At 70.3% G+C, this 115,343-nt stretch carries 95 protein-coding genes and 9 pseudogenes (2 of these 104 running past the window's edge); 73 read left to right on the top strand and 31 right to left on the bottom strand.

Annotation, left to right across the window (positions count from 1 at the left end; genetic code table 11):
- The 4 genes from metH to H1D24_RS11580 form a co-directional block, all read left to right on the top strand.
- Window positions 1-699: the final stretch of a methionine synthase gene (gene metH, locus H1D24_RS11595; RefSeq protein WP_181657347.1), read on the top strand. It extends 2,820 nt beyond the left edge of the window; the window shows 699 of its 3,519 coding nt (coding positions 2,821-3,519); its start codon lies beyond the left edge, outside the window; its stop codon occupies window positions 697-699.
- Between the two features lie 240 nt (window positions 700-939).
- Window positions 940-1,647 carry an HAD family hydrolase gene (locus H1D24_RS11590; protein ID WP_181657346.1) on the top strand — a complete coding sequence of 236 codons (708 nt, stop codon included), beginning with the start codon at window positions 940-942 and terminating at the stop codon, window positions 1,645-1,647.
- 354 nt (window positions 1,648-2,001) lie between these two features.
- A complete protein-coding gene (locus tag H1D24_RS11585) occupies window positions 2,002-3,609 on the top strand; it encodes an ABC transporter substrate-binding protein (RefSeq protein WP_181657345.1) in 1,608 nt (535 codons plus the stop codon).
- A 58-nt stretch (window positions 3,610-3,667) separates the two neighbouring features.
- Window positions 3,668-5,257, top strand: a complete 1,590-nt coding sequence (locus tag H1D24_RS11580; RefSeq protein WP_181657344.1) for an ABC transporter substrate-binding protein — start codon at window positions 3,668-3,670, stop codon at window positions 5,255-5,257.
- A gap of 136 nt (window positions 5,258-5,393) precedes the next feature.
- On the opposite strand, the gene H1D24_RS11575 is transcribed toward H1D24_RS11580, so the two are convergent.
- Together H1D24_RS11575 and H1D24_RS11570 are read right to left on the bottom strand one after the other, a co-directional pair.
- On the bottom strand, window positions 5,394-6,065 hold the full coding sequence (locus H1D24_RS11575; RefSeq protein ID WP_181657343.1) for a response regulator: 672 nt from the start codon (window positions 6,063-6,065) through the stop codon (window positions 5,394-5,396).
- Window positions 6,066-6,595: 530 nt separating this feature from the next.
- Window positions 6,596-7,486, bottom strand: a pseudogene (locus H1D24_RS11570) (RecB family exonuclease); the annotation flags it as partial.
- 1,124 nt (window positions 7,487-8,610) lie between these two features.
- Between H1D24_RS11570 and H1D24_RS44375 the strand changes: the two are divergent.
- The 3 genes and pseudogenes from H1D24_RS44375 to H1D24_RS11555 all read left to right on the top strand — a co-directional run.
- A pseudogene (locus H1D24_RS44375) lies at window positions 8,611-9,771 on the top strand (site-2 protease family protein); the annotation flags it as partial.
- Between the two features lie 116 nt (window positions 9,772-9,887).
- Window positions 9,888-10,790 (top strand): tRNA (adenine-N1)-methyltransferase, encoded by a 903-nt coding sequence (locus tag H1D24_RS11560; protein ID WP_181657342.1) that lies wholly within the window; start codon window positions 9,888-9,890, stop codon window positions 10,788-10,790.
- Between the two features lie 435 nt (window positions 10,791-11,225).
- Window positions 11,226-11,795, top strand: a complete 570-nt coding sequence (locus H1D24_RS11555; RefSeq protein ID WP_181657341.1) for a hypothetical protein — start codon at window positions 11,226-11,228, stop codon at window positions 11,793-11,795.
- Between the two features lie 178 nt (window positions 11,796-11,973).
- On the opposite strand, the gene H1D24_RS11550 is transcribed toward H1D24_RS11555, so the two are convergent.
- Window positions 11,974-12,279: a ferredoxin gene (locus H1D24_RS11550; protein WP_181657340.1), complete on the bottom strand. Its 306-nt coding sequence runs from the start codon at window positions 12,277-12,279 to the stop codon at window positions 11,974-11,976.
- A gap of 256 nt (window positions 12,280-12,535) precedes the next feature.
- Here H1D24_RS11550 and arc point away from each other — a divergent pair, with 256 nt between their 5' ends.
- From arc to prcA, 6 genes and pseudogenes are all read left to right on the top strand, one after another.
- Window positions 12,536-14,302 carry a proteasome ATPase gene (gene arc, locus H1D24_RS11545; protein WP_181657339.1) on the top strand — a complete coding sequence of 589 codons (1,767 nt, stop codon included), beginning with the start codon at window positions 12,536-12,538 and terminating at the stop codon, window positions 14,300-14,302.
- 267 nt (window positions 14,303-14,569) lie between these two features.
- Window positions 14,570-16,081 carry a depupylase/deamidase Dop gene (dop, locus tag H1D24_RS11540; protein ID WP_374064211.1) on the top strand — a complete coding sequence of 504 codons (1,512 nt, stop codon included), beginning with the start codon at window positions 14,570-14,572 and terminating at the stop codon, window positions 16,079-16,081.
- Window positions 16,082-16,260: 179 nt separating this feature from the next.
- Window positions 16,261-16,479 (top strand): ubiquitin-like protein Pup, encoded by a 219-nt coding sequence (locus tag H1D24_RS11535; RefSeq protein ID WP_011027899.1) that lies wholly within the window; start codon window positions 16,261-16,263, stop codon window positions 16,477-16,479.
- A gap of 176 nt (window positions 16,480-16,655) precedes the next feature.
- Window positions 16,656-16,850, top strand: a pseudogene (locus tag H1D24_RS44010) (endonuclease domain-containing protein); the annotation flags it as partial.
- On the top strand, window positions 16,802-17,647 hold the full coding sequence (gene prcB, locus H1D24_RS11525) for a proteasome subunit beta (protein WP_181657338.1): 846 nt from the start codon (window positions 16,802-16,804) through the stop codon (window positions 17,645-17,647). The pseudogene H1D24_RS44010 and the gene prcB, both read left to right, overlap by 49 nt.
- A gap of 77 nt (window positions 17,648-17,724) precedes the next feature.
- Entirely contained in the window at window positions 17,725-18,480 is a 756-nt protein-coding gene (prcA, locus tag H1D24_RS11520; protein ID WP_181657337.1) for a proteasome subunit alpha, read from the top strand.
- 65 nt (window positions 18,481-18,545) lie between these two features.
- Here prcA and H1D24_RS11515 read toward each other — a convergent pair whose 3' ends face one another.
- Entirely contained in the window at window positions 18,546-19,553 is a 1,008-nt protein-coding gene (locus H1D24_RS11515; protein WP_181657336.1) for a LacI family DNA-binding transcriptional regulator, read from the bottom strand.
- Window positions 19,554-19,760: 207 nt separating this feature from the next.
- On the opposite strand from H1D24_RS11515, the gene H1D24_RS11510 reads away from it, so the two are divergent.
- The 10 genes from H1D24_RS11510 (at window position 19,761) to tatC (ending at window position 28,169) form a co-directional block, all read left to right on the top strand.
- A complete protein-coding gene (locus H1D24_RS11510) occupies window positions 19,761-21,020 on the top strand; it encodes an MFS transporter (RefSeq protein ID WP_181657335.1) in 1,260 nt (419 codons plus the stop codon).
- 9 nt (window positions 21,021-21,029) lie between these two features.
- Window positions 21,030-22,391 (top strand): Pup--protein ligase, encoded by a 1,362-nt coding sequence (gene pafA, locus H1D24_RS11505; protein WP_181657334.1) that lies wholly within the window; start codon window positions 21,030-21,032, stop codon window positions 22,389-22,391.
- Between the two features lie 115 nt (window positions 22,392-22,506).
- The gene (locus tag H1D24_RS11500) at window positions 22,507-23,493 is read left to right on the top strand and encodes an FKBP-type peptidyl-prolyl cis-trans isomerase (RefSeq protein ID WP_181657333.1); all 987 of its coding nucleotides are present in this window, start codon (window positions 22,507-22,509) and stop codon (window positions 23,491-23,493) included.
- A 42-nt stretch (window positions 23,494-23,535) separates the two neighbouring features.
- The gene (locus H1D24_RS11495) at window positions 23,536-23,910 is read left to right on the top strand and encodes an FKBP-type peptidyl-prolyl cis-trans isomerase (RefSeq protein WP_067283196.1); all 375 of its coding nucleotides are present in this window, start codon (window positions 23,536-23,538) and stop codon (window positions 23,908-23,910) included.
- 185 nt (window positions 23,911-24,095) lie between these two features.
- Entirely contained in the window at window positions 24,096-25,049 is a 954-nt protein-coding gene (locus H1D24_RS11490) for a helix-turn-helix transcriptional regulator (RefSeq protein ID WP_181657332.1), read from the top strand.
- A 17-nt stretch (window positions 25,050-25,066) separates the two neighbouring features.
- Window positions 25,067-26,155, top strand: a complete 1,089-nt coding sequence (locus tag H1D24_RS11485) for a helix-turn-helix transcriptional regulator (RefSeq protein ID WP_258563993.1) — start codon at window positions 25,067-25,069, stop codon at window positions 26,153-26,155.
- A gap of 8 nt (window positions 26,156-26,163) precedes the next feature.
- Window positions 26,164-26,436 (top strand): hypothetical protein, encoded by a 273-nt coding sequence (locus H1D24_RS11480; protein WP_309484281.1) that lies wholly within the window; start codon window positions 26,164-26,166, stop codon window positions 26,434-26,436.
- Window positions 26,437-26,446: 10 nt separating this feature from the next.
- Window positions 26,447-26,644, top strand: a complete 198-nt coding sequence (locus H1D24_RS11475) for a hypothetical protein (RefSeq protein WP_181657331.1) — start codon at window positions 26,447-26,449, stop codon at window positions 26,642-26,644.
- Between the two features lie 236 nt (window positions 26,645-26,880).
- Window positions 26,881-27,159, top strand: a complete 279-nt coding sequence (gene tatA, locus H1D24_RS11470; RefSeq protein WP_181657330.1) for a Sec-independent protein translocase subunit TatA — start codon at window positions 26,881-26,883, stop codon at window positions 27,157-27,159.
- 47 nt (window positions 27,160-27,206) lie between these two features.
- Window positions 27,207-28,169: a twin-arginine translocase subunit TatC gene (gene tatC, locus H1D24_RS11465; RefSeq protein ID WP_181657329.1), complete on the top strand. Its 963-nt coding sequence runs from the start codon at window positions 27,207-27,209 to the stop codon at window positions 28,167-28,169.
- A gap of 151 nt (window positions 28,170-28,320) precedes the next feature.
- Here the strand turns inward: tatC and H1D24_RS42285 are convergent, their stop codons facing one another.
- Together H1D24_RS42285 and H1D24_RS42280 are read right to left on the bottom strand one after the other, a co-directional pair.
- Window positions 28,321-28,935, bottom strand: coding sequence for a zinc ribbon domain-containing protein (locus tag H1D24_RS42285; protein WP_309484277.1), 615 nt, complete (start codon window positions 28,933-28,935; stop codon window positions 28,321-28,323).
- 133 nt (window positions 28,936-29,068) lie between these two features.
- Complete coding sequence (locus H1D24_RS42280) at window positions 29,069-30,187, bottom strand: hypothetical protein (RefSeq protein WP_258563991.1); 1,119 nt, start codon at window positions 30,185-30,187, stop codon at window positions 29,069-29,071.
- Window positions 30,188-30,319: 132 nt separating this feature from the next.
- On the opposite strand from H1D24_RS42280, the pseudogene H1D24_RS42275 reads away from it, so the two are divergent.
- The 10 genes and pseudogenes from H1D24_RS42275 to H1D24_RS11415 form a co-directional block, all read left to right on the top strand.
- A pseudogene (locus H1D24_RS42275) lies at window positions 30,320-30,461 on the top strand (sphingosine kinase); the annotation flags it as partial.
- Between the two features lie 317 nt (window positions 30,462-30,778).
- Window positions 30,779-30,975, top strand: a pseudogene (locus H1D24_RS42270) (IS3-like element ISRhosp5 family transposase); the annotation flags it as partial.
- Window positions 30,976-31,046: 71 nt separating this feature from the next.
- Window positions 31,047-31,937: a diacylglycerol kinase gene (locus H1D24_RS11450; protein ID WP_181657327.1), complete on the top strand. Its 891-nt coding sequence runs from the start codon at window positions 31,047-31,049 to the stop codon at window positions 31,935-31,937.
- 91 nt (window positions 31,938-32,028) lie between these two features.
- Window positions 32,029-32,486, top strand: a pseudogene (locus H1D24_RS11445) (DEAD/DEAH box helicase); the annotation flags it as partial.
- A gap of 295 nt (window positions 32,487-32,781) precedes the next feature.
- Entirely contained in the window at window positions 32,782-33,159 is a 378-nt protein-coding gene (locus H1D24_RS11440; RefSeq protein WP_258563990.1) for a hypothetical protein, read from the top strand.
- Window positions 33,160-33,220: 61 nt separating this feature from the next.
- Window positions 33,221-34,504, top strand: coding sequence for a DUF7224 domain-containing protein (locus tag H1D24_RS11435; protein ID WP_181657326.1), 1,284 nt, complete (start codon window positions 33,221-33,223; stop codon window positions 34,502-34,504).
- 2 nt (window positions 34,505-34,506) lie between these two features.
- A complete protein-coding gene (locus H1D24_RS11430) occupies window positions 34,507-35,094 on the top strand; it encodes a hypothetical protein (RefSeq protein WP_181657325.1) in 588 nt (195 codons plus the stop codon).
- Window positions 35,091-35,840: an ATP-binding cassette domain-containing protein gene (locus H1D24_RS11425; protein ID WP_181657324.1), complete on the top strand. Its 750-nt coding sequence runs from the start codon at window positions 35,091-35,093 to the stop codon at window positions 35,838-35,840. Before H1D24_RS11430 ends, H1D24_RS11425 begins: the two co-directional genes overlap by 4 nt.
- A 36-nt stretch (window positions 35,841-35,876) precedes the next feature.
- Window positions 35,877-36,112, top strand: a pseudogene (locus H1D24_RS11420) (sphingosine kinase); the annotation flags it as partial.
- Between the two features lie 131 nt (window positions 36,113-36,243).
- Window positions 36,244-39,057 carry a DEAD/DEAH box helicase gene (locus tag H1D24_RS11415; RefSeq protein ID WP_181657323.1) on the top strand — a complete coding sequence of 938 codons (2,814 nt, stop codon included), beginning with the start codon at window positions 36,244-36,246 and terminating at the stop codon, window positions 39,055-39,057.
- A 72-nt stretch (window positions 39,058-39,129) separates the two neighbouring features.
- Here the strand turns inward: H1D24_RS11415 and atzF are convergent, their stop codons facing one another.
- The 4 genes from atzF to H1D24_RS11395 all read right to left on the bottom strand — a co-directional run bounded on the left by atzF (window position 39,130) and on the right by H1D24_RS11395 (window position 45,994).
- The gene (atzF, locus tag H1D24_RS11410; RefSeq protein WP_181657322.1) at window positions 39,130-40,800 is read right to left on the bottom strand and encodes an allophanate hydrolase; all 1,671 of its coding nucleotides are present in this window, start codon (window positions 40,798-40,800) and stop codon (window positions 39,130-39,132) included.
- A 141-nt stretch (window positions 40,801-40,941) separates the two neighbouring features.
- Window positions 40,942-44,508, bottom strand: a complete 3,567-nt coding sequence (uca, locus tag H1D24_RS11405; protein WP_181657321.1) for an urea carboxylase — start codon at window positions 44,506-44,508, stop codon at window positions 40,942-40,944.
- The gene (locus tag H1D24_RS11400; RefSeq protein ID WP_258563988.1) at window positions 44,505-45,173 is read right to left on the bottom strand and encodes an urea amidolyase associated protein UAAP2; all 669 of its coding nucleotides are present in this window, start codon (window positions 45,171-45,173) and stop codon (window positions 44,505-44,507) included. Before H1D24_RS11400 ends, uca begins: the two co-directional genes overlap by 4 nt.
- A complete protein-coding gene (locus H1D24_RS11395) occupies window positions 45,170-45,994 on the bottom strand; it encodes an urea amidolyase associated protein UAAP1 (RefSeq protein WP_181657320.1) in 825 nt (274 codons plus the stop codon). The genes H1D24_RS11400 and H1D24_RS11395 overlap by 4 nt, the downstream gene beginning before the upstream one ends.
- A gap of 177 nt (window positions 45,995-46,171) precedes the next feature.
- Between H1D24_RS11395 and H1D24_RS11390 the strand changes: the two genes are divergently transcribed.
- The 6 genes from H1D24_RS11390 (at window position 46,172) to H1D24_RS11365 (ending at window position 51,719) form a co-directional block, all read left to right on the top strand.
- Window positions 46,172-46,804, top strand: coding sequence for a TetR/AcrR family transcriptional regulator (locus H1D24_RS11390; protein WP_181657319.1), 633 nt, complete (start codon window positions 46,172-46,174; stop codon window positions 46,802-46,804).
- 370 nt (window positions 46,805-47,174) lie between these two features.
- Window positions 47,175-48,800, top strand: a complete 1,626-nt coding sequence (locus H1D24_RS11385) for an ATP-binding protein (RefSeq protein WP_181657318.1) — start codon at window positions 47,175-47,177, stop codon at window positions 48,798-48,800.
- On the top strand, window positions 48,797-49,204 hold the full coding sequence (locus tag H1D24_RS11380) for a roadblock/LC7 domain-containing protein (RefSeq protein WP_181657317.1): 408 nt from the start codon (window positions 48,797-48,799) through the stop codon (window positions 49,202-49,204). The genes H1D24_RS11385 and H1D24_RS11380 overlap by 4 nt, the downstream gene beginning before the upstream one ends.
- Window positions 49,201-49,575, top strand: a complete 375-nt coding sequence (locus tag H1D24_RS11375; RefSeq protein ID WP_181657316.1) for a DUF742 domain-containing protein — start codon at window positions 49,201-49,203, stop codon at window positions 49,573-49,575. The genes H1D24_RS11380 and H1D24_RS11375 overlap by 4 nt, the downstream gene beginning before the upstream one ends.
- Window positions 49,556-50,170: a GTP-binding protein gene (locus H1D24_RS11370; RefSeq protein ID WP_181657315.1), complete on the top strand. Its 615-nt coding sequence runs from the start codon at window positions 49,556-49,558 to the stop codon at window positions 50,168-50,170. Before H1D24_RS11375 ends, H1D24_RS11370 begins: the two co-directional genes overlap by 20 nt.
- A 31-nt stretch (window positions 50,171-50,201) precedes the next feature.
- Window positions 50,202-51,719, top strand: a complete 1,518-nt coding sequence (locus tag H1D24_RS11365; protein ID WP_181657314.1) for a cytochrome P450 — start codon at window positions 50,202-50,204, stop codon at window positions 51,717-51,719.
- A 142-nt stretch (window positions 51,720-51,861) separates the two neighbouring features.
- On the opposite strand, the gene H1D24_RS11360 is transcribed toward H1D24_RS11365, so the two are convergent.
- Complete coding sequence (locus H1D24_RS11360; protein WP_181657313.1) at window positions 51,862-52,842, bottom strand: RluA family pseudouridine synthase; 981 nt, start codon at window positions 52,840-52,842, stop codon at window positions 51,862-51,864.
- A gap of 241 nt (window positions 52,843-53,083) precedes the next feature.
- On the opposite strand from H1D24_RS11360, the gene H1D24_RS11355 reads away from it, so the two are divergent.
- Together H1D24_RS11355 and H1D24_RS11350 are read left to right on the top strand one after the other, a co-directional pair.
- Window positions 53,084-53,308: a hypothetical protein gene (locus H1D24_RS11355; protein WP_181657312.1), complete on the top strand. Its 225-nt coding sequence runs from the start codon at window positions 53,084-53,086 to the stop codon at window positions 53,306-53,308.
- Between the two features lie 180 nt (window positions 53,309-53,488).
- Window positions 53,489-53,617, top strand: a pseudogene (locus tag H1D24_RS11350) (IS110 family transposase); the annotation flags it as partial.
- A gap of 168 nt (window positions 53,618-53,785) precedes the next feature.
- Here H1D24_RS11350 and H1D24_RS11345 read toward each other — a convergent pair.
- Window positions 53,786-55,714 (bottom strand): serine/threonine-protein kinase, encoded by a 1,929-nt coding sequence (locus H1D24_RS11345; protein WP_181657311.1) that lies wholly within the window; start codon window positions 55,712-55,714, stop codon window positions 53,786-53,788.
- 160 nt (window positions 55,715-55,874) lie between these two features.
- Entirely contained in the window at window positions 55,875-56,222 is a 348-nt protein-coding gene (locus H1D24_RS44005; protein ID WP_374064210.1) for a transposase, read from the bottom strand.
- 2 nt (window positions 56,223-56,224) lie between these two features.
- Between H1D24_RS44005 and H1D24_RS42265 the strand changes: the two are divergent.
- Window positions 56,225-56,305: pseudogene (locus tag H1D24_RS42265) on the top strand (GNAT family N-acetyltransferase); the annotation flags it as partial.
- A gap of 58 nt (window positions 56,306-56,363) precedes the next feature.
- Here the strand turns inward: H1D24_RS42265 and H1D24_RS11335 are convergent.
- The 3 genes from H1D24_RS11335 to H1D24_RS11325 all read right to left on the bottom strand — a co-directional run bounded on the left by H1D24_RS11335 (window position 56,364) and on the right by H1D24_RS11325 (window position 60,673).
- Window positions 56,364-57,947: an amino acid permease gene (locus tag H1D24_RS11335; RefSeq protein WP_181657310.1), complete on the bottom strand. Its 1,584-nt coding sequence runs from the start codon at window positions 57,945-57,947 to the stop codon at window positions 56,364-56,366.
- 858 nt (window positions 57,948-58,805) lie between these two features.
- On the bottom strand, window positions 58,806-59,651 hold the full coding sequence (locus H1D24_RS11330) for a siderophore-interacting protein (protein WP_181657309.1): 846 nt from the start codon (window positions 59,649-59,651) through the stop codon (window positions 58,806-58,808).
- Between the two features lie 104 nt (window positions 59,652-59,755).
- Window positions 59,756-60,673 (bottom strand): 5'-3' exonuclease, encoded by a 918-nt coding sequence (locus H1D24_RS11325; RefSeq protein ID WP_181657410.1) that lies wholly within the window; start codon window positions 60,671-60,673, stop codon window positions 59,756-59,758.
- Window positions 60,674-61,030: 357 nt separating this feature from the next.
- Here H1D24_RS11325 and H1D24_RS11320 point away from each other — a divergent pair, with 357 nt between their 5' ends.
- The 6 genes from H1D24_RS11320 (at window position 61,031) to H1D24_RS11295 (ending at window position 69,284) form a co-directional block, all read left to right on the top strand.
- On the top strand, window positions 61,031-62,224 hold the full coding sequence (locus H1D24_RS11320; protein ID WP_181657308.1) for a quaternary amine ABC transporter ATP-binding protein: 1,194 nt from the start codon (window positions 61,031-61,033) through the stop codon (window positions 62,222-62,224).
- A complete protein-coding gene (locus H1D24_RS11315) occupies window positions 62,217-64,841 on the top strand; it encodes an ABC transporter permease/substrate binding protein (protein WP_181657307.1) in 2,625 nt (874 codons plus the stop codon). The genes H1D24_RS11320 and H1D24_RS11315 overlap by 8 nt, the downstream gene beginning before the upstream one ends.
- Window positions 64,842-65,154: 313 nt before the next feature.
- Window positions 65,155-66,153 carry a hypothetical protein gene (locus H1D24_RS11310; RefSeq protein ID WP_309484275.1) on the top strand — a complete coding sequence of 333 codons (999 nt, stop codon included), beginning with the start codon at window positions 65,155-65,157 and terminating at the stop codon, window positions 66,151-66,153.
- 225 nt (window positions 66,154-66,378) lie between these two features.
- Window positions 66,379-66,945, top strand: coding sequence for a helix-turn-helix domain-containing protein (locus H1D24_RS11305; protein WP_181657306.1), 567 nt, complete (start codon window positions 66,379-66,381; stop codon window positions 66,943-66,945).
- 147 nt (window positions 66,946-67,092) lie between these two features.
- The gene (locus H1D24_RS11300) at window positions 67,093-67,842 is read left to right on the top strand and encodes a helical backbone metal receptor (protein WP_181657305.1); all 750 of its coding nucleotides are present in this window, start codon (window positions 67,093-67,095) and stop codon (window positions 67,840-67,842) included.
- Between the two features lie 473 nt (window positions 67,843-68,315).
- Entirely contained in the window at window positions 68,316-69,284 is a 969-nt protein-coding gene (locus H1D24_RS11295; RefSeq protein ID WP_181657304.1) for an aminoglycoside phosphotransferase family protein, read from the top strand.
- A 157-nt stretch (window positions 69,285-69,441) separates the two neighbouring features.
- Here H1D24_RS11295 and H1D24_RS11290 read toward each other — a convergent pair whose 3' ends face one another.
- Entirely contained in the window at window positions 69,442-70,137 is a 696-nt protein-coding gene (locus tag H1D24_RS11290; protein WP_181657303.1) for a gamma-glutamyl-gamma-aminobutyrate hydrolase family protein, read from the bottom strand.
- A gap of 125 nt (window positions 70,138-70,262) precedes the next feature.
- Entirely contained in the window at window positions 70,263-71,000 is a 738-nt protein-coding gene (locus tag H1D24_RS11285; protein ID WP_181657302.1) for a FadR/GntR family transcriptional regulator, read from the bottom strand.
- Between the two features lie 99 nt (window positions 71,001-71,099).
- On the opposite strand from H1D24_RS11285, the gene H1D24_RS11280 reads away from it, so the two are divergent.
- Genes H1D24_RS11280 through H1D24_RS11270 form a run of 3 tightly spaced genes read left to right on the top strand, consistent with a single transcriptional unit; the run spans window position 71,100 to window position 74,702 of the window.
- On the top strand, window positions 71,100-72,476 hold the full coding sequence (locus tag H1D24_RS11280; protein ID WP_181657301.1) for a glutamine synthetase family protein: 1,377 nt from the start codon (window positions 71,100-71,102) through the stop codon (window positions 72,474-72,476).
- An 8-nt stretch (window positions 72,477-72,484) separates the two neighbouring features.
- Complete coding sequence (locus H1D24_RS11275; protein WP_258563987.1) at window positions 72,485-73,858, top strand: aldehyde dehydrogenase family protein; 1,374 nt, start codon at window positions 72,485-72,487, stop codon at window positions 73,856-73,858.
- A 7-nt stretch (window positions 73,859-73,865) separates the two neighbouring features.
- Window positions 73,866-74,702 carry a 3-oxoacyl-ACP reductase gene (locus H1D24_RS11270; RefSeq protein WP_181657300.1) on the top strand — a complete coding sequence of 279 codons (837 nt, stop codon included), beginning with the start codon at window positions 73,866-73,868 and terminating at the stop codon, window positions 74,700-74,702.
- Between the two features lie 137 nt (window positions 74,703-74,839).
- Here the strand turns inward: H1D24_RS11270 and H1D24_RS11265 are convergent, their stop codons facing one another.
- Window positions 74,840-76,042 carry an amino acid deaminase/aldolase gene (locus H1D24_RS11265; protein WP_181657299.1) on the bottom strand — a complete coding sequence of 401 codons (1,203 nt, stop codon included), beginning with the start codon at window positions 76,040-76,042 and terminating at the stop codon, window positions 74,840-74,842.
- Between the two features lie 1,467 nt (window positions 76,043-77,509).
- Between H1D24_RS11265 and H1D24_RS11260 the strand changes: the two genes are divergently transcribed.
- From H1D24_RS11260 to H1D24_RS11250, 3 genes are all read left to right on the top strand, one after another.
- Complete coding sequence (locus H1D24_RS11260; RefSeq protein ID WP_309484274.1) at window positions 77,510-78,754, top strand: hypothetical protein; 1,245 nt, start codon at window positions 77,510-77,512, stop codon at window positions 78,752-78,754.
- A complete protein-coding gene (mycP, locus tag H1D24_RS11255) occupies window positions 78,751-79,947 on the top strand; it encodes a type VII secretion-associated serine protease mycosin (protein ID WP_181657298.1) in 1,197 nt (398 codons plus the stop codon). Before H1D24_RS11260 ends, mycP begins: the two co-directional genes overlap by 4 nt.
- A 322-nt stretch (window positions 79,948-80,269) precedes the next feature.
- Entirely contained in the window at window positions 80,270-81,001 is a 732-nt protein-coding gene (locus H1D24_RS11250; RefSeq protein WP_181657297.1) for an SseB family protein, read from the top strand.
- A gap of 168 nt (window positions 81,002-81,169) precedes the next feature.
- Here H1D24_RS11250 and H1D24_RS11245 read toward each other — a convergent pair whose 3' ends face one another.
- On the bottom strand, window positions 81,170-81,589 hold the full coding sequence (locus tag H1D24_RS11245; protein WP_374064209.1) for a DUF1844 domain-containing protein: 420 nt from the start codon (window positions 81,587-81,589) through the stop codon (window positions 81,170-81,172).
- A gap of 390 nt (window positions 81,590-81,979) precedes the next feature.
- On the opposite strand from H1D24_RS11245, the gene infC reads away from it, so the two are divergent.
- The 10 genes from infC to H1D24_RS11195 all read left to right on the top strand — a co-directional run bounded on the left by infC (window position 81,980) and on the right by H1D24_RS11195 (window position 93,732).
- The gene (gene infC / locus H1D24_RS11240; protein WP_078067422.1) at window positions 81,980-82,624 is read left to right on the top strand and encodes a translation initiation factor IF-3; all 645 of its coding nucleotides are present in this window, start codon (window positions 81,980-81,982) and stop codon (window positions 82,622-82,624) included.
- A gap of 137 nt (window positions 82,625-82,761) precedes the next feature.
- The gene (rpmI, locus tag H1D24_RS11235) at window positions 82,762-82,956 is read left to right on the top strand and encodes a 50S ribosomal protein L35 (protein WP_007829094.1); all 195 of its coding nucleotides are present in this window, start codon (window positions 82,762-82,764) and stop codon (window positions 82,954-82,956) included.
- Window positions 82,957-83,062: 106 nt separating this feature from the next.
- Window positions 83,063-83,449, top strand: coding sequence for a 50S ribosomal protein L20 (rplT, locus tag H1D24_RS11230; protein ID WP_067281263.1), 387 nt, complete (start codon window positions 83,063-83,065; stop codon window positions 83,447-83,449).
- 215 nt (window positions 83,450-83,664) lie between these two features.
- Window positions 83,665-84,528 carry a TrmH family RNA methyltransferase gene (locus tag H1D24_RS11225; protein WP_181657296.1) on the top strand — a complete coding sequence of 288 codons (864 nt, stop codon included), beginning with the start codon at window positions 83,665-83,667 and terminating at the stop codon, window positions 84,526-84,528.
- 130 nt (window positions 84,529-84,658) lie between these two features.
- Window positions 84,659-85,807, top strand: a complete 1,149-nt coding sequence (locus tag H1D24_RS11220; RefSeq protein WP_181657295.1) for a sensor histidine kinase — start codon at window positions 84,659-84,661, stop codon at window positions 85,805-85,807.
- A 147-nt stretch (window positions 85,808-85,954) separates the two neighbouring features.
- Window positions 85,955-87,085, top strand: coding sequence for a phenylalanine--tRNA ligase subunit alpha (gene pheS, locus H1D24_RS11215; protein WP_181657294.1), 1,131 nt, complete (start codon window positions 85,955-85,957; stop codon window positions 87,083-87,085).
- Window positions 87,085-89,613 carry a phenylalanine--tRNA ligase subunit beta gene (gene pheT / locus H1D24_RS11210; RefSeq protein ID WP_181657293.1) on the top strand — a complete coding sequence of 843 codons (2,529 nt, stop codon included), beginning with the start codon at window positions 87,085-87,087 and terminating at the stop codon, window positions 89,611-89,613. Before pheS ends, pheT begins: the two co-directional genes overlap by 1 nt.
- Before the next feature lie 280 nt (window positions 89,614-89,893).
- A complete protein-coding gene (locus tag H1D24_RS11205; RefSeq protein WP_181657292.1) occupies window positions 89,894-91,297 on the top strand; it encodes a PP2C family protein-serine/threonine phosphatase in 1,404 nt (467 codons plus the stop codon).
- A 433-nt stretch (window positions 91,298-91,730) separates the two neighbouring features.
- Entirely contained in the window at window positions 91,731-93,071 is a 1,341-nt protein-coding gene (locus tag H1D24_RS11200) for an NsdA family TPR-like regulatory protein (RefSeq protein WP_181657291.1), read from the top strand.
- A gap of 106 nt (window positions 93,072-93,177) precedes the next feature.
- Entirely contained in the window at window positions 93,178-93,732 is a 555-nt protein-coding gene (locus H1D24_RS11195) for an NUDIX hydrolase (RefSeq protein ID WP_181657290.1), read from the top strand.
- Window positions 93,733-93,737: 5 nt separating this feature from the next.
- Here H1D24_RS11195 and H1D24_RS11190 read toward each other — a convergent pair whose 3' ends face one another.
- Together H1D24_RS11190 and H1D24_RS11185 are read right to left on the bottom strand one after the other, a co-directional pair.
- A complete protein-coding gene (locus H1D24_RS11190; protein WP_181657289.1) occupies window positions 93,738-93,995 on the bottom strand; it encodes a hypothetical protein in 258 nt (85 codons plus the stop codon).
- Window positions 93,996-94,246: 251 nt separating this feature from the next.
- Window positions 94,247-95,107 (bottom strand): 3-hydroxybutyryl-CoA dehydrogenase, encoded by an 861-nt coding sequence (locus H1D24_RS11185; RefSeq protein ID WP_181657288.1) that lies wholly within the window; start codon window positions 95,105-95,107, stop codon window positions 94,247-94,249.
- Between the two features lie 176 nt (window positions 95,108-95,283).
- On the opposite strand from H1D24_RS11185, the gene H1D24_RS11180 reads away from it, so the two are divergent.
- Window positions 95,284-96,549, top strand: a complete 1,266-nt coding sequence (locus H1D24_RS11180; RefSeq protein WP_181657287.1) for a glycoside hydrolase family 10-like protein — start codon at window positions 95,284-95,286, stop codon at window positions 96,547-96,549.
- A gap of 40 nt (window positions 96,550-96,589) precedes the next feature.
- On the opposite strand, the gene H1D24_RS11175 is transcribed toward H1D24_RS11180, so the two are convergent.
- Both H1D24_RS11175 and H1D24_RS11170 read right to left on the bottom strand, forming a co-directional pair.
- Complete coding sequence (locus tag H1D24_RS11175) at window positions 96,590-96,787, bottom strand: DUF1918 domain-containing protein (RefSeq protein ID WP_181657286.1); 198 nt, start codon at window positions 96,785-96,787, stop codon at window positions 96,590-96,592.
- 117 nt (window positions 96,788-96,904) lie between these two features.
- Complete coding sequence (locus tag H1D24_RS11170) at window positions 96,905-97,921, bottom strand: DMT family transporter (RefSeq protein WP_181657285.1); 1,017 nt, start codon at window positions 97,919-97,921, stop codon at window positions 96,905-96,907.
- Between H1D24_RS11170 and H1D24_RS11165 the strand changes: the two genes are divergently transcribed.
- Window positions 97,920-99,353, top strand: a complete 1,434-nt coding sequence (locus H1D24_RS11165) for an aminotransferase-like domain-containing protein (protein WP_181657284.1) — start codon at window positions 97,920-97,922, stop codon at window positions 99,351-99,353. The two genes, H1D24_RS11170 and H1D24_RS11165, sit on opposite strands and share 2 nt — an antisense overlap.
- Before the next feature lie 80 nt (window positions 99,354-99,433).
- Here H1D24_RS11165 and H1D24_RS11160 read toward each other — a convergent pair whose 3' ends face one another.
- Together H1D24_RS11160 and H1D24_RS11155 are read right to left on the bottom strand one after the other, a co-directional pair.
- The gene (locus H1D24_RS11160; RefSeq protein WP_181657283.1) at window positions 99,434-100,840 is read right to left on the bottom strand and encodes an alpha/beta hydrolase family protein; all 1,407 of its coding nucleotides are present in this window, start codon (window positions 100,838-100,840) and stop codon (window positions 99,434-99,436) included.
- A 155-nt stretch (window positions 100,841-100,995) separates the two neighbouring features.
- On the bottom strand, window positions 100,996-101,655 hold the full coding sequence (locus H1D24_RS11155; protein ID WP_309484273.1) for a TMEM175 family protein: 660 nt from the start codon (window positions 101,653-101,655) through the stop codon (window positions 100,996-100,998).
- 167 nt (window positions 101,656-101,822) lie between these two features.
- Between H1D24_RS11155 and H1D24_RS11150 the strand changes: the two genes are divergently transcribed.
- Both H1D24_RS11150 and H1D24_RS11145 read left to right on the top strand, forming a co-directional pair.
- The gene (locus H1D24_RS11150; protein WP_181657281.1) at window positions 101,823-102,269 is read left to right on the top strand and encodes a GNAT family N-acetyltransferase; all 447 of its coding nucleotides are present in this window, start codon (window positions 101,823-101,825) and stop codon (window positions 102,267-102,269) included.
- Window positions 102,270-102,357: 88 nt separating this feature from the next.
- Entirely contained in the window at window positions 102,358-102,948 is a 591-nt protein-coding gene (locus H1D24_RS11145) for a histidine phosphatase family protein (RefSeq protein WP_181657280.1), read from the top strand.
- A gap of 109 nt (window positions 102,949-103,057) precedes the next feature.
- Here the strand turns inward: H1D24_RS11145 and dmpG are convergent, their stop codons facing one another.
- From dmpG to mhpD, 3 genes are read right to left on the bottom strand one after another with little or no spacing between them, the layout of a single operon-like run.
- The gene (dmpG, locus tag H1D24_RS11140; RefSeq protein ID WP_181657279.1) at window positions 103,058-104,098 is read right to left on the bottom strand and encodes a 4-hydroxy-2-oxovalerate aldolase; all 1,041 of its coding nucleotides are present in this window, start codon (window positions 104,096-104,098) and stop codon (window positions 103,058-103,060) included.
- Window positions 104,095-105,069, bottom strand: coding sequence for an acetaldehyde dehydrogenase (acetylating) (locus H1D24_RS11135; protein ID WP_181657278.1), 975 nt, complete (start codon window positions 105,067-105,069; stop codon window positions 104,095-104,097). The genes dmpG and H1D24_RS11135 overlap by 4 nt, the downstream gene beginning before the upstream one ends.
- Window positions 105,066-105,878 carry a 2-keto-4-pentenoate hydratase gene (gene mhpD, locus H1D24_RS11130; protein ID WP_181657405.1) on the bottom strand — a complete coding sequence of 271 codons (813 nt, stop codon included), beginning with the start codon at window positions 105,876-105,878 and terminating at the stop codon, window positions 105,066-105,068. The genes H1D24_RS11135 and mhpD overlap by 4 nt, the downstream gene beginning before the upstream one ends.
- 224 nt (window positions 105,879-106,102) lie before the next feature.
- Between mhpD and H1D24_RS11125 the strand changes: the two genes are divergently transcribed.
- Window positions 106,103-106,825, top strand: coding sequence for an IclR family transcriptional regulator (locus tag H1D24_RS11125; protein WP_181657404.1), 723 nt, complete (start codon window positions 106,103-106,105; stop codon window positions 106,823-106,825).
- A gap of 228 nt (window positions 106,826-107,053) precedes the next feature.
- Here H1D24_RS11125 and H1D24_RS11120 read toward each other — a convergent pair whose 3' ends face one another.
- Window positions 107,054-107,515, bottom strand: coding sequence for a DUF6314 family protein (locus tag H1D24_RS11120; protein ID WP_181657277.1), 462 nt, complete (start codon window positions 107,513-107,515; stop codon window positions 107,054-107,056).
- A 278-nt stretch (window positions 107,516-107,793) separates the two neighbouring features.
- On the opposite strand from H1D24_RS11120, the gene H1D24_RS11115 reads away from it, so the two are divergent.
- Together H1D24_RS11115 and H1D24_RS11110 are read left to right on the top strand one after the other, a co-directional pair.
- Entirely contained in the window at window positions 107,794-110,343 is a 2,550-nt protein-coding gene (locus H1D24_RS11115) for an alpha-L-arabinofuranosidase family protein (protein WP_181657276.1), read from the top strand.
- 173 nt (window positions 110,344-110,516) lie between these two features.
- Window positions 110,517-112,736 (top strand): NADP-dependent isocitrate dehydrogenase, encoded by a 2,220-nt coding sequence (locus H1D24_RS11110; RefSeq protein ID WP_181657275.1) that lies wholly within the window; start codon window positions 110,517-110,519, stop codon window positions 112,734-112,736.
- A gap of 208 nt (window positions 112,737-112,944) precedes the next feature.
- Here the strand turns inward: H1D24_RS11110 and H1D24_RS11105 are convergent, their stop codons facing one another.
- Window positions 112,945-113,463: a P-loop nucleotide/nucleoside kinase family protein gene (locus H1D24_RS11105; protein ID WP_181657274.1), complete on the bottom strand. Its 519-nt coding sequence runs from the start codon at window positions 113,461-113,463 to the stop codon at window positions 112,945-112,947.
- Window positions 113,464-113,673: 210 nt separating this feature from the next.
- Between H1D24_RS11105 and argC the strand changes: the two genes are divergently transcribed.
- Both argC and argJ read left to right on the top strand, forming a co-directional pair.
- Window positions 113,674-114,702, top strand: coding sequence for an N-acetyl-gamma-glutamyl-phosphate reductase (gene argC, locus H1D24_RS11100; RefSeq protein WP_181657273.1), 1,029 nt, complete (start codon window positions 113,674-113,676; stop codon window positions 114,700-114,702).
- On the top strand, window positions 114,699-115,343 hold the 5' portion of the coding sequence (gene argJ, locus H1D24_RS11095) for a bifunctional glutamate N-acetyltransferase/amino-acid acetyltransferase ArgJ (protein WP_181657272.1). 510 nt of this gene lie beyond the right edge of the window; the window shows 645 of its 1,155 coding nt (coding positions 1-645); its start codon is at window positions 114,699-114,701; its stop codon lies beyond the right edge, outside the window. The genes argC and argJ overlap by 4 nt, the downstream gene beginning before the upstream one ends.

Raw genomic sequence — 115,343 nt, 5'->3', positions numbered from 1 at the left:
CAGTGGGGCCTGAAGCAGGCCCGTACCGGCGACGGGCCCACGTACGACGAGCTTGTCGAGAGTGAGGGGCGGCCGCGGCTGCGGGGCTGGCTGGACGAGCTGCAGACCAAGAACCTGCTGGAAGCGGCCGTGGTCTACGGGTACTTCCCGTGCGTGTCCAAGGGCGAGGACCTGATCATCCTCGACGAGCAGGGCAACGAGCGCACCCGCTTCACCTTCCCGCGCCAGCGCCGCGGCCGGCGGCTGTGCCTGGCGGACTTCTTCCGTCCGGAGGAGTCAGGCGAGACCGACGTCGTCGGCCTGCAGGTCGTCACGGTCGGCTCGCGGATCGGGGAGGAAACGGCGAAGCTGTTCGCGTCCGACTCCTACCGCGACTACCTGGAACTGCACGGTCTGTCGGTGCAGTTGGCCGAGGCGCTCGCGGAGTACTGGCACGCGCGCGTGCGTTCCGAGTTGGGCTTCGCCGGTGAGGATCCGGCCGACATCGAAGAGATGTTCGCACTGAAGTACCGTGGCGCCCGCTTCTCGCTCGGCTACGGCGCCTGCCCCGACCTCGAGGACCGCGCCAAGATCGCCGAGCTCCTCGAGCCGGAACGCATCGGCGTCCAGCTGTCGGAGGAGTTCCAGCTCCACCCCGAGCAGTCCACCGACGCCATCGTCATCCACCATCCGGAGGCGAAGTACTTCAACGCGCGGTAGCGCAGGCACTCGCAGCGCCTGCGGGCACCGCACCGGTTGCGGGTCTTTGCCGCCGGGCGGGTGGTCGCGCCCGCCGGGCGGGTACTCGCGCCCTGAGCGGGTACCCGCAGAACACGCGGTGACACGCGCGAAAAAATGTCACAGAGCGCGCACCGCGGACGAGTCGTACACTGGTCGATCCAGTGCAGGCCGGTTCCCCCTGGGAACCGGCCTTCTCGTCCCTCACGGAGGTGTGCGCGGATGACGAGTACGGTCCCCGTTGTCGGTACCCGATCGGCCGATGGCTCCGCCCTGCAGGCCGTACTCCTGGACATGGACGGCACCCTGGTGGACACCGAGGGCTTCTGGTGGGACGCCGAGGTCGAGGTCTTCGCAGGACTCGGCCATCTGCTCGACGACTCATGGCGCCATGTGGTGGTCGGGGGTCCCATGACGCGCAGTGCCGGATTCCTCATCGAGGTCACCGGCGCCGACATCGGGCTCCCGGAGCTCACGGTGCTGATCAACGACGCGTTCGAGGAGCGCCTCAACGGAAATCTCCCGCTGATGCCGGGCGCCGCACGGCTGCTCGCCGAACTGGCCGCGCACGAGGTGCCGACAGCCCTGGTCTCCGCGTCCCACCGGCGCATCATCGACCGCATCCTGGACTCGCTCGGGCGGGAGAACTTCGCACTGACCATCGCGGGGGACGAGGTCGAGCGCACCAAGCCGCACCCGGACCCCTATCTGCTCGCCGCCGCCGGTCTCGGCGCGGACCCGGCCAGATGCGCCGTCGTCGAGGACACCGCGACCGGCGTCGCCGCCGCCGAGGCCGCGGGCTGCCGGGTGGTGGCCGTCCCCTCGGTCGCCCCGATCGCACCCGTCGCGGGACGCACCGTGGTCACCTCCCTCGAGGAGGTCGACCTGCCCTTTCTCCAGGGCCTGATGACGGATGAACTCAAACCGTGATGCGACTGGCCGAAATCCGATGGTCACCGCCACTCCTGAGGGTGTGACGTTTCCCACCCGACGCGGGGGTCGACAGGTCTTTTCCGTTGTGCCGAAGCCCTGATTCCGCTGGGGGCACGGAAAGCGTTGTGTCCTATTTGTTAAGCACCGGATGAAAGCTCCCACTGGCGGGTTTTCGGTGTGTCCACGCCCGGTGCCGCTGCGTGATGGACCCTCAACTCCAGCCCGGTCGGGACGCCCTGCGCCGCGCACTAATGTCGAGGCGAGAACATCGCCGTACTGGCTCGTGCCCCGTCAGCATCCACCCCCGTTGCCGGGCGGCACGGGTATTGAAAGCTCTGGAGAACTTCGAGCATGAACCGCAAGATCCTGGTTCTGGCGGCCGTCACCGGCCTGCTCGCCCCCGCCCTCGCCGCATGTGGCGGCTCCGACAGCGGAGGCGACGACGGTGGAGCGATCGTCGTCGGCACCACCGACCGGTTCAGCGCATCGGACGCGGTCCCCGCGCCCCTCGATCCGGCATACGCCTACGACGTCGCTTCCTGGAACATCCTGCGGCAGACGCTGCAGACCCTGATGGCCCTGCCGCGCGGCGACGGGGAGCCGGAGCCCGAGGCCGCGGAGCAGTGCGGATTCTCCGACAACGGCAACGAACGCTATGCCTGCACCCTGCGCGAGGGCCTGAAGTTCGCCGACGGCAGCCCCCTCACGGCCGCCGATGTGAAGTACTCCATCGACCGCGTGCGCGCCATCAAGAGCGACAGCGGAGTGGCCGGTCTGCTCTCCAGCATCGACACCATCGAGACCAGGGGTGACCGCGAGGTCATCTTCCACCTCAACACCGCGGACGCCACCTTCCCGTACAAACTGGCCACGCCGGCCGCGGGCATCGTCAACCCGAAGGACTACTCCAAGAGCAAGCTGCGCGACGGATTCCAGGTCGACGGCTCCGGTCCCTACACCGTCGAGATGGAGACCAGGAACAACGAGCTCGTCAAAGCGGTCTTCACCAAGAACCCCGAATACCAGGGCGAGTTGATGCCGCAGAACGAGACGGTCGAGGTGGAGTCGTTCGACAGCGCCGAGGCCATGGGCACGGCGCTCGACAAGGGCGACATCGACCTGATGACCCGCACCATGTCGCCCGAGCAGATCGAGAAGCTCTCCAACGCAGGACCGGACAGCAACATCAAGCTCGTCGAGATGCCGGGCCTGGAGATCCGCTACCTGGGCTTCAACACCAACGCCCCGCAGGTCAGGAGCAAGGCCGTCCGGCAGGCGATGGCACAGGTCATCGACCGTGGTCACATCGCGTCCGACGTCTACGGCACATCCGCCGAGCCGCTGTACTCGCTCGTACCGGCCACCATCACCGGCCACGCCAACTCGTTCTTCAACAAGTACGGCGACCCGAACACCCCCAAGGCCCGCTCCATTCTGGCCAAGGCGAACATCACCACGCCGGTGAAGCTGACCCTGAACTACACGACCGACCACTACGGTCCGGCCACCAAGAAGGAGTTCGAGCTGCTGCAGAAGCAGCTGAACGACAGCGAACTGTTCGACGTCAGCATCAAGGGCGAGAAGTGGGCGGCCTTCCGCCCGAACGAGGCCAAGGGCGAGTACGCGGTCTACGGCATGGGCTGGTTCCCGGACTTCCCCGACGCCGACAACTTCCTCGCGCCGTTCCTCGACAAGGACAACTTCCTCGGCTCGCCGTACGCCAACTCCAGGATCCGGAACAAGCTGATCCCGGACTCGCGCCGGGAGGCCGACCGCCTCACCGCGTCCGAGAGCATCGAGGAGATCCAGAACATCGTCGCCGACGACGTCCCGGTGCTGCCGCTGTGGCAGGGCAAGCAGTACATCGCGGCCCGCGACGACATCACGGGCACGGAGTGGGCCCTCAACTCCTCCTCGACCCTTCAGCTGTGGGAGCTCAGCCGCGGCATGAGCGACTGACCTGGCCCGTATCGAGAGCCAGAGCTTCCTTCGGAGAACGACGACAAGGCACACGTACGTGAAAATGCGCAACCAGTGGCTGCTCCCGCCCCTCAGCGCCGGCCTGGCCGCCGCCCTGCTGACCGGCTGCGGCAGCTCCCAGGACGACGCCTCGGCCGGCGAAGGCGAGGCCGTGGTGATGGGAATGTCGGACGACGTCCTCGCCACCGACCCGGCGTCCGGCTACGACCCCGGCTCATGGCTGCTGTTCAACAACGTCTTCCAGTCACTGCTGAGCTTCCCCAACGGCGCCACGGAGCCCGCTCCGGAGGCCGCCGAAGAGTGCGGATTCACCGACTCCAGTACCAAGGTCTACGAGTGCACCCTGCGCGACGGCCTGAAGTTCAGCAACGGCAACGCGCTCACCTCGGAGGACGTCAAGTACTCCTTCGACCGCATGATGAAGATCGACGACGACGCCGGTCCGGCGATCATGTTCCCCATGCTCGACGAGGTCGAGACACCGGACGCCAAGACCGTCGTCTTCAACCTCAAGTACGCCGACGCCACCTTCCCGAGCAAGATCGCCTCCGGCGCCGGCTCGATCGTGGACCACCGCGAGTACGAAAGGACCAGCCTGCGCACCGACGGCAAGGCGGTCGGCTCGGGCCCGTACAAGCTCGACTCCTTCAGCGACAAGGAGGCGGTGTTCTCCGTCAACCCGGAGTACAAGGGCACCGCCGAGGTCAAGAACTCCGGGATGACCCTCAAGTTCTTCCACGGCGACCAGACCGCCCTGAAGAACGCGCTGCTGAACAACAAGATCGACCTCGCCTACCGAGGCCTCGCCGCCCAGGACATCGCCGACATCCAGCAGAACACGTCCGGCAAGAGCGGGAACATCGAGGTCGTCGAGGGCTCCAGCGCCGAAGTGCAGCACCTGGTCTTCAACATGGACGACCCGGTCGTGGGCAAGCTCGGAGTGCGCAAGGCCATCGCGTACCTCCTCGACCGGGAGGCGCTCGTCAACGAGGTGTACGAGGACACCGCCGAGCCGCTCTACTCGATCATCCCGGCCGGCATCGGCGGCCACAACACCGCCTTCTTCGACACCTACGGCGCCCGGCCGGGGCCCGACAAGGCCGAGGCGGCGCTGCGCGCCGAGGGCATCACCGGCAAGGTGAAGCTGACGCTGTGGGCGACGCCCTCCCGCTACGGCCCTGCCACCGTGCAGGAGTTCAAGGCGATCGCCAAGCAGCTCAACGCCAGCGGTCTGTTCGACGCCGACGTCAAGTCGGTCGAGTTCGACGAGTACGAGAAGGACATCAAGGCCGGCAAGTACGGCGTCTATGTGAAGGGCTGGGTGCCGGACTACCCCGACCCCGACAACTTCACGCAGCCGTTCTTCGGCGACGGCAACGTCCTCGACAACCGCTACGAGAACAGCACGATCACCGGGAAGATCATTCCCCGCACGGCCGCCCAGAGCAACCGCACCGCGACCGACAGGCAGTACGCCCAGCTTCAGGAGATCGTGGCGAACCAGCTGCCGGTAATCCCCGTGTGGCAGGCCAAGCAGTACGCGGTCGTCCACGACCGTGTGTACGGCGTGGAGAACTGCCTCGACGCGTCGACGGTCTTCCGGTTCTGGGAGATCAGCAAGGGCTGAGCCGGGCCAGAACTGGGCCGGTCAAGAGCTGAGCCCGGCTGTGAACCGGAACTGAGTGGGTGCGGTGCACCGAGGGCCGCTCTGGAGAGGGCGGTCCTCGGTGTTTCCGTCGGCTGGGGTCCGTGTCCGGTCGGTCTTACTGGGCGCCCGGGCGGACCAGACCGCTCTCGTACGCGTACACCGCGGCCTGGACCCGGTCGCGCAGGCCCAGCTTGGTGAGCACATGGCCCACGTGCGTCTTGACGGTGGTCTCGCTCACGAACAGCTCCGCGGCGATCTCGGCGTTGGACAGGCCGCGGGCCACCAGCTTCAGCACCTCGACCTCGCGCTCGGTCAGCGTGTGCAGCGTGTCCGGCACCGGCTCGTCGCCGGACGGGAGATGCTCGGCGTACTTGTCGAGCAGCCGGCGCGTGATGCTCGGCGCGAGCATCGCCTCGCCCGCCGCGACCACCCGGATCGCCTGGACCAGCTCGTTCGCCGGGGCGTCCTTGAGCAGGAAGCCGCTGGCACCCGCCCGCAACGCCTCCACCACGTACTCGTCGAGGTCGAACGTGGTGAGCACGAGCACCTTCGCCGGTCCGTCCCGGCCGGGCCCGGTGATCTGCCGGGTCGCCTCGACCCCGTCCATACGCGGCATGCGGATGTCCATCAGGACGACATCGGGCTGGAGAGCACGGACCTGGTCGAGCGCCTGGAGGCCGTCCCCGGCCTCGCCGACCACTGCGATGTCCTGCTCGGCCTCCAGAATCATCCGGAACCCGGTGCGCAACAGCGGCTGGTCGTCGACCAGTAGGACGCGGATCGCCACGTAAGTCTCCTTCGCTAGTCCGGCCCCATTCTGCCCTGCGCGGCGCCGCCGGCCTCGGGCGCCCTGGAGGGGGGCTGATTGCTGTCGGCGCCCGGCGTCGAGGAGGGGGCGTGACGGCCGGCGGCCTGGGCCGTACCGGCGGGCAATGGGCGGATTCCAGCCTCGGACGCGCCGCCGGACGGGGCCGTGGTCACCGGGACCTCCTCGCGTACGGGTCCGTGGGAAGTGACCGGGACCCCATCGCCGACGGGTCCGCCCGAAATAACCGGGGTCTGCTCGAGGCCGGGCGGGGCCGTGCTGACTGGGGCCTTCCTGCGGACGGGTCCGCGGGGACTGACCGCGGTCTGCTCGCCGCCGGACGGGGCCGTGGTCACCGGGACCTGATCGCCTAGGGGTCCGCCCGACGCAACCGGGACCTCATCCCCGATGGGTCCGCCCGACGCAACCGGGACCTCATCCCCGACGGGTCCGCCCGACGCAACCGGGTCCTCATCCCCGACGGGCCCTGCCGGATCGACCGGGAGGCGATCACCGGCGGACCCGCGCGTTCTGATCGGCAGCGGATACGGCGGGGGAGTCCCGCCGAATTCCGGACAGTGCGCCTGGTGGTCGCACCAGCCGCACAGCTTCGTCGGCCGCGGGCGCCACTCACCCGTCTCCGTGGCCAGCCTGATGGCGTCCCACAGCGCCAGCAGCTTGCGCTCCACACGCTCCAGATCAGCCATGACCGGGTCGTACGTCAGCACGTCACCGCTGCCCAGATAGACCAGCTGCAGGCGGCGCGGCACGATGCCTTTGAGACGCCACACCACCAGGGCGTAGAACTTCATCTGGAACAGGGCGCCCTCGGCGTACTCGGGGCGCGGGGCCTTGCCCGTCTTGTAGTCGACGATCCGCACCTCGCCCGTGGGCGCCACGTCGACGCGGTCGATGATGCCGCGCAGCTTCAGCCCCGAGTCCAGGGAGGCCTCCACGAACAGTTCGCGTTCCGCCGGTTCCAGGCGGGTCGGGTCCTCCAGCGAGAACCATCGCTCCACGAGCGCCTCAGCCTCGGCCAGCCACCGGGTCAGCCGCTCGCCCGCCGCATCCTCGTCGGCGTCGTCGAAGAGCTCCGCCAGCTCCGGTCTCGCCTCGCGGAGCCGGTCCCACTGGCCGGGGACCAGCGACTTCGCGCGCGGCGCCGTACGCTCGGCTGCAGGGGCGTCGAACAACCTCTCCAGCACGGCGTGCACCAAGGTGCCGCGGGTGGCCGCCTCGCTCGGCTTCTCGGGCAGCCTGTCGATCACCCGGAACCTGTAGAGCAGCGGGCACTGCATGAAGTCGCCGGCACGCGAGGGCGACAGCGACGCCGGGGGCGCGGCAGCCACGGCAGAAGGCGCGGCCGCCGTCGTCGCCGCGGCACCGTCGGAGCTGGTTTCCATGACAACAGACCTTACGACCCACCACTGACAGTGCCGTTCGCGCACAGCTCGGTAGCCGCATCCGTAGGTGCGGGCAACCCGGCCGCAGAGAGGGGGAGTCGAGGCGGAACGCAAAGGAGCGGCCGCATACCATCGACGAGCAGACCCACTCGCCCTGTATGACCGTGACCGGCGACAGCAGGGGCGAGGGACGCTTCGAACGAGGGGACACCGTGGACGAGAGCGGCGGGCGCGGACAGCCGCGGTCGGGCAACAGCGGAGCGGACCAGCGCCGCATCGCACCGTCACGCCCGGACGGCGCCGACGCCCCGCCCGAACGGCCGGCATCGCCCGTCGGCACCGGGCAAGACGCCCAGCTCGCGGACGGGGACCACACTCCGCTCGCCCACCAGGAGCGCCCCGACACGAACGCCTCGAACACCGCCGAACCGGACGCCCACACCAAGCCGACCCAGCCATCCGGCCCCGGCGCGTCAGCGCCTCCGGGTCCGTCAGCCCCTTCGCGTCCGGCGGCGCCTACGGATCCGTCTGCCGCTTCCGGCCCCGAGCGGCCGGAAGGGCAGGCGGCGCGCGGGGACCTCGCGGAGCGGGCTGGGCAGGATGCCGCCCTGCAGAGGTCGAGCGGCGGCTCCCAGGACCGTCCAGCGGATGCTTCCGCGACGCAGCCGTGGGGTGCTGCCGAGCACGGTGGGACCACGGGACCTTCGGCCGATGGATCGGCAGGATCCTCGGACGGTGGGGTTGCGGGGTCTTCGGCCGGTGGGTCCACTGCAGGGCCTTGGGCCGGAAAGTCCTCGGGTGGCACGGCTGTGGAGCGTGAGGCCGGTGCCGGTGGGCCCGACGGCAGTCGGCCCGGCAGGGCCGCGGGGCCTTCGGCCGCTGGGGCTGCAGGGTCTTCGGCCGGCAGCTCCGCTGCAGGGCCTTGGGCCGGTGGGTCCGGAGGGCCCTCGCGTGGCACGCCTGTGGACCGTGACGCCGGTACCGGTGGGTCCGACGGCAGTCGGTCCGGCGCGTCTGCCGGGTCGCCGGACGGTGGGTCCGCCGGGTCGCCCGCCGGTGGGTCCGCGGGGCGGCCGGGCCAGGGGCCGCCGACGGGGCCCGGCCCGGGTGGACCGGGCAAGCCGCCGCGGGGGCCCGGTGGCGGGCTGCTCATGGGGCGGCCCTTCGGCGTGCCCGTCTACGTCGCGCCCAGCTGGTTCCTCGTCGCGGCGCTGATCACCTGGGTCTTCGGCGGACAGATCGACCGCGTCCTGCCGGAACTCGGCGCCGTCCGCTATCTCGTCTCGCTCTTCTTCGCGGTCGCCTTCTACGCGTCCGTACTCGTCCACGAGCTCGCCCACACAGTGGCGGCGCTCCGCTTCAAGCTGCCCGTACGCCGTATCCAGCTGCAGTTCTTCGGTGGCGTGTCCGAGATCGAGAAGGAGTCGGAGACGCCCGGGCGCGAGTTCGTCCTGGCCTTCGTCGGGCCGCTGCTCTCGCTCGTACTCGCCGGGGTGTTCTACGCCGGCTTGCAGGCCGTCGAGCCCGGCACCGTACCGGGAGTGCTCCTCGCGGGCCTGATGATCTCCAACCTGATCGTGGCCGCCTTCAACCTCCTCCCCGGACTGCCGCTGGACGGCGGCCGGATGCTGCGGGCCGTCGTCTGGAAGATCACCGGCAAACCCATGAGCGGTACGATCGCCGCGGCCTGGGTCGGCCGCGCCCTGGCGATCTCCGTACTCGTCGGGCTGCCGCTCCTCACCCAGTCCGGAGCCCTCGGCTCCGGCGCCGAGGAGATCAGCGGCATGGACACCGTCACGGACGCCCTGCTCGCCGCGATCCTCGCCGCGATCATCTGGACCGGCGCCGGCAACAGTCTCCGTATGGCCCGGCTCCGCGAACACCTGCCCGAGCTGCGCGCCCGCGCCCTGACCCGGCGGGCCGTCCCGGTCGCGAGCGACACCCCGCTCTCCGAGGCGCTGCGCCGCGCGAACGAGTCGGGGGCCCGCGCCCTGGTCGTCGTAGACGCGCACGGCGACCCCCTCTCGGTGGTGCGTGAGGCCGCCATCGTCGGCGTGCCCGAGCACCGCAGGCCCTGGGTCGCGGTGAGCAGCCTCGCCCAGGACCTGACCGACGGCATGCGAGTCTCCGCCGAGCTCGCAGGCGAGGAGCTCCTCGACGTACTGCGCGCGACGCCTGCCACCGAGTACCTGGTGGTCGAGGACACCGGCGAGATCTACGGAGTGCTGTCCGCGGCCGACGTCGAGCGCGCCTTCGTGAAGGCAATGGCCCGACCCGCTTCATAGGGCTCGGTTCGCCTCCGGTGCCGCCCACGCGGTCGGCGGCCCCGGCTCCACGTGGTCCTCACCGACCCCGGCTTCACGTGGTCAGCGCCCCCGGCCAGGACCGGTAGGCTGGTCACATGTCCGAACCGACCGGTGCCGCCCGCAGGCGCGGGCCCTTCAAGGTCGGGGACCAGGTACAGCTGACCGACCCCAAGGGCCGCCACTACACGTTCACGCTCGAGGCCGGGAAGAACTTCCACACTCACAAGGGTTCCTTCCCGCACGACGAGCTGATCGGCGCTCCCGAGGGCAGCGTTGTCCGCACCACGGGGAACGTCGCCTATCTCGCGCTGCGCCCCCTGCTCCCCGACTACGTCCTGTCCATGCCCCGCGGCGCCGCCGTGGTCTACCCCAAGGACGCGGGGCAGATCCTGGCATTCGCCGACATCTTCCCCGGCGCACGCGTCGTCGAGGCAGGCGTCGGCTCCGGCTCGCTCAGCAGCTTCCTGCTGCGCGCCATCGGCGACCACGGCATGCTGCACAGCTACGAGCGCCGCGAGGACTTCGCCGACATCGCCCGGCAGAACGTGGAGCGCTACTTCGGCGGCCCGCACCCCGCCTGGCAGCTCACCGTCGGCGACCTCCAGGACAACCTGTCGGACACCGACGTGGACCGCGTCATCCTGGACATGCTCGCCCCCTGGGAGTGCCTGGAGGCCGTCTCCAAGGCGCTCGTCCCGGGTGGCATCCTCTGCTGCTACGTGGCGACCACCACCCAGCTCGCCCGGACCGTCGAGTCCATCCGCGAGATCGGCTGCTTCAACGAGCCGACCTCCTGGGAGACGATGATCCGCAACTGGCACATCGAGGGCCTCGCCGTCCGCCCCGACCACCGGATGATCGGCCACACCGGCTTTCTGCTCACCGCCCGCCGCCTCGCCGACGGCGTCGAGCCGCCCACGCGCCGGCGCCGCCCCGCGAAGGGCGCCTACGGCGAGGACTACACCGGCCCGAACGCCGACGGAGGCCCGCCCCGCTGACCGGGGCCGTCGACCGCACGACTCAAGGGCCGCCGCGCTGACACAGCCGGCGGCCCTTCGTCTGCCCTCTCCTCGCCCGCCGGCCCCTCAACCGAGTGGCGCCGCCGCCCCCCACGCCGGGGCGCGAAGGGCTGATCCAGGGAGCTCCAGTCCCACGGAGATCGGCGATACGCCGATGGCACACTGCGGCCGACCAGGCCCAACAACGCGGCGCGCCAGGCTCGAAGAAGAGGCTTGCCACACCGGCCCGCCCAACGGCACTTGAACGGACAAATCCGCCTGCCCAGTTCCCCGAGAGGACCTGGGAACTCGTCTGCGGGGCCTTTTCCTTGACGTACCGGCAGTTCCACCGGACCCCGCCGTTCCGCCTCGGTGTGAGGTATGGCACCATGCTGGCCACCCCCACCGGCACAGCCCTCGCAGGAGACGCTCCTAGTGCAGCAATCCGCCGTCCCGGAACTGGCGCACAGCCAAACCCGCCCGATCCACTGGTTGGCCACCGCCACCGCCCTCGCCGCCGTGGTCGCGGGCTCCTCCTTCTTCCAGCCCGAAGCCGCCACCGCCGCCCAGCCGGGAAGCCACCAATCCACCCCGGTGGAGGCCCCGGACCCGGCCGCTGTCGACTTCGGCCTCAACTGCGGCGCGGCCAGGACCGTGGTGGAGAAGAAGGCGTCCGGGGACCTCGACGGCGACGGCAGACCCGAGACCGTCGCCGTGGTGCGCTGCGACGCGGGCTCGGGCACCCCGCCCAACGGCATCTACGTGATCACGCAGCCCACCGATGCGAACGCCCAGCCCCGCGTCGTGGCCACACTCGTCGACCCACAGGACCACCTCACCGTCTCCGACTTCGCTGTCGAGGACGGAGCCGTCACCGCCACCCTGCTCGGCTACTCGTCGCCCGACGTTCCCAGTTGCTGCCCGGACCAGCAGCAGAAGGCCAAGTGGCAGTGGAAGAACGGCACGTTCGTCCGCTCCACACCCGCCGGGGCCCTCGGCGTCTGACACCCAGCGGCACACGGGAGTGCCCATGGACGCCCAGCCGTCGATGCGGACAGCAGTCCAGCCGTCGACACCCACAGGCACCAGCAAGAAAATGTGACGCATCAGACACAGCGAAGGGCCCGGACGGCGACACCGCAGTCCGGGCTCATGGCTTTTGCAACGCTACGCAGTAACGAGGTCACTCAGCGTCGGGGCCGAATACCTCTACCTTGTCTGAAATGCGACGTACATGAATGCAGTCACCCGGACACTCCTTCGCGGAGTCGGTCACATCCCGCAGAAGCGGCAGTGGAACGGGCGTTGTGGCCCCCGGAGCCTGCAGAAGCTCGTCGGCAGGGCTCTTCACATAGGCCAGACCGTCGATGTCCAGCTCGAAGACCTCAGGCGCATACTGGGCGCAGATCCCGTCGCCAGTGCACAGGTCCTGGTCGATCCAGACCTCCAGAGCCTCGGTGCCGGCGCCGGCCTCGTTCTGCACGGTCATATCTCCTGCCATTTCCCTTCGTCGAGATCACCGGGCCCGCGAGCAAGTCGGCCCAGGTCTGACGGGTGTTGAACGCTTCGACGATACAACCGCCCGCTTTCCCATGTTTGTGGGTGGGTATCCCCCTGGCGTGAAGGGCAGCGCAAGGGTGAAGATCGGACACACCCCGACCGTCTTTGTGATCTAGGGGTTTCAATCGACACCCACCCAGGTAGGGTCTGGAAGCGTCCAGCTCCCTTTGGAGGAGGTGAGGACCGTGGCAGCCCACGACGACGACATCAACCGCGGCATCCGCCCGGGTCGAGGGTCCGACGACCCTGCCGGTCAGATTGCCTATCTCGAGCAGGAAATCGCCGTCCTGCGCCGCAAGCTCGCCGACTCTCCGCGCCATACGAGGATTCTCGAAGAGCGGATCGTCGAGCTGCAGACCAACCTGGCCGGCGTGTCCGCACAGAACGAGCGGCTCGCGAACACGCTCCGTGAGGCCCGAGACCAGATCGTGGCCCTCAAGGAGGAGGTCGACCGGCTCGCACAGCCGCCGGCCGGCTTCGGTGTCTTCCTCACGGCGAACGAGGACGGCACCGCTGACATCTTCACCGGGGGCCGCAAGCTCAGGGTGAACGTCAGCCCCAGCGTCGAGCTCGACGAGCTCAGGCGCGGCCAGGAAGTCATGCTCAACGAAGCGCTCAACGTGGTCGAGGCCATGGAGTTCGAGCGGGTCGGGGACATCGTCACCCTCAAGGAGATCCTCGAGGACGGCGAGCGCGCCCTCGTGCTCGGGCACACCGACGAGGAACGGGTGGTACGGCTCGCCGAGCCGCTGCTGGACGTCACCATCCGCCCCGGCGACGCCCTGCTGCTCGAACCCCGATCCGGCTACGTCTACGAGGTCGTGCCCAAGAGCGAGGTCGAAGAGCTCGTCCTCGAAGAGGTCCCGGACATCACCTACGAGAAGATCGGCGGCCTCGGCGGCCAGATCGAGCTGATCCGGGACGCGGTGGAGCTCCCCTACCTCTACCCCGACCTCTTCAAGGAGCACGAGCTGCGCCCGCCCAAGGGCGTCCTGCTCTACGGCCCCCCCGGCTGCGGCAAGACACTCATCGCCAAGGCCGTCGCCAACTCCCTTGCGAAGAAGGTCGCCGAGGTGACCGGCCAGCCCGCCGGGAAGTCGTACTTCCTGAACATCAAGGGCCCCGAGCTCCTCAACAAGTACGTCGGCGAGACCGAGCGCCACATCCGCCTGGTCTTCCAGCGGGCACGCGAGAAGGCCTCCGAGGGCACACCCGTCATCGTCTTCTTCGACGAGATGGAGTCGCTCTTCCGCACCCGTGGCTCCGGCGTCAGCTCGGACGTGGAGAACACCATCGTCCCCCAGCTGCTCGCCGAGATCGACGGCGTGGAAGGCCTCGAGAACGTCATCGTCATCGGCGCCTCCAACCGCGAGGACATGATCGACCCCGCGATCCTGCGCCCCGGGCGCCTGGACGTGAAGATCAAGATCGAGCGCCCGGACGCCGAGGCGGCGAAGGACATCTTCGCCAAGTACCTGACCGAACGGCTTCCGCTGCACGGCGATGACCTGGCCGAACACGGTCATGACAAGGCCGCCACCGTGCAGGGCATGATCCAGTCCGTCGTCGAGCAGATGTACGCCGAATCCGAGGAGAACCGCTTCCTCGAGGTCACGTACGCCAACGGCGACAAGGAAGTCCTCTACTTCAAGGACTTCAACTCCGGCGCCATGATCGAGAACATCGTCGGACGTGCCAAGAAGATGGCCATCAAGGCCTTCCTCGAGGCGAACCAGAAGGGCCTCCGCGTCTCCCACCTCCTCCAGGCCTGCGTGGACGAGTTCAAGGAGAACGAAGACCTGCCGAACACCACAAACCCGGACGACTGGGCACGCATCTCCGGAAAGAAGGGCGAACGGATCGTCTACATCCGGACCCTCGTCACCGGAAAGCAGGGCGCAGACACCGGGCGCTCCATCGACACGGTGGCAAACACCGGTCAGTACCTGTAAAAGACAGGACGGCTGCGGGTGTCCTCCACGGGTACCCGCAGCCGACTGCTTTCTTGATACTGACCGACCGCACACAGCTCCTCACCGTGGCGACACCCGAGCGAGAGCAAAGACGAGAATGATCTCCCCACCAGCGCAAAGGCGTTCTAGGCTCTTCGGTACCGCCGAGTCGCGCAGTGCGGGGACGGGCACCGCACACGCACCGGAGCAACAGCGGTACTTGAGCGCCGCCCCCGACCGAGGGCGCCGCCGGGCAAGGAGGGCCGCATGACCGTACGGCGAGTAATGGGCATCGAGACGGAGTACGGAATCTCCGTCCCCGGCCACCCCAACGCCAATGCCATGCTCACCTCGTCCCAGATCGTCAACGCATACGCGGCGGCGATGCACCGGGCGCGCCGCGCCCGATGGGACTTCGAAGAGGAGAACCCGCTGCGCGACGCGCGAGGATTCGACCTCGCCCGCGAGGCCGCCGACGCCAGCCAGCTCACCGACGAGGACATCGGCCTCGCCAACGTCATCCTCACCAACGGGGCACGCCTCTACGTCGACCACGCACACCCCGAATACAGCGCCCCCGAAGTCACGAACCCCCTGGACGCCGTCCTCTGGGACAAGGCCGGCGAACGCATCATGGCCGAGGCCGCCGAGCGCGCAGCACAGCTCCCCGGCGCCCAGCCCATCCACCTCTACAAGAACAACACCGACAACAAGGGCGCGTCCTACGGCACGCACGAGAACTACCTGATGAAGCGGGAAACCCCCTTCTCCGACATCGTGCGTCACCTCACCCCCTTCTTCGTCTCCCGCCAGGTCGTCACCGGCGCAGGCCGCGTCGGCATCGGCCAGGACGGCCACGAACACGGCTTCCAGCTCAGCCAGCGAGCCGACTACTTCGAAGTCGAAGTCGGCCTCGAGACCACCCTCAAACGCCCCATCATCAACACCCGCGACGAACCCCACGCCGACGCGGAGAAATACCGCAGGCTGCACGTCATCATCGGAGACGCCAACCTGTCGGAGATCTCCACCTACCTCAAGCTCGGCACCACCGCACTGGTCCTGTCGATGATCGAAGACGGCTTCATCGCCGTCGACCTCGCCGTCGACCAGCCGGTACGCACCCTGCACCAGGTGTCCCACGACCCCACACTGCAGCGGCTCGTCACCCTCCGCAGCGGCCGCACACTCACCGCGGTACAGCTCCAGATGGAGTACTACGAGCTCGCCCGCAAATACGTCGAGGAACGCTTCGGCGCCGATGCCGACGACCAGACCAAAGACGTCCTCACCCGCTGGGAAGACGTCCTGGGCCGCCTCGAACACGACCCCATGAGCCTCTCCGGCGAACTCGACTGGGTCGCCAAACGAGAACTCATGGAGGGCTACCGGCGCCGCGACAACCTCGACTGGGACGCGGCACGCCTGCAGCTCATCGACCTCCAGTACGCCGACGTACGCCCCGACAAGGGCCTCTACAACCGTCTCGTCGCCCGCGGCAAGATGAAGCGGCTCCTCGACGAGGAAGCAGTCGAGCGGGCCGAGGGGAAGCCACCGGAGGACACACGCGCTTACTTCCGCGGCCGCTGCCTCGAGCAGTACGCGGACGACGTCGCCGCCGCCTCCTGGGACTCCGTGATCTTCGACCTCCCCGGCCGGGACTCGCTCCAGCGGGTACCCACCCTGGAGCCGCTTCGCGGAACGCGTAATCACGTCAAGGAGCTGCTGGACCGGTGCCGTACGGCGGAAGATCTGGTCAGGGTCCTCTCCGGCGGCTGACCGGCTGACCGCGCCGGCAGCCCGGTCCGGGCTGCCGGGGCTGAAAAGGACTGCGTCCGGGAATCATCGAGGTGGTCCCCGGACGTTGTAACAACGGCGGGGCCGATGTCGGACCCTGCTTGTAGGGTCTGATCTTGACCGATCGAACCTAGTCGGGCGAATCGAGCGGGGTGAGGGATATGGCGACCAAGGACACCGGCGGCGGCCAGCAGAAGGCGACGCGCTCCACGGAGGAGGTCGAGGAGCAGGCGCAGGACGCGCAGGCTTCGGAGGACCTCAAGGAGCGGCAGGAGAAGCTCAGCGACGACGTGGACTCTGTTCTGGACGAGATCGACGATGTACTCGAGGAGAACGCCGAGGACTTCGTACGCTCGTTCGTTCAGAAGGGCGGGGAGTAAGCCGCTTCTGCCTTCGAATCGAAGGTAAGGGCGGGGGCCTCCAGCGCCTGAAGGGTGGGGCGCGAAGCGCTGTTCGCGGTGCCGGAAAGTGCAGGCCGCGGACAGCCTTCGCGCGCAACACGGCGTTCCCGAAGGGGTTGCAAAGCCTTCCGCCGTCTCTATGTGATCTGTCTCCAAAAGCCCTGGCTGTGCATGTGGATCACTGCCACAACACGGGTAGGGTCCGTGGCGTACTGTGCTTCAACTGCAATTCGGCCATCGGCAAGTTGGGAGACGATCCCGACACTGTTCGTCGGGCTGCCGCCTGATTGGAAGGAACCTCGTGGAAGCCAATACTCGTAGCACCGGGCGTCTACCAGCTGCCTTCCTGACGCCTGGGTCCTCGTCCTTCATGGACTTCCTGTCCGAGCACCAGCCGGAGCTGCTGCCGGGCAAGCGGTCGCTGCCGCCCGTGCAGGGTGTGATCGAGGCGCCGCACGGCACGACGATCGTTGCTGTGACCTTCCCCGGTGGTGTGGTGCTCGCCGGTGACCGGCGGGCGACGATGGGCAATGTCATCGCGCAGCGGGACATCGAGAAGGTGTTCCCGGCCGATGAGTATTCGGCGGTGGGTATCGCCGGTACGGCTGGTCTGGCTGTCGAGATGGTGAAGCTGTTCCAGCTGGAGCTGGAGCACTTCGAGAAGGTGGAGGGGACGCAGCTCTCGCTGGAGGGCAAGGCGAACCGGCTCTCCACCATGATCCGTTCCAACCTCGGTATGGCCATGCAGGGTCTGGCCGTGGTGCCGCTCTTCGCGGGTTATGACGTGGACCGTGAGAAGGGGCGGATCTTCTCGTACGACGTGACGGGTGGCCGTTCCGAGGAGCATGGCTTTGCGGCGACCGGTTCTGGCTCGCTCTTTGCGCGGGGGGCGATGAAGAAGCTGTACCGCGAGGATCTGACCGAGGAGCAGGCCACGACGCTCGTGGTGCAGGCTCTGTATGACGCGGCTGACGACGATTCCGCGACCGGTGGTCCGGACGTCGCTCGCCGGATTTATCCGATTGTCACTGTGATCACCGATGAGGGATTCCGGAAGGTGACCGACGACGAGTCCTCTCAGATCGCGCGGTCGATCCTGGAGCGGCGCCTGGAGCAGCCTGACGGTCCGCGGGCCGCTCTCCTTTGATCCGTACCTGTCGGATCCGTATTGCGGATCCTTTTGCGTGACTGACAGAACCACCGACAGAAAGGGACGGACAGCCGGTGTCGACGCCGTTCTATGTCTCACCCCAGCAGGCGATGGCCGACCGGGCCGAGTATGCCCGGAAGGGCATTGCCCGCGGTCGCAGCCTGGTCGTGCTGCAGTACGCCGACGGCATCGTGTTCGTCGGTGAGAATCCGTCCCGTGCGCTGCACAAGTTCAGCGAGATCTATGACCGGATCGGTTTTGCGGCCGCCGGCAAGTACAACGAATACGAGAATCTGCGGATCGGCGGTGTGCGCTATGCCGATCTGCGTGGTTACACCTATGACCGTGATGATGTGACGGCGCGTGGTCTGGCGAATGTCTATGCGCAGACGCTGGGCACGATCTTCTCGAGTGCGGCGGAGAAGCCGTACGAGGTGGAGCTGGTGGTCGCGGAGGTGGGGGAGACCCCCGAGGGCGATCAGATCTATCGCCTGCCGCATGACGGATCGATCGTGGACGAGCACGGTTCGGTCGCGGTCGGTGGCAATGCGGAGCAGATCAGCAGCTATCTGGATCAGCGTCACCGGGACGGTATGTCGCTTGCGGAGGCCTTGAAGCTGGCTGTGCAGGCGTTGTCGCGGGACACCAACGGCAGTGAGCGGGAGATCCCCGCGGAGCGGCTCGAGGTGGCGGTTCTGGACCGTACGCGTCCGCAGAAGCGGAAGTTCAAGCGGATCGTGGGGCGTCAGCTGTCGCGTCTTCTGGAGGCGGATGGCGGGGCGGCGCCCACGGATGCGCCTTCGGACACCGAGGAGGAGTCCGAGGAGTAGGAGCACGCGCTCGCTCCGCGCCCCCGGCCTTGGGTCGGGGGCGCGATCGTATGTGGGCGCTTGTGTCAGGACTGTGCGCGGGGCGGCGCTGTCGAGTCGCGTACGACCAGCTGGACCGGCAGGTCGTCGGCGCCTACGGGCCGCCCGTCGAGGATGGCGAGGAGTGCGGCCATGCCTCGCTCGCCCACGTGCTCTGCGGGGAGCCGCACGGTGGTGAGCTCGGGGTCGACGGCGGAGGCGAGGGTCAGGTCGTCGAATCCGGTGACCGAGATATCGTCCGGGACGCGTAGACCCAGTCGCCGTGCCGCTTTGCAGGCGCCGACGGCGAGGAAGTCGTCGTCGCAGACGAGGGCGGTGGGGCGGGGGCCTGGTGCGGTGAGTGCCGCTTCGGTGGCGTCCCGTGAGGCATCGATGCTCAGGGATGTGGTCACGGTGCGCAGCTCGGCGCCGGGGACGTCTCTGAGGGCGCCGTGGAGGGCTCTGGCGCGTACCTCGAAGGTCCAGGAGCTGATGGCTGAGGCGATGTGCAGGAAGCGCCGGTGGCCGAGGCCGAGGAGATGGTCGGTGATCTGGCGCATGCCGTCGGCGAGGTCGAGGTTGACGGTTGCGGCGCCGGGGCCCTCGTCGGGGTCGCTGTCGAGCATGACGAGGGGGAGTTCGTCGCCGCGGATCGCGGCGAGGGCGTCGGCGGCCATGGAGGAGGCGATGACGCCGTCGAGGGCGGCTGCCGCGGAGTCGAAGGGGTCGCGGGCGGGGCCGATGCCTTCCGGTGAAGGGTAGAGGACGACGCCGAAGCCGTGTTCGGCGGCGACGCGGGCGGCGCCGGTGTAGACGCGTGCGAAGAACTCGTTGGTGAGGGCCGGTACGACGAGGAGTGCGGTTCGGGTGCGGCCGAGGCGGAGGTTGCGGGCGGCGAGGTTGGGCCGGTAGCCGAGTTGCCGGGCGGCGTCGCGGACGCGTTCGGCGGTGGTTTCCGAGACCCGGCCGCGCCATTTGTCGCCGAGGACGAGGGAGACGGCGGCCTGGGAGACTCCGGCCGCCCGGGCCACGTCCTTGCTCGTGGTCCGCGCCACGGGGGCTCCTTCCGTGCTGTGCCGCGTCGGTCGGCACGCGTGTCGGGCCGCTGCCTCGCGTGCTCTCGGCTCGCTCGCTCCGGCGAAATCGAAGTGGACTGCGAACTGCGCACATGGTACGTATGACGGACGGCGTTATACGTAAAACTTCGATCACCTCGGGCAGGGCGGCGGGCGCCATGGTGCGGGGGAGAGGGCAGGGCTGGCATGGCCGCGGGATATGGGGAGATTCTCCGGACAAGACATGCGGCGAGGCTGCTCGTGGGCACCCTCGTGGGCCGCCTGCCGAATGCCACCGCGGCCATCGCGATCGTGCTGTTCGTGCGGGCGGAGGGCGGCTCGTACAGCCTCGCCGGGGCGCTCGCGGCGGTGTACGGGGTGGCGAACGCCGTGGGGCAGCCGCTGCTGGGCCGGCTCGTGGACCTGTATGGGCAGCCGCGCGTGCAGCTGCCCGCGGCTCTCGTGTCCGCCCTGGGCGCGGCGGTCTTCGCCTTGGCCGGCACCGACCCGCTCTGGCTCGCCCATGCGTCAGTGGTGGTCGCCGGCCTGTTCGCCCCGCCTCTGGAGGGCGGTCTGCGGGCCCTGTGGCCGAAGGTGCTGCCGCGCGAGGACCAGGTGCACACGGCGTACGCGATGGATGCCGTGGCGCAGGAGGTGATGTTCACGGTCGGCCCGTTGCTGGTCACGCTGTGCGTGTCGCTGTGGTCGGCGGAGGCGGCGCTGCTGGTCATCAATGCCGTCGGTGTCCTCGGTGCGCTGTCCGTGGTGGTGTCCGAGCCGTCGCGGACCTGGCGCTCGGCTCCCCGGGAGGCGCACTGGCTGGGGGCGCTGCGCTCGCCGGGCCTGCTGGCGCTGCTCGGCTCGTTCCTCTTCATCGGCATGGCGCTCGGCTCCATCACGGTGGCCGGGGTGTCGTACGCCGACGGGCACGGGGGCGACGCGGTGTACGGCTGGCTGATGGCGGCGCTGGGGCTGGGTGCCCTGGCAGGCGGTGCCGTGTACGGTGCGCGGCAGTGGAGTGGTGCGCCCGAGCGGCGACTGCGGGGCCTGGTGGCACTGCTCGCGCTCTGTTATCTGCCGCTGATGCTGATGCCCGGCCCTGTCGGGATGACGGCGCTGACTGCCCTTGCGGGGGTGTTCCTCGCGCCGTGCATCGCGTGTGCCTTCATCATCGTGGACCGTTATGCGCCGAGGGGCACGGTGACAGAGGCGTTCTCGTGGCTGGTGACCACGTTCACGGTCGGTGCGTCGGTGGGAACGGCCGCTACGGGGCCGGTCGTCGAGTGGGGCGGAGCCGCCTGGGGCTTCGCGGTTCCGGGGGGCGTGGCGGCCGTCGCGCTGCTGGTTCTGCTGGCCGCGGGGCGGGTCCTCGCAGCTCCCGGCGGCACCCGGAAGTTGGCGGGCGCTTCGGAAAATGATCGAAACGGTGCTGTCGAACCCGGTTTCACTGCTGGGCATCAGGCGTAATGTTCACTCATGGACCGCCGCATTTTCGGGCTGGAGAACGAGTACGGCGTCACGTGTACGTTCAGGGGACAGCGCCGCCTGTCTCCTGACGAGGTGGCGCGGTACCTCTTCCGCCGTGTCGTGTCATGGGGCCGTAGCAGCAATGTGTTTCTGCGCAACGGCGCCCGCCTCTATCTCGACGTCGGATCACATCCGGAATATGCAACTCCCGAATGTGACAATGTGACCGAACTCGTCACGCACGACAAGGCGGGCGAGCGCATTCTGGAAGGCCTGCTCGTGGACGCCGAACGCCGCCTGCACGAGGAGGGAATCGCGGGCGACGTCTACCTCTTCAAGAACAACACCGACTCGGCGGGCAACTCCTACGGCTGCCACGAGAACTATCTGGTGGCGCGGCACGGGGAGTTCTCGCGCCTCGCGGACATCCTCATTCCATTCCTCGTCACCAGGCAGCTGCTGTGCGGGGCGGGCAAGGTGCTGCAGACCCCGCGCGGCGCCGTGTACTGCGTCAGTCAGCGTGCCGAGCACATCTGGGAGGGCGTCAGCTCTGCGACGACCCGCTCCCGGCCCATCATCAACACCCGCGACGAGCCGCACGCGGACGCCGAGCGCTACCGCAGGCTGCACGTCATCGTCGGCGACTCGAACATGTCCGAGACGACGATGCTCCTCAAGGTCGGTGCCACCGACCTGGTGCTGCGCATGATCGAGGCGGGCACGGTCATGCGGGACCTCACGCTGGAGAACCCCATCCGGGCGATCCGCGAGGTCAGCCACGACATCACGGGCCGCCGCAAGGTGCGTCTTGCCAGCGGCCGGGAGGCCTCCGCGCTCGAGGTGCAGCGGGAGTACTACGAGAAGGCGCTGGACTTCTGCGAGCGCCGCGGTATCCGCACCGGCACGGTCGATCAGGTGCTGGAGCTGTGGGGCCGCACGCTCGACGCGATCGAGCAGGAGGACCTGGACCGGATCGGCACCGAGATCGACTGGGTGATGAAGTACAAGCTCATCGAGCGGTACCGGACCAAGCACAACATGACGATGTCGCATCCGCGGGTCGCGCAGATAGACCTCGCGTACCACGACATCCACCGCCGTCGCGGGTTGTACTACCTGCTCGAGAAGAAGGGACAAGCGGCCCGTATCTGCAACGACTTGAAGATCTTCGAGGGCAAGTCGGTGCCTCCGCAGACCACTCGGGCCAGGCTGCGCGGTGACTTCATCCGCCGCGCCCAGGAACAGCGCCGCGACTTCACGGTCGACTGGGTCCACCTCAAGCTCAACGACCAGGCGCAGCGCACCGTGCTGTGCAAGGACCCGTTCCGTTCGGTCGACGACAGGGTGGAGAAGCTGATCGCCGGAATGTGACCGGGAACAGCAGTACGCAACGCGGGGCGCCGTACGTTTCTCGTACGGCGCCCTCGTGTGCCCGTAGAGTTGCGCGCACGCCCACTACAAGATCGACCGATACGAGGCCCCCACCGTGCGCCGACGCTCCCTGCTCCTTGCCGTTCCGGCCGGCCTGCTCACGCTTGCCGGCTGTGGTGACGACAAGGCCGACAAGGCCGAGTCCAGCCCGTCCCCGACAGCCTCGGCGGAGGCCACCGCGAAGATCGTGTCCGGGCCGGTGCCCGAGGTCACGGCGGGTAAGGAGTTCGGCCAGAAGCCGACTGTCGCCAAGGGCTCCGGTGAGCCGTCGAAGGACCTAGCGGTGAACGTCCTGGTCGAGGGCAAGGGCGCGGAGGTCGCCAAGGGCGACTATCTGCAGGCCAACTACCTCGGCCAGATCTGGAGCACGGCCAAGGTCTTCGACAACTCCTACGACCGCGGTGTGCCCGCGATCTTCCCGATCGGGGTCGGCCAGGTCATCCCCGGATGGGACCAGGGACTGGTCGGCAAGAAGGTCGGAAGCCGCGTGGAGCTGGCCATTCCGCCGTCCCTGGGCTACGGCTCGGAGGGGAACGCGCAGGCCGGCATCAAGGGGACGGACACGCTCGTCTTCGTCGTGGACATCGTGAACTCCTTCGGCCCCAAGAGCTCCGCGAAGGGCGAGGTCGTCGCCCAGGACAACATCGACCTGCCCAAGGTCGGCACGAACACCGACGGCAAGGCCCCGTCCATCGACGTCCCCGAGAAGGACGCCCCGAAGGACCTCGTGGCCAACTACGTGATCGAGGGCGACGGCGAGGAGGTGAAGGCCACCGACAGCCTCCTCGTGCAGTACAAGGGCGTGCTGTGGGACGGTGGGAAGGAGTTCGACTCCACGTACTCGCGCGGCCAGCTCTCCTCGTTCTCGCTGCAGCAGGTCGTCAAGGGCTGGTCGCAGGGCCTGACCGGCAAGAAGGTCGGCAGCCGTGTCCTCGTAGTCGTCCCGCCGGCCCTCGGCTACGGCGACAACCCGCCGAGCGGCAGCGACATCAAGAAGGACTCCACGCTGGTCTTCTCCGTCGACATCCTGGCGAAGATGTAAGACTGTGCGCGTTGCCCATCCGTAACAAGCAGGAGCATTAACGTGAGCATCGAGAAGCCCGAGATCGACTTCCCGGGCGGCGAGCCGCCGGCGGACCTCGAGATCAAGGACATCTGGGAGGGCGACGGCCCGGAGGCGAAGGCGGGCGACACCGTCTCCGTCCACTACGTGGGCGTGGCCTTCTCCACCGGCGAGGAGTTCGACGCGTCATGGAACCGCGGCACGCCGCTGCAGTTCCAGCTCGGTGTCGGCCAGGTCATCGCAGGCTGGGACCGGGGCGTGCAGGGCATGAAGGTCGGCGGGCGCCGCCAGCTGACCATCCCGGCGCACCTCGCGTACGGCGACCGCGGCGCCGGCGGCGGCCGCATCAAGCCGGGCGAGACCCTGATCTTCGTCTGCGACCTGGTCGCGGTCTGAGTCGGCCCGGACGGAACACCTCGCTGATCTCATCCGGTCAGCAGCGCTGATCACATCTGATCGGCAACCCTGATCACATCCGGTCAGGAGTGGGGCCCATGCCGTCTGGCATGGGCCCTCGGCTTTTGCCCCGACACCACGGAGCGGTACGGTCGACGATCGAAGCATCATAGGGAAGGGCGTCGATGGCCATCTCCAAGGCCGAGCGGCTGATGAATCTGGCGCTGTGCCTGCTCGGGACAAGGCGACCGCTCAGCAAGCGCGAGCTGCGCGGCTCCATCGAGGCCTACCTGGAAGCCGGCTCCGACGACTCCTTCAACCGCATGTTCGAGCGGGACAAGGACGATCTGCGCGAGCTCGGCCTGGTCATCGAGACGGTGGAGAACCTCGACGGCGAGGTGGGCTACCTGGCCCGCCGCGACAGCAACCGGCTGCCGCCCGTCACGCTCGACGCCGAAGAGGCAGCCGCGCTCGGCCTCGCCGCCAAGGTCTGGCAACAGGCGAGACTCGCCGGAGCCGCCAGCGGCGCCCTGCAGAAGCTGCGCGCCGCGGGCCTTCCCGAGGACGTCGACCCGTACGGGGCGCATGGCGCGCTCGAACCCCACATCCCCGTCCACGAGGCCGCCTTCGAACCTCTGATGCTCGCCTGCCGCGACCGCCGCCCCGTCGCCTTCGAGTACCGCAAGGCCACCGCCGCCCGCCCCGAACTGCGCCAGGTCGAGCCCTGGGCGCTGGAGTGCTGGCGCGGCCACTGGTACCTGGCGGGCTGGGACCGCGAGCGCGGTGCCGAGCGGGTCTTCCGCCTCTCCCGCATCACCGGGAAGGTGCGCAACCGCCCCGGGAAGTTCACCGCCGCCGTACCCGACGTCGTCACCGTGCGCGAAACCGTCGCGAGCTGGGCGGGCGAGACAGCCGACCGCAGCGCCCTGATCAGGCTGCGCGCGGGCGCGGGCTATCCGCTGCGCGCCAAGGCCGTCTCGGTACGGGAACTCGGCGACGGCTGGGAGGAGTTGGAGATTCCGTACGGGCACGGCCTGGACGCCTGGCTGGTGGAGTTCGGGCCCGACGTGGTGGTCCTCGAACCCGCCGAGCTACGGGCCGACGTCGTGGACCGGCTGCGCGCCGTGGCCAAGGGCTGAGGGGGACGGAGCAAGCAATGGCAGCCAACGCCATCGACCAGACCCGGCGGATGCTCTCCCTGGTGACGTATCTGCGGGAGCGCCCTGGCGCGCGCGTCGCCGACGTCGCTCGCGCCTTCGGGATCACCGAGGACGAGCTGATCTCCGACCTCGACGTACTGCCGCTGTGCGGGACCAGCTTCCGCGGCGGTGACCTGCTCGACATCGACACCGACGGCGAGCGGATCTGGTGGCGCAACCCAGGCGCCCTCGCCGCAGAAGCTGCCGCGCCGCTGCGGATCGCCGCCGACGAGGCCACCGCGCTGCTGGTCGCCGCGCGCGCCGTCTCGACGCTGCCGGGGCTGCGCGAGAGCGACCGGCAGGCACTGCTGCGCGCCACCGCGAAGCTGGAGACCGCGGCGGGCGAGGCGGCCGGCGCCAGCTCCCGGCTCTCCGTAACGTTCGAGTCCGAGGGCGGCGTCTTCGCGGACGTCGACCGGGCGATCTCCGAGCGGCGCCGGCTGTGGATCCGCTACTACTCGCCCGCACGCGACGAGCTCAGCGAGCGCGAGATCGACCCGATCCGGCTGGTGAGCGTCGGCCACACGTACGTGGAGGCGTGGTGCCGCCGCTCGGAGGCCCGGCGCACCTTCCGGCTCGACCGGGTCGCGGAGATCAGGATCCTGGATGAGCCGTCCGCGCCGCCCGAGGTCGAACTGCGCGACCTCTCCGAGGGGCTGGTGCAGCCCGCGGCCGAGGATCCCGAGGTGGTCGTCGAGGTCGGGCCCGGAGGCCGCTGGGTCGCCGAGTACTACCCGCACGACAGCGCCGATGAGCTGCCCGACGGCGGCCTGCGCATCACGCTGCGCACGCCCGACCCCGCCAGCCTGCGCAGGCTCGCGCTCCGGCTCGGCCGGGACGGCCGGATCGTCTCCCCGCAGGACCTCGCCGACAGCGCTCAGCGGGCGGCACGCGCGGCGCTCGCGGCCTATGACGAGTTGGTCGCCGGGCCCGCCGGGACCCCGGCCCCGGCCGGTGGGCGGGTCGGCGCACCGTACGGCAACGCCGACGGCCCGGCCGAGGCGCCCGTCGGCGGGCCGGTCGACAGGCAGGAGCAAGCGCTGTGAGCAGCTCTGTGACATCCAACACACAGGGATCGCCGGCCATATACGGACGATCGGGGCCGATTCCCGTGGTCTTCAAGGCCGCCTGCCCCGACTGCCGCGCCCGCTTCGAACTCGCCGCGGGTGCGCTGCGCCTCGCCATCGGCGCCAGCAGCCGCACCACGTTCTACTCGTTCACCTGCCCCGAGTGCGGCGCCGCGGTGCGCAAGCCCGCGGGCGAACGCATCGTCGAACTCCTCACCGGCGGCGGAGTGCGGACGTTGCGCCTGCACTCCACCGTCTAGGCTGACCGACATGTTCTGGCCGATGCTGGCGATCGCTGTGGGTTTCTGTGGGCTTGCTGTGCTCGGAGTACTGGCCGTCCGGGTCTTTGTGGAGGCCCAGCGGCTGGGGCGCCAAGTCGACGACTCCGCACGTCGCATCCATCGCGCGGCCGAGGATCTGGAGCGTGCGGCGGTCGGGGTGGCCCACACGACCGGGGACGTTCTTTGAGGTTTTTCGAAAGTTCCTTGACGGCTGCTACCTGTCAACTTCCCAGGTTCGGCAGGTACGCTGCTGAATCGCGGCCCCGAGAGCGAGGCGCGGGCCCGCAGACTGGGAGTATGCACAGGGATTGCCCCGCGTTTACCCCTGAGCGTTACGATCGCTGCCAGCACGGTGGTCGGACGAATGTCCGACCTGCCGGGTATTCGGACTCCATGTCGCCTCGGTGAAGAAGGTAAACAGCTATGGGTAGGCTCGGCCCCACCGAGATCATTCTGATCCTCGTCGTCATCATCCTGCTGTTCGGTGCCAAGAAGCTTCCGGACATGGCCAGGTCCCTCGGCAAGTCGGCCCGCATCCTCAAGAGCGAGGCCAAGGCGATGAAGTCCGACGACCAGCAGGCGGCTCCGGCAGACCCGCCGAACAACGAGCAGCCCCCGGCACAGCGCGTCATCCAGGCCGCGCCCGGCGATGTGACCAGCTCTCGCCCGGTCACCGAGCCGACGGACACGACCAAGCGCTGAGAAAGGGCCGGTGAGGACCGGCCCGCCGCACGAGATGAGGACGTGGGTTGCTCAAGTCTGCCCGCAAGAAAGAGCAAGAGAAGGACCCCGAGGGGCGGATGCCCCTTGTGGAACACCTGCGTGAGCTGCGCAACCGGCTGGTGAAGAGCCTGTTGGCTGTTGTCGTGACCACGGTCATCTCGTTCATGTTCTACAAGGACATCCTCGAGTTCTTCACGACCCCGATTCTCCAGGCTGTGGGATGCAACCTGAGCCTCGCGGAGCTGCAGGCGACCGAGACCAAAACCTGCGCGCGCATCACGCAGAACGGCCTGCTCAGCCCGTTCACGCTGGCGCTGTCTGTGTCCTTCACATCCGGCCTGGTGCTCGCATCACCGGTCTGGCTGTACCAGCTTTGGGGCTTCATCGCTCCTGGTCTGCACAGGAACGAGAAGAAGTACTCGCTCGGCATCGTCGGTGCCGGTTTTCCGCTGTTCCTCCTGGGCGCCTACTTCGCGTACTGGTCGCTGCCGAAGATGGCGGTGGTGATGCTCGAGTTCTCCATCGTCTTCAGCGACAATCTGCTGCCGCTGGATGATCTGATCCAGCTCATCATGCGGATGATCATCATCTTCGGTCTCGCCTTCGAGCTGCCGCTGCTGCTGGTCGTGCTGAACTTCGGCGGCATCATCTCTGGTGAGAAGATGCGCGGCTGGTGGCGTGGCATGGTCATGGGCATCACGCTCTTCGCGGCGGTCGCCACGCCCAGCACCGACCCGATCTCGATGCTGGCGCTGGCTGTGCCGATCTCGGTGCTGTACTTCGTCGCGACCGGGATCGCGCTCATGAACGATCGGCGTCGAGCACGGCGTGAGGCCGAGGGCCCCGCCGACGACGAGGCCTCCGAGCTGGACCTGACGCCCGAGGACATCGGCGAGATCGAAGCCGTCTCCGCCACCCCTGCGCTGCCCGAGCAGGCGAGCTCGGACCGGGACCGGGAGCGGATCAACGGGTTCGACGACGTGACCTGAGTAGCAAAGGGCAGCGAATGCCGAAGCCCCGGTCGTCCCGACCGGGGCTTCGGCCATTCGCACGCTGCATGAGCACTCCGGCCGCGTCCCGCGGTGGGATTGACGTAGGGGTAGTGAGCGACGGCGGCGACGGCATGGCGAGCGTCTCTGATCAGCCAAGCGATCCCATGTAGGACGTAGTGTCTGGCATGGGTTGTGCCCACCGTGGAGGGGTGGCGTGGGCGTGCAGGTGGAATCCCGCGCCCAGTGCTGCTCCTCGTGGCCGGTGTCGGCCGGTGGTGGGTGTGCTGATCGCCGTCACGCCCTGGTGCCGGTGTGCTGCGCGGGGCAGCCGGGTCCGGTCCGTGTGAGCGTGTCCCTCCGGACGCTTGCCCGCCGGGCCTTGCGGCCTGGTGGGGGAGGGTGCCCTGCGTCGCCTGGGCGCGGGGCGTGTGGTGAGTGGCCGGGTGGGTCCGGTCTTGGACCGGTCCCGGGGGGTTTTCTTGGCGGGCGGGGTGACCACGGCCTTGGCTTCGAGCGTGTCGACCACCGAGCGGATCACCATGGTGCTGGTGCTGCGGTCGACGACGGTCTTGGCCTGGTGGGTGAGGCCACGTGCGGCGATGCGCTTCCACGCGCCCGTGTCGCGGTTGCCCTGATAGCCGCAGGAGCGGCAGATGACCCATTTCCAGCCGGGTGTCGTGGGCCGGTCGGGGGCCTTGCGGTGTCGCAGCGGCACCAGGCACTGGGGGCAGTGCCTGGAGGTGTTCCTTGCAGGGACCGTCACGATGGCGATACCCGCCTCAGCGGCGAGTGCCGCATGCGGTCGAGGATCTGCCCGCGCACCTGCTGGGACAGGCGTGTGTTCATGCTGCGGCCCATGCCGCGCGCTTCCATGGAGCGGAGGTCTTCGACATAGATCACGGTCGCGCCGGCGGAGATGGCCTGATCGACGGTCCAGCGGGCAGCGGCCCAGGCCAGAGAGTCGTTTGGTCGGTCTTGGCATGCAGGAGCTCGGACAGGCGGCGCAGGCGGTGCTGTTTCGCCAGGACGCCGGCCGCGCGGAGCATGCCCCCGCTGCCGAGGGCAGTGATACGTCCGTTGCCGTGGAGCCGGACAGCCCCGGCGGACAACAAGGTATTGAGGCCCCAGTCCACACCGAGTGCGACCGAGTGCCCGGTTCGCTGCGCCTTGGGGACAGCGTGGGTGTAGGCGAGATCAGCCCGCACTCTGCCCTGGTGGATGCGCAGGGTGGGCAGGTGCAGTACCGCGTTCACCGGGATGGTGGGCGGCAGCGTGACGGGGCAGGCAACCCATGTCCAGTCCCGGTAGGAGCGCGGGTCGGGGCGGCTGGGCAGCTGCAGGCGCAGCAGCGCCCGGCCCGGCTCGTCGCCGCGTTCGAGCGTGGCCTCCTGCCCGTCGCACGCCGACAGCAGCAGCATCCGGGCGGTCCGGGGTGCAGGCTCCAGCTCGAACACGTCGACCGGGAGACGGTCGTGCTGCCCCTCGAAGGCGGAGGCCTGCCGGGTGCGGGACTTGATCACACTGGACGGCAGGAACTGCCCGCCGGGCACCGCTTCACGGACGGCATCCCATTCCTCACCCGTGCGCTTGGCCGGATCAGCAGGCCAGGTCGCGAGAACTCCGGCGGTGAGGTCTGCGCGCCACTTCGCCGCCCGCAGCGTGCGCCCGGCTTGTTCCTGAGCCATGCGCACGATGCGGTCGTTGACCTTCACACCCGCGGGCGGAGTGGTGGTCCAGCCTAGACGCCGCAGGGCCATCCAGGCGTTCGACGGCAGCTTTCGACCGCCGGCGTCCTCCCCGGAGGCGAGCAGGTCCACGTCGGTGGTGTTCCAGTGCTCCGCCATCAGCGCGCCGGCCATGCCGGACACCAGACCGGCAGCCCAGCCGACCCGCTCCGCCAGCACCGATGCAGGCAGCAGCGCGCCGGTCTTCTCGTCAACTGCCCTACGCAGGACGGCACGGGCACACGCCGTGCGGGCAGTCTCACCCTCAGCGAGCGGCAGCTTCCGGCTCACCGGCCCCCTCCCCACCCGTGATGCTGTCATCCGATCAACGACACACCCGCGAAAAGGTCACGCATTCGATCTACGCACACACATACAACGCCGACGCTGGTGCCGGACACACGGCGTGACTCCGACGGGTGAGACCTGGCGCTGGAGGCCGTTGCCGAGACGCGGGACGCCGCTCGACCTGATCGCCGTCGGTATGGGCAATGACCTCGCGCGTGCACTGGGGCTGCCGATGCGCGACCCTGCAACCGCGGGCGTGGTCACCGAGGCGCTCAGGCGGAACGGGTGCGACTAGCGACGGTCGTTGAACTCGCTGTTTCCTCACGTAGGTGCGGCCTCACGTGTGGCTTGCGCCGTGTCGCGACGGCACACGCCGCCTACTTCATCGATGCGGAGGGGCCACCGAATCAACCCCGGTGGCTACAGCGTCAGCGTCTTGTGCCGGTCACTGGACATCGATCCATGCCAAGTCCCGCGGCGTCTCTGGCGTCCTGCGCTTCCATGCCGCCCTGCAGCGCCGGGGCCAGAGATCAACTGGAAGAAAGTGGAGCGGATCAGGCGTCGGCGGACATCCGAAGCGAGCGCCGTGGCCTTACGAGACCGGACGCCAAGGCCATTCCCGTTCCGGACCTGATCGGCCGCGACTTCACCGCGAGTACGCCCGGCACGAAGCTCGTCGGCGACATCACCCTGGCCACCGTCATCGATTTGGCGACCCGTGAGGTCGTGGGGGGTACGGCATGGCCGACCATCACCGCGCTGATCTCGTCACCGACGCGCTGAGGATGGCCGCTCGGATCAACGGAAACGACGATGTGACCTGACGGTCCCGCGCGAGAGCGGTACCCGATAAGGTCCCCCGGTGACCAGCGAGATCACCCTCATCATCAACCCCGCCGCGGGACGCGGCCGGGGCGCTCATGCAGCGCAGCCGACCGCTTCTGCTTTGCGCGCGGCCGGTTTTTCGGTACGTACGATCCTCGGCGAGGACGCCGTCGACGCGCTACGCAGAGCGACAGAAGCTGTCGAAGGCGGCACCTCGGCGCTTATAGTCGTCGGGGGCGACGGCATGGCTTCCCTGGCGCTGCAGGCTGTCGCCGGGACGCGGACATCGCTCGGCCTGATCGCCGTCGGCACCGGCAACGACTTCGCGCGCGCCCTGGGGCTGCCGGTGCGCGACCCCGCGGCGGCGGGCAGGATCGTCGCGGAATCGCTCAAGGAAGAGCGGGTGCGCGACATCGACCTTGGGCGGGTCGACGGAACCTGGTTCGGCACCGTGCTCGCCTCCGGCTTCGACTCGCGCGTCAACGACCGGGGTAACCGGATGCGGCTTCCGGCCGGGCGCTTCAAGTACGACCTCGCGATGGTCGCCGAACTCGCCGCGTTCCGGCCCGTGCCGTACAAGATCACGCTGGACGGCGGGGTCGTCCACGAGGTCGAGGCGACCCTCGTGGCCGTCGGGAACGGGTCCTCGTACGGCGGGGGCATGAAGATCTGCGCCGGGGCCGACCTGAGCGATGGTCTCTTCGACATCACGGTGGTGGGGGACTGCAGCCGGAGGACGCTGCTGCGGGTTTTTCCGCAGGTGTACAAGGGCACCCACCTCGACCACCCCAAGGTCACCGTCCATCGGGCCGCCCGGGTCGAGCTCGTGGCCGAGGGGATCACGGGGTATGCGGACGGGGAGCGGCTCGGGGCGTTGCCGCTGGCTGCGGAGTGCGTGGCGGGGGCTGTGCGCATCCTCGGACCATGAATGGTCCGGGCGGGGCGCTGACCAGGGCCTGCGTGACGATACGGTTAATGATCGTCGGTTGTCAGTGGGTCCCGGTAGTCTCGAAAGCACGATGACAGAGCCGAGCGGTACGCGGCTCGTAAGCGTGCTGCCGAGCAGCCCACCGCGCTCGCCTCCTTCCGCGAGATGTACGACTTCGGCCTCGATCCCTACCAGATAGAGGCCTGCCAGGCGCTCGAGGCGGGCAAGGGTGTGCTGGTCGCCGCGCCGACCGGCTCCGGCAAAACGGTCGTCGGCGAGTTCGCCGTGCACCTGGCGCTCCAGCAGGGCAAGAAGTGCTTCTACACGACGCCCATCAAGGCGCTCTCCAACCAGAAGTACACCGACCTGACCAAGCGCTACGGCCCCAGCAAGGTCGGCCTGCTGACCGGCGACAACAGCATCAACTCCGACGCACCGATCGTGGTCATGACCACCGAGGTGCTGCGCAACATGCTGTACTCGGGCTCGCAGACGCTGAGCGGCCTCGGCTACGTGGTGATGGACGAGGTGCACTACCTCTCCGACCGAGACCCGCATCCCCGGGCCCGTGGGCCCGGCGCACCCGCAGCGACACGCGACGATCCTGAACCTCACAACGATGACAAAACGGGATGAACCAATCGCCTCGCAAGTGCGACGTCACCACCGAAGAATCGAGGTCGAGGAGAGCCTTCCCGCCGCCGGATGATCACATGCTAAAGTCGCTCGACTTTTCGATTTTCAGTTCGAGGGGGAGCCCCGGCAATCCGAAAGTCAAGGCAGGGTTTTTTTCCGTGGTAGGAAGTCGTTTGCGTAGAGCCGGTGTCGTTGCCGGGTTGCCGCGGTGTTCACGTTCGCCACCACCGCCAGCGCTTGGGCCAACTGGACCGCCAGCCCTTGGGGAGGGAACGAGGGAACTCTTTCCCAGCAGTGGGTCGACGAGTCGTACAACGAAATCAACTTCACCTACTGCGCAGAGGTGTACGGCAGGACCAGCGTGGATGTGGCGCTTTGGGGGCAGATAAATTGGGGGAGCGACGTGAAGCACGAAACCTCCAGGTTCACCAACTGCTTCAACGGCTCGGGCTACAAGAGCACTGCCACCCAGTCGGGGCTGCCTTACGACAGTTACTACTTCGAAATCGATCAGATCGGTTCGGGGTGCATTTCTTGCGCCGTCACCGTTCAAACGGTCAACGTAGACACCACCCTGGCCGACTGATCCTGCCTGGCCTTCGCGCAGGGTGCGCGGAGGCCAGGCTTTGCTCTCCATACGAGGCCTCATGCGAATCTCCACCTCTCTCCGCACACACCCTGCTGTGCTGGCCATGCCCTTTATCGGCCTCTTCTTCTCCTACATTTTTCTCACGAGCACCCGGCACATCGAGGAGCTCATCGTTCTGCCTTGGGCGGCGCAGGCGGCGTCGTACGCGGTGCATGCCCCCGTCCCGATGGCCGCCGCAGCTGTGGCTGGCCTGAGCGCCGTGGAAGCGACCCGGCTCAGGGCTTTGGGCACCTGGGAGTTGGGTACCGCCAAGCCCACGTGGCGCATCGCACTGCAACCCATCCTTATTACCGTGGTGTCCCTGTCGCTGCTGACTGCTGGAGTCATGGCAGGTGGGCTATGGGTGGTCGGAATCCTTCCCGATCTGTACGCACTGCATCTCATGGGCATCGTGGTGGTCCTGCTCACCGCCCATGCCGTCATCGGATTCGTCATCGGCCGCCGACTTCATGCGCTGTACTCTGCACCACTTGTATCGGTGGTGGTCTTCATAGGCATCAGCTTTCCGCTGGGTACGGACAGCTTCTGGGCGCACCATGTCACCGGGTCAATTGCTTGGGTGGGATTCGGTGAGGCCTACTCGCCGGCCATGACGGCAGCCGCGATTCTGCCCACGGTTTGTCTGGCCCTTGCCTGCGTCGTGCTGGCAGGTCCTCGCCGCGACCATGTCCGCTCTGTCGCCCTGTCTCTCGTCATCGCAGTCAGCGGCCTGCTCGGCGCCTACAGCATTACCATGGACTGGCGTTCGGTTCCCCCGACCTCCAAGGGCTTGGCCCCTGTCACCTGCGAGGGGAACAGGCCCAAGGTCTGTCTGCCGGAAGCCGGCTCCGATCACATCGGTGAAGTTCAGGCCAAACTCAAAGAAATGATGGGCCAGTTGGAGGCCAGGGGCATCATCGCCCAGAAACCCCAACGTATTACCGATATCGCCGTGGCAGACGTTCGACAGATCGATACCGACGGAGAAGGCTGGACACTCGACCTCGTACCGGGCAACGCGAATCAAGCCCTTCGGGAGAACATTGCCATTTCCGTGGTCGGCATGCCCTGCGAGAAACCGAACTGGAACATGCTGCATTACAACACCCTCTGGGCGGCCCAGACCATAGGGGTTGAGAACCATTACATGGCGTGGCTCTCCCGGGAGACTCAAGAGTTCAGCCAAGGCCAAACCAGGGAACAGCTCCTGTCCGAGACAGCCAGAGTGAGCAAGCTGCCCCTGCAGGAGCAGAAGACCTGGTACGCCCAGCAGCTCCGATCCGCCTGCCAGGCGGGTCGCTGAACATGATCTGGTGGCTACGTCAGCGGGGCGCCCTCAGATTGCTACCTGGTGCACTGCTCGCTTTCGTCCTGGGCGTCAGCATGACCGGTGGTGTCGAAGTCGTCTTCCCCTCGTTCATGGGGCACTACGCGATGGTGACGGAGCTCAGCAACTTCGTCTCCCTCATTCCGAGCGTCTCCTTGATCGCCTGCCTCGAAAGGCGGATGCCTTCGGTGGAACGCTCCGCCATCCGCCGAATCGACGCGAGAGACATCATGCTTGTGTCGGGCTTCGCGCTCCTCGTGACAGCAGTGGCTGCGGGAATGTCTCTCCTGGGATCGGAGGCCACGTTGGTGGCCGCGCGGAACAACCTGCTTTTCTGCGGACTCGCCATAGGCGCCTGGCCCCTGATGGGCCACCGCGCGCCCTTGCTCCCCGTCTTCTGGATGATCCAGGCCATGTTCCTCGGCGGCCGGAGCCGCGACGACCCCTACCCCTGGGTGATCGTCACCGAGGCGGCTCACGTCACCCACGCCACCGTGGGGGCCGCCGCCGTCTTCCTGGCCGGGCTTCTCTCCCTCCTCTGCTTCGCACCAAGGACCGACCGATGACTCTGCTGCTCGACCGCGTCACCTTCCGCTACCACCGCTGGGACCGCCCCGTTCTCTCCAGCTTCAGCTACGAAGTCCCCGGCGAAGGCCTGACGATCCTGCTCGGCCCCAACGGAGCGGGCAAGTCGACCACGATGTCCCTCCTAGCCGGCACGGTGGAACCCCTGGCCGGCCGAGTCCTGCTCAAGGACTCAGCCCTCACCTCCGCCAGCCGCGAATACCGCCGCCACGTGGCCTGGCTGCCCCAGCGGGTGCCGACGTCACGGCAGCTGACCGCCCGCGAATACGTGGCATACGTGGCCTGGCTGAAGGGCGAGAACCGCACCAGCGTGTGGGAACGTGCCGGAGCCGTGCTCGACCAGGTGGGCCTCGCCGAGCAGAGCGGCCAGAAGACGGCCAAGCTCTCCGGAGGCCAACTCCGCCGTGTCGGCATCGCCTGCGCCCTCGCCCACGACGCGCGGGTGATCCTCCTCGACGAGCCCACGGCCGGCCTCGACCCGCACCAGCGCACGGTGTTCCGAGACCTGCTGCGGAAGGTCGCTGCCCGGATCCCGGTACTGATGTCCACCCACGACATAGCCGACCTGGCCGACGAGGCGAACACCGTCTCTCTCATGGACCGTGGCCGCATCCTCCACCACGGCGGGACCCAGAGCTTCCTGGATCACGCACGTCCCGACGCCGCTCCGGCCCGCCAGGCCGAGTCCGCGTACTCCGTCCTCATGGGGCTCGAGGGCACCAGCTGATCAGGACCCCTCCGTCTGTCGGTGAGCCATGAACCCGACGGGCTCTTCGACGTCACGGTGGTGGGGGACTGCACCCGCAGGACCCTGCTGCGGGTCTTTCCGCGGGTGTACAAGGGAACGCACCTCGAGCATCCCAAGGTCACCGTGCATCGGGCCGCCCGGGTCGAGCTGCTGGCCGAGGGCGTCACCGGGTACGCGGACGGGAGCCGCTCGGACCGCTGCCGCTCGTCGCCGAGTGCGTGGCGGGGGCCGCCCGCATTCTCGGACCATGACCATCCGCCTCATCGGACCATGACGGTCCACGTCCTCGGACCATGACGGTCCACTCGCTGACCAGCGGTTACGTGACGATACGGTTAATGATCGTCGGTTGTCAGTGGGTCCCGGTAGTCTCGAAAGCACGATGACAGAGGACCTCTCACCGGCCGAGCGGTACGCGGCAGCACGTAAGCGCGCTGCCGAGCAGGCCACCGCGCTCGCCTCCTTCCGCGAGATGTACGACTTCGGCCTCGATCCCTACCAGATAGAGGCCTGCCAGGCGCTCGAGGCGGGCAAGGGCGTGCTGGTCGCCGCGCCGACCGGCTCCGGCAAGACGGTCGTCGGCGAGTTCGCCGTGCACCTCGCGCTCCAGCAGGGCAAGAAGTGCTTCTACACGACGCCCATCAAGGCGCTCTCCAACCAGAAGTACACCGACCTGACCAGGCGCTACGGCCCGGGCAAGGTCGGCCTGCTGACCGGCGACAACAGCATCAACTCCGACGCACCGATCGTGGTCATGACCACCGAGGTGCTGCGCAACATGCTGTACTCGGGCTCGCAGACGCTGAGCGGCCTCGGCTATGTGGTGATGGACGAGGTGCACTACCTCTCCGACCGCTTCCGCGGCGCCGTCTGGGAGGAAGTGATCATCCACCTCCCCGAGTCGGTGACGCTGGTGTCACTGTCGGCGACGGTGTCGAACGCGGAGGAGTTCGGCGACTGGCTCGACACCGTGCGCGGCGACACCGAGGTGATCGTCTCCGAGCACCGGCCCGTGCCCCTGTTCCAGCACGTCCTGGCCGGACGCCGGATGTACGACCTCTTCGAGGAGGGCGAGGGCCACAAGAAGGCCGTCAACCCTGATTTGACGCGTATGGCGCGCATGGAGGACAGCCGCCAGACGTTCGGACGCGACCGGCGCCGCGGCAGGAACAACATGCGCGAGGCCGACCGCGAGCGGGAGCGGCGGCAGAGATCGCGGATCTGGACGCCGGGCCGCCCTGAGGTCATCGAACGGCTCGACGCCGAAGGGCTGCTGCCCGCGATCACCTTCATCTTCAGCCGCGCCGCGTGCGAGGCGGCCGTACAGCAGTGCCTGTACGCGGGGCTGCGGCTCAACGACGAGGAGGCGCGGGCCAAGGTCCGCGAGATCGTCGAGGAGCGCACCGCCTCCATCCCCGGCGAGGACCTGCACGTCCTGGGCTACTACGAGTGGCTGGAGGGCCTCGAGCGCGGCATCGCGGCGCACCACGCGGGCATGCTGCCCACCTTCAAGGAGGTTGTCGAGGAGCTGTTCGTACGCGGCCTGGTGAAGGCCGTGTTCGCCACGGAGACCCTCGCGCTCGGCATCAACATGCCTGCCCGCTCGGTGGTGTTGGAGAAGCTCATCAAGTGGAACGGCGAGCAGCACGCCGACATCACGCCCGGTGAGTACACGCAGTTGACGGGCCGTGCGGGACGCCGCGGCATCGACGTCGAGGGCCACGCCGTGGTGCTGTGGCAGCGCGGCATGAACCCGGAGCAGGTGGCGGGCCTCGCCGGCACGCGTACGTACCCGCTGCGGTCCAGCTTCAAGCCGTCGTACAACATGGCGGTCAACCTGGTCGAGCAGTTCGGCCGGCACACCTCGCGCGAGCTCCTCGAGACGTCGTTCGCGCAGTTCCAGGCCGACAAGTCGGTCGTCGGCATCTCGCGCCAGGTGCAGCGCAACGAGGAGGGCCTGGAGGGCTACAAGGCCTCGATGACCTGCCACCTGGGTGACTTCGAGGAGTACGCGCGCCTGCGCCGCGAACTCAAGGACCGCGAGACGGAGCTGGCCAAGCAGGGCGCCGCGCAGCGGCGGGCCGAGGCGGCGGTCGCGCTGGAGAAGCTCAAGCCGGGTGACGTCATCCACGTCCCGACCGGCAAATTCGCGGGCCTTGCGCTCGTCCTGGACCCGGGCCTGCCCGCCGGGCGGACCAACGGCCACCGCGGCTTCGACCACTACGACGGGCCGCGCCCGCTCGTGCTCACCGCCGAGCGGCAGGTCAAGCGGCTCGCGACGATGGACTTCCCTGTGCCCGTCGAGGCACTGGAGCGGATGCGCATCCCCAAGTCGTTCAACCCGCGCAGCCCGCAGTCCCGCCGCGACCTCGCGTCCGCGCTGCGCACCAAGGCCGGGCACATCGTGCCGGACCGGCATCACAAGAAGCGGTCCGCCGCGGCGGACGACCGGGAAATAGCCCGTCTGCGCACCGAGCTCCGCGCACACCCCTGCCACGGCTGCGACGAGCGTGAGGACCACGCCCGCTGGGCGGAGCGCTACCACCGGCTGATGCGGGACACCAAGCAGCTCGAGCGGCGCATAGAAGGCCGTACGAACACGATCGCGCGGACCTTCGACCGCATCGTCGCCCTGCTCACCGAGCTCGACTACCTGCGGAGCGACGAGGTCACCGAGCACGGCAAGCGGCTCGCACGGCTCTACGGCGAGCTGGACCTGCTGGCGAGCGAATGCCTGCGCGAAGGCGTGTGGGAGGGGCTCAACCCCGCCGAACTGGCCGCCTGCGTCTCCGCGTTGGTCTACGAGGCGCGGGTGGGGGACGACGCGCTCGCCCCCAAGCTCCCGTCGGGGAAGGCCAAGGCGGCGCTCGGCGAGATGGTCCGGATCTGGGGCCGGCTCGACGCCCTGGAGGAGGACTTCCGGATCAACCAGGCGGAGGGCGTCGGCCAGCGCGAGCCCGACCTGGGCTTCGCCTGGGCCGCGTACATGTGGGCCTCCGGCAAGGGCCTCGACGAGGTGCTGAACGAGGCGGAGATGCCCGCCGGCGACTTCGTGCGCTGGTGCAAGCAGGTCATCGACGTACTGGGCCAGATCTCGGCCGCCGCACCCGGCGACGGCTCCACGGTGCCGAAGAACGCGCGCAAGGCGGTGGACGCGTTGTTGCGGGGTGTTGTGGCGTACTCGTCGGTGGGGTGATCGTCGGTGGGGTGGTCGTCGGTGGGGTGACGCTGCGCCCAGGGTCCCACTTCGGCGGAGCCCGGGCTGGGTTCACCCCGCGTCCGGGCCTGACTCCAGGTACCCGCGCCAGCCGCCGTACGCCGTGATGTCCGATGCCCCGTCGAGAGCGCCGGGTTCGCAGAGGAAGCCGGGGACGGAGGTGCCGTCGGCGAGTTCGACGCGGCCCAGGGCCATCGGGCGGGGGAGGGCGGCGAGCAGGCGTCCGAGGCCTTCGGCCGGGAGCTGCCACACCTCCGTCTCGATGGCGGCACCGCCCTCGCCGACGTGCACGAGGCCCGGCTTGGGCGGGGTGGTCCGCAGGGCGTGCAGCCGGTAGACGGGCGCGGTCTTCGTCTTACGTTCCAACTGGGCGCCGAAAGCGAGCAGTTGGGGATTGAGTGGCTGGCCCGACAGGTGTGCGCCGACCACGGCGAGATGCGCGGGAGGTGTGAGCAGCCGCGCGATCTGCGCCAGCGGTTCGTCCGTGAACGCCGGGCCGATCAGCATGACTCCGAACGGCAGGCCGTCCACCTCACCGGCCGGGACGGCGACGGCCGCGAGGTCGAAGAGGTTGGTGGAGTTGGTGAACCGGCCGAGGCGGGCGTTCGCGCCCAGGGGGTCCGCGGCGACGTCCGCGATCGTCGGGTGGCCGGGAGTCGTCGGCAGCAGCAGGGCGTCGGCGTCGCCGAGGGACGCCAGCGCCTTCGTGCGGAGCGCGGCGAGGCGCTCCTGGTCGGCGTAGAGGCGGTGGGCGGGGATGTCGCGGGCGCGGGTGATGATCCCGGCGACGGTGGGGTCGAGGTCGTCCGCTCCCGCGTCGATGGACTTGTCGATAAAGCTCCCCACTGCGGTGTACCGCTCGGCGACGAAGGCGCCCTCGTAGAGCATCGCCGCCGCCGCGGTGAAGGGGGTCAGATCCACGTTCCTCAACTCGGCTCCGGCGGAGGCGAGTTGGGCGGCTGCGGCTTCGTATGCCTCTGCCCAGCCCGGGTCCAGCTCGCCGAGCTGGGCGCGGTCGGGGACGGCGATGCGCCACGGGCCCGGGGTGCGTTGCGGGAGGGGCGGCAGCTCGCGGGCGGAGGGCGACGCCATGTACGAGAGGGCCTGCTCGGCCTCCGGGAGCGTCCGGGCGAAGACGGTGACGCAGTCGAGCGAGGCGCAGGCCGGGACGACGCCGTCCGTGGGGACGAGGCCGCGGGTCGGCTTGAGGCCGACGATGCCGTTGAAGGCCGCGGGGACGCGGCCGGAGCCAGCCGTGTCCGTGCCGAGCGCGACGTCCACGATGCCGAGTGCTACCGCTACGGCTGAGCCCGCGCTGGAGCCGCCGCTGACCCTGGCCGGGTCGTGGGCGTTCCTTACCGCTCCGTAGGGGGAGCGGGTGCCTACCAGGCCCGTGGCGAACTGGTCCAGGTTCGTGGTGCCCAGGACTATCGCGCCTGCTGCGCGGAGGCGGGCCACCGCCGGGGCGTCCGCCGGGGGTTTGTACGCGTAGGAGGGGCAACCTGCCGTCGTTGGGAGGCCCTCGACATCTATGTTGCCCTTCACTGCCAACAGCTTCCCCGCGAGGGGGAGGTGTTCGCCTGCGGCGGCTCGGGCGTCCAGCGCCTCGGCTTCCTGCTCGACCTCTGCCTGGGGGCGGAGGTCGATCCACACCTCCGGGCGGTCTACCGCCTCTATGCGGGCGTAGGCCGCGCGGACCCTGGTCACCGTTGGGGACGGCATCTGTGCTCCTTGTGCTGGGGTGGGTTTGTCGGATGCGGGCCGGTGGGCGGTGTGTGCCCACCCGTTCCGCCCTGGGGGTACCTCCCAGGCCCTTAAGGCACTGGGGGAGGAACGACTGCCCACACACCGCGCGCGCCGTCGTCAGGTCACCGTTGAACTCGCCGGGCCCACGATTACCAGCGCCGTTCCCGCCTCCACCTGGTCTCCCGGCTTCGCCAGCAGGTCCAGGATCACGCCGTCCATGGGGGAGTGCACCCTGGACTCCATCTTCATCGCCTCCAGGGCGAGCAGGGGCTGTCCGGTTGTCACCTCGTCGCCCGGCTTCACGTTCACCTGCCAGACCGACGCGGCGAACTCGGCCTCCACCAGACGGCCGCCCTCGGGGACCGTCACCTCCGTGGGGGCCGCGGCCGGGGCCGATGCCGTCTCCGCGCGCGTGAACTCGCCGGCCGCCTCCCAGGCGTCCCGTTCGGCGGCGAAGGCGGCGCCCTGGCGGGCGCGGAACTCGGCGATCGAACCGGCATTGTCGGAGAGGAACCGCTCGTACTCCGCGAGGGAGAAGACGCCCTCCTCAATCCTTGGTACGAAGCGGCCGGAGGTGATGTCCGCTCGGAGGGAGAGCAGCTCGTCCGCCTCGACCGGGTACCACCTGATGCGGTCGAAGAAGCGCAGCAGCCACGGTGAGCCAGGCTCGAAGGCGCCGCGCTGCTGCCAGCCCGACCACACCTGCGTTGTACGGCCCACGAACTGGTAGCCGCCCGGCCCCTCCATGCCGTAGATGCAGAGGTATGCGCCACCGATGCCGACCGAGTTCTCCGCCGTCCAGGTGCGGGCCGGGTTGTACTTGGTCGTCACGAGGCGGTGGCGCGGGTCCAGCGGGGTGGCCACGGGTGCGCCCAGGTACACGTCTCCCAGGCCCAGCACCAGGTACTCCGCGTCGAAGACCGTCCGGTACACCTCGTCGACCGAGTCCAGGCCGTTGACGCGGCGGATGAACTCGATGTTCCAGGGGCACCAGGGGGCGTCGTCGCGGACGCCCGCCATGTAACGGGCGATGGCCTCGCGGGTCGCCGGGTCGTCCCAGGAGAGGGGGAGATGGACCGTCCGGGACGGGACGACCAGCTGGTCGGCGGGCGGCAGGCCCGACTCGATCTCGCGCACCGCGTCGAGAAGTTCGTGCTGCGGCAGCACGTCCGGATCCGTCTGGATCTGGAGGGAGCGGATGCCGGGCGTGATGTTCGTGATGCCCCGCAGACCGGCAGCGACCACCGCCTCCATCAGCGCGTGCACGCGCATGCGCAGCGCGAGATCCAGTTGCATCGGCCCGAACTCGACGAGCAGGTTGTCGTCGCCGCTGCGGCGGTACGTCACGTCTCCGTGCCTGGCCAGGACGCCGCCGTCCGTGATCTCCGAGCGGTCCGCGACCGGGGCGAGCGCAGGAGTCCGGCGCAGGCGCGCAGCCGCATCCACGGTCACCGGCACGAAGCGCACCACGTCCCCCGGCCGGAGCTGCCCCAGCTTCCAGCGCTGCCCCTTCGCCACCGTCGCCGGGCACACGAAGCCGCCGAGCGAGGGCCCGTCCGGACCGAGCAGCACCGGCATGTCGCCGGTGTAGTCGACGGCTCCGACCGAGTAGGGCGTGTCATGGATGTTGGACGGGTGCAGACCCGCCTCGCCGCCGTCCGTGCGCGCCCAGCGGGGCTTCGGGCCGACAAGTCGTACGCCGGTGCGTGCCGAGTTGAAGTGGACCTTCCAGCCGGCGGCGTAGAAGTCGAGGATGTCGTCCTCGGTGAAGAACTCAGGGGCGGCATGAGGGCCCTCGACGGCGCCGATGTGCCACTCGGACGCGAACGCAGGGCGATCGCCCACCGCAACCGGGGCGCCCGATTCCGTGACCGTGCCGCCGTGCAGCACATCGCCCGTACGCAGCGCCCGGCCGCCGTGCCCGCCGAAGCGGCCCAGCGTGAACGTCGACGCGCTGCCCAGGAAGCCGGGGACGTCCAGGCCACCGCCCGCGAACAGGACATACGTCCGCAGGCCGTGCTCCGTCGGCGCTCCGATCTCCATCAGTGCCCCGCCCGGCACGGTCACCGGCTCCCACTGCGCGACCGGTTCGCCGTCCACGGTCACAGGGGCGGGCGCACCCGTGACGCACACCGTCGTCGGGTGCGTGAACCGCAGGGACGGCCCCTGGAGCGTGCACTCCAGACCGGGCGCGCCCTCCTCGTTGCCGAGCGACCGGTTGCCCAGCCGGAAGGACAGGTCGTCCATCGGACCGCACGGGGGTACACCCACCTGCCAGTAGCCGGTGCGGCCGGGCCAGTCCTGGACGGTGGTCAGCGTGCCGCCGGACACCACCTCGATCCGCGGCGTCGGGTCGCTCACCCCCGCCAGCGTCGCCGTCGAGTGCGAGGCCGACCGGAAGGCGTCATCGGCCAGCGCGGCCCGTACCAGCCCGAGGTTCGTCTCGATGCCGTCGACGCGCGCGGCGTCGAGGGCGGCGTCCAGCTTGGCGAGGGCGTCCGCACGATCGTCGCCGTACGCGATGACCTTGGCGAGCATCGGGTCGTACGAGGCCGTGACCTCCGTGCCCGTCTCGACCCAGCCGTCCACGCGCACGCCCTCGGGGAACGACACGCGCGTGAGCAGGCCGGAGCTCGGCCGGTGCTCGCGCGAGGGGTCCTCGGCGTACACACGGGCCTCGACGGCGTGGCCGCGCGGCGGGCCCGGGTCCTGGACGACACCGGTCTCGCCCTGTGCCAGGCGCAGCATCCAGGCGACGAGATCGACACCGTAGATCTCCTCGGTGACCGGGTGTTCGACCTGGAGGCGCGTGTTGACCTCCAGGAAGTACGCCTCCTCGCGGGCCGCGTCGTAGACGAACTCCACGGTGCCGGCCGAGCGGTAGCCGACGCTTGCACACAAGTGCCTTGCGGCGGCGGCAAGTTGCTCGCGTACGTCGTCGGGCAGGCCCGGCGCCGGGGCCTCCTCCAGGACCTTCTGGTTGCGGCGCTGGAGTGAACAGTCGCGGTCGCCGAAGGTCACGACGCGGCCCTCGCCGTCGCCGAATACCTGCACCTCGACATGGCGGGCGTGCTCGACGAGCCGCTCCAGGAACACTCCGGCGGACGAGAACGAGGCCGCGGCGACCCGCTGCACCCGATCCCACGCGTCGGTCAGCTCGGCGGCCGAGCGGCAGGCCGACATGCCGATGCCGCCACCGCCTCCGGTCGCCTTCAACATCACCGGATAGCCGATGCGCTCGGCCGCCTCCAGGGCCTCCGCGAGATCCGCGAGCAGGCCCGTGCCGGGCGCCAGCGGCACGCCCGCCGCCTCGGCAGCGGCCCGCGCGGTGTGCTTGGCGCCGAACAGCTCCAGCTGCGCGGGCGTCGGCCCGACGAAGGCGATCCCGGCGTCCTCGCAGCGCCGCGCGAACTCGGCGTCCTCGGACAGGAATCCGTACCCGGGATGAATCGCGCCCGCGCCCGAGTCCTTGGCCGCCTTCAGGACGAGGTCCGCGTCGAGATACGACTCCTTGGCGGGCGCGGGACCGAGCCGTACGGCCGCGTCGGCGAGCCGGACGTGGGGCGCGCCGCGGTCCGGGTCGGAGTAGACGGCGACCGTGCGCAGGCCCAGCTCCCTGGCCGTGCGGATGATGCGGACCGCGATCTCGCCGCGGTTGGCGACCAGCAGCGTGTCGAAGCTCATGCGGCGCCCGCCCGGCCCGCCTCGCCCGCTCCGCCGGCGGTCCCCGCCCCACCGGCCGCGGCCGACGGAGCCTCACCGATCGTCATCTCCACGGCCGTCGGCTCGAACCCGTTGCACGGGTTGTTGATCTGCGGGCAGTTGGACACCAGCACGATCACCTCGCGCTCGGCGCGCAGCGTCAGCGTCAGGCCGGGCGCCGAGAGCCCGTCGACGATGCCGAGGGTGCCGTCCTTCTCCACCGGCACGTTCATGTACCAGTTGACGTTGGAGACCAGATCGCGCTTGCCGAGACCGTACTTGTGGCCCTCAGCGAGGAAGTTCTCCACGCACGCGTGCTGGGACCAGGTGTGGTGCCCGTAGCGCAGGGTGTTGGACTCCTTGGAGCAGGCGCCGCCGACCGTGTCGTGCCGGCCGACCTCGTCGTCCACCACCGTCATCAGCGGGGTGTGCTCGTTCGACATCAGCACGCTGCCCGTGGTCAGGAAGATGTTGCCCTGGGCGTGGATCGTGTCCGGTGCGCTGTAGCGCACGCTCGTGTCCCGGGCGTCGTAGACGAGGAAGTCCACGGCCTGGTTGCCGTGCAGATCGGTGATGGTGAGCGTCTCGCCCGGGGCGAGCACGGCCGACCAGGCGGACCGGGCCGGGACAACGGTGCTGTGGGTCATACGATCCCCCTCGCGGCAAGGAATTCGGCGGTGTTGAGGAAGGCGCGGCGGCCCTCGGGTGTCGACTCCCACAGCGGGTCGCCGGGCTGCGTCGGGCCGGCCCGCCAGGCGAGCACCTCCAACGGGGTGCTGGTGTACGTCTCGCGCGGGTCGGCCGGGTGGGGCACGTTTGCGATCAGCACGGTGACGTCCTGCTCGGTGCGGAGCGTCACGCTCGTGCCGGGGCCCGCGGACCCGGTGAAGTCGAGCGCGCCGTCCTCGCGTACCTCCACGCCCTGGAAGAAGGACAGCGACGGCGGCAGGTCCCGCGCGGACAGGCCGTTCTTCGCGGCGGCCAGCTTGAACAGCTCGCGGCCCGCGGGGGAGGCCGACTGCGGCGCCCCGTCCCCGTAGCGCTCGGTGTTCCGTACGAGCGTGGAGGTGCCGCACAGGGCGTCGTGGCGCCCTGAGGTGTCCGCGGTGATCGACGCGAGGACACGGCCCTGGTCCGACAGGAGCAGCTGTCCCTCCCCGAGGTAGGCGTTCCACTGGACCTTGACCGTGTCGGCCACGTTCAGCCGCTCCCACGGCCGGTCCGCCGCATACAGCAGGAGGTGGGCGCAGGCGTCGCCCGCCAGGTCCGTCAGGCGCAGCTCGGTGCCGCGGGCCAGCACCCGGTGGGTGTAGTTTCCGCCCGCCACCGTCTCCGCCCACACCAGATGGCCGGCCTCGCAGGGCGGTGCGGGCCAGGCGCTCGCGGGCACGACGGGCATGGCGTCGGCGTGGGTGCCCTCCTGGGCGCGGGCATGGTCGCGGGCTCCGTAAGTGGTCGCTGTCGCCATCGCGGGACCTTCCGGCTCGGCCTGTGTGCTTTCGTCGCGCGACTGTGTTTCTGTCGCGCGACAGAAATTACGAGTGGTCGGCGTCGCGGCGATTGCCCGACTGTTGCGCCGCGGTTACCGATCCCTCACCTCGACCGCCCGTTCTGGGTCGTACGGCGGTGTGCGACGATCGGGACCATGGGCACCACGGGAGGATCACGGGCACGGGTCGGCAGGCCCCGCGCCGCTCAGCGGCCCGACAGCGGGCTGTCCGCGCGCGACGAACTCCTCGCCGCCGCAGCCGAGTTGTTCACCACCCGGGGATACGCCGCCACGACCACCCGCGCCGTCGCCGAGCGCGCGGGCATGCGCCAGGCGACCATGTACCACTACGTGTCCGGCAAGGAGGACCTCCTCGCCGAGCTTCTCGAGTCCACCGTCACGCCCTCGCTGACCTTCGCCCGCCGCCTCCTCGCGGACGACGCGGCCCCCGCCGAGCGCCGGCTGTGGGAACTGTGCCGCTCCGACGTGGAGCTGCTGTGCGGGGGGCCGCACAACCTCGGCGGTCTCTACCTCCTCCCCGAAGTGCGGTCCGAACGGTTCGCCGGATTCCATGCAGTACGGGCCGAACTCAAGGACACCTACCGCCAGTTGCTGGCCGCCACGGCCGTCGGGAAGACCCTCGGAAAGAGTGAGCTCTCACTCCGCACCGACCTCCTCTTCGGGTTGATCGAAGGCGTCATCCTGATCCACCGCTCCGATCCCGAACGGCCCGTGTCGGCCTTCGCCGAGGCGACTGCGGACGCCGCGCTGCGCATCGCCGGAGTCTGACCGCCCGCGGGGCCAGGGTGCCTCATGTGCCCCGTAGCCTGCAGAAACGGTCCGCCTTCACCTCCTGAGGGTGCGTAATTCGCATACCGCCCCACGATTACCGCACGTGTTCGAATGGCTGCCCAGCGTGCAAATGGGCCAGAGTGTATTCCCGCGCGGCATGGCATTTCAGGTGCTTGCGGAATATGACATGGCGATGATCCGGTCGGACTAAGCTCGCCCACAGCGCACCGAGTTGCGGCGTATTCGTGCGCTTGTTCCCAAAGATTCCTGGTAGTTCGAATGTTCCCCCCACGGGTCTCCTAATCCGCCGCAACTCACGGCAAGTACGTACAGACCACTCTGAACCGACCGTTTTTAGAGGGCATACATGGTGAGTGTTCAATCGCCTCCCGGTGGCCGAGAAGTCCCCTACGCACGCGCGCTGTTGCTGCCCGCCATACTCATGGCCGCCGCGACCGGGGCCGCCGTCGCCGCCGTGCCGGAACCGGCCCGGATGGCCGTCGGCTGGTGCGGCGGCATCGCCGCTCTCATGGTGCTCGCGGTCGCCATCGAGGCGGTACGCCGAGGCCGTACCGTCAAACGGCTGCACCGGCAGTACACGGACCGGCTCGCGTACCTCGAGCGGCGTGTCGCCGTGTACGACGCCCAGACCGAACACCTGGGTGAGCAGCTCCTGCCGGACACGCTCTACCGGATGCGGCAGGGCGAGTCCCCCGCCGAGGCGATGCGCGTCGTCATCGACCAGGACCCCGACTACCGGGACCTTCCCCAGGCGCAGCGCAAGCTGCTGCGCGCAGTGCTCGAGATCCTGGACCGCGGCGATGCGATGCGCGACGCGTCAGCGAACGCCTTCGTCCACATCGCACGCCGAGTCCAGGCCATCGTCCACCAGCAGTCCGTCGAGCTCCGCGAGATGGAGGAGGACCACGGGCGCGCACCCGAGGTCTTCGACGACCTGCTGCGCCTCGACCACGGCACCGCGCTCATCGGCCGGCTCGCCGACAGTGTCGCGGTGCTCGGCGGTTCCCGCCCCGGCCGTCAGTGGCCCAAGCCGGTCCCGCTGTACAGCGTCCTGCGGGGCGCGATGTCCCGCATCCTCGACTACCACCGCATCGACCTGGACTCGATCGCCAAGGTCTCCGTCGAAGGCATCTCCGTCGAACCCGTCATCCATGCCTGCGCCGAACTGCTCGACAACGCCACGCGTTACTCGCCGCCGCAGACCCGGGTGCACGTGACCGCCGTCGAGGTGCAGACCGGCATCGCCGTCGAGATCGAGGACGGCGGCGTCAGCCTCACCGAGGATGGCAGGAAGCGGGCCGAGACCATGCTCGCCGAGGCTCAGGAGGGCGTGGACCTCAACAGCCTCAGCGACACCCCGCGGCTCGGCCTGGCCGTCGTCGGCCGCCTCTGTGCGATGTACGGCATGCAGGTCTCCCTGCGGCAGTCCGCGTACGGCGGCGTACGCGCGGTGCTGATCGTCCCGCGCAACATGCTGACCGGCGCGCCCGCACCGGCCCTCGCGCACGGCATCGGCGCATCCGCCGTGCCTCGGGTGGACAACGACGGCAATCCCATCCAAGAGCTCGAGCGCGCGCCGAAGAAGCGCCGCCCGACCTCGGGTCCGCCGACTCCTCTCTCCGCCCTGGAAGACGACATCCCCGTCGTCACCGAGTGGACGGCCACCGGCCTGCCGCAGCGCCGCAGCCGGGTCAAGACGCCGCTGAGCGAGCGGTACGCCGAGGCCCGCGCCGCCAAGGAACGGGAGGCCGAAGCAGCACGGGCCGCCGAGGCCAAAGCCACCATCCCCGGCCAGCGGCAGGCACCGGCGCCGCGCGAGCCGGAGAAAGAGGAGCCCGCGCCCGGTCTGTGGGTCGAGGCGTTCATGAACGGCCTCAAGGGCGGCGGTGACCAGCAAGGCACGCCCGGTGCCATCGAGTCGAAGGCCCGGGCAGATGACGACACCACCGAGGACGAGGGGGACCTCAAGTGATTCAGCAACGGGCCAATTTCGACTGGATGCTCAAGGAACTGGCCGACGGCGTAGGGGGGATCCGGCAGATCGTGGTCCTCTCCGCGGACGGACTGCGCATCGCCCGCCACGGCGGTGACCCGGACGCCGCCGACCGGCTCGCGGCGGCCTGCGCCGGTCTGCAGAGCCTGGCCGGTGCCGTGGCCACCGAAATCCCCGACAGCGACGGCCAGATGCGCATGGTCATCATCGAAGTCCGAGGAGGCTTCTTCTACATGATGGCCGCGGGGGCCAACGCGTACCTGGCGGTGCTCGCGAGCGAGATCGTGGACGCGGGGCTCCTGAGCAGCCGCATGCGCGACCTCGTTGTCCGTATCGGGGCTCATCTGACCAGTCCGCCGCGGCGCGACGGGCAGGCCGTATGACTCCTCCGCAACGCGAACGACGCGCACACCAGCCGGGCGAGGAGCAGGACCCGGGGCGGCTCTATGTGATCACAGGCGGCACCGACGGAAGCCAGCGGGCACCACTCGACCTGGTGGCACTGATCGTCGCACGGTCGGAACCGCCGCCCACCGCCCCGCCGGAGCAGACCGCACTGCTGCGGCTGTGCAGGACGCCGCTGTCCGTCGCCGAGATCTCGGCCTATCTCGGCCTGCCCTTCAGCGTGGTCACCGTGCTGCTGACCGAGCTCCTGGCGGCCGACCTCGTGGAGTCCCGCGCTCCGGTCGTCCGCTCCGAACTCCCCGAACGTTCCCTCCTCGAAGCGGTGATGCATGGACTTCAAAAACTCTGACACGATCGCGGGCCCACGCGCCGAGGACCATCTGCCGGACACGGCCACGACCGCGGTGAAGGTCGTGATCGTCGGTGGATTCGGGGTCGGCAAGACCACGATGGTGGGTTCGGTCAGTGAGATCCGGCCGCTCACCACCGAGGAGACGATGACCCAGGCCGGCATCGGAGTCGATGACAACTACGGCTCGGAGACGAAGACGGCCACCACCGTCGCCATGGACTTCGGCCGCATCAGCCTCACGGACGAGCTGGTGCTCTATCTCTTCGGCACGCCCGGCCAGGAGCGGTTCTGGTTCCTCTGGAACGGCCTCTTCGAGGGCGCTCTGGGCGCCGTCGTGCTCGTCGACACACGGCGTCTGGAGGTCAGTTTCGACGTGATGGGGCGCCTGGAAGAGCGTGGCGTGCCCTTCGTGGTCGCGATCAACGACTTCCCCGACGCGCCCAGCTATCCGACGGCCGACCTGCGGACCGCGCTGGACCTCCCCCCGGAGGTGCCCATGGTCAGGTGCGACGCCCGCCGCAGGGCCTCGAGCCGCGACGTCCTGATGACCCTGATGCGCTACCTGCACTCCCTGACCATGTCCCGCGCATGACCTGAATCCCTACCGATCCGAAAGCGACACCGTGACGACCCCATCCCACTCCCATCGCGGCGCGGACGAACCGATCTCCCCGCCCCCGGGCTGCCCGGCCCACGGCCTCGGCCCCGGCGGCCTGCGCCGCCTGTACGGATCCGAGGCCGAGAGCGACCTGGCGGGCATCTACGAGAAACTGCGTGCCGAACACGGCTCGGTCGCGCCCGTCCTGGTCCACGACGACGTACCGATGTGGGCGGTCATCGGCCACACCGAGACCCTCCACATGCTCCGCACGCGCTCGCACTTCACGCGTGACTCGCGCCGAATGCGCGTGGTGCAGGACGGCACGTTCGCGCCTGACAATCCCCTGGCGCCGATGGTCACGTGGGCGCCTCTCATCTCCTTTGCCGAAGGCGCCGAACACCAGAGGGTGCGCGGTGCGATCAACGACGCCCTGGCGACCATCGACGACCGAGGCCTCAGGCGCTTCATCCACCGCAGCAGCCAGCGCCTGGTCAACGAGTTCTGTGAGAAGGGCACGGCCGACCTGGTCAGCCAGTTCGCCGAGCATCTGCCGATGGCGGTGATGTGCGAGGTCCTCGGCATGCCCGACGAGTACAACGAGCGCCTGGTGCAGGCCGGCCGCGACATGACCAAGGGCACCGCGACCGCCGTCGAGAGCAACGAGTACGTCATGTCGGTCCTGTACAGGCACACCACACGGCGCCGGGCCCAACCCGAGGAGGACTTCACCAGTCGGCTCATCGCCCATCCCGCGAAGCTCACCGACGACGAGGTCGCCCAGAACCTGCGGGTCGTGCTCATCGCGGCGTACGAGGGAACCGCCAACCTCATGGCCAACGTGCTGCGCATGGTACTCACCGACCCTCGCTTCCGGGCCCAGCTCAACGGCGGGCAGATGACGGTGCCGGAGGCGATCGAGCAGTCCCTGTGGGACGAGCCTCCGATGAACGCCCAGGTGGGCTACGTCGCCACTGAGGACGCGGAGTTGGGTGGCCAGCGGATCAAGGCCGGCGACGGGATCATGTACGTCATCGCCGCAGGCAACGTCGATCCGGTGATCCGCCCCGACCTCAAGGCCAGCATGGCGGGCAACCGCGCCCATCTCGCCTTCGGCGGCGGGCCCCACGAGTGCCCGGGCCAGGACATCGCCCGCTCCATCGCGGACGTCGGCGTCGACGCGCTGCTGATGCGGCTGCCCGATGCGGAGCTCGCCGTGGACGAGAAGGAACTGCGCTGGCGGCAGACGCTCATCGCCCGGCACCTCGTCGACCTGCCGGTGATGTTCACCCCGCGCCCGCCGCAGGACGTGAAGCTCCGGCCCACCATGGGCAGGGTGCCTTCGCCGCGCAAGGAATGGGAGGTGTCGTCCCCGCCGCCACGGCCCCAGGCCACGAGCCCGGCCGCCGCCGTCCCCGCCCAGGCCTCGGCAGCGGAGCGGTCAGACCAGCCCCTGGCCGCGCCGCCGCCCTCTCTCACAGGCGAGGGGGAGCCGCCCAAGGGAGCGCTGCAACGCCTGCTCCGCTGGTGGCGCGGTTACTGACCGTCGAACGGGCGACCGGCACCGGTTGACCGGCACCGGTTGACCGGCACCGGTTGACCGGCACCGGCTGACCGGCACCCGTGACCGGCACCGGCTGACCGGCCGACGTCGGCCGCGGTCGGTCGGCCGCGCCCATCGCAGGTCAGGAGGACCGGCCGTTGTCCTCGCCAGGCAGGGCCGGTCGGCCATTCCAGTCGCCGGGGTCCGACCAGGCAGCCAGCACACGCTCGCTGACGAACCGGTGCGACCGCCCGGTCACCGGATCTGTGAACTCGAGCACCCGGGCGAGGAGTTGCAGCGGCTGCCGGAAGTCACCGTCCGGCACCGGGTCGGCCACCACGGGATAGACGGGATCCCCGAGGATCGGTACCCCGAGCGCGTTCATGTGCACCCGTAGCTGATGGGTGCGCCCGGTCCTCGGCAGCAGCCGGTACCGCGCGCGGCCGTCCCGGTGCGTCACGAGCTCGATCAGGCTCTCGGCGTTCGGCTCACCCGGCACCTCGCGGGCGGCGATGACCCCGCGTTCCTTCTCGATACGGCTGCGGACGGTACGGGGCAGTGCGAGGCCCGGATCGTACGCGGCCACGGCCTCGTACTCCTTGTGCACGCGCTTGTCGCGGAACAGCGTCTGGTACGCGCCGCGCTCCTGCGGCTGCACCGTGAACAGCACGACGCCGGCCGTCAGACGGTCCAGACGGTGGGCCGCGGTGAGCGTGGGGATGCCCAGATCGCGCCGGAGGCGCCCGAGCGCCGTCTGGGCGACATGGCTGCCGCGCGGGGTGGTGGCGAGAAAGTGCGGTTTGTCGGCGACGACGATGTGGTCGTCGCGGTACAGCACGGCGACGGCGAAGGGCACGGGCACCTCGGCCGCGAGTTCCCGGTGGAACCAGACGAACAACCCCGGCACGTATGGCGCGTCGTGCGCCACGGCCCGTCCGTCCGCCCCCACGATCAGCCCGTCGTGCAGCATCCCGTCGATCACGCCGGGCCCGGCCGCCAGCCGCTCGACGAGGTGATCCCGCACGGTGCTCCAGGCCCCGTCCATGGGCAACCGGACCCGAACGGGATCGATACCGTCGCGCTGTGGCAGAGGGGCGGGGGGAATGCGGGGCCTGCGTCTCATCAGGATCGAGCGTAACCGCCGCGGGCTGGCGCTTTGGGGCGGCGGGTCCCGGGGCGTTCCCGTCATGGGCGGGCGTTTCTTCCCTCAGTGCCTTACGGGCCTGGGAGGGACCTCCGGGGCGAGGGGGAAGGCCCATGGAAAGTAACAGATGTTCTATAAAGTCCAAATTGTCGTTGACGCCATCGTTGCCGAGCTCCCACGCTGGTGAGTAGGTAGCCCCTCCGCCCAAAGGGAGATCATCATGGCGACAAGCGCCCGGAGGCGCATCCGACACCTCGTCGGCGCGTCTTGCGCTGCTGCGCTGCTCGCCGGAACGGTGGGCGTGGCGAGCGCCGAGGCGGCGCCTCGGACAACGAAGGCCACGGCGGAATCGTCGAGCGCGGCACCACTTGAGACCTGCACGGATTACCACTACGACGAGAACGGCATGCTCATCTGGGACCCGCCGGGCTGCACCCCGCCATAAAGTGAAGCAACCACCACTGACCTCGCGTTTTCACCACACCTGGTGTTGTCGCCGACCAGTGGCCTCACGCTTTCACGAAGTGTGCCGCCCAACGCTTGATCGCGAACCCAAGAAACGCTCCTGACCTGCAACAACAGGACTTGTCGAGGGTCCTGTTGGCTGCGAGGCTACGGCTGTGGCGCCAAGGTCCTTGCGCACCTCTTGCGGACCGGCATCGCCTGACACCGGCCCCTGCCCGCGGACAGCGAACTGGCCCAGGCCATCACCGTCCTGGCCTGTGCCCGGCAAGACGCCGCGTGGGACCGCCGCTGAGCAGGTCACCGGACAAAGATCACGCCAGCGCCTGCGCGGATCAGTGGCGCTTCCGGGGAGACCTTTCCTTTCCGGGCGGGTGGCCATGCTGCTCCTTTCCGGGCGGGTGGCCATGCTGCTGGTCCGCCGAATCGGCCGGGTGCAGTCCTGACTTTCAGACGTCCTCTAGAATGTGATCACCGACACCGAACCCGAGCTTCTATTGGCCACGTAGACCCGGTCCCCATTCGGGGACACGTCTACCCCCTGCGGGCCGCGGCCGACGGGGATGGTGCTGTCCACCTTGTTCGTCGCGGTGTTGATCACCGACATCGACCCCGAGCTCCCGTTGGTCACGTAGACCCGGTCCTCACGGGACACCGCCACCCCCTGCAGGCCGCGGCCGACGGGGATGGGGTTGCCCATCTTGCGGTTCGTCGCGGTGTCGATTACCGACATCGACCCCGAGCTCCCGTTGGCCACGTAGACCCGGTCCCCAATCGGTGACACCGCCACCCCTGCCGGGCCGCGGCCGACGGGGATGGTGCTGTCCACCTTGTTCGTCGCGGTGTTGATCACCGACACCGAACCCGAGCCGAAGTTGGCCACGTAGACCCGGTCCTCAATCGGGGACACGTCTACCCCCTGCGGGCCGCGGCCGACGGGGATGGTGCTGTCCACCTTGTTCGTCGCGGTGTTGATCACCGACACCGAACCCGACCTCCTATTGGTCACGTAGACCCGGTCCCCATTCGGGGACACCGCTACCCCCTTCGGGGAGCGGCCGACGGGGATGGTGCTGTCCACCTTGTTCGTCGCGGTGTTGATCACCGACACCGAACCCGAGCTCTCGTTGGCCACGTAGGCCCGGTCCTCATTTGGGGACACCGCCACCCCCTCCGGGGAGCCGCCAACCCGGATCGAGGACACGGGTGTCGGTGCGGGTCCAGGCTGTGCCAGGTAGATGCCGACGCCCGCCGCGGCCAGCGCCACCGCCACCACCACCGCAATGAGCCTGGCTCGTCGGTTTCCGGGCCGCGGCGGGCGGGGCCGCACCCGGGCCTTGTCACCTTTGCGCGGCAGCGGTCCCGGGGGCGGGCCGGTCGGATTCTCCGGCTCGGCCGGCGGCGTGGGCTCGGTCGTCGGGGCCGATTCCTGAGGGCGCGGCGGCTTCGAGGAGGGGGGCCGCTCGCGCGGCGGCAACCCCGGTGGGAGAGCCGGTTGCTGCGAAGGGGGAGGGTGGGGCTGGGCGGCGATGGGGGTGAGCCGCTGGGCGGCCTCGTCGCCGTCCATCCGCTGCGCGGGGTCCTTGGCCAGCAGCCCGAGGAGGACCGGAGCCAGCTCCGCTGCCCGGCGCGGCGGGGTGGGAGACCCGAACAGCAGGGCGCTCAGCGTGGCGATGGCGGAGTCGCGGTCGAAGGGGCCGATCCCCTCGAGCGCGAAGTACAGGGTGGCGCCGAGTGAGAACAGGTCGGAGGCCGGGGTGGGCGCCTCGCTGCGGGCCCGTTCCGGGGCCATGAAGCGCGGGGTCCCGAGTATCTCCAAGGTGGCGGTCAGGCGGGTCTCTCCGGAGCTTGGCTCCAGCGAGATGCCGTAGTCGGCCAGCAGCACCCGGTCGCCCTCCGTAGGGCAGGAGGGCTGCGGGCCGTGGTGGGTCAGCAGGACGTTGGCCGGTTTGACGTCCCGGTGCAGGACGCCGAGCCGGTGGCCCTCCAGCAGGGCGTCGAGTACCGCAATCCCGATCCGGGCGACGTCGGCGGGCGGCAGTGGCCCCCACTCGCGCACCACCGCCTCCAGGTCCATGGCGCCGGGGACGAACTCCATGACGATCCACGGCAGACCGTCGGCCTCCACGATGTCGTACACGGTGACGACATGGGGGTGGATGCGCAGCCGGGCGGCGTGCTGCGCTTCGCCGCGGGCCCGCGCGATCCGGGCGCTCACTTCTTGTTCTGGGACGTCCGGTGGCAGGACGATCTCCTTGAGCGCGACCTCGCACGCCAGCCCCTGGTCATAGGCCAGCCACACCCGTCCCATGCCGCCAGTGCCGAGCCGACGCAGGAGCTGGTAGCGCCCGGCGATCATGCGCCCGGCGGCCTCGTGCGCTCCTGTCATGGCACTCCCTCTTCCAGGATGGGCCAGCAGGGGTCCAGCGAGCGTTGAAAGGCTCCTCTCCACGTATCGCATATCGCCTGAAGAGCGGCAAGTCACCCAGAAAGGGTGTAGCCCGCGTGTAGTCAGTTGCCTGACCGCGCGCCTGCCGCGTCCGGGGTGCTCACGCGGCCTGCCGGGCCAGGGCGCGGATCTCTCCGTCGCGCAGCCGTAGTAGACCAGCGTGAGCAGCTTGCGTGCCGCGGCGATCTTGGCGATGTTCCGGCCGCGCCAGGCATCGATCCGTACCCGGTCCTCGGTGATCTTGGGGGTGGTCTTGCGCTGGATCACCTCCACCACGGCCCAGCGCACCAGCTTGCTGCCCTGTTTGGTGACGTGACCGCGACGGACGACGGTGTCGGACTCGTGGCCGCGGGGTGAGCCCCGCCCAGGAGCACAGCCGGTCGGCGTCGGCGAACCGGTGCACTTCGCTGACCACCGCGACCAGGATCGCCCACGATTTGGAAGGCACCAGGCACCAGGCGCCACGCCGAGCTGCACGTCGACGGCTGGCACGACATGCATCTGCACGCGCGCGTCCGGGGGCGACCCTGATCCCCGTACCGTCTCGACGCTCTAGGCTCGGACGACTGTCCAGGCCGCCGAGCCTTCGCTACGCTCCCGCAGTTGCGGCGGCCGGCCCGGGCTCGGTGGTGCCTGTCGCCTTGTCGGCGGCGCGGCTCCGGTAGAGCCGATAGCCCGCTCCCGCCGCGAGTGTCACACCCAGGAACAACACCGTGAACCACTGGAAGTACCAGTGCCCGCCCGCCGGGTCGTACACATCCGCGCGCGGCCACGCCAGGTTGACCGTCATGAACAGGCCGTAGATCAGGGCGAGTCCGTTGACCGGGACGCCCCAGCGGCCCAGGGAGAAGAGCGGCCGGCCCGCCTCGTCCACCGCGTCGGCCGCGGTACCGGGGAACTGCCCGCGCAGCCGCCGTACGAGCAGCGGGCCGGTGACCATGGCGTACGCGAGGTAGAGCATCACGATGCAGGTGGTGCCGATCGCCAGGAACGCCTCAGGCGACGCGAAGTTGAGCAGCAGAAGGGCAGCAGCGAGGGCGCCGACGACCAGGGCGGGCGCGCTCGGCATTCCGGTGCGCGGATTCACCTTGGCGAGCAGCCGCGAGCCGGGGAGCTGCCCGTCGCGGGCCATCGAGAAGAGCATCCGGCAGGCCGCTGTCTGGATCGCGAGGGCCGCCACTGCGATGGCCACCACCACGTCGGCGAGCAGGAACCGGCCGACGCCGTCGCCCAGGCTGCTGGTGAGGACGTAGCTCAGTCCGTCGACGGCCAGGTGTCCGTCCGTGAGGCTGGGCGCGGCGAGCAGACCGCCGAGGACGATCAGGCCGCCCAGCAGGCCCGCGGCACCGAGCGCCGTGAGGATGGTGCGGGGCGCGGTGCGCCGGGGATTGCGGGTCTCCTCGCTCATCTCGCCCGCGCTGTCGAAACCGATCATCACGTACGCCGCCATGAACGAGCCCACGAGCAGCGCCCCCAACAGGCCGCCCTGGGCGCCGTCGCCCGTGTGGAACGTGATGCCCGGGGAACGCTCGGAGTGGGTCAGGAGCAGCACGATGATGAGGACGGCGCCGATGATCTCCGCGGTGACACCGACCCGGTTGACCACGGACATCACGCGGTTGTCGACGATGTTCACGATCGTGGTGAGGATCAGCAGGATCACGCCGAGCACCGCCGCGTTCGCCGCACCGGTGGGCGAGGTGGGCGCCGGGTCGCCGCCGACCAGCTGGAAGCCGGACCAGATCGCCGGCATCACCATCTGCAGGGCGAGCGCCGCCGCCGCGACCACCACGATCTGCCCGATCACCATGATCCAGCCGGCGAACCAGCCGAAGGTCAGGTTGGACAGGCGTGAGGACCACTGGTAGATCGCGCCCGAGATCGGGTAGCGGGCAGCGAGTTCGGCGAAGCATGCGGCCACCATCAGCTGGCCGAGCAGGACGGCCGGCCAGGTCCAGAAGAAGACCGGGCCGCCGAAGGCGTAGCCGAACGCGAAGAACTGGAAGACAGTGGTCAGCACGGAGATGAAGCTGAACCCGGCGGCGAACGAGGCATAGCGGCCGAGGCTGCGGTGCAGCTCCTGGCGGTAGCCGAACGCGGTCAGCGAGGAGTCGCCGGCGTCCGTGGGCACCGGCGGATCGGGACGGAGATCGGCAGGGGCGGGGCTTGTCATGGCGGCAACCTGCTTTCGCGGCGGCGCGGGAGTTCTGTCGGTCCCTGTCGGAGCGACAGTCGGGGCGTCGACAGTCGGGGCGACATTTCCGTACGGCGACGTTCCTGTCGGACTGCATGAGTTCCTGTCGGGTGACAGAAATTAGGGACGGCCTGTTTCGCGGGCGTGACGCACCCGTATCTGCTGGGGGCCGAACTCCTCACGGCTCTTGCGGCGGGCGCCGCGTCGCGGTAGCTCGGGCCTCGCGACGTGCCTTGGCCACGACGTCCTGCGCGCATCGCGGCCCACCCGGGTCCCGCCGGCCCGCCGCTGCGAGCTCGTCGACGGGCACGGGGTTGTCAAGCGGGTGCGTTGTGGGTGCGTACGCGGGCGGGGGCGGCACTCGCGGACGTGACAGGTCGCCTGGCCCAGGGGCGGGTGCTCGCCCGGACGGCAGGCGTGCATCACCGGAGATGGTGCGGCGGACGGCTGCGCCACCCTCGGACGTGACAGGTCGCCCGGCCCGCATGGGTGGTGCTCGCCCGCGCGGCGGGCGTGGGTTGGCCGGAGACGGTTGCGGCGGACGGCTGCGCCACTCGGAGACGGTACGTGCGTCACCCGCCCGGGCTGTGTCACTCGGAGACGGTACGTGCGTCACCCGCCCGGGCTGTGCCACCCGGAGACCGTGCGTCACCGGCCCGGGCTGAGCCACCCGGAGACCGTGCGTCACCGGCCCGCGCTGCGACGCTCGGATGTGATGCGCCACCCGGACCAGTTGCGCGCGGCGATCGGCCTCTGCCTGGCGCAGCCCAGCCCCCCAAACGCCGGACGGGCTGGAAACTCCAGCCCGTCCGGTGCGTACTCGTGCAGGGAAAGGTCTCAGGAGGCGGTCGCCCCGGCCGTCTCCTGTTCGGCCTCGATGCGGGCGTTCCACTCGCGCTTGGCCGCCTGCCAGCCGTCCTCGTTGTGGCCGAGTCGCCAGTAGCCGGAGATCGACAGGTCCTCGCGCGGAATTCCGCGCTCGACGCGCAGCAGACGGCGCAGTTCCTTCACGAAGGCCGCCTCGCCGTGCACGAAGGCATGGAGCCGGCCCTGCGGGAACTCCAGCTCCCGTACGGCCTCGACCAGCGCCTCGCCGATGGGGCGGTCCCCGCGGTGCAGCCAGACGACCTCCACATCGGTGTCGATCTTCTGCTCCTCCTCCGGGCCCGCGATCTCCACGAAGGCGCGGACGTCGGCGCCCTCGGGCAGGTTCTCGAGGGCGGCGGCGATCGCGGGCAGTGCGCTCTCGTCACCGACGAGCAGATGCCAGTCGGCATCATGGTCCGGGGCGTAAGCGCCGCCGGGGCCGAGGAAGCGCACGAGCTCGCCCGGCTGTGCGCGCATCGCCCAGGGCCCGGCAAGCCCCTCGTCGCCGTGGATCACGAAGTCGAGCGTCAGCTCGCGGTGCTCCGGGTCCCACGCACGTACCGTGTACGTACGCGTCACCGGCCACTGGTCGCGGGGGAACTCGGCGCGGATCCGCTCCATGTCGAAGGGCTCCGGGTAGGTCACGCCCTCGGCGCCGAACAGCAGCTTCACATAGTGGTCCGTGCAGGTGTCCGCCATGAATCCGGCCAGCCCCTCGCCGCCGAACACCACGCGCTGCATATGTGGGGTCAGTCGCTCGGTGCGGACCACCCGCGCGGAGTGCGGCTTCGGAGCGCGACGTGCCGGACGTGCCATGACGGCCTCCCATGTGACGTGCTTAGGCAAGCCTAAGTTAATACTTCGGCGCGCGCATTACCTATACGTCGTACCTCACAAACCGCCCCTACTTCGCTGCCACCTCACTCCACAGGACTCTCCCGCAGAGTCGAGAGCAGGCGCTGCAGCGAACCCCCGAGACCCCAGCGCGCCGCGAGAATGTCCAGCTCAGCCGCGTCGCGGGGGGCGCGGGGCAGCGCGAGCCGCACGTCCGGCAGCGGGACGTCCGCGGCGACCCGCACGACCGTCGGTGCGACGGCGAGATACGGCCGTGCCTCGTCGAGCCGCTTGCGCTGCGCCGGCGTGAGCACCGACGCCGGGTCGTCGACGGCGGCCATGATCCCGGCAAGATCGCCGTACTGAGCGAGCAGCTTCGCGGCCGTCTTCTCGCCGATCCCGGCCACGCCGGGCAGCCCGTCGCTGGGGTCGCCGCGCAGCAGCGCGAGATCCGCGTACCCCGGGCCGTCCACGCCGTACTTCTCGCGCAGCCATGACTCGTCGGTGGCCTGCAGGGTGCCGACGCCCTTCAGCGGATACAGCACGCGCACGCCGCGCTTGTCGTCGACGAGCTGGTACAGGTCGCGGTCGCCGGTCACGATGTCGACGGGACCCGGGGCGTGCGTGGCATAGGTGCCGATCACATCGTCCGCCTCGTACCCCTCGACGCCCACGCGCGCGATGCCCAGCGCGTCCAGGACGGCCTCGATGACCGGCACCTGCGGCGAGAGCGTGTCCGGCACCTCCTCCACGTCCGGACCGACCTCGACCTCCTCCGCCACGCGGTGCGCCTTGTACGAGGGGATCAGCTCGACCCGCCACTGCGGGCGCCAGTCCGCGTCCATGCAGGCCACCAGGTCGTCCGGCTGATGGTCGCGGACCAGGCGGTCGATGAAGTCGAGCAGGCCGCGCACGGCGTTCACCGGAGTGCCGTCCGGGGCCTTCACCGAGTCCGGGACCCCGAAGTAGGCCCGGAAATACAGGGAGGCGGTGTCGAGGAGCATGAGCCGTCGCGTTCGCTGAGTCACGTTCGCATCATGCCGCACGGCACTGACAGCCCGTGCCTGTCCCGGGCCGACAGCCCATCCCTGTCCCAGGCCGACAGCCCCGCCGTACAGCACGGCCGCCGATGCCGGCGAGATGCCCACACCCCTCTACGTCACAGAAGTGAATCGCCTGTGAACTGAACCACTCTTGCGTTTGACCTGCATAAGCCCGGGCAGGCGCGCTCCCGGAGCGGATCCGGTCGCACTTTCAACCAACTCGGTCGAACTCGGTCGGTCAGACGGGCAGACCCCGTGCCGCTCCACGGCCCGCCGGCGGGGGAGGCGGGCCGTGTTCGTTCTACCCGAGAGGTTTATGTGTCCAGGCTGCAAGCAGAGCACCTGTACAAAGTGTTCGGCAGACGACCCGAGGCCGCGGTGGAGAGGCTCCGCCAGGGAGCCGACCGTGACGAGCTGCGTGCCGACGGCACGACCGCCGCGGTCATCGACGCGTCCTTCACGGTCGAACCGGGCCAGATCTTCGTCGTCATGGGTCTGTCCGGATCCGGGAAGTCCACGCTGCTGCGCATGCTCAACGGACTGCTCGAGCCGACGGCGGGGCAGGTGCGCTTCGACGGCCAGGACCTCACCGCGCTGAGCGCGCGCGAGCTGCGCGAGGTCCGCTCCCGGAAGATCAGCATGGTCTTCCAGCACTTCGCGCTGTTCCCGCACCGCAGCGTCCTCGACAACGCCGCGTACGGCCTGGAGGTGCAGGGCGTCCCGCGCGCGGAGCGCGAGAAGCGTGCCACCGAGGCGCTGGAGCTCGCGGGCCTGAAGGGCTGGGAGCAGTCCTGGCCCGATCAGCTGTCCGGCGGTATGCAGCAGCGCGTGGGCCTCGCCCGCGCGCTCGCCACGGACGCCGACCTGCTGCTCATGGACGAGTCGTTCAGCGCGCTCGACCCGCTGATCCGCCGCGACATGCAGGACCAGCTCCTCGAGCTGCAGAAGCGGCTGAAGAAGACCATCGTCTTCATCACCCACGACCTCAACGAGGCCATGCGCCTCGGCGACCGGATCGCCGTCATGCGCGACGGCCGCATCGTCCAGATCGGCACGGCCGAGGACATCCTGGTCACCCCGGCCAACGACTACGTCGCCGCGTTCACCCAGGACGTCGACCGCTCCCGCGTACTGACCGCGGGCGCGATCATGGCCGACCCCGAGACGGCGTACGGCACGAAGACGCCCGAGGGCAGGGAACTGCGCACCGCGCAGGACGTGCTCGACGCCGCACCCGCCACCGTCTCGGCCGACACCCCGATCATCGAGCTGTTCACGCCCTGCTCCACCAGCGGCGTGGCGGTCGCCGTCACCGACGCCGACGGCAAGCTCGTCGGTGTCGTACCGCGCGCCCGGTTGCTGGCCGTCCTCGGCGAGCCGATGACGCCCGCCGACCAGCAGCAGGACGCCGCCGGTGTCCCCGCACCCGCGCAGGCCGCCCCCGCGCAGGCCGCCGACGACGCGGCAAGCAGCGGCGACGAGGCCGAGGGCAAGGTGATCGCCGGTGCCTAGGATCCATCTCGGCGACTGGGTCAACGACGGCGTCGACTGGCTCGTCAACCACATGGCCTGGCTGTTCGACGCCATCAAGGCGGTCGTCGACGGCATGTACGACGGCATCAACGCCGTCCTGTCCGCCCCCGAGCCGCTGCTGCTCGTGGGCATCCTCGCGGTCATCGCCTGGTGGCTGCGCGGCCTCGTGCCCGGCGTGCTCACCTTCGCCGGGTTCGCGCTGATCGACTCGCTCGAGCTGTGGGACGACGCCATGTCGACCCTGTCGCTCGTGCTGGTGGCGACCATCATCGCGCTGGTCATCTCGGTGCCGGTGGGCATCTGGGCGGCCCGCTCCAACACCGTCAGCGCCCTCGTACGGCCCGTCCTCGACCTCATGCAGACGATGCCGGCGATGGTCTACCTCATCCCCGCCATCCTCTTCTTCGGCATGGGCGTGCCGTCCGGCATCGTCGCCACGCTGATCTTCGCACTGGCCCCGGGCGTACGGATGACCGAGCTCGGCATCCGCCAGGTCGACAAGGAGCTCGTCGAGGCGGCGGACGCCTTCGGCACGACGCCGCGCAACACCCTGCTGCGCGTGCAGCTGCCGCTCGCGCTGCCCACGATCATGGCCGGCGTCAACCAGGTGATCATGCTGGGCCTGTCGATGGTGGTCATCGCGGGCATGGTCGGCACCGGCGGCCTCGGCGGCGCCGTCAACGAGGCGATCGGCAACCTCGACGTCGGCCTCGGCTTCGAGGCGGGCATCGCCATCGTCATCCTGGCGATCTACCTGGACCGGATGACCGGCGCCCTCGGCCGCCAGCTCTCGCCGCTGGGCCGCCGCACCGCCGCCAAGGCGCGCGCCGCCGTGGGCGGCCTGAAGATCTTCAGCCACCGCCTGCGCCCCACCGTCGCGGTCGTCGGCGTCGTCGTCCTCGCGCTCGTCGCGGGTGGCATGGGCGTCTTCGGCTCCGCTCCGGCCTCCGACACCGCCTCGGCGTCCACGGACGTCGGCAAGGGCAAGCAGGTCGACATCGGCTACATCCCCTGGGACGAGGGCATCGCCTCCACGTACCTGTGGCAGGAGATCCTCGAGCAGCGCGGCTTCGAGGTCGACACCAAGCAGTACGCCGCCGGGCCCCTCTACACCGGTCTCGCCCAGGGGCAGATCGACTTCCAGACCGACTCCTGGCTGCCGACGACGCACGCCGAGTACTGGAAGAAGTACGGGAACAAGCTCGACGACCTGGGCCAGTGGTACGGCCCCACCTCGCTGGAGCTCACCGTGCCCTCGTACATGAAGGGCATCGACTCCCTCGAGGACCTCAAGGGCAAGGGCAGCGAGTTCAAGGGCAAGATCATCGGCATCGAGCCGAGCGCCGGCATGATGGGCATGCTCAAGGACACGGTCCTCAAGGAGTACGGCCTGGAGGGCGAGTACGAGGTCGTGGACGGCTCCACGCCCGCGATGCTCGCCGAGCTCAAGCGCGCGTACGCCAAGAAGGAGCCCATCGTCGTCACGCTGTGGTCGCCGCACTGGGCCTACAGCGACTACGACCTGAAGAAGCTCAAGGACCCGAAGGGCGCCTGGGGCGAGGGCGACGACGTCCACACGATCGCCCGTAAGGGCTTCGCCTCGGAGAACCCCGAGGTCGCCAAGTGGCTCAAGAACTTCAAGATGACCGAGGAGCAGCTCACCGGTCTCGAGGCGCAGATCCAGAAGTCCGGCAAGGGCAAGGAGCAGGAGGCCGTTCAGACCTGGCTGAAGAAGAACCCGGGCCTGGTCGACAAGTGGGCCCCGGTCGCGAAGTCGGCCAAGGGCGCCAAGGGTCAGGGCGAGGCGGCCCGGACGCTGAACGTCGCCTGGTTCCCGTGGGAGGAGGACATCGCGATCACATACCTGTGGAAGCACGTCCTCGAGGACCGCGGCTACACGATGAACCTCAAGCAGTTCGCCGTCGGCCCGATGTACACGGCACTGTCCCAGGGCGAGCTCGACGTGCAGTTCGACGGCTGGCTGCCGTACACGCAGAAGTCGTACTGGGACAAGTACGGCGACGACCTCAGCGACCTCGGCAGTTGGTACGGGCCGACGTCGCTGGAGCTCGCCGTCCCGTCGTACGTCAAGGACGTGAAGTCGCTCGAGGATCTGAAGGGCAAGGGCGACACCTTCAACGGCAAGATCATCGGCATTGAGCCCGGCACGGGCACGATGAACCTGCTCAAGAGCAAGGTGCTGCCCGGCTACGGCCTGGACAAGGAGTACGAGGTCGTCGACGGCTCGACGCCCGGCATGCTGGCCGAGCTCAAGCGCGCCTACGCCAAGAAGGAGCCCATCGCGGTCATGCTCTGGACGCCGCACTGGGCGTACAGCGAGTACGACCTGACCAAGCTGAAGGACGACAAGGGCCTGTTCGGCAAGGGCGACACGATCCGCACCATCGCCAGCAAGGCGTTCCCGGAGCAGTACCCGCAGCTGACGAAGTGGATCAAGGGCTTCAAGATGAGCGAGGAGGAGCTCGCCGGCCTGGAGAACGAGATCAAGAAGCGCGGCAAGGGCCAGGAGGAAGAGGCGGTCGCGGCCTGGGTGAAGGAGAACCCGGGGATCGAGGAGCGGATGGCTCCGCGGTAATCCGCAGTCGGCCAGTGATCCGGCAGTGACCGACCGGAGTCCGAGCGGGCTTCGACCGGAGTCCGAGCGGGCTTCGACCGGAGTCCGAACGGGCTTCGACCGGAGTCCGAGCGGACTTCGACCGGAGTCCGGCGGACCTCGACCGGAGTCCGACTGGATATCCCATGAGGGGTGGGCGTCGCCTGTGTGGCGAAGCCCACCTCTCATGTCGTTCCCGTGGCCGCTGAGGCATTCGTACGCTCGATGGCACGCCTGCCTCGCAAGCCCCACAAGTCCCATCCCGCCCCCTCCCGCCGACCGTAAGACGACATCCGTGACCGCCGCTGCCCGCAGCCCCCTCCGGCCCGTGCGCCTTGCCGCCGCAGGGGCCGTCATCGTCGCCGCGGTGCTGCTGCTGGTGCAGATGCCCCAGGCCAGCGCGGCGCCCGCCTCCCTCGCCACCGCCCGGCTCGCGGAGCTGGCCGGGGACGTACGCACCGCGGACGGGTACCGCTACGGCCTGGCCGACGACACCGGCCGGTCCATGGACGCCGCGCACATCCTGCAGGCGCCCGACGGCACCTATCTCGCCGTCTACCACACGTTCCTCGGCGACGGGCGCTTCCACGCGTCCGTCGCCACCTCCACGGACCTGCTGCACTGGCAGCGCCGCCACGACTTCGGCCCCGGCACCCACCAGGCGTCCCTCGCCCACGACGGCACGGGCGGCTATGTCCTCGCCTATGAGAAGGACCCGGACAACCACATAGCGATACGGGGTTATGAGGACCTCTCCGCGCTGCTCGCCGGGCGGGCCGACCGGGCGTACGACGCGCCCCGCACCCTCTCGCGCTGCGCCGAGGGCACGCCCAGCATCACCGCCGTCCAGGGCGACACCATCCGGCTCACCGGCCATTACCGGGCGAACTGCGACACCGACCGCCAACTCCGCGCAACGCTCAAGGACTTCGCCCACTGGCACGCCGAGACCGACCACCGCCTCGACCGGGCCGTCCAGTCATGGGGCAACGCCGGGAACATAGGCGACCGCGCCCCGCTGCGGCTCCACGGCATGCGCGTGGTGCTCATCGAGGGACAGAGGTGGCGGAACGACTTCGCGAGCTGGCAAACCTTTGCATACGATCCCGTCACCGGCCGCGCCGACCGGCTCGCCATCCGCACCCACGGAGGCAGCCGCGGCTTCGCCAATCCCTCGGCGACCCTGCTCACTGCTCCGAACGGCCGTCCGGCACTGCTGATGAGCTTGTTCGTTCCCCGGGAGGGAGCGGCGCCCGGCGAGTCGGGCCAGCTGTTGTACTGGCGCGCACTGTGAGACTCCGGTCGGCGGCATGGTGAGTCCGAATGACGCGCCATTGTGTTGACAAGGATGTGACGGGCAGATGAAACCGTTTGCCGAACATGCGTAGGGTGCAGAGAACTCAACATGGCCCGGAACCCCACCGGGCTCGTAGGGTCACCCGGACCGGCCGAGGACCGTCGGTGCCCGGTGGCCCATGTACGGCCCGACCATGACGATGCACAGGAGGGAGCCGAAGCGATGGACGACAGCAAAGAGACCCTTCGGGTGGGCGCGGCCGTCCGGCGGCGGCGCAGGGCACTGGAGCTCACCCTCGCCGTCGTGGCCGAGCGCAGCGGTCTCTCTGTGCCGTTCCTGAGCCAGGTGGAGAACGAGCGTGCGCGCCCCAGCATGCGCTCCCTCCAGCGGGTCGCCGACGCGCTGGGCACCACGGCCGTGGAGCTGCTCGCCGCCGCCGACCCGGCGCGCAGCGTCGCCGTCGTCCGGGCCGAGGCGGCTACCGGCCCCGTCGGCGAAGCCCACGTACGCCCCCTGGTGTCGGGCCGCCACCAGATGCACGCTCTGGAGTTCACCGGCGACCAGGACGCCGGGCGGGAGTTCCACCACCGGAACGACAAGTTGATGTACGTGGCCGACGGTGCGGTCGAGGTGGAGGCGGAGGGCAGGGCCTACCGGCTCGGCCGCGGCGACACCCTGTATCTGACCGGTGGCGCCCGGCACCGCTGGCGGGCCACGGTGCCGGACACGCGCGTGCTCGTCGTGGCCGTGGCGGAGTACATCGAGGCGGCGGAGGACCCGCGCCGCTGACCGGTTCTCCGCCCATCGTGCTCATCCGGTTCAGCCAGTCCATCCAGTTCATCAGGTTCATCCAGTTCATCCGGTTCATCGGGTCCTGTTCGGAGAGCCGGATGCCGTCATCCGTTCGAGCGTTCGAGTGGAGCAAGTGGGGTGATCATGACCGGCGCACGCATCGTCTCACTGGTGCCGTCGCTGACCGAAGCGATCGCGGCGACGCTGCCGGGAGCGCTGGTGGGGGCCACCGACTGGTGCAGCCACCCCGCGGACCTCGACGTCGCACGCATCGGCGGCACCAAGAACCCGAAGACGGACCGGATCGCCGAACTCGCCCCGGACCTCGTGATCGCCAACGAGGAGGAGAACCGGGAGCCGGACCTCGACGCCCTGCGGGCGGCGGGCATCGAGGTGCTCGTCACCGAGGTCCGCGCCGTGCCGGCCGCCTTCCGCGAGCTGGACCGCGTGCTGACCGCGTGCGGGGCGCGTACGAGGCCGCGCTGGCTCGACGAGGCGGAGACGGCGTGGTCGGACGGCGGCCTGCCGCCCGACTCCGGGGGCCGGGAATCCGGGCGCCGCATCCGGGCTGTGGTGCCCGTCTGGCGGCGGCCCTGGATGGTCCTGGGCCGCGACACCTTCGCCGGAGACGTACTGGCCCGCCTCGGCGTCGACAACGTCTACGCGACCCATTCCGAGCGCTACCCCCGCATCCCCCTCGAGGAGCTGCGCGCCTCCGCCCCGGACCTGATCGTCCTCCCGGACGAGCCGTACCGCTTCACAGAACAGGACGGCCCGGAGTCCTTCCCTCAGCCCGCGGCCCTGGTCAGCGGCCGCCACCTGACGTGGTACGGCCCGTCCCTCGGCGAGGCCCCACGGGTCCTGACCGCAGCACTGAGAGAAGCGTGCGGCTAGCAGCAGCGCGCAGCGCGCCGATACCGCCGCGGGCACCGTGTCGCTACCGGCTGCGGGCGCCGCGCCGATACCGCCGCGGGCACCGCGCCGCCTCCGGCTGCGGGCGCCGTGCCGCTGCTGCTGTGGGTGCCGCACCGCCTCCGCTGTGGCGCCGCGCCGCCTCCGTGCCGCTACCGCTGTGGGCAATCGTTCCTCCCTCAGTGCCTCAAGGGCCTGGGAGGTGCCCCCAGGGCGATGGGGGTCGCCCCTGCTCGAGCGCAGCCGAGAGCTTGGGGGAGGGTGGGCACAGCCCACGACGGCGGGCACCCGGCATCGTCCCGTACCCCGAACGGCGTAACAGCAACGCCCCGCGGACCCGCACTCCTGAGGGGCCCCGCGGGCTGCGGCGCCCGCCGACGGTGGCGGGCACCCACCCCGTTCCGCTCGCAAAAATGAGGTAGCGCGCGCCCAAGAGGGCGCGAATCATGGCGGACATGACTCTCACCGCCCCTCCGGCCGGCGGAGTCCGCACCCCCTGGGAGCACCTCCCGGTCCATGTGCGCGGCGCCGTCGCCAACGTGCTCGGCGCCCCTGTGATCGACGCGGCCACGCAGCGCGGCGGCTTCTCACCGGGCGTCGCCGCCCGCGTCCGCCTCGCCGACGGCCGCCGCGCCTTCGTGAAGGCGGTGAGCGCCGAGGCCAACCCGGACAGCCCCGACATGCACCGCACCGAGGCCCGCAACGCCGCCGCCCTGCCCGAGACCATAGCGGCGCCCCGCCTCCTCGGCTCGTACGACGACGGCACATGGGTGGCCCTCGTCTACGAGGACATCGTCGGGCATCAGCCCCATGTGCCGTGGCGCGAGGACGAGTTCCACCGAGTCCTCGAGGCCGTCAACGACCTCGCGCACGCCCTGAGCCCGTCCCCGGTCGAGGCCCCGACCGTCGCCGAGCGGGAGGCGGACGCCTTCCGTGGATGGGAACAGTTGATCGCCGCGAGGGACACCCACACGCTCGACCCGTGGGCCCGCCGCCATCTGCACGATCTCGCCGAACTGGCCGCCCCCTGGGCCGACTTCGCCGCAGGCGACACGCTCGCCCACGGCGATCTGCGCGCCGACAACATGCTGCTCACCGCCGACGACCGCGTGGTCTTCGTCGACTGGCCCCATGCCTCGCTCGCCGCGCCGTGGTTCGACCTCCTCGTCATGCTGCCGTGCGTACGCGCCCAGGGTGGTCCGGACCCCGATGAGGTGTTCACCAGCCATCCGCTGGGCCGGGACGCCGACCCGCGGGGTGTCACGTCGGTGCTCGCCGCCCTCGCCGGCTTCTTCGTGCAGCAGGCGCGCCGGCCCGCCCCGCCCGGACTGCCGACGGTCAGGGCCTTCCAGTACGCGCAGGGCGAGGCCGCCCTCGAATGGCTCAGGAAGCGTCTGCGGAAGAGGCGGAGGAAGCAGCGCTGAGCGCTCCGCTGGAAGCGCGGTGAACAATCCGCGGGACGGTGGGGGCTGGTCGCTCCCCCAAGTTCTCGGCTTCGCTCGAACAGGGGGACCCCCATCGCGGCGCAGCCGCACATCGATACAGCCGCGCGCCCCTTACGGGGTGCGAAACCGCACCGCGCTATGCGGCGGAAGCAGCGGCGCTGACCAGCGCCCGCATCACCCGCAGGTCCTCGCCCATCTCCGGATGCCACTGCACGCCCAGCACCCAGTGGGGGCCCGGCAGCTCCACGGCCTCGACGGTACCGTCCTGGGCGTGCGCGCAGACCCGCAGGCCTTCGCCGAGCCGGTCCACCGCCTGGTGGTGGTACGTCGGTACGGACGTCTCCTCCGGGACGGCGTTCGCGTAGCGCGTGCCCGGCACCGGCGTCACCGGGTGCCGCCCGAACACGCCCACGTCCTTGGTGTGGCCCTCCAGGTGCTGGACGAGGGTGCCGCCCAGCGCCACGTTCAGCAACTGCATGCCGCGGCAGATGCCGAGCAGCGGCGTGCCGGACGCCAATGCCGCGTCGATCAGGGCGAGTTCCCACGCGTCCCGCTCGCGGGCGGGCGGCCCCGTGCGCGGGTCGCGTTCCGCCCCGTACCGCACCGGCTCGACGTCCGGACCGCCCGCGATGACGAGCCCGTCCAGTCGCCCGAGCGCGGATTCGGCGTGCGCGGGGTCGTCCGGCGGCAGCATCGCGGCCAGTCCGCCCGCGGCCTGCACGAGCCGCGGATAGCCGGCGGGCAGCAGCGCCGCGTCCAGCTCCCAGGCGCCCCAGCGGGCCCCGGACTCGAGATAGGTACTGACACCGATCAGCGGCCTGCTGCTCACCATGCACCCCTTCGACGTACGTGGCGCCCGTGTGCGACTGCGACCTGGCGCGTGGCGCGTTCAATGGAACAAAGTCAAACCTTTGCGGCACTCCCCAGAGGAAATCAAGCCCCGCGTCACAGCGCCGGTCAACCGCTGCTAAACGTCAGGAAGCCCCTCAGCAGCGCCGCCGTGCCCGCGCAGTGCTCCCGCATGATCTCGCGCGCCCCGTCGGCGTCCCCGTCGAGCACGGCCTCCACCAGGGCGGTGTGCTGGTGCTGGGAGTGCTCCAGGTTCCGTACCAGCAGCGGGATGCAGTCCAGCAGGTCGTTGACCTGCGCGCGCACGGCCGCGTACTGGGCGGCCAGCGACGGCGACCCGCACAGCTCCGCCAGCGTCAGATGGAGCAGCGTGTCGCGCCGCCGGTAGTCGGCGAGCGGTGCGTCCTGGGTCCCGGCGAGGGCGTCCCGCAGCCGCTGGGCCTGCTCGCCCGTCAGACCGTGTGCCGCGCACAGGCCTGCAGCGCCGACCTCCAGCACCTCGCGGAACCGCAGCACGTCCTCGACGTCGGTCTTCTCGATGCGCCGCCGCAGCTCGTCCTCGCCGGGTATGCCGGTCCGCGGTACGACGAACGTGCCGCCGTAGCGCCCGCGCCGGGACTCCACCAGGCCCTCGTCCTGCAGGACCCTCAGTACCTCGCGCAGCGTCACCCGGCTGATGCCGAGGCGGTCGGCCAGCTCGCGTTCGGACGGCAGCCGCCCGCCGCCGGGCACCAGACCGAGCCGGACCACCTGGAGGATCTGCTCCAGCGCCTCCTCGAAGCCGTTGCCGGCCCGCACCGGCCGGAGCACCGGTGCCAGCCGGTCGTCGGCATCGGCCCCTGACATACGGGCGTACCCCCTTCCGGAAACGTTCGCGAACCCTTCCCAAGCAATGGTTCTCAGTAATACCTTAAGTGGCCTCGGCTGACCGAAGGAGGCCCTCCCGTGGCAGACGGCACAGCAAACCGCACACCGCCGCTCAGTGTCGAGGAACTGCACGCACTCGTCGCCAGCGGCGACATCGACACCGTCGTCCTGGCCTTCCCCGACATGCAGGGGCGGCTCCAGGGCAAGCGGTTCGCCGCGCGCTTCTTCCTCGACGAGGTCCTCGACCACGGCACGGAGGGCTGCAACTACCTTCTCGCCGTCGACACGGAGATGAACACGGTCGACGGCTACGACATGTCCTCCTGGGACCGCGGCTACGGCGACTTCGCCATGCACCCGGATCTCAGCACGCTCCGCCGGGTCCCCTGGAACGAGGGCACGGCGATGCTGATCGCCGACCTCGCCTGGAACGACGGCTCGCCGGTGGTCGCCGCACCCCGGCAGATCCTCCGCCGCCAGCTGGAGCGCCTCGCCGAGCACGGCTTCACCGCCCAGGTCGGCACCGAACTCGAGTTCATCGTCTTCAAGGACACGTACGAGCAGGCCTGGGACGCGAACTACCGCGGCCTGACCCCGGCCAACCAGTACAACATCGACTACTCGGTGCTCGGCACGGGCCGTATCGAGCCCCTGCTGCGCCGTATCCGCAACGACATGGCGGGCGCGGGCCTGACCGTCGAGTCCGCCAAGGGCGAGTGCAACCCCGGCCAGCACGAGATCGCGTTCAAGTACGACGAGGCCCTGGTGACGTGCGACCAGCACGCCGTCTACAAGACCGGAGCCAAGGAGATCGCCGCCCAGGAGGGCGTCTCGCTGACCTTCATGGCCAAGTACAACGAGCGCGAGGGGAACTCCTGCCACATCCACCTCTCGCTCGCCGGCGCCGACGGCAGCAATGCCATGGCCGGTGCCGGCCCTGGCGGCATGTCCGAGGTCATGCGCCACTTCCTCGCCGGCCAGCTGGCCGCCCTGCGCGACTTCTCGCTGCTCTACGCCCCCAACATCAACTCGTACAAGCGGTTCCAGCCCGGCTCCTTCGCGCCCACCGCCGTCGCCTGGGGATACGACAACCGCACCTGTGCCCTGCGCGTCGTCGGCCACGGCCGCTCCATGCGCTTCGAGAACCGGCTGCCGGGCGGCGACGTCAACCCGCATCTCGCCGTCGCGGGCCTGGTGGCGGCCGGCCTGTACGGCATCGAGCAGAAGCTGGAGCTGCCGGAGCCCTGCGCCGGGAACGCGTACGCCGCGGACTACGAGCACGTCCCCACCACGCTCCGCGAGGCCGCCGAGCTCTGGGAGACGAGCCCCATCGCCAAGGCCGCCTTCGGTGACGAGGTGGTCGCGCACTACCGCAACATGGCGCGCGTCGAGCTGGACGCCTTCGAGGCAGCGGTGACCGACTGGGAGCTCCGCCGCTCCTTCGAACGCATGTGAGGCCCTTCTTGTCGTACGAGTCTTGCGAGCTCCAGGTGCTCAATCCGGCCACCGAGGAGGTCGTCGCGACCGTCCGGGGCGCCACCGCTCAGGACGTGGACGCGGCCGTCGTACGTGCCGCCGATGCCCAGGCGAGGTGGGCCGCCCTCTCTCCCGCCGACCGGGCGCGTGCGCTGCGCCGCTTCGCCGCCGTCGTCGACGAACACCTCGAAGAACTCGCGCGGTTGGAGGTCACCGAGGCGGGCCACACCATCGGCAACGCCCGCTGGGAGGCCGGCAACGTCCGCGACCTGCTGGACTACGCGGCCGGGGGAGTAGAGCGGCTGAACGGCCGCCAGATCCCGGTCCCCGGCGGCCTCGACGTCACGCTCCTCGAACCGCTCGGCGTGGTCGGCGTCATCGCGCCCTGGAACTTCCCGATGCCGATCGCCGCCTGGGGCACCGCCCCCGCGCTCGCGGCGGGCAACGCGGTGATCCTCAAGCCCGCCGAGACCACGCCCCTGACCGCGCTGCGGCTGGCCGAACTCGCCTTGGAGGCGGGCCTTCCCGAGCACCTTTTCCAGGTGCTGCCGGGGGAGGGCCCGGTGGCCGGGAACGCCCTCGTCGAACACCCGGGAGTCGCGAAGATCGTCTTCACCGGGTCGACGCGCGTGGGCAAGCAGATCATGGCGAAGTGCGCCGACCGCGTGAAGCGCGTGACCCTCGAACTGGGCGGCAAGAGCCCCAACATCGTCTTCGCCGACGCGGACATCGAGGCGGCCGCCCTCAGCGCGCCGATGTCGTTCCTCGACAACTCCGGCCAGGACTGCTGCGCCCGCACCCGCATCCTCGTCCAGCGCACGGTGTATGACCGCTTCCTGGAGCTCCTCGCCCCGGCCGTCGAGTCCGTCGTCGTCGGCGACCCCGCCGACGAGAAGACGCAGATGGGCCCGCTGATCTCCAAGACCCAGCTGGAGCGGGTCACCTCATACGTCTCCGGGGACGCGCCCGGAATCCGCGGCACCGCACCCGAAGGCCCCGGCTTCTGGTTCCCGCCCACCGTCCTCACCGAAGTCGACCCGCACGCGCGCGTGGCCGTCGAGGAGGTCTTCGGGCCGGTCGCCGTCGTCCTGCCCTTCGAGGACGAGGCCGAGGCCGTACGGCTCGCCAACGCCACCGAGTACGGCCTGTCCGGCTCGATCTGGACGCGGGACGTGGGCAGGGCGCTGCGCGTGTCCCAGGCGGTGCGGGCAGGCAACCTGTCCGTCAACTCCCACTCCAGCGTGCGCTACTGGACCCCCTTCGGCGGATACAAGCAGTCGGGGCTCGGCCGTGAGCTCGGACCCGACGCCCTCACCGCCTTCACCGAGACCAAGAACGTCTTCATCAGCACGGAGGCCTGAGCCACCCATGACCGAGCAGACAGAGCAGACCGAGCAGGCGGCGCAGACCGAGCGGACAGCGCAGACCGAGCAGCCCGTCTGCCGCCGCCTTGTCGGCCGTACCGCCGTCATCACCGGAGCCGGCAGCGGCATCGGCCTAGCCACCGTGCGCCGGCTCGCCTCCGAGGGTGCGAACGTCGTCTGCGGCGACGTCGAGGAGCAGAGCGGCAAGGCCGCCGCCGAGGAGGTCGGCGGAACCTTCGTGAAGGTCGACGTCACCGACCCCGAGCAGGTGGAGGCGCTGTTCAAGACCGCGTACGACACCTACGGCAGCGTCGACGTCGCCTTCAACAACGCGGGCATCTCGCCGCCCGACGACGACTCCATCCTGGACACCGGACTGGAGGCGTGGAAGCGGGTCCAGGAGGTCAACCTCACCTCCGTCTACCTGTGCTGCAAGGCTGCCATCCCCTACATGCGGCGCCAGGGCAAGGGCTCCATCATCAACACCGCGTCGTTCGTGGCCCGGATGGGCGCCGCGACCTCGCAGATCTCGTACACCGCCTCCAAGGGCGGCGTCCTGGCCATGTCCCGTGAGCTTGGCGTGCAGTTCGCCCGCGAGGGCATCCGCGTCAACGCGCTCTGCCCCGGTCCGGTCAACACCCCGCTGCTGCAGGAGCTGTTCGCGAAGGACCCGGAGCGTGCCGCGCGGCGCCTCGTCCACATTCCCGTGGGCCGGTTCGCCGAGGCCGAGGAGATCGCAGCCGCGGTGGCGTTCCTTGCGAGCGACGACTCGTCGTTCGTCAACGCCACGGACTTCCTTGTGGACGGGGGGATTTCGGGGGCGTACGTCACGCCGCTGTAGTCCCGTCTCCGGCCCGGTGAAGCACCCGCCACCGGCCGACGCGGCGACGCGGCGACGCGGCGGCGGGGCGGCGGGGCGGGGCCGCCGGGCGACGGCTGGACGGCAGTCCGCCTCACCATGTCCTTCCGCAGGGCGCCTCAGAGGAACGTGCGCCCCTCGCCCCGGTACGTCGGCACGGTCGCCGTCACGGTCTCCCCCTGGATCAGGTGCAGCTCCTCGAACCGTTCGCACAGCTCCCCGGCCTTGGCGTGCCGGAACCACACCTTGTCGCCGATCAGCAGATCGTCCGCGGGGCCACCCAGCAGCGGGGTCTGCACCTCCCCGGGCCCTTCCTGGGCGTCGTACCGCAGGCCCTCCGGCAGATACGGCACCGGCAGCCGGTCGGTGCCCGCGGCCCCCGACGCGGGGTACCCGCCGCCCAGCACGGTCACCACGCCCACCCCCGGCCTGCGGACGACGGGCTGCGCGAACAGCGCGGCCGGACGCCCGCTGAACGACGAGTAGTTGTCGAAGAGCCGGGGCACGTACAGCCCCGAGCCGGCCGCGATCTCCGTGACCGCGTCCTCGGCGGCGGTGTGCTGCACGCTGCCCGTGCCGCCGCCGTTCACGAACTCCAGATCGGGCGCCACGGCGCGCACCGCACGTACCGCCTCCGCGCGGCGCTCGGCGAGCTCATGCCGGGCCGCCGCCTGCATCAGCCGGACCGCGCGTGACCGCAGAGGCCGCCCGGCGACGGAGTCGCCGACACCCGCGATGTGCCCCTCGTACCCCATCACGCCGACCAGCCGGAACCCCGGCCGGCGAGCCACCACACGGGCCATCTCAGCGAGTTGGGTGGGGGAGTGCAGGGGCGAGCGCAGCGCTCCCACCCGTATCCGTCCGGCGAGCAGCCGCAGCGAGGTGTCCAGTTCCAGACACACCCGTACCTCCTCGCGGCCGCCGTCCCGGGCGTCGTCGATGAGATGGAGCTGCGCCGGGTCGTCGATCATCACGGTCACGGCGGACGCGAGCTTGGGGTCGCTCGTCAGCTCGGCGTACGCCTTCCGGTCAGCCGACGGATAGGCGAGCAGGATGTCGTCGCACCCGGAACGCGCGAGCCAGAGCGACTCGGCGAGCGTGAACGACATGATCCCGGCGAACCCCTCACGGGCCAGCACGCGTTCGAGCAGCGCCCGGCAGCGAACGGACTTGCTGGCGACCCGGATCGGCTTGCCTCCGGCCCGCCGTACGAGATCCGCGGCGTTGGCGTCGAAGGCGTCCAGATCCACGATCGCGACGGGCGCCTCGAGGTGGGCGGTGGCCCGGTCGTACCGGGCTCGGTCGGTGGCACGGGCAGTCATGGCCGAAGCCTGCCAGACTGAATTACCGCAGGGTAGGGGGATGTTCCGGGCAGATCACCCTGGCCTGTGGGACCGGTTCCCGTTCGAGCCGTGTCAGCCCGTAGAGTGACGCGCACGCAGGGAAGTACGCGACGCGCCTGTGCCTGAAGGGCGACGGGCCGCTCCCGGCCGGTCTGCCTCGGGGGCCGCGGCCGGGCACCAGGAAACGGGGGGTGCATGAGCGCCGAACCACGACGCGCCCCTACCCCGCCGCGCCCGGCGACACCTCCTCGTACACCTGCGGACGCGAGCCTGGACGGTGCCCGGTCCGGGGCTTCGGAAGAGCGCCCGGAACGGGGCGAGCCCCGGCTGCCGGAGAAGGACGGGCCCCGGTCGGCTGATCCGGACCGGGCGGCGGCACAGGCCGGAGGGCTGCCGGGTTCTGCGGTTGATGTGCGCTCGGTGGAGGGCGAGGCGGCGGTGTCCGCGGCCGGTTCGGGCCGTCTCCCGGAGGGCGCGCAGGCAGCCGGGCGGAGCGACGAACAGACGCAGCCGACGCGAGACGGAGCACGCTTCCCGCTGCCGTTGCCCACCTCAGCCGCATGGGAGAAGGCCGCGCCTGCGGACCCGCCGCCTCCGGCAGCTTCGGCGCGCTTCCCGGATGCACCACCGCCCCCGGCGCCCTTCCCCGGGGCCCCGGCGGCACCTACGGGATCGGTGCGTCGTCCGGAGGCGACGCCGGTCTCGGGGGATTCCGTGCGCGCCCCGGATGCTTCGTCGGCATCGGGGGGTTCCGTGCGCGCCCCGGATGCTTCGTCGGCATCGGCGGGTTCCATGCGCGCCCCGGATGCTTCGATGGCCTCGGGGGGTTCCATGCCCGCCCCAGCGGCATCGCTGGGATCAGTGAGCCCCCTGGACCCCTCGTCGGCATCGACGGGATCAGTGAGCCCCCCGGACCCCTCGTCGGCATCGAAGGGATCAGTGACCATCTCGGCCCACTCGTCGGCACCGAGCGGATCAGTGCGCTCCACCAACGCACCGCCGACACCGACTGGTTCGACGCGCATCCCGGATGCCGCACCCGTCGCTCCCGCGGTTCCACCGCGCCCGCCCGTGGCTGTGCCGCCGCGACCGACGGTCGCCCCTGGAGCCGGCGAGTGGAGCGACGCAGGCGGGTCCGGCCGCACGGCGTCCGGCGACGGCGTACGGCCGGTCGAGGGGGCACGCCCTGCGGACGGCGTACGCCCGGTCGATGGGGCACGCCCCGGTGAAGGCGTAAGCCCGGTCGATGGCGCACGCCCCGGTGACGGGCCACGCCCCGGCGACGGCGTACGCCCGGTCGTACCGCCTCGGCCCACCGCCCCTCCGAGCGCCGGTGCCCGGGACGCCGCCTTCCCGCCGCCCCCGCCGACTCCACCCGCGCGTCCGGTGGTTCCTCCGGCCCGGTCGGCGGCTCAGGCCGTGGTGCCCGCGCGGGCGGAAGACGACGTGGTCGGACGCGTCGCGTCGGGCCCGGCGTCCGAGGACGACGGGCCGAAGGGTGGGCTGCCCGGTTCCGGGTCGTCCGTGGCTTCCGCGGAGCGGCCCGCCGAGACGACCACCCGTCTGCGCCCCATCACGGACGACAGCCGACCGGGTAGCGCCGGAACGCGCGCGACCGCGACCGCGTCCTCGTCCGCCCCGACTGCGGCCAGCCGAGCCCCGGTTGCCGCGTCCCCGGCCACGACCCCGGCCGCCGGTATGCCCATCGCCGCGTTCCCACACGCCACCGGCCCTACGCCCGCGTTCCCGACGGTTCCAGGCCCCTCACGTACTGCAAGTACCGCCCGTACCGCGAGCACCGGCACTGCGGCTGGAACCGCCACCCACGCCGTCGGTCCGACGCCCGGTCCTGGAGCCGGACGGCCGTACGTCTTCTTCGCGCAGCCCGAGGCGTACGACGACGACACCACACGACTGCGGCCCGTCGTGGCGGCGCGGAGCCGGACGCGGGCCGCGGCCGCCGTGGCCTGCGTCGTGCTCGGCCTGGGGCTCATCGGCGGTGCGGCGACCGGGAGTTGGCTGACCGGAGACAGCTCCGCGGCGGCCGGCGGCCAGAGCTCCTTCGCGGCGGCCGGCGATCTGTGGCACAGCGTTCCCGTCGACCAGCTCTTCCCGCCCGTCGTCAAGGGCGAGGGCACGGGCCCGGGCGGAGCCGACCGCGTCTGGACGCGGATCGCAGTCGCCCCGGACAGCGGGTGCAAGACCGCCTTCGACCCGCTGCTGCGCAAGGCGCTGGCCCCCGTCGGCTGTCTGCGCCTGCTGCGCGCCACCTACACGGACGCCACTCGCAGCAACGTCACGACGGTCGGACTCATGTTCACCGAGGCCGATGCCGAGGGCATGGGCGCGCTGCACACCCGTTTCGAGGACGAAGGGCTCGACCGGCGCGCCGATCTGATGCCCCATCCGTACCCGGCGAAAGGCACGGTCGCCGACGACTTCGGCGACGACCAGCGGGCGTCGTGGACCATCTCGGTACTCACCGACGCCCCGGTCGTCGTCTACGCGGTCTCCGGTTTCGCCGACGGCCGCACCGTCGAGGAACCGCAGCCCGCCGCTGCCGCCATGAAGTCCGGCGCCACGACGGCCCCCGCCCAGGCGGGTCTGGGCCACGAGGCGAAGGGGCTCGCGGACCGTATCGAGCGGAGTCTGCGCAAGACCGTCACCGCGGCCACGGAGCAACCCTCATGAAGCGCATCGGGCCCGCCCTCCTGGCCGCCCCTCTCGCCTTCGTACTCGCCCTGCTCCCCGCCACCGCGGCCCACGCCGACACGATCCGCGCGCGCCAGTGGGGCCTGGAGGCGCTGCACACCCAGGAGGCATGGCGTACGACGAAGGGCAAGGGCATCACCGTCGCCGTACTGGACACCGGTGTGGACGGCACGCACCCCGACCTCGCGGGGAACGTCCTCCAGGGCAAGGACATGGTCGGTTTCGGCGCGGAGCGCGGCGACAAGTCCTGGGCGCAGCACGGCACCGCCATGGCCGGGATCATCGCGGGCCACGGACACGGCGTGGGCAACGCCGACGGCGTGCTCGGCGTCGCTCCGGAGGCCAAGATCCTCCCGGTCCGGGTGATCCTGGAGGACGGCGACCCGTCCCGGAAGAGGGCTCGCAGCACCCGCGGCAACGCCCTCGCCGAGGGCATCCGCTGGGCCGCCGACCACGGCGCCGACGTCATCAACCTCTCGCTGGGCGACGACTCGAAGTCGGCGCACCCGGAACCCTCCGAGGACGCGGCCGTCCAGTACGCGCTCAAGAAGGGCGCTGCCGTCGTCGCCTCCGCCGGCAACGGCGGCGAGGAGGGCGACCACATCTCGTACCCGGCCGCCTACCCCGGCGTGATCGCGGTGACCGCAGTCGACCGCTACGGCACGCGCGCGTCCTTCTCCACCCGCCGCTGGTACGCGACCGTCAGCGCGCCCGGCGTGGACATCGCCATCGCGAACCCGGACCGCGACTACTACGAGGGCTGGGGCACGAGCGCCGCTGCGGCCTTCGTCTCCGGCGCCGTCGCGCTCATCCGCGCCGCCCACCCCGGCCTGGACCCCGCCCAGATCAAACAGCTCCTCGAGGACACCGCCCGCAACCCTCCGGCCGACGGTCGCGACGACTCCCGCGGCTTCGGCCTCGTCGACCCCGCGGCCGCCATCCGCGAGGGCGCCGAGGTCCCGCCGGACGACCTGCGCGCGGCGGGATACGGCAAGAAGTACTTCGGCCCGGGCCCCAGCGACTCCGGCTCCGGCGGAGCCTCGACGGACTGGATCGGCCCGCTCGCGGGCGGCCTGGGCGCCGTGCTGCTGGCGGCGGCGGTGGTGCTGTGGCGGGGACGGGGACGGGGACGCGGCCCCGGCCTGGGCGCGGCTCGCCGCCCGGGCGGCTGACCCGACGCCGCGAGCGCCCCCGCGGCCGGGCGGCACACCACCGCGGCCCACCGCCCCGCGGCCGCCGCAGCCGGGCCGGCACACTGCCCGCGGCCGGTCCAGGCCCATCGCCCGCAGCTGCGCCCCGCGGCCGGGTCGGCACACCGGGGGTGCTCTACGCGTCCAGCTCCGAAACCGCGGACACCGCCGCCTTCGCCGCCGGGACGGCGACGAGGTACTGCAATAGACCATGAAGGGGACCACGAAGACCGCCTGCCGAGGCAGGAGAAGCCGGCCTCATGCCGCCTGCGGGTGCCGTCCGACGGCTCGGTAGGGTCGGACCGTGGCGAACAAGAACATCCCGGACCCCGGTTTCTCCGACGACGACGGCTCGGCCGACCCCGCGCTGAGCGCCGCGCTCGCGGCCTGGGCCGAGGACCGGACGGCCGAGCAGCCGGTGCTGGCGGCGCTCAGGGGCGCCCGGCTGCTCGTCCCCGTAGTCGCCGTGCTCGGCGAGGTCGAGGAGGACGAGCACGGCCTGCGCCGCGAGAAGACCAGCGACATGGCCGTGCCCACCCTCAAGGCCGGCGCGCGCACGGCACTGCCCGCCTTCACGTCCACCGACTCCCTGGCCCGGTGGGACCCGTCCGCCCGCCCCGTCGCCGTGCCCCTGCACCAGGCACTCCAGGCCGCGGCCCACGAAAAGGCCGACACGATCGTGCTCGACCTCGCGGGCCCCGTACCGTACGAGCTCACCGGAGCCGCCCTGCTCGCGCTCGCCGAGGGCCGCACCACCACCGATCCGCTCGCCGATCCCGCCGTCACCGAAGCGGTGCGTGCCGCCGTCGCCGACGAGCCCGCGGTGCTCCGCGCCCACCTGGGCCCCGGTGACGCCGACGGCACCCTCGTCCTCGTCCTCGATCCCTCCGCCGCACCGGCCGAGGCGGTCCGGCGCATCGCCGAGCGCATCGCCGGCGACGACACACTGAGGGCCCGCCTGGTCCGCGGCCTCGATCTGGCAGTACTGCCGACCGGGACGACACCACCGGGCGAGCCCCTGTTCGTGCGCTCCTGACATCTGTGTGTGGTTGTTGCCGACTGGTGCGTGCTTCCGGCATGCGGGTCCCCATACGTCAGCCAGGGGCGTGCGGGCCTTGGTGAGTCAGCCGCGGCGTGCGGGCGTCCGTTCCATCGGCGGTGGACGTGCGGGCCTCCGTGCGCGTCGGCCGGGGCCCGCGACGACTCAGCCGAAGACCGGACCCGTGTACTTCTCGCCCGGCCCCTGGCCCGGCTCGTCCGGCACCAGCGACGCCTCGCGGAAGGCCAGCTGCAGCGACTTCAGCCCGTCGCGCAGCGGGGCCGCGTGGAAGGAGCTGATCTCGGTCGCGCTCGCGTCGAGCAGACCGGCCAGCGCGTGCACCAGCTTGCGTGCCTCGTCGAGGTCCTTGTGCGCCTCGCCGTCCTCGGTCAGGCCGAGCTTCACGGCGGCGGCGCTCATCAGGTTGACCGCGACCGTCACGATCACCTCGACCGCGGGAACCTCCGCGATGTCGCGGGTCATGGCGTCGAAGTCGGGGTTCTCCTCGGAAGCCACCGGGGAGGCGGCAGCCGCCGCGGAGTCGGCAGGCGCCGAGGCGTCGGTCGTCGGGGTCGCGTCGTTCATGCCCCACACGATAGGCCCAGCTGCGGCGGCCCCCGCCGGGGGTGCGAGTCCGCGGGAGTCCGGTGCACGGTGATTAGCCCCGTCACGGGAGAGCTGGTAGCCTTGCGTAATGACCGGTCGGACACCCATGTGTCCGACCCACAAGTGGAGGCTCCGATCTCCCACCTGACCGCCCCAGCGGGGCGGCGGGTCACCGGTCAGGCGGTTCGCCCCTTGGGCGATGTCCGCCCGATGCGCCCCGCTGTCACGCGACGGTGCTCCGGTAGTGCAAGGAGCCCCGCATGTGATCGGCCGGGGCATTTTTCATGCGCCGGCGCGGTTAGGTCTCACGAACAGAGACGTTACGCGGCTGTCCGCCAGACTGTCGCGTGGTGCTACCGAGGAGGATCCATCAGCGCCGAGCCCCGCATCAACGACCGGATTCGCGTTCCCGAGGTGCGACTTGTCGGTCCCAGTGGCGAGCAGGTAGGCATTGTGCCGCTTGCCAAGGCACTGGAGCTTGCGCAGGAGTACGACCTGGACCTGGTCGAGGTCGCGGCGAACGCCCGTCCGCCCGTGTGCAAGCTCATGGACTACGGGAAGTTCAAGTACGAGTCGGCCATGAAGGCCCGTGAGGCGCGCAAGAACCAGGCGCACACGGTCATCAAGGAGATGAAGCTCCGGCCGAAGATCGACCCGCACGACTACGACACCAAGAAGGGTCATGTCGTCCGGTTCCTCAAGCAGGGCGACAAGGTCAAGATCACGATCATGTTCCGTGGTCGCGAGCAGTCCCGGCCGGAGCTGGGTTACCGGCTGCTGCAGCGCCTCGCGGAGGACGTCCAGGACCTCGGTTTCGTCGAGTCGAACCCGAAGCAGGACGGCCGCAACATGATCATGGTCCTCGGGCCGCACAAGAAGAAGACCGAGGCGATGGCCGAGGCCCGTGAGGCCCAGGCGGCCCGGAAGGCGGAGGCGAAGGCCAACCCCGGCCGTTCGCAGAACGCCGCCGAGGAGATCGCCGAGGCCCCGGCCGAGGCTTCCGCCGAGGCCTGATCCCAGGACGGGAGCCCCGGGGGTCCAAGGGTCCCGGGACACCAGTTCAGGGATGTCAACCGAAACATCTGACGCTCCCGCATGCCCGGTTGAAAGACCGGGCATCGGAGCGCCACTGACGAGGAGAGAACGGCGCTATGCCGAAGAACAAGTCGCACAGCGGTGCCAGCAAGCGCTTCAAGGTCACCGGCTCCGGCAAGGTGCTCCGTGAGCGCGCCGGCAAGCGCCACCTGCTCGAGCACAAGTCGTCCCGACTGACGCGTCGCCTCACCGGCAACGCCGAGATGGCCCCGGGCGACGCCAAGAAGATCAAGAAGCTTCTCGGCAAGTGACGTCGTGGCCCCCGATGACCTGGGGCCGTGCGACGCCAGGACCGGGACCCATTCGATACCGGGTCGTGTGACGACACACCACGGCCCCGCTACAAGGAGTTAAGAAGTGGCACGCGTCAAGCGGGCAGTCAACGCCCACAAGAAGCGCCGGGCGATCCTCGAGCAGGCCAGCGGCTACCGCGGCCAGCGTTCGCGCCTCTACCGCAAGGCGAAGGAGCAGGTCACCCACTCCCTCGTCTACAACTACAACGACCGCAAGAAGCGCAAGGGCGACTTCCGTCAGCTGTGGATCCAGCGCATCAACGCCGCTGCCCGCGCCAACGGCATCACCTACAACCGCTTCATCCAGGGCCTGAAGGCCGCGGGCGTCGAGGTTGACCGCAAGATCCTCGCCGAGCTGGCCGTGAACGACGCGAACGCGTTCGCCTCGCTCGTCGAGGTCGCGCAGAAGGCGCTGCCGAGCGACGTCAACGCGCCGAAGACGGCGGCCTGACGGCCGCCGAGCCGGAGCCTTACCGGACCCGCAGGCCTTCTGGCCTGCGGGTCCGTGTGTGTCCGGGCACCGCCCCTCCCGCCGCAATGTGAGGGGCACCCAGCGTCGTGGGTTGTGCCCACCCGTTCCTCCCCCAGTGCCTTAAGGGCCTGGGGGGACCCCCAGCGGAACGACTGCCGACAACGGACGGCCTCGCGTTACCCGAAAGTGAGTCAATGCCCGCTCCCGAGCTGATCTCCCCGCGTTCGCCGCGTGTCGCTGCTGCCAAGCGGCTGGCGAGGCGGAACTTCCGCGGCAAGGATCGGCGGTTCCTCGCCGAGGGGCCGCAGGCGGTCCGGGAGGGCGCCCGGTACCGGGACGGCGGTGAGCCCACGCTCGTCGAGCTCTTCGCGACCGTCGAGGCCGCCGAGCGGTACGCCGACATCGTCGCCGACGCCCGCGCCGCCGGCGCCCGGGTGCACCTGGCCGCCGACGAGGTGATCGGCGAGATCTCGACGACGGTCACCCCGCAGGGCCTCGTCGGCGTGTGCCGGTTCCTCGACACGGACTTCGACGACATCCTCGCGGCCCGCCCCCGCCTCGTCGCCGTCCTCGCGCACGTCCGCGACCCCGGCAACGCCGGCACCGTGCTGCGCTGCGCCGACGCCGCCGGAGCCGACGCCGTCGTCCTCACCGACGCCTCCGTCGACCTGTACAACCCGAAGGCGGTGCGCGCCTCCGTCGGTTCGCTGTTCCATCTGCCCGTCGCGGTCGGCGTCCCCGTCGAGTGGGCCGTCCAGGGGCTCAAGGTCGCGGGCGTACGCATCCTCGCCGCCGACGGCGCCGGGGAGCACGATCTCGACACCGAGCTCGACCACGGAACGATGGGCGGCCCCACCGCCTGGGTGTTCGGCAACGAGGCCTGGGGCCTGCCGAAGGAGACACGCGACCTCGCCGACGCCGTCGTACGCGTGCCGATCCACGGCAAGGCCGAGAGCCTGAACCTCGCGACCGCCGCCGCCGTATGTCTCTACGCCTCCGCCCGTGCCCAGCGGGCCGCCGGCGGGTGCCGCGCCACGGCATCCGGGCAGAACCGCTGAGCAGCGGTGCGCCCGTGCGTCGACCGCACGCTTGTGCGGCGCGCGCTCACAGGGTGTCGTCGTGTCACCGACGCCTAGTAGGGTGACGCACTCGGGGGCCCACTGCCGGTTCGAGAGGTGGGGTACGGGGATGGTTGTCGGCACAGGCAGGACCGCGGAGGCAGGCAGGGCCTTCGCCCCTCCTTCGTGCGGCCCGGACGTCCCTGACGCCCTGGACGACCTGGAGAACCTGGGAATCGCCCCCGACGACCTGCCCGACGGCCTCGTCGTCGCCGACGAGGACGGCCGCGTCATCTGCTTCAACCGCGCGGCCTCCCGTATCACGGCGGTCCGCCGTGCCGACGCGATCGGCCGCCCTCTGGAGCGCGTACTCCCCCTGGAGGACCTCGAAGGCCGCCGCTGGTGGGGGCTCACCGATCCGTACGGCGGTCTCGCCACCCGCGTCGGGCAGCCCGAGCGCAATCTGCTGCTGCCGGGCGGCCGCGAGGTCCTGGTCTGCGCGCGGTACGTGCGCACCGCGCCCACCGGACCGGTGCGCCGCGTCGTCGTCTCGCTCCGTGACACCGAGGCGCGCCGCCGCACCGAGCGCAGTCACGCCGAACTGATAGCGACCGTCGCCCATGAGCTGCGCTCGCCGCTCACCTCCGTGAAGGGCTTCACGGCGACGCTGCTCGCCAAGTGGGAGCGGTTCACCGACGACCAGAAGCGGCTGATGCTGGAGACCGTCGACGCCGACGCCAACCGCGTGACCCGGCTGATCGCCGAGCTCCTCGACATCTCCCGTATCGACTCCGGACGCATGGAGCTGCGCCGGCAGCCCGTCGACATCGGGGCGGCCGTGGCCCGCCACATCCAGGCGCACGTGGCCGCGGGCCAGTCGGCCGACCGCTTCCTCGTACGGATCGAACACCCGCTGCCCGATCTGTGGGCCGACCCCGACAAGATCGACCAGGTGCTGAGCAACCTGCTGGAAAATGCGGTGCGGCACGGCGAGGGAACCGTCACCATCGAAGTGGCGTCCGCGCCCCTCAAGAACCAGTCGGCAGGAACGGCAGTCACCGTGAGCGACGAAGGTCCCGGCATCCCCGAGGAGTCGATGGGCCGCGTCTTCACCCGCTTCTGGCGGGGAAGCAAGCGCGGCGGGACCGGCCTGGGCCTGTACATCGTCAAGGGCATCGTCGAGGTCCACGGCGGGACCATCACGGTCGGCCGCGCGGCCGGCGGCGGCGCCCAGTTCCGATTTACGTTGCCCGTGGGCGCCCCGGCCTATCTGCTCTGAGCCGGTTCCAGCCGCCCACGGGCTCATTCGCACACCTCAGCCCCGTTAGACTCGGCCATTGGCACGTTTGTGTCCCCATTCAGAGACGAGTCGTCTCCCGAGTCGGGACGGGGACCCTCAGCCAGCCAATCGGAAGCACGGGAAGAGATGTCGGCACCGAACAAGTCGTACGACCCAGTCGAGGTCGAGGCACTGAAACCGGAAGAGATCGAGCGCATGCGGGACGAGGCGCTCGCCGCCTTCGCGGCCGCCGGCGACCTCGAGCAGCTCCAGGAGGCCAAGGTCGCCCACACCGGCGGCACCTCCCCGCTGGCCCTCGCCAACCGCGAGATCGGCGCGCTTCCCCCGCACGCCAAGGCCGACGCCGGCAAGCGCGTGGGCCAGGCCCGCGGCGCCGTCAGCAAGGCGCTCGCCGCCCGCCAGGCCGAGCTCGAGGCCGAGCGCGACGCGCGCGTGCTGGTCGAGGAGGCCGTGGACGTCACGCTGCCTTACGACCGCGTGCCCGCAGGCGCACGCCACCCGCTGACCACGATGATGGAGCGGGTCGCGGACGTCTTCGTGTCCATGGGGTACGAGATCGCCGAGGGCCCCGAGGTCGAGGCCGAGTGGTTCAACTTCGACGCGCTCAACTTCACGCCCGACCACCCGGCCCGGCAGATGCAGGACACCTTCTTCGTCCATGGGGCGAAGAGCGGTGACAGCGACGGCGAGTCCGGCGTCATCCTGCGTACGCACACCTCGCCCGTGCAGGCCCGCGCGCTGCTCGACCGCGAGCCGCCCGTCTACATCGTCTGCCCCGGCCGCGTGTACCGGACCGACGAGCTGGACGCCACGCACACCCCGGTCTTCCACCAGATCGAGCTGCTGGCCGTCGACGAGGGCCTGACCATGGCCGACCTCAAGGGCACCCTGGACCACATGGTCCAGTCGCTCTTCGGAGCGGACATGAAGACCCGGCTGCGCCCGAACTACTTCCCGTTCACCGAGCCGTCCGCCGAGATGGACATGCTCTGCTACGTGTGCCGCGGAGAGTCGGTCGGCAACCCCGACAAGGCGTGCCGTACCTGCTCCAGCGAGGGCTGGATCGAGCTCGGCGGCTGCGGCATGGTCAACCCCCGGGTGCTGGTCGCCTGCGGCGTCGACCCGGAGAAGTACAGCGGATTCGCCTTCGGGTTCGGCATCGAGCGGATGCTGATGTTCCGCCACAACGTCGAGGACATGCGAGACATGGTCGAGGGTGACGTCCGCTTCACCCGGCCTTTCGGGATGGAGATCTGATGCGGGTCCCGCTTTCCTGGCTGCGGGAGTATGTCGACCTCCCCGCCACCGAGACCGGTCGCGAGCTGCAGGCCAAGCTGATTTCGGCCGGCCTCGAGGTCGAGACCGTCGAGCAGCTCGGCGCCGACCTCAAGGGTCCGCTTGTCGTCGGGCAGGTCCTCACCATCGAGGAGCTGACCGAGTTCAAGAAGCCCATCCGGCACTGCATGGTCGACGTCGGCCAGGCCAACGGCACCGGCGAGCCCCAGGAGATCATCTGCGGCGCCCGCAACTTCGCCGAGGGCGACAAGGTCGTCGTGGCCCTCCCGGGCGCGATCCTGCCCGGCGACTTCCAGATCGCCGAGCGCAAGACGTACGGCCGTATGTCGCGCGGCATGATCTGCTCCAGCGACGAGCTGAACATGGGCGACGACGGCAGCAAGGGCATCATCGTGCTGCCGCCCGAGACCGAGATCGGCAAGGACGCCGTCGAGCTGCTCGGGCTGGTCGACGAGGTCCTCGACATCGCCGTCACGCCCGATCGCGGCTACTGCCTCTCGCTGCGCGGCATCGCCCGCGAGACCGCCACCGCGTACGGGCTGCCGCTGCGCGACCCGGCGCTCCTCGACGTGCCCGCGCCGAACCCGCACGGCTACCCGGTGAAGATCTCCGAGCCGTATGGCTGCGACCGCTTCGTCGCCCGCACCGTGTCCGGCCTGGACCCGGAGGCGCGCTCCCCGATCTGGCTGCAGCGCCGCCTGCAGAAGGCCGGGATGCGTCCGCTCTCGCTCGCCGTCGACATCACCAACTACGTGATGCTCGAGCTCGGCCAGCCGCTGCACGCCTACGACCGGGGCCGCGTCCAGGGCGCCATCGGCGTGCGCCGCGCCGAGCAGGGCGAGAAGTTCACCACCCTTGACGGTGTGAAGCGCGTCCTCGACGCCGAGGACCTGGTGATCACCGACGACCGCGGCGCCATCGGCCTCGCGGGCGTCATGGGCGGCGCCAACACCGAGATCGCCGACTCCGTCACCGACCCCGAGACCGGCGAGATCCAGGGCACCACCGAGGTGGTCATCGAGGCCGCGCACTTCGACGCGATCTCCATCGCCCGCACGGCCCGCCGCCACAAGCTGTCGTCCGAGGCGTCGCGCCGCTTCGAGCGCGGCGTCGACCCGGCCGCCGCGTCGGCCGCCGCCCAGCGCACCGTCGACCTGCTGGTGCTGCTCGCGGGCGGCACCACAGACGCGGGTGTCACCGAGGTCGCCGCGCCGTCCGAGCCGCGCACCATCACCATCCCGGCGGACCACCCCGACAAGGTCGCGGGCGTCCACTACGGCCGCGAGACCGTTGTACGCCGCCTGCAGGAGGTCGGCTGCGACGTCCACGGGCAGGACGAACTGGTCGTCACCGCGCCGTCCTGGCGGCCCGACCTGACCGACCCGAACGACCTGGCCGAAGAGGTCATCCGGCTCGAGGGTTACGAGAACCTGCCCTCGACCCTGCCCAAGCCCCCCGCGGGCCTCGGCCTGACCCCGCGCCAGCGGCTGCACAGCCGCGTCGGCCGCGCCCTGGCCGGCGCCGGATACGTCGAGGCGCTGAACTACCCGTTCATCGGTGAGGCGGTCCTCGACCAGCTCATGCTGCCCGCCGATGACGCCCGCCGCCGCACGGTGAAGCTGGTCAACCCGCTCTCCGACGAGGAGCCCGCACTCCGTACGACGCTGCTGCCGGGCCTGCTCGGCGCGCTGCGGCGCAACGACGGGCGTGGCAGCCACGACCTGGCGCTCTTCGAGACCGGTCTGGTCTTCCGGCCGACCGGTGAGGAGCCCGTGCCGGTCCGGCTGCCCGTGGACCGGCGTCCCACCGACGAGGAGATCGCCGGCCTCAACGCCGCGCTGCCGTCGCAGCCGCGCCGGGTCGCCGTCGTCCTGGCCGGGGCGCGGGAGCAGGCCGGCTGGTGGGGCAAGGGCTACCCGGCCACCTGGGCCGACGCGATCGAGGCCGCCCGCACCGTGGCCGGCGAGGCGGGCGTGCGGCTCGACATCCGCGCCGACCAGCACGAGCCCTGGCACCCCGGTCGCTGCGCCGCGCTGTTCGCCACGGTGGACGGCGAGGAGACCCTCGTCGGCCACGCCGGTGAACTTCACCCGCGCGTCGTCAAGTCCATGGGTCTGCCGGAGCGCACCTGCGCGATGGAGATGGACCTGGACCTGCTGCAGCAGGCGAGCGACGGCCTTCCGCAGGGCCCGCAGATCTCCTCGTTCCCGGTGGCCACGCAGGACGTCGCCCTCGTCGTCGACCAGGCCGTCCCGGCCGCCGAGGTCGAGAAGACGCTGCGCGAGGGCGCGGGTGAACTCCTCGAGTCCATCCGGCTGTTCGACGTCTTCACCGGCGAGCAGATCGGCGAGGGCAAGAAGTCCCTGGCATACGCGCTGCGCTTCCGCGCCGCCGACCGCACGCTGACCGTCGAGGAGGCCTCCGCGGCCCGCGACGCGGCGGTCGCGCTGGCGGCCGAGCGCACGGGGGCGGTGCTGCGCGGGGCGTAAGGCACTGCGCACGTGCGCAGTGCCACGTGCATAGTCCCTGGTGAGGGGCGCATCCGGAGGACTGGATGTGCCCCTCACTCATTCGGGTGGGAAGTCGCAGCGAGGGGTCTCGATCGGGGCGGCCGGTCGAAAGAATCGGTCCGGCCGCGGAGACGGCCTGCTTGCTGCTGCGCTCTCCCCAGGCGATCCCCGGGCCTGAGCCGACGGGCAGGCCGCCTCCACGGCACGGCAGGTCGACGTGAGGCAGACCGGGAACCAGGTCCTAGGCCTAGGGGGCGCCATGATCCGTGTCAAGGCTGGAGCTCCCTCCGCGGCAAGGACCCTGGTGGCCTCCTGGACCAAAGGCCGGGCGTGCCGCACGCCCGGTCGCTGCCCGCAGTGGATACGGCGGACCCTCACGCTCGGTCTGCCGACGGCATGGGGCGCCCTCGCGATGCTGTACAAACTCACCTGCCCGCTCGCCCAGCAGAGCGGCATGGGAGCGCGGATCGTCTCCAGCGCCGTCTTCTTCACCATCGGCACCGCGCTGATACTGCATGTTCGCCGTGCCCTGCTGCGGGAGTTGCGCCAGGTCCGCAAGGTGGCGGGTGCCGCGCAGAACGTGCTGTTGCGTCCGCTGCCGCCTCGTATGGACGGCCTCGCTCTCGCGGCCGGCCGGCTCTGTGCCGACCGCGGTGCCATGGTCGGCGGCGATCTGTACGAGGTGATGGCGACCGAGCACGGCGTACGGGTCGTCATGGGCGACGTACGAGGACACGGGCTGAGCGCGCTCGGAACTGTGGCCGCGCTGCTCGGGAGCTTCCGTGAGGCGGCGCACGACGAGCCCGATCTCGCCTCCGTGCTGCGTCGGCTGGAGCGCGCGATGGCCCGGCATCTGCGCGAGCGGGCGCGGGCCGAGCATCCCTCGTCCGGGCTCGCCGCATCCCCGGGCTGCGGCACCCCTGGCGCGACGGAACCGGACGGCCCCGTGGCCGAGGAGTTCGTGACCGTCCTGCTCCTGGAGATCCGCCGGGACGGCGAGATCGTTGCCCTCAACTGCGGGCATCCCTGGCCGTATGTGCTGCGGGGCGGGGGCGAGCGGGCGGTGGGCTCGGTGGGTCCTGAACGAGCAACCGCAGGAGCGGCGGAGGCCGTGAGCGGCTGCGTCGGGCCCGTCGCAGGTGCGGGCGGCTGCGTGGAGTCCGTCGCTGATGGGGAGCCGATGCCGCCGCTCGGGCCGTTTCCGCTGCCGGACGAGCTGCCCGTACAGCGGTGCGGGCGGCTGCTGCCCGGCGAGGTGCTGTTCCTGCACACGGACGGTGTGGAGGACGCACGCGACGCCGCAGGCCGGTTCTTCCCCCTGCGGACCGTGCTCACCGAAGCCGTGCAGGCGGGGCAGGTCGCGCCGCAGGCCGTGATCCGCTCGGTGTACGCGCGGCTGCTGCAGTACACCCGCGGGGGACCGGCCGACGACGCGGCGCTCCTCGTGATGCGCAATGAACGCAAGCACGCACCGAGCCACCGGGGCTCGGGCCCATCGGCCTCCGGGCCACCCACGTCCTGGCCGGCCTCTTCCGGCCAACCGGCTTCCGGGACGCGAACGTCTGACGAGTCGACCGCCGGTCCGGCGGCCTCTGAGGTCCCCGCCTCCGCCGAGCCGCCCGTTCACCGGCCGGCTTCCGGCGAACCGGCCGGAAGCCGGTAGGGGCGTCTGCCGACGGAAGCCCCGGCGGGAGCAGCGGTGAACGCAGGACCCACCGCTGCGGCGCGCCGTCCGCCCTGCCGCGGAGTGTCGGGCAGTCGGCTCGGGCGGACGGCGCGAAGACGGGCCGCCGCACTGTACGAGGGGGAGCCGGCGGCCCGGCCGGCCTCTTACGAGGCATTCCAGTCAAGCGAGTGGAAAGTGGCCGGAACAGAGCGCACACCACCCCGGATGCGGGCACTCCGTTCACACCCCGTGTGAAGTCCGGAGTCCTGGTCCGGATTCCACCCGGGTCACGAACGGCGCCACCGCGCTAACCTGCCGGGCAAGATGGACGCCCTGCTGTCGGGCTGGGGGTCCGGGGCCCGCGGCACGCCGCCGGTGGGGCTCCCCGGGCGGACGCAGCGTGCCGGCACCGAGCCACCGGAGGGCATCGATGCAGCCCAACACCCTGCTCGACGCGATTCTCGACGAGGCCGGCATCTCCCATGCGGGGCTCGCCGCCCATGTCAATCAGGCCGGCAAGGCGCGTGGCATAGCCCTCAGATACGAACACACCGCCGTCGCCCGCTGGTTGAAGGGCCAGCGGCCGCGCGGCCAGGTCCCCGACCTGATCTGCGAGGTCCTCGCCGCCCGGCTGCGCCGCCCCGTCACCCTCGACGACATCGGTCTCGGCGTACCGGGCAGACCGGCCGCGGTGAACGGCACCACGCTCTCAGGATTCGTCGACCGGGCCACCGCCCTGTGGCGCTCCGACGAGCAACAGCGGCCGCACATCCTCGGCGCCCCGGCTGTCACCGGCACGCCCGCGGTCATGCCCGTATGGGAGTGGGAGAACCCGCCCGAGGACGTCGACGTCTCCCGGGGCGGCAGGCACCCGGTCAGCACGGCCGACCTCGAGATGCTGCGCGCGGCCCGGGCGCACTACGAGCAGATGTACCGCAAGGCGGGCGGCGTAGCGACCCGCGCCCGTATCGTCGGCTTCCTCAACGCCGAGGCCGCGCCGCTGCTGCGCGGCAGATACGCGGACGCCACCGGACGCCAACTCCACCGCGCCACCGGCGGGTTGGTGGCCATCGCGGGCATCTGCGCCTACGACTCGGACGCGCACGGTCTCGCCCAGCGCTACTTCCACCAGGCCCTGCGCCTTGCCAAGGCCAGCGGGGACCGGGGGCTCGGCGCCTATGTGATCGCCCTGCTCGTCAACCAGTCGCTGTTCATGCGCGAGTACCGCCAGGCCGTCGCCTTCGCGGAGGCGGCGCTGCGCGCGGCGGGCCGGCACATCACGCCGGCGCTCGCCTCCGACCTCTACGCGATGCAGGCCAAGGCGTACGCACACCTCGGCGACGGCAGCAGCGCACTGGCCTGCATCCGGCGTGCCGAGTCGGCGGCCGAACGTATCCGCCGCGGCTACGAGCCGGACGAGACCGGCTACGTCCAGCCGGGCCTGGTCAACGTACAGGTGGCGGAGGCGCTCCTCAGCCTCGGCGATCTCGCGGCGGCGCGGGAGCACGCGGCGGCCGCGGTGGACACTCCGGCCCATGACCGGGGCCGCGTCCACCGGCTGGCCATGCTGAGCCACATCGAGCTGCGCCAGGGCAACGCCGAGCGGGCGGCCGCCACCGCGGTGGAAATGGCCGAACGGGCCAGGGGAATGGAGTCCCAGCGGCTGCGCGACAGACTCCGCGCGGTACGCGAACAGCTGGTGAGCAGCGGCTGCGCGGGCACCGCCGAAGCAGCCGAACTCATCGACGGCGCACTGCGCGTACCTCTCTAGAAGCGCCTCACCAGCGCGCGTACCACCACACGACGCCTTACCGCCCCTGCTGTGAGCACGCTCCTGCTGCGATATTGCCATCTACTCGGCGGAAGGTGGCAGAACCGTGCAGTGGACGAAACAGAGCGAACAGACCGTCTATGAGAACCGCTGGTTCAGCGTCAATCTCGCGGATGTCGAGCTGCCGGACGGCCGGCACCTCGACCACTTCCTGATCCGGCTGCGGCCCGTGGCCGTGGCCACCGTCGTCAACGAGGCCAACGAAGTCCTCTTACTGTGGCGGCACCGCTTCATCACCGACAGCTGGGGGTGGGAACTCGCCGCGGGCGTCGTCGAGGACGGCGAGGACATCGCCCACGCGGCCGCCCGCGAACTCGAGGAGGAGACCGGGTGGCGGCCCGGCCCGCTGCGGCACCTGATGAGCGTCGAGCCCTCCAACGGGCTCACCGACGCCGTGCACCACATCTACTGGGCCGACGAGGGCGCGTACACCGGGCATCCCGTGGACGCCTTCGAGTCGGACCGGCGTGAGTGGGTGCCGCTCAAACTCGTCCCCGACATGGTCGCCCGCGGCGAGGTCCCGGCCGCCAACATGGCGGCGGCGCTGCTGCTCCTGCACCACCTCAGGCTGGGCCAGGACGGTTCACCCCCTGTGCCGTAGCGGAGCTAGCCGCCGAGGGCCTGCCAGACCGCCGCGACCAGCGCTCCGACGGCGGCGAGGGCGGCGATTGCGGGCACGGGCCAGCGGGTGTGTTCGAGGGCGGCGACCCGGGCGGCCAGGTCGTCCAGATCCTTCTCGCTCTGTTCGTCGCGCTGCGTGAGCAACGCCAGTCCGCCGTCGATGCGGGCCAGGCCCACCTCGAGGCAGCGGCGTAACTCCGCGAGTTCTTCCGGGACCACGGGATGCTCGGGGTCGGTGGTCACTGGTGCGCTCCTTTCCGTAGTCGTACATCCCTTGCAAGCGCACGGAAAGTCAACCCTGCTGGTGGACGCGGCGGGAGAGTGTGCGAGGGGCATATGCGGGCCCGGTGCGCACACGGTGTGCGAACGACGCGGGCCCGGCACTCCGAAGAGCGCCGGGCCCGAAACCATTACAGTGCGTAATCATCACGCTGTGGCGTGCTGGGTCGTACGGGAACGCGGGGCGTAAGCGGAACGCCCGCGTACGGCGACGGTCAGCCGTACGTGTAGAAGCCCGACCCCGTCTTGCGCCCCAGCCGGCCCGCGTCGACCATCCGCTGCAGCAGCGGGGGAGCGGCGTACAGGGGCTCCTTGTACTCCTCGTACATGGAGTAGGCCACCGAGGCCACGGTGTCCAGGCCGATCAGATCGGCGAGCTTCAGCGGGCCCATCGGGTGGGCGCAGCCCAGCTCCATGCCGTTGTCGATGTCCTCACGGCTGGCGATGCCCGACTCGAACATCCGGATGGCGGAGAGCAGATACGGGATGAGCAGGGCGTTGACCACGAAGCCCGAGCGGTCCTGGGCGCGGATCGCGTGCTTGCCCAGCACCTTCTCGACCAGGACCTGCGCCCGGCTGAGGGTGCCCTCGGAGGTGGTGAGCGCGGGGATCAGCTCGACCAGCTTCTGCACGGGTGCCGGGTTGAAGAAGTGGATGCCGATGACGTGGTCGGGCCGCGAGGTCGCGACGGCCAGCTTGACCAGCGGGATCGACGAGGTGTTGGACGCGAGGATGGCGTCCTGGCGGGTCACCACCTGGTCGAGCACCTGGAAGATCTCGGTCTTGACCTGCTCGTTCTCGACGACCGCCTCGATCACCAGGTCGCGGTCGGCGAACTCGCCGAGGTCGGTGGTGAAGCTCAGCCGCGCCTGGGTGGCGTCCCGCTCCTCCTCGGTGATCTTGCCGCGCTCGGCCGCCTTGGAGAGCGAGTTGTACAGCCGGGTGCGGCCGATCTCGAGGGCCTCGCCCGTGGTCTCCGCGACCTTGACTTCCAGCCCCGAGCGGGCGCACACCTCGGCGATGCCCGCCCCCATCTGGCCGCAGCCCACCACACCGACGCGTGCAATATCCCCCATAGGGTCCGTCACCTTGTGCCTTTCGCTCATCTTCGGGCGGCAGCGCCTCCATACTTTGGGGCCTGCCTCGGCCATGCACGTTACTCCGGATCCGCCGCTGCCCGGCGGGCCGGGGTCGCGACCCCGGCCGGGTGGACCAGGCGATACGGCCGACACACTGCACAGAGGGCGGGCAGATGCGACGTATGACACGCAGGGGATTCGCGACCGGCGCCGCGGTGGCTCTCACGGGTCTGGGGACCGCGGGGGACGTGGCGGCGACCGCGGCGGACGCGGCGGCGACACCGGGCGGCGGCCCCGGCGCATCGGCGGCAGTCACCGAGATGCGCGGCATGTGGCTGGCGACCGTCGCCAACCGCGACTGGCCCTCCCGCCCTGGCCTGACCGCCGCCCAGCAGCGCACGGAGCTGCTGAGGCACCTCGACAGGGCCGTGAGCCGCCGCCTCAACACCGTGATCATGCAGGTGCGCCCCACCGCGGACGCTTTCTGGCCGTCGCCGTACGAGCCCTGGTCCTCGTCCCTCACCGGCGTCCAGGGCAGGCACCCCGGCTGGGACCCGCTCGGCACCGCCGTCACGGAGGCGCACCGGCGCGGCCTCGAGCTGCACGCCTGGTTCAACCCCTACCGGGTGGCGAACCACGCGGACCTGGACCGGCTGTCCTCGAGGCATCCCGCGCGCCAGCACCCCGGCTGGGTCGTGAAGTACGGCGGGAAGCTCTTCTACAACCCCGGGCTGCCCGAGGTACGGGACTTCGTACAGACCGCCATGCTCGACGCCGTACGCCGCTATCCCGTCGACGCCGTGCACTGGGACGACTACTTCTACCCGTATCCGGTGGCCGGGCAGGTCTTCGACGACGCCGCGGCGTACCGGCGCTACGGCTCGGGTTTTCCCAACCGTGCGGCTTGGCGGCGCGACAACACCGACCGGCTGGTGCGCGAGATGGCGGCGCGGATCAAGCAGGTCCGGCCGGGCGTCCGCTTCGGGATCAGCCCGTTCGGGGTGTGGCGCAACCGCAGCACCGACCGGCTCGGGTCGGACACCCGGGCGGGCATCCAGACCTACGACGATCTGCACGCCGACACCCGGAAGTGGGTGCGCGGCGGCTGGATCGACTACATCTGCCCGCAGCTGTACTGGCACATCGGCTTCGCCGCGGCCGACTACGCGAAGCTCCTGCCGTGGTGGGCCGCCGTGGTACGCGGAACGGGCGTGCGACTGTACGCGGGGGAGGCCCTGTACAAGGCGGGCGACCCGGCGCAGCCCGCGGCATGGCAGAACCCGGCCGAACTCTCCCGGCACCTGACGTTCGGCAACGCCTTCCCGGAGCTGCGCGGCCATGTGTTCTTCTCGGCGAAGGAAGTGGCCGAGGACAGGATCGGCGCCATGGCGCGCGTCGTCCGCGACCACTACCCCGTGCGGGCCCGGGCGCCGCGCTGAGCCACCGTCCCGGGTTCCGCGCAGCGCCGAGCGCTCCTGGTTACTGCTGCTTCGGGTCCTTGTGCTGTACGACGGAGTCGGGGCCCGGCGACATCACGGCCTCGTGCCCGTCCTCGAACCGGACGCGGAAGGGCGGGTTGCCGTCCGCGCCCAGTACTTCGACAATCTCCGCGACCTTGTCGTGCTGGCCGACGATCCTGCCGTGCACCACCAGATGGTCGCCCTGAGTTGCGCGCATAGGAGTGACCTCCTCGTCCCTTCGGGGATCCCCCTCGGGTGGCCCGTCGAAAGCCGGGCGGCCCGTCGGGAGTCCCGTCCGGGGCCAGCGTTCCGTGGCGTGTCCGTGGTCGTCAGTCTACGACCGGTGGCGGTGCTTGGACCTCTCGACGGCCGCCCATTGTGTGACGGCGATGCACACCAGCACGGCGACGGCCGTGAGCGGGGCGGCCGCTGTGACCGTCTCGCCGAGCAGGAACACCGACCAGACGAGGGTGAGCAGCGGCTGAGCGAGCTGCAACTGGCTGGCCTTGGGGATGCCGATCGCCGCCATGCCCCGGTACCAGACCACCAGGCCCACGAACTGCGACCCGGCCGCGACCCACAGGACCCCCGCCACACTGTGTGCGGTGAGGTGGACGGGCTCGTACGCCAGGGCGATCAGGGCGCCGGGCACGGCGAGCGGCAGGCAGAGGATCAGCGCCCAGCCGACGACCTGCCAGCCGGGCATCGAGCGGGCCAGCCGGCCGCCTTCCGTGTAGCCGGCGGCACAGACCAGCAGCGCCCCGAAGAGATACAGATCGGCGGAGGTGAGCGCGCCGCCGCTCTGCTGCACGGTGAACACGAGCACCGCCGCGGCACCCGCGACCGCCGCCACCCAGAAGCTGCGGGACGGCCGGGCACCGGTGCGAAGCGCCGAGAACACGGCCGTCGTCAGCGGCAGCAGCCCGACGACCACGGCCGCGTGGGCGGTGGTGGACGTCTCGAGGGCGAGCGTGGTGAGCAGCGGGAACCCGAGGACGACACCGGCGGCGACGACGGCGAGCCCCGCCCAGTGACGGCGGTCGGGCAGCGGGATGCGCAGGGCCAGCAGGCAGCTGCCGGCGATCAGGGCCGCCAGCACGCTGCGTACCGTCACCAGCGACCAGGGACCGAAGCCCTCCAGGCCCCAGGCGGTGGCGGGGAAGGTCAGCGAGAAAGCGGTGACGCCCAGCGCGGCCTGCAGGGTTCCGGTGCGGCGGGCGGAGCGGGCCGCTCCGCTGGGGCCGCCGCCGGCAGCCGTTCCGGTTCCGGCCTGCTCGGCGCCCGGACGGCTTGGACCGCCGCCGTCGACCGCTATCGCAGTGGCTGAAGTAGCGCTATCGTGTGCTCTCATGCAAGAGCGTAGCAGTGTGGGTGAACTGGCGAAACAGCTGCGGGATGAGCTCGACCGCTACTCTCCAGGAGGAAAGCTGCCGTCGAGCCGGGTGCTTGTCGAGCGGTTCCGCGTGAGCCCGGTGACCGTGTCACGGGCCCTCGCGCAGCTCGTCGCCGAGGGGCTGGTCGTCACACGACCGGGAGCCGGCGCCTTCCGCACACAGCCCCGCACCGCCACCGCCGCCGTGGGCGACACCTCATGGCAGGAGGTGTCGCTCAGCGCCGACGCCACCGCCGAAGCGGTACCGCGCACCGTCGATGCCTCGGGCGTTCTCGTCAGCCTCTCCGCGCCGCCGCCCGGAGTCATCGAGTTCAACGGCGGCTATCTGCACGCATCGCTGCAGCCCGAGCGGGCGATGGCGGCGGCGCTGGCCCGGGCCGGGCGGCGGCCCGGGGCATGGAGCCGGCCGCCCGTGGACGGCGTCGCCGAGCTGCGCGAGTGGTTCGCGCGCGGGATCGGGGGCGCCATCAGCGCCGCCGAGGTACTGATCACCGCGGGCGGGCAGTCCGCGCTGACCACTGCTCTGCGGGCGCTCGCCCCACCCGGCGCACCGGTCCTCGTGGAGTCGCCCACCTACCCTGGCATGCTGGCCATCGCCCGCGCGGCCGGACTGCGTCCGGTTCCGGTTCCGGTGGATTCCGGCGGTGTGAAGCCGCGTCTGCTCGCCGACGCGTTCAGGGCGACGGGCGCGCGTGTGTTCGTCTGCCAGCCGCTGTTCCAGAACCCGACCGGCGCGGTGCTCGCTCCCGAGCGGCGCGGCGAGGTGCTGGGGATCGCGCGGGCGGCGGGCGCGTTCGTCGTCGAGGACGATTTCGTACGCCGTCTCGTCCACGCCGACGCCGGGCCGCTGCCCCGGCCGCTGGCCGCCGACGACCCGGACGGAGTCGTCGTACACGTCTGCTCGCTGACCAAGGCCACCTCGCCGAGCTTCCGCGTCGGCGCCCTCGCCGCCCGGGGCCCGGTCCTGGAGCGGCTGCGCGCCATCCAGGTCGTCGACACGTTCTTCGTACCGGGACCGATGCAGGAGGCGGCCCTCGAGCTCGTCGGCTCGCCCGCGTGGCCCCGCCATCTGCGGTCCGTGTCGGCCGAGTTGAAGAACCGCCGCGACACGATGACCGCCGCGCTGAGCCTGCACCTGCCCGAACTCGTCCTTCCGCACATCCCGTCCGGCGGCTACCACCTGTGGCTCCGTCTGCCCGACGGCACGGACGAGGCGGCCCTGGTGGCGGGCGCCCTCCGCGCAGGGGTCTCCGTCACCCCCGGCCGCCCCTACTTCTGCGCCGAACCCCCTGCCGCCCACCTGCGGTTGAGCTTCGCGGGCGTCGCGGGGACGGCGGAGATCACCGAGGGGGTACGAAGGCTGCGGACCGCATGTGACGAGGTGCTCTAGCGCACGGCGAGGCGAGGGCCGCGAGGCCAGGGCGGCGACGCCAAGGCGGCGAGGCCAGGGCCTCGAGGTCGCCGCAGAGGTCAGCTGCCTGACAGCTTCTCCTGCAGCCAGTCGAAGACGACCTCGCAGTGCTGCTGCGGTGCCATCGGGGAGCAGTGCAGCTGGGCGCCGGTGGCCGCGGTGAGCTTCACGTAGTCCTTCGGGCCCGTCAGCTTGTCGAACATCTGGCGCGGCTGGCCGGGATAGAACTGCTCGTCGTCGTAGTCCAGGACCAGTGTGGGCGCCTTGATGCGGCCCACGACGCTCGTGATGTCCAGCGACTCGATGAGTCTGGCCGGGGTGGAGAAGTCGGTGAACATCTTGCCCTCGCGGGCGTCGAGCATCGCCGGCACCGAGAAGGGCTCGATGCGCTTCTTCAACGTCGCGGCGGCGGACGGAGGCAGCTCGGGGACGACCTCCTTGTTCCAGATGGTGTTGGTCTCCTCCTTGTCCGGTGTGAGGATCTTCCGGATCTCCGGAGGAAAGCCCAGCCAGGGCGCGAGCACGCCGGGCATCGCCACCAGAGCGGCGATCCTGCTCTCGAAGGCGGCAGCCCGGGGGGCCAGGCATCCGCCCATGCTCAGCCCGGTCAGGGCGATCTTGCCCGTGTCCACGTCCGAGCGGGCGGCCAGCCAGTCGACGATCGGCGTGACCACCGTCTCCCAGCGCGGCGTGAAGACCACCCGGTCCACGAAGAGAAGGTGCCCCTGGCCGGGCCCGTCGTACACGAGTGCGTTCCAGCCGCGCCCCAGAGCGGCCGCAACGCCGTAGGTCCACATGTCGACGTTCTGTCCGTCGCTGCCGTTCGTGAGGATCACGGTGGGACGCCGCTCGCCGGACTCGTCCGGCCGGAAAAACCACACAGGCAGCGGGCTCCTGCCGTACGGGACGTCCGCGGTCACCGCTGCCGGGTGGCTCAGCTCGCAGAACCTGTCCCAGGCGCCGCGCCCGGACTTGTACAACTGCTCCTCGCTGCCGGGGTCCTCGGAGCCCAGTACGAAGAACAGCGCCTGGGCGTAGTACTGAGAGGCCCGCAGCGCACGGAAGCGTGTGGTCTCCGTCCCGGGCTTGGCGCCCTCAGGCGCCTCCATCAGCTGATTGCCGAGTTTCCTGAAGGTCTCGGTGTACGTCTGCGCGGAGAGACCGGCCTTGTTGATCGCGTTCACGGCGGTGAGCACCTCGCCCACCTCGGCGGCGCCATGGCCGGATCCACCGAGCGCGAGGAGCCCGTTGAAGTTGAAGGCCGGGTCCTTGAAGAGCGTCATCACCCCGGGTGTGGCACCGGCCGTCGGGGCGGGCGCCGACGCACTGGGAGTGGGCGCATTCACGGGCGACGCGCCCGAGGGGCTGCACCCGGCGGCCAGCACGGCACCCGCCCCACCGACGAGCCCTGCAAGCGCGGTGCGGCGGCTGGTGCCCGAAGCGCGATCACTCGATGCGTGCGTCATGCCAGCCGAAGGTACGAGCCGCGGCTCAGGGACCCTCTCCGCGACACCGGCCCTTACCCCGAACGGCGCTTCACGCGGTCCACGCTGTCTCAGGGCACCCGCCGCGCGGTGTTCTCTACGGCTGCGCGGTGTTCTCCACGGCCGCGCGGTGTTCTCTACGGAGTGCTGTCAGGCTCGAGCGTCTGGGCGGCCGCGCGCAGGCGTTTGCCACGCCTGCCCGTGAACGACTTGACCGGGATCAGCACCGCCCACCACAACTTTGCGCCCGTCGGGGAGACGAAGGCGAGCGGCACGGCGACGGCGAAGACCAGCACCGTCGAGGCCAGATCGGCCACATCGTTGCGGGCGACCGGATCGGGCAGCGCCGCGCTCCCCAGCCACGGGCGCTTCCACACTGCGACCGTCAACGCGAGCTGTGTGGCGCCCATGGCCGCGACGGCACCGGAGTAGACGGCCACCGACTGCGGCAGGTCCCCGTACTCGGCCAGCAGGGTGGTGGGGAACGGCATGAGGGCGATCAGCCCCAGGCTCAGCAGCCCGAGCCTCACGATCGTCCCGTCCACATCCCGCACGTACCGGAAGATCTGGTGGTGGCCCCGCCAGAACGCCGCGATGACCAGAAAGCTGAGGGCGTACGCCCACACGTTGGGCATCACATCCCTGAGCGCCTGCTCGAAACCGGCGTCGTCCAGCCCGTCGGGAAGCGCGATGTCCAGCGCCAACAGCGTCATCGCGATGGCGAACACCCCGTCCGACAGCGCGAGGAGCCGGGTCGCGCTCCCCTCGTCGTCCCGCACTCGCTGGTGGCCGTTCACAGCCCCCCACCCTAGGGTCAGTAGCCGGTAATGCCCCACAATGTTCAGATTGATCCATCGAAACGTGTTGAGCCGTCCGCCGAAGTGCCGGGGCCGCCACCGGCAACAGCCCTGCTCGCGACGGAAAAGCATTCGACACGGCCCACCCTGCCTGTGAATCTCGCGCCATGACAGACGCTTCCGCCGTGCCCGGCCTGCCCGACGGCTACGAGTTCTCCGCGGACACCGCCCGCATCGACATCGGGCGCACACACCACTGGCTCTCCACCGACGCGTACTGGGCGCTCGGCCGCACCCGGGACAAGCACGAGCGCGCGGTCGCGGGCTCGCTCAACTTCGGGGTGTACGACAGGGCGTCGGGCGAACAGGTCGCGTACGCGCGCGTGGTGACCGACGAGGCGACCTTCGCGTGGCTCTGCGATGTGTACGTCGCCCCGTCGGTCCGCGGCAAGGGGCTGGGCACCGCACTCGTCGTCGCCATCCGCGACCACCTGCAGCCGTGCGGACTGCGGCGGATACTGCTCGCGACGCATGACGCCCACGGTGTCTACGAGAAGGTCGGCTTCAAGGAGCTGGACAAGCCGGGGCAGTGGATGGTGCTCGGGCAGTCGTAGGAGTGCGCGAAGAGGCGCATCAGCGCGCATGAATGTGCACGGAAAGTAAGGCCTTGACCTGGGGATTCCCGCCCACCACGATCACCGCATGCAGGTTCGGGTCACGCTCATCGCTGCCGCACGCAGTTCCGCGCTGCTCGCGGAGCGTTTCGACGACGACCGGCCGCTCGACCAGGAGGGCTGGTACGCGGTGCAGCTCGCCGCCCCCGCCCTGATGCCGCTCGCCGCTGCGGAACTCCGCTACTGCTCCCCAACTCCCCGCTGCCGGACGACCGGAGACGTCCTGGGCCTCACACCACTGGCCCAGCCCGCACTGCGCGACTGCGACATGGGCCGGTGGCGCGGCCTGACCCTCTCCGAGGTGACGGCCCGGGAACCGGCCGCCGTCGACGCATGGCTCGCCGACCCGCGCTCCGCGCCGCACGGCGGCGAGTCCCTGCTCGCGTTCATTTCGCGTGTGGGCGGCTGGCTGGACACCCGGCCCGCGGACGACGGGAGCAGAATCGTCGCCGTGGCCGAGCCCGCGGTCGTACGCGCGGCCCTCGTCTACGCGTTGAAAGCACCCCCGTCGACGTACTGGAACATCGACGTCCGGCCTCTGTCGACGGTCACGCTCACCGGCCGGGCCGGACGGTGGAACCTGCGGCTGGACCGCGAGAGCGGCTCCGCCTGGCGGTGATGACGGCGGCGCGGCGCCGTGACGGCGGCCGGGTGGCGTGCTCGGCAGCGGGCCGGTCGGTGATCGGCGGGGCGGCGGATGGCAGACGTCCGTCACCCCGCCGACCGGATCACACCTGCGCGGTCGTACGCGCCGCCAGGTCCAGCGCGACGTCCGTGATCATGTCCTCCTGGCCGCCGACCATGCCGCGCCTGCCGACCTCGACCAGGATGGCGCGGGTGTCGAGGCCGTAGCGGGCGGCCGCGGACTCGGCGTGGCGCAGGAAGCTCGAGTACACACCCGCGTAGCCGAGGCTCAGCGTCTCGCGGTCCACGCGGACCTCGCGGTCCTGCAGGGGGCGCACGATGTCGTCGGCCGCGTCCATGAGCGGGAACAGGTCGCAGCCGTGCTTCCAGCCCATGAGGTCGGCGACGGCGATGAACGCCTCCAGGGGGCAGTTGCCCGCGCCCGCGCCCTGGCCGGCGAGCGAGGCGTCGACGCGCGTGCAGCCGTTCTCCACGGCCACCACGCTGTTGGCGACACCCAGGGCCAGGTTGTGGTGGGCGTGGACGCCCAGCTCGGTGGCCGGGTCGAGGACATCGCGGTAGGCCTGGAAGCGGTCGCGCACGCCGTCCATGGTCAGGCGGCCGCCGGAGTCGGTGACGTACACGCAGTTGGCGCCGTACGACTCCATGAGCTTGGCCTGGCGGGCCAGCTCGGCCGGCGCGGCCATGTGGGACATCATCAGGAACCCGGCGACGTCCATGCCCAGCTCACGGGCCGCGGCGATGTGCTGGGCGGAGATGTCGGCCTCGGTGCAGTGGGTGGCGATCCGCACCGAGCGGATGCCGAGCGCGTGGGCCTGCTTGAGGTCGTGCAGGGTGCCGATACCGGGCAGCAGCAGGGTGGTGGGGATCGCGTTGCGGGAGACGTCCGCGACGGCCTCGATCCACTCCCAGTCGGTGTGGGCGCCGACGCCGTAGTTGATGCTGGAGCCGGACAGGCCGTCGCCGTGGGCGATCTCGATCGCGGCGACACCGGCCGCGTCCAGGGCGGCGGCGATCGTACGGGCCTGGTCGACGGTGTAGCGGTGCCGGACGGCGTGCATGCCGTCGCGCAGGGTGACGTCCTGGATGTACAGGGAGGGTGCCGTGGAGTCGGTCGCGGTCATCGGGTTGCCACCTTGCTGGAGCGGTGTGCGGCCATGCGCTCCGCGGTGCGCAGCGCGGCCGAGGTCATGATGTCGAGGTTTCCGGCGTACGACGGCAGGTAGTGGGCGGCGCCCTCGACCTCGAGGAACACCGACACCTTCACCGCATCGGTGCCAGCGGCTTCGGCGGGCAGCAGTCCGCGCAGCGGGTCGTCGGCCGGGACACGGTCGAACTGCACCTTCTGCTTGAGGCGGTATCCGGGCACGTAGCCCTGGACGCGGCCGACCATCTCCTCGATGGAGGCGGTGACCGCCTCCTGGTCGCACTCCGAGACCAGGCAGTGCACGGTGTCGCGCATGATCAGAGGCGGCTCGGCCGGGTTGAGGATGATGATCGCCTTGCCGCGCGCCGCGCCGCCGACCTTCTCGATGGCCGAGGAGGTGGTTTCGGTGAACTCGTCGATGTTGGCCCGGGTGCCGGGACCCGCGGAGCGGGACGAGATGGAGGCGACGATCTCGCCGTAGTGCACGGGCGTCACCGCCGAGATGGCGGAGACGATCGGGATCGTCGCCTGGCCGCCGCAGGTGACCATGTTGACGTTGCCCGCGTCGAGGTTGTCGTCGAGGTTGACCGGCGGCACCACGTAGGGGCCGATGGCGGCCGGGGTCAGGTCGACGACGGTGCGGCCCAGGTCGCGCAGCACCTTGTCGTTGTAGCGGTGGGCACCTGCCGACGTGGCGTCGAAGACGATCTCCACATCGGCGAACTCGTCCATCTTGACGAGGCCGTCCACGCCCTCGTGGGTGGTGGCGACCTTGAAGCGGCGGGCGCGCGCCAGGCCGTCGGACTCCGGGTCGATACCGACCATCACGCCCATTTCGAGGGTCTCGGACAGGCGCAGCACCTTGATCATGAGGTCGGTGCCGATGTTGCCCGAGCCGATGATGGCCACCTTCGTGCGGGCGCTGGGCGCGGGGGTGCTGCTGCTCACCGGTTGTCTCCTTCGGGGGCGAACGCGGCCCGGACCGTGCCCAGGCCGGAGATGGATGCCTCGAACGCGTCGCCCGGGGCCGCCACAGCCATCGGGCCGAGCGCACCGGTCAGAACGATGTCTCCGGCGCGCAGGGGGTCGCCCGCGGCGGCGAGGGTGGAGGCGAGCCACACGGCGGCGTTGAGCGGGCCGCCCAGGCAGTCGGCGCCGGTTCCCTCGGAGACCACCTTGTCGCCGCTGGTCATCGACATCCGGACGCCGCGCAGGTCCACCTGCGTCAGCGGTACGGGCGTGCCGCCGAGGACGAACAGGCCGGAGGAGGCGTTGTCGGCGACGGTGTCGACGATGGTGATGTCCCAGCCGGCGATACGGCTGTCGACGATCTCCAGGGCGGGCAGCGCGAAGTCGACCGAGCGCAGCACGTCGGCGACGGTGCAGTCGCGGTGCGGCAGGTCGGCGCCGAGGACGAGGGCGACCTCGGCCTCCACCTTGGGCTGCAGCAGCCGCCCGGCCTCGACCGTGCCGCCGTCGGCGACGGCCATGTCCGCGAACAGCGCGCCGAAGTCCGGCTGGTCGACACCGAGTTGAGCCTGGACGGCCGGCGAGGTCAGGCCGATCTTGCGGCCGACGATACGGCGGCCCGCGGCCACACCGCGCTCGACGTTCAGCCGCTGCACGGCGTACGCGGACTCGACGTCGCCGTCGGCGAAGAGGGTGCGCAGCGGCGGGCACGCGACGCCCGTCCGGGTGGCCTCCACCAGGGCGTCGGCGGCCTTGGTCACCGCCGGGGAGACGGCGCCGGCGCTCATGAGCACCGCCGGGGGGTGCTGGACGTGGTGCGGGGCGCTGACATGCGACACCTCCGGGGACGAGACGGGACGAGACGGGACGGGACGGGACGGGTGCGGGATACGAGCGCGGGTTACGGCAGCCGGCGTGGGCGGCCCCCGTGCCTGCGACACCTCCGGTATAGACGGGGCGTCGTACATGCGCCAAAGTTTGTTCCGTGACACGGAACAGCTCGGGCGGCAACATGCTGGACAAGGCCGTCACCCTCCTCGAAACCTTCCGGCCCGACGGCGGGACGTACCGCCTGACGGAACTCGCGGAGCGCACCGGCCTGACCAAGACCACCGCCTTCCGGCTCGCGGCGGACCTCGTACGGCTCGGACTCCTGGAGCGCACCGGCGACACGTACCGGCTCGGCGGGAAGCTCTTCGAGCTCGGCTCGCTGGTCCCGCGCCGCCAGGATCTCCGTGAGGCGGCGCTGCCGTTTCTGCAGGACCTCTTCGAGGCCACCCGCGAGACCGTGCACCTCGGCGTCCGCGAGGGCCACGAGGTCGTCTACGTCGAGCGGATCCACGGGCATGACGTACTGCCACTGCCCTCCCGGATCGGCGGCAGGCTCCCGCTCACCTGCACCGGCGTGGGCAAGGCCCTGCTGGCCTTCTCAGGCGCCGACCTCACCGAGGAGGTGCTCGCGGGGCCCCTGCCCAGCCTGACCCCGCACTCGATCACCGACCCGGCACGCCTGCGTACGGCGATCGAGCAGGCCCAGGTGTCGGGCCTCGCGTACGAGGAGCAGGAGGCCGCCCTCGGGGTCAGCTGCATCGCCGCGCCCGTCTTCGACGGAGCGGTGGCCGTCGCCGCGCTCTCGGTGGCCGTGCCGAGGGCCCGGTACCGACCGGCGCAGCTCGCACCGGCGGTGAGGACGGCTGCGCTGGGGCTTTCGCGGGTGCTGCGGTCCGGCGCCTGACCCTGCCCGCCTTAGACCGACCGGCAAATGGGGGGCGGCGTCGCGGGGCTGGGCACGCACATCTGCGGCGTTGTCGTCAGTCAACAACTCCCCCAAGCTCTCGGCTTCGCTCGAGCAGGGAGGTGCCCCCATCGCGTTGCCTCCCTCCTCCGCCTTGCAGCTGCACGCACCCAGCCCCGCTCCTTCTCCCACCCCCCATTTGCCAGTCGGTCTTATTGCCGGCCGGCGCTACCGCCGCCTGTACTCCGTGACCAGAAGCAGGTCCTTCGCCGGACCTGCCACCCGCCACACGGTCCGCCACCGTTCGGCGCTGTGCACGGTGAACTCGCCCCGGTAGAGGTCCGCTGAGCAAGGATGGTCCGCTACATGGCGGCCGGACCTCAGGTCCAGGTCGTGGAACGGGCGGCCGTCCGAGAACTGCACGAGGGCCGTTCCGGGTGGGTCGCCGGGCAGAAACCGGAGGGTGCGCTCGGCGGGGCGGGGTGTGCCCTGCCATACGAAGGTGCCGGACTCGTGGTGCACCAGGCCCGCGCACTCCCCTTCGCAACCGCTGCTTTCCAGCCGCCCGAAAACGGTCGTGCCGGTGAAGGTCCCGTCGATGCCGCTCGCGAGGTCCCGTACGGAGCGGGCCACATCCCAGCTTCCGGTCAGATAGGCCAGTACGTCCGGCACCGGCCAGAGATCGCCCATCGCCTGCCGCCTCCCTGTCAGCTGGACCGGATCCGAGCCTACCCGCGCGGGAATCGCCCAGGTCATCGCCGGTGCCTGCGCCGGTGACCGGGCCCACCAGACCCTGGGGCAGTTCCGAGACGTTCCATCAAGGGCCCCCCGCTGCCGATGAGTTGGAACCGCCGTCCGCCACACCAGTCGCTGCGCGACCCATTGACCAACCCCCACCCCCTCCCTATCTTGCCGTTCGAGTTATTGACCGCCGTCCGATATTCCGAACAACGAGCCGCGGAGTATCCATGCCACGCAGCCGCACCCACACCCCCACCAGCACGCGCAATCGCTGGAGACTCGGCCTCACGGCCGCCGCTCTCCTGACTGCCACCGCCGTCGTCCCGTCCCCCGTGAACGCCGCCACGGAAGACGCCGCCGACTACGCGATCACCGTCGACCCGAAGGGCTCGGGCGCGAAGATCGACGACACGATGTACGGCGTCTTCTTCGAGGACATCAACCGTGCCGCCGATGGCGGGCTCTACGCCGAGCTCGTGCAGAACCGGTCCTTCGAGTACAGCACCGATGACAACCGCTCCTACACGCCGCTGACCTCCTGGGCGACCACCGGTTCGGGCGCGGCGAAGGTCGTGAACGACGACGGCCGCCTGAACGAGCGGAACCGCAACTACCTCCGCCTGGACCTCGACGGCTCGCCCGCCGGCACGGGCGTCGCCAACTCCGGCTACAACACCGGCATCAGGGTCGAGAAGGGCAAGAAGTACGACTTCTCCGTGTGGGCCCGCACCGACAGCGCCGACGGAACGCCTCTCACCGTGTCCCTCGCGAGCAGCGACGGCACCACGCTCGCCCCCTCCGTCGACCTCACCGCCCGGGGCGACACGTGGGCGAAGTACACGGGCACACTGACGGCGGTCACCGACAGCACCGCCGGCCGCCTCGCCGTCACCGCGCACGGCAGCGGCACCGCCCGCCTCGACATGGTCTCGCTCTTCCCGCGCGACACCTTCAAGGGCCGCCCGAACGGCCTGCGCAAGGACCTCGCCGAGAAGGTCGCCGCCCTGCACCCGGGCTTCGTCCGCTTCCCCGGCGGCTGCCTGGTCAACACCGGCAGCATGGAGGGGTACGACGAGGCGTCCGGCTGGCAGCGCAAGCGCTCGTACCAGTGGAAGGACACCATCGGCCCGGTCGAGCAGCGCGCGACCAACGCCAACTTCTGGGGCTACAACCAGAGTTACGGCCTCGGCTACTACGAGTACTTCCAGTTCTCCGAGGACGTCGGCGCGATGCCGCTGCCCGTCGTCCCGGCCCTGGTCACCGGCTGCGGCCAGAACCAGGCCGTCGACGACGACGCGCTGCTCAAGCGGCACATCCAGGACACCCTCGATCTGATCGAGTTCGCCAACGGCCCGGTCACCAGCGAGTGGGGCAAGAAGCGGGCGCAGATGGGCCACCCCAAGCCCTTCCACCTCACCCACATCGGGGTCGGCAACGAGGAGAACCTGCCGAACGAGTTCTTCGCCCGGTTCAAGCAGTTCCGCGCCGCGATCGAGGCCGAGTACCCCGACATCACGGTGATCTCGAACTCCGGGCCTGACGACGCGGGCACCACCTTCGACACGGCGTGGAAGCTCAACCGCGAGGGCAACGTCGACATGGTCGACGAGCACTACTACAACAGCCCCCAGTGGTTCCTGCAGAACAACGACCGCTACGACTCGTACGACAGGAACGGCCCCAAGGTCTTCCTCGGTGAGTACGCCTCCTGGGGCAACGCCTTCAAGAACGCCCTCGCCGAAGCCGCGTTCATGACCGGCCTGGAGCGCAACGCGGACGTCGTGAAGCTGGCCTCGTACGCCCCGCTGTACGCCAACGAGGACTACGTGCAGTGGAGCCCCGACATGATCTGGTTCAACAACCACGCGTCGTGGGCTTCCGCCAACTACGAGGTCCAGAAGCTCTTCATGAACAACGTCGGCGACCGCGTCGTGCCCAGCACGGCCACCACCACGCCGAGCGTCACCGGCCCGATCTCGGGCGCCGTGGGCCTCTCGACCTGGGCGACCACCGCCGCGTATGACGACGTCAAGGTCACCGGCGAGGACGGCACCACGCTGCTCAGCGACGACTTCTCCGGCGACGCCTCGAAGTGGAACCACACGGGCGGCGGCAGCTGGAGCATCCAGGACGGGCAGTACGTGCAGACCGACGTGGCCGCCGAGAACACCATGGTCTCGGCCGGCGACCCCGCCTGGCACGACTACGACCTGCAGGTCAAGGCCACCAAGAAGTCCGGAAAGGAGGGCTTCCTCGTCGCCTTCGGCGTGAAGGACACCGGCAACTACTACTGGTGGAACCTGGGCGGCTGGAACAACACCCAGTCCGCGGTCGAGCAGGCCGTGGACGGCGGCAAGTCCACGCTCATCTCCAAGGCCGGCTCGATCGAGACGGGCCGCACCTACGACATCCACATCAAGGTGCGCGGCCGCCAGGTGACCCTGTACCTCGACGGCCAGGAGTGGGGCAGCTTCACCGACGACAAGCCCGCTGAGCCGTTCCGCCAGGTCGTCACGCGCGACGCGAAGACCGGCGACCTGATCGTCAAGGTCGTCAACGCCCAGTCCGCGGACGCCCGTACCGCGATCGACCTGGGCGGGGCGAAGGTGGGAAGCAAGGCCGCCGTCACCACGCTGAAGGCGGCGCCCGACGCCGTGAACACCGAGAAGGCCACGCCGGTCGCGCCCGTGACGTCCACCTTCGACGGGGTCGCCGACAAGTTCACGTACACCTTCCCGGCCAACTCGATCACATTCCTGAGGATCAAGGAGGGCTGATTCCCAGGGGTCGCGCACCGCACCCCGCCTGCGGGCGGTGCATGATCCGTCGCCACGGCAGCGGCTGCCCCGAGCGCAGTCGCTGCCGTGCCGTGCGGGGCCCTTTCGGCAAGAGTCCCCTCACGAGATATCTTGATGTCGAGCAATGTTGCAGACGTGGAGCGGAGCACCCAGTGACTGACTCGACCATCATCTATACGCACACTGACGAGGCCCCGGCCCTGGCGACGTATTCGTTCCTGCCGGTGATCCAGGCGTACGCCTCGCAGGCCGGTGTCACTGTGGAGACCCGTGACATCTCGCTGGCCGGGCGCATCATCGCCGTCTTCCCGGAGTACCTGGAGGAGGGCCAGCGCATCCCGGACGCGCTCGCGGAGCTCGGTGAGCTCGCGAAGACGCCCGAGGCCAACATCATCAAGCTGCCGAACATCTCGGCCTCCATCCCGCAGCTGAAGGCCGCGATCACCGAGCTCCAGGGCCAGGGCTACGCGCTTCCGGACTACCCGGACGACCCCAAGACCGACGAGGAGCGCGAGATCCGCGCCCGCTACGACAAGATCAAGGGTTCTGCCGTGAACCCGGTCCTGCGTGAGGGCAACTCCGACCGCCGCGCCCCCGCCTCGGTCAAGAACTACGCCAAGACCCACCCGCACCGCATGGGCGCCTGGACCCCGGAGTCCAAGACCAATGTCGCCACCATGGGCGTGGACGACTTCCGCTCCACCGAGAAGTCCGCGGTGATCTCCGAGGCCGGCTCGCTCCGTATCGAGCTGAAGGGCGACGACGGCTCCACCACCGTCCTGCGTGAGTCCGTACCCGTCCTGGCGGGCGAGGTCGTCGACGCCTCCGTGATGCGCGTGGCCGCGCTGCGCGAGTTCCTCGCCGCTCAGGTCGCCCGTGCCAAGGAGGAGGGCGTCCTCTTCTCCGTGCACCTCAAGGCCACGATGATGAAGGTCTCCGACCCGATCATCTTCGGCCACGTCGTGCGCGCCTTCTTCCCGAAGACGTTCGCCAAGTACGGCGAGGTCTTCGCCGCGGCCGGCCTGACCCCGAACGACGGCCTCGGTGGCATCTACAAGGGCCTCGAGTCCCTGCCCGAGGGCGCCGAGATCAAGGCGTCCTTCGACGCCGAGCTCGCCGAGGGCCCGGCCCTGGCGATGGTCGACTCCGACAAGGGCATCACCAACCTGCACGTCCCGTCCGATGTCATCGTCGACGCCTCCATGCCGGCCATGATCCGCACCTCCGGCCACATGTGGGGCCCGGACGGCCAGGAGCACGACACCCTCGCGGTCCTGCCGGACAGCAGCTACTCCGGTGTCTACCAGGCCGTCCTCGACGACTGCCGCGCCCACGGCGCCTTCGACCCGTCGACGATGGGCTCGGTCCCGAACGTCGGCCTCATGGCGCAGAAGGCCGAGGAGTACGGCAGCCACGACAAGACCTTCGAGATCCCGGCCACGGGTACCGTCCGCCTCGTCGACCAGGCCGGCAACGTCGTCCTGGAGCAGACCGTCTCCGCCGGCGACATCTTCCGCGCCTGCCAGACCAAGGACGCCCCGATCAAGGACTGGGTGAAGCTGGCCGTCACCCGCGCCCGCGCCACCGGCGACCCGGCCGTGTTCTGGCTCGACGAGACCCGCGCGCACGACGCCAACCTGATCGCCAAGGTCAAGCAGTACCTGCCGGAGCACGACACCGAGGGCCTGGACATCAAGATCCTGTCCCCGGTCGAGGCGACCAAGCTCTCCGTGGAGCGCATCCGTCGCGGCGAGAACACCATCTCCGTCACCGGCAACGTGCTGCGCGACTACCTGACCGACCTGTTCCCCATCCTGGAGCTGGGCACCAGCGCCAAGATGCTGTCGGTCGTCCCGCTGATGGCGGGCGGCGGCCTCTTCGAGACCGGCGCCGGCGGCTCCGCCCCGAAGCACGTCCAGCAGCTGGTCAAGGAGAACTACCTGCGCTGGGACAGCCTCGGTGAGTTCTTCGCGCTCGCGGCCAGCTTCGAGCACCTCGCGCAGACCGCGGGCAACGCGCGCGCCCAGGTCCTCGCCGACACGCTCGACCGCGCGACGGCGACCTTCCTCAACGAGGACAAGTCGCCGACCCGCCGCCTCGGCGGCATCGACAACCGCGGCAGCCACTTCTACCTGGCGCTCTACTGGGCCCAGGAGCTGGCGAAGCAGACCGACGACGCGGACCTGGCCAAGGCCTTCGCCCCGCTCGCGGAGACGCTGACCGCACAGGAGCAGACGATCGTCGACGAGCTGATCGCGGTCCAGGGCTCCCCGGCCGACATCGGCGGCTACTACCAGCCCGACGCGGCCAAGGCCTCGGTGGTCATGCGTCCGTCGACGACCTTCAACGAGGCGCTCGCGACCCTCGCCTGACGAGGGCCCTCTGTCCGCACGTTCCGCCCCGGCCGGTACCTCCGGCCGGGGCGGTCGTGTCTCTGTGTTCCGGCCGGGCGGTCCCGTCTCTGCGTGCTCGGCGCCGGCCCCGTCGAGGCCAGAAGACCGCCGCCCGTACGAGGCCGGCGGTCGGGCACGCCGCCCGCCTCCCTGCATGCCGTGTAACACGTGGCGGGCGGCTCAAGCCTCAGCCCTTGACGGCCTCCGCGATCTGCAGGGCGGCCTGGGCGGGCGTGAGGTGCGTGGTGTCGACGACCTCGGCCTCGCCGTGCAGCCACGTGCGGGCCGCCTCGGCGTAGGGCTCGAGGTATTTGAGGCGGAACGGGGAGGGGACAGGATGGTCCCCCTCGATACGCCCGCGGAGGGTGTCCTGGTCAGCGTGGAGGACGAAGTGCCTTACCGGGATGGCATGGTGAGCGAGGCCCGTGCTGATCTCGCGCCAGTACTGCTCGACCAGGACGGTCATGGGCATCACCAGGGTGCCGCCGGTGTAGTCGAGCACGCGGCGGGCGGTCTCGACGACCAGCTGTCGCCACGGCGGCCAGTGCTGGAAGTTGTCCGTCACCGGCAGCCGGGGCGTGATGTCCATGAGCGTCTCGCCGACCTTCTCGGCGTCGAACACCCGTGAATCCGGGAGGAGTGGCTGCACGAGTGCACTGGTCGTCGTCTTGCCTGCGCCGTGGGTGCCGTTGAGCCATACGATCATGGGCCCGACGCTAGCGGGCCGCGGGCCGCGGGCCGCGGGCCGGTGCCGATCACGTCACAGAACGGGCACTGAACCGCTCAGTCCCGCCAAGTCACGCGCTCATCCGCCATCTCGAAGACTCAGTCTCATGAGGTGCGTCCGCGGACCCCGGGCCTGATTGCATAAAACTGCGGCACAGCGTATAGTCATGCCATCCAGGAGGAGGGTTCCATGACGGTACGCGCAGCAGTGGCAGGGGCAAGCGGATACGCGGGCGGCGAACTGCTGCGTCTGCTTCTCGTGCACCCGGAAGTGGAGATCGGCGCCCTGACCGGCAACTCCAACGCAGGTCAGCGCCTCGGTGCGCTCCAGCCGCACCTTCTCCCGCTCGCCGACCGCGTCCTGGAGCCGACGACCGCCGAGGTCCTCGCAGGCCATGACGTCGTCTTCCTCGCCCTGCCGCACGGCCAGTCCGCCGCCGTCGCCGAGCAGCTCGGCCCCGATGTCCTCGTCGTGGACATGGGCGCCGACTTCCGGCTGAAGAACGCGGCCGACTGGGAGAAGTTCTACGGCTCCGCGCACGCCGGGACCTGGCCCTACGGCCTCCCCGAACTGCCGGGCGCCCGCGCAGCGCTGGAGGGGTCCAAGCGCATCGCGGTGCCCGGTTGCTACCCCACGGCCGCCTCGCTCGCGCTCTTCCCGGCGTACGCGGCGGGGCTCGCCGAACCGGACGCGGTGATCGTCGCCGCCTCCGGCACCTCCGGCGCCGGCAAGGCGCCCAAGCCGCATCTGCTCGGCTCCGAGGTCATGGGCTCCATGTCGCCGTACGGCGTGGGCGGTGTCCACCGGCACACGCCCGAGATGATCCAGAACCTCAGCGCCGCCGCCGGTGAGACGGTCACCGTCTCCTTCACGCCGACCCTCGCGCCCATGCCCCGCGGCATCCTCGCCACGTGCACCGCCAAGGCGAAGCCGGGCACCACCGCCGAGTCCGTCCGTGCCGCGTACGAGAAGGCCTATGCCGACGAGCCGTTCGTCCACCTGCTGCCCGAGGGACAGTGGCCCGCGACCGCGTCCGTGTACGGCTCCAACGCCGTTCAGGTGCAGGTCGCGTACGACGAGGCGGCAGGTCGCGTGATCGCCATCAGCGCCATCGACAATCTCGCCAAGGGCACCGCCGGCGGTGCCGTCCAGAGCATGAACATCGCCCTCGGGTTCGCCGAGGAAACGGGTCTTTCCACGATCGGAGTCGCACCGTGAGTGTCACGGCAGCAAAGGGATTCACGGCGGCGGGCGTCGCTGCCGGGATCAAGGAGAACGGCAACCCCGACCTGGCCCTCGTGGTCAACAACGGGCCCCGCCTGGCCGCCGCGGGCGTCTTCACCTCCAACCGCGTCAAGGCCGCGCCCGTCCTGTGGTCCGAGCAGGTGCTGAAGGGCGGGCAGGTGTCCGCCGTCATCCTCAACTCCGGTGGCGCCAACGCCTGTACGGGCCCAAAGGGCTTCCAGGACACGCACGCCACCGCGGAGAAGGTCGCCGAGGTCCTCGAAGGGCACAACGCGGGCGAGGTCGCCGTCTGCTCGACCGGCCTCATCGGCGTACTGCTGCCCATGGACAAGCTGCTGCCCGGCGTCGAGCAGGTCGCGGCCGCGCTGAGCGAGCACGGCGGCGAGAAGGCCGCCATCGCCATCAAGACCACCGACTCCGTCCACAAGACGGCCGTCCAGCAGGGCGATGGCTGGACCGTGGGCGGCATGGCCAAGGGCGCCGGCATGCTCGCCCCCGGCCTCGCCACCATGCTCGTCGTCCTCACCACCGACGCCGACCTGGACAGCGAGACCCTCGACAAGGCGCTGCGCGCCGCCACGAAGGTCACCTTCGACCGGGTCGACTCCGACGGC

This window comes from Streptomyces himalayensis subsp. himalayensis (assembly GCF_013778455.1).
Classification (GTDB): domain Bacteria; phylum Actinomycetota; class Actinomycetes; order Streptomycetales; family Streptomycetaceae; genus Streptomyces; species Streptomyces himalayensis.
Note: the sequence above shows the minus strand (reverse complement) of the source record. Positions and strands in the feature narration are given on the sequence as shown.

What these genes read in the sequence shown, in the direction of transcription:
- H1D24_RS11435 (WP_181657326.1), top strand. Translation starts at nt 33,221, where the DNA reads ATGCGAATCTCCACCTCTCTCCGCACACACCCTGCTGTGCTGGCCATG.
- pheT (WP_181657293.1), top strand. Translation starts at nt 87,085, where the DNA reads ATGCGGGTCCCGCTTTCCTGGCTGCGGGAGTATGTCGACCTCCCCGCC.
- H1D24_RS11300 (WP_181657305.1), top strand. Translation starts at nt 67,093, where the DNA reads ATGACCGGCGCACGCATCGTCTCACTGGTGCCGTCGCTGACCGAAGCG.
- H1D24_RS11360 (WP_181657313.1), bottom strand. Translation starts at nt 52,842, where the DNA reads ATGAGACGCAGGCCCCGCATTCCCCCCGCCCCTCTGCCACAGCGCGAC.
- H1D24_RS11185 (WP_181657288.1), bottom strand. Translation starts at nt 95,107, where the DNA reads ATGGGGGATATTGCACGCGTCGGTGTGGTGGGCTGCGGCCAGATGGGG.
- H1D24_RS11245 (WP_374064209.1), bottom strand. Translation starts at nt 81,589, where the DNA reads ATGAACGACGCGACCCCGACGACCGACGCCTCGGCGCCTGCCGACTCC.
- H1D24_RS11265 (WP_181657299.1), bottom strand. Translation starts at nt 76,042, where the DNA reads ATGACTGCCCGTGCCACCGACCGAGCCCGGTACGACCGGGCCACCGCC.
- H1D24_RS11345 (WP_181657311.1), bottom strand. Translation starts at nt 55,714, where the DNA reads ATGACAGGAGCGCACGAGGCCGCCGGGCGCATGATCGCCGGGCGCTAC.
- H1D24_RS11170 (WP_181657285.1), bottom strand. Translation starts at nt 97,921, where the DNA reads ATGAGAGCACACGATAGCGCTACTTCAGCCACTGCGATAGCGGTCGAC.
- rpmI (WP_007829094.1), top strand. Translation starts at nt 82,762, where the DNA reads ATGCCGAAGAACAAGTCGCACAGCGGTGCCAGCAAGCGCTTCAAGGTC.
- H1D24_RS11395 (WP_181657320.1), bottom strand. Translation starts at nt 45,994, where the DNA reads ATGGCGACAGCGACCACTTACGGAGCCCGCGACCATGCCCGCGCCCAG.
- H1D24_RS11510 (WP_181657335.1), top strand. Translation starts at nt 19,761, where the DNA reads ATGGCCGCGGGATATGGGGAGATTCTCCGGACAAGACATGCGGCGAGG.
- H1D24_RS11270 (WP_181657300.1), top strand. Translation starts at nt 73,866, where the DNA reads ATGACCGAGCAGACAGAGCAGACCGAGCAGGCGGCGCAGACCGAGCGG.
- H1D24_RS11490 (WP_181657332.1), top strand. Translation starts at nt 24,096, where the DNA reads ATGGCCATCTCCAAGGCCGAGCGGCTGATGAATCTGGCGCTGTGCCTG.
- H1D24_RS11290 (WP_181657303.1), bottom strand. Translation starts at nt 70,137, where the DNA reads ATGGTGAGCAGCAGGCCGCTGATCGGTGTCAGTACCTATCTCGAGTCC.
- H1D24_RS11330 (WP_181657309.1), bottom strand. Translation starts at nt 59,651, where the DNA reads ATGGCACGTCCGGCACGTCGCGCTCCGAAGCCGCACTCCGCGCGGGTG.
- H1D24_RS11375 (WP_181657316.1), top strand. Translation starts at nt 49,201, where the DNA reads ATGACTCCTCCGCAACGCGAACGACGCGCACACCAGCCGGGCGAGGAG.
- H1D24_RS11585 (WP_181657345.1), top strand. Translation starts at nt 2,002, where the DNA reads ATGAACCGCAAGATCCTGGTTCTGGCGGCCGTCACCGGCCTGCTCGCC.
- H1D24_RS11165 (WP_181657284.1), top strand. Translation starts at nt 97,920, where the DNA reads ATGCAAGAGCGTAGCAGTGTGGGTGAACTGGCGAAACAGCTGCGGGAT.
- H1D24_RS11285 (WP_181657302.1), bottom strand. Translation starts at nt 71,000, where the DNA reads ATGTCAGGGGCCGATGCCGACGACCGGCTGGCACCGGTGCTCCGGCCG.
- H1D24_RS11385 (WP_181657318.1), top strand. Translation starts at nt 47,175, where the DNA reads ATGGTGAGTGTTCAATCGCCTCCCGGTGGCCGAGAAGTCCCCTACGCA.
- H1D24_RS11145 (WP_181657280.1), top strand. Translation starts at nt 102,358, where the DNA reads ATGCAGGTTCGGGTCACGCTCATCGCTGCCGCACGCAGTTCCGCGCTG.
- pafA (WP_181657334.1), top strand. Translation starts at nt 21,030, where the DNA reads ATGGACCGCCGCATTTTCGGGCTGGAGAACGAGTACGGCGTCACGTGT.
- H1D24_RS11105 (WP_181657274.1), bottom strand. Translation starts at nt 113,463, where the DNA reads ATGATCGTATGGCTCAACGGCACCCACGGCGCAGGCAAGACGACGACC.
- H1D24_RS11225 (WP_181657296.1), top strand. Translation starts at nt 83,665, where the DNA reads ATGCCCGCTCCCGAGCTGATCTCCCCGCGTTCGCCGCGTGTCGCTGCT.
- atzF (WP_181657322.1), bottom strand. Translation starts at nt 40,800, where the DNA reads ATGCCGTCCCCAACGGTGACCAGGGTCCGCGCGGCCTACGCCCGCATA.
- H1D24_RS11205 (WP_181657292.1), top strand. Translation starts at nt 89,894, where the DNA reads ATGATCCGTGTCAAGGCTGGAGCTCCCTCCGCGGCAAGGACCCTGGTG.
- tatA (WP_181657330.1), top strand. Translation starts at nt 26,881, where the DNA reads ATGGGTAGGCTCGGCCCCACCGAGATCATTCTGATCCTCGTCGTCATC.
- H1D24_RS11335 (WP_181657310.1), bottom strand. Translation starts at nt 57,947, where the DNA reads ATGACAAGCCCCGCCCCTGCCGATCTCCGTCCCGATCCGCCGGTGCCC.
- mhpD (WP_181657405.1), bottom strand. Translation starts at nt 105,878, where the DNA reads ATGAGCGCCGGCGCCGTCTCCCCGGCGGTGACCAAGGCCGCCGACGCC.
- argC (WP_181657273.1), top strand. Translation starts at nt 113,674, where the DNA reads ATGACGGTACGCGCAGCAGTGGCAGGGGCAAGCGGATACGCGGGCGGC.
- H1D24_RS11355 (WP_181657312.1), top strand. Translation starts at nt 53,084, where the DNA reads ATGGCGACAAGCGCCCGGAGGCGCATCCGACACCTCGTCGGCGCGTCT.
- H1D24_RS11430 (WP_181657325.1), top strand. Translation starts at nt 34,507, where the DNA reads ATGATCTGGTGGCTACGTCAGCGGGGCGCCCTCAGATTGCTACCTGGT.
- pheS (WP_181657294.1), top strand. Translation starts at nt 85,955, where the DNA reads ATGTCGGCACCGAACAAGTCGTACGACCCAGTCGAGGTCGAGGCACTG.
- H1D24_RS11425 (WP_181657324.1), top strand. Translation starts at nt 35,091, where the DNA reads ATGACTCTGCTGCTCGACCGCGTCACCTTCCGCTACCACCGCTGGGAC.
- H1D24_RS11370 (WP_181657315.1), top strand. Translation starts at nt 49,556, where the DNA reads ATGGACTTCAAAAACTCTGACACGATCGCGGGCCCACGCGCCGAGGAC.
- H1D24_RS11485 (WP_258563993.1), top strand. Translation starts at nt 25,067, where the DNA reads ATGGCAGCCAACGCCATCGACCAGACCCGGCGGATGCTCTCCCTGGTG.
- H1D24_RS11180 (WP_181657287.1), top strand. Translation starts at nt 95,284, where the DNA reads ATGCGACGTATGACACGCAGGGGATTCGCGACCGGCGCCGCGGTGGCT.
- H1D24_RS11560 (WP_181657342.1), top strand. Translation starts at nt 9,888, where the DNA reads ATGTCCGAACCGACCGGTGCCGCCCGCAGGCGCGGGCCCTTCAAGGTC.
- H1D24_RS11390 (WP_181657319.1), top strand. Translation starts at nt 46,172, where the DNA reads ATGGGCACCACGGGAGGATCACGGGCACGGGTCGGCAGGCCCCGCGCC.
- dop (WP_374064211.1), top strand. Translation starts at nt 14,570, where the DNA reads ATGACCGTACGGCGAGTAATGGGCATCGAGACGGAGTACGGAATCTCC.
- uca (WP_181657321.1), bottom strand. Translation starts at nt 44,508, where the DNA reads ATGAGCTTCGACACGCTGCTGGTCGCCAACCGCGGCGAGATCGCGGTC.
- H1D24_RS11115 (WP_181657276.1), top strand. Translation starts at nt 107,794, where the DNA reads ATGCCACGCAGCCGCACCCACACCCCCACCAGCACGCGCAATCGCTGG.
- H1D24_RS11325 (WP_181657410.1), bottom strand. Translation starts at nt 60,673, where the DNA reads ATGCTCCTCGACACCGCCTCCCTGTATTTCCGGGCCTACTTCGGGGTC.
- H1D24_RS11125 (WP_181657404.1), top strand. Translation starts at nt 106,103, where the DNA reads ATGCTGGACAAGGCCGTCACCCTCCTCGAAACCTTCCGGCCCGACGGC.
- H1D24_RS11220 (WP_181657295.1), top strand. Translation starts at nt 84,659, where the DNA reads ATGGTTGTCGGCACAGGCAGGACCGCGGAGGCAGGCAGGGCCTTCGCC.
- H1D24_RS11120 (WP_181657277.1), bottom strand. Translation starts at nt 107,515, where the DNA reads ATGGGCGATCTCTGGCCGGTGCCGGACGTACTGGCCTATCTGACCGGA.
- H1D24_RS11295 (WP_181657304.1), top strand. Translation starts at nt 68,316, where the DNA reads ATGACTCTCACCGCCCCTCCGGCCGGCGGAGTCCGCACCCCCTGGGAG.
- H1D24_RS11415 (WP_181657323.1), top strand. Translation starts at nt 36,244, where the DNA reads ATGACAGAGGACCTCTCACCGGCCGAGCGGTACGCGGCAGCACGTAAG.
- H1D24_RS11200 (WP_181657291.1), top strand. Translation starts at nt 91,731, where the DNA reads ATGCAGCCCAACACCCTGCTCGACGCGATTCTCGACGAGGCCGGCATC.
- H1D24_RS11550 (WP_181657340.1), bottom strand. Translation starts at nt 12,279, where the DNA reads ATGACCGTGCAGAACGAGGCCGGCGCCGGCACCGAGGCTCTGGAGGTC.
- H1D24_RS11175 (WP_181657286.1), bottom strand. Translation starts at nt 96,787, where the DNA reads ATGCGCGCAACTCAGGGCGACCATCTGGTGGTGCACGGCAGGATCGTC.
- H1D24_RS11150 (WP_181657281.1), top strand. Translation starts at nt 101,823, where the DNA reads ATGACAGACGCTTCCGCCGTGCCCGGCCTGCCCGACGGCTACGAGTTC.
- H1D24_RS11590 (WP_181657346.1), top strand. Translation starts at nt 940, where the DNA reads ATGACGAGTACGGTCCCCGTTGTCGGTACCCGATCGGCCGATGGCTCC.
- H1D24_RS11535 (WP_011027899.1), top strand. Translation starts at nt 16,261, where the DNA reads ATGGCGACCAAGGACACCGGCGGCGGCCAGCAGAAGGCGACGCGCTCC.
- H1D24_RS11475 (WP_181657331.1), top strand. Translation starts at nt 26,447, where the DNA reads ATGTTCTGGCCGATGCTGGCGATCGCTGTGGGTTTCTGTGGGCTTGCT.
- H1D24_RS11400 (WP_258563988.1), bottom strand. Translation starts at nt 45,173, where the DNA reads ATGACCCACAGCACCGTTGTCCCGGCCCGGTCCGCCTGGTCGGCCGTG.
- H1D24_RS11160 (WP_181657283.1), bottom strand. Translation starts at nt 100,840, where the DNA reads ATGACGCACGCATCGAGTGATCGCGCTTCGGGCACCAGCCGCCGCACC.
- mycP (WP_181657298.1), top strand. Translation starts at nt 78,751, where the DNA reads ATGAAGCGCATCGGGCCCGCCCTCCTGGCCGCCCCTCTCGCCTTCGTA.
- H1D24_RS11305 (WP_181657306.1), top strand. Translation starts at nt 66,379, where the DNA reads ATGGACGACAGCAAAGAGACCCTTCGGGTGGGCGCGGCCGTCCGGCGG.
- dmpG (WP_181657279.1), bottom strand. Translation starts at nt 104,098, where the DNA reads ATGACCGCGACCGACTCCACGGCACCCTCCCTGTACATCCAGGACGTC.